This window comes from Streptosporangium nanhuense, from assembly GCF_059358815.1.
On record NZ_JCADBG010000026.1, the window covers coordinates 1 to 115,343 of the forward strand.

At 69.5% G+C, this 115,343-nt stretch carries 82 protein-coding genes (1 of these 82 running past the window's edge); 43 read left to right on the forward strand and 39 right to left on the reverse strand.

The features are described 5' to 3' along the window. Positions 1 to 115 precede the first annotated feature (115 nt). From AC5L38_RS36390 to AC5L38_RS36420, 7 genes are all read right to left on the reverse strand, one after another. The gene (locus AC5L38_RS36390; RefSeq protein WP_495247351.1) at positions 116 to 808 is read right to left on the reverse strand and encodes an RNA polymerase sigma factor; all 693 of its coding nucleotides are present in this window, start codon (positions 806 to 808) and stop codon (positions 116 to 118) included. A gap of 108 nt (positions 809 to 916) precedes the next feature. Beyond that, positions 917 to 2,749, reverse strand: coding sequence for a GH39 family glycosyl hydrolase (locus AC5L38_RS36395; RefSeq protein ID WP_495247352.1), 1,833 nt, complete (start codon positions 2,747 to 2,749; stop codon positions 917 to 919). 46 nt (positions 2,750 to 2,795) lie between these two features. Then, on the reverse strand, positions 2,796 to 4,367 hold the full coding sequence (locus tag AC5L38_RS36400; protein ID WP_495247353.1) for a glucoamylase family protein: 1,572 nt from the start codon (positions 4,365 to 4,367) through the stop codon (positions 2,796 to 2,798). Positions 4,368 to 4,388: 21 nt separating this feature from the next. Further along, entirely contained in the window at positions 4,389 to 5,258 is an 870-nt protein-coding gene (locus tag AC5L38_RS36405) for a carbohydrate ABC transporter permease (RefSeq protein WP_495247354.1), read from the reverse strand. After that, entirely contained in the window at positions 5,255 to 6,202 is a 948-nt protein-coding gene (locus AC5L38_RS36410; RefSeq protein ID WP_495247355.1) for a carbohydrate ABC transporter permease, read from the reverse strand. The genes AC5L38_RS36405 and AC5L38_RS36410 overlap by 4 nt, the downstream gene beginning before the upstream one ends. Before the next feature lie 2 nt (positions 6,203 to 6,204). After that, positions 6,205 to 7,455, reverse strand: coding sequence for a sugar ABC transporter substrate-binding protein (locus AC5L38_RS36415; protein ID WP_389916002.1), 1,251 nt, complete (start codon positions 7,453 to 7,455; stop codon positions 6,205 to 6,207). Further along, the gene (locus AC5L38_RS36420; RefSeq protein ID WP_495247356.1) at positions 7,452 to 8,483 is read right to left on the reverse strand and encodes a LacI family DNA-binding transcriptional regulator; all 1,032 of its coding nucleotides are present in this window, start codon (positions 8,481 to 8,483) and stop codon (positions 7,452 to 7,454) included. The genes AC5L38_RS36415 and AC5L38_RS36420 overlap by 4 nt, the downstream gene beginning before the upstream one ends. A gap of 333 nt (positions 8,484 to 8,816) precedes the next feature. On the opposite strand from AC5L38_RS36420, the gene AC5L38_RS36425 reads away from it, so the two are divergent. Further along, positions 8,817 to 11,927: an AfsR/SARP family transcriptional regulator gene (locus AC5L38_RS36425; protein WP_495247357.1), complete on the forward strand. Its 3,111-nt coding sequence runs from the start codon at positions 8,817 to 8,819 to the stop codon at positions 11,925 to 11,927. A gap of 520 nt (positions 11,928 to 12,447) precedes the next feature. Next, positions 12,448 to 13,713, forward strand: coding sequence for an ADP-ribosylglycohydrolase family protein (locus AC5L38_RS36430; RefSeq protein WP_495247358.1), 1,266 nt, complete (start codon positions 12,448 to 12,450; stop codon positions 13,711 to 13,713). 118 nt (positions 13,714 to 13,831) lie between these two features. Here the strand turns inward: AC5L38_RS36430 and AC5L38_RS36435 are convergent, their stop codons facing one another. Further along, on the reverse strand, positions 13,832 to 15,166 hold the full coding sequence (locus AC5L38_RS36435; RefSeq protein ID WP_495247359.1) for an ATP-binding protein: 1,335 nt from the start codon (positions 15,164 to 15,166) through the stop codon (positions 13,832 to 13,834). Continuing rightward, complete coding sequence (locus AC5L38_RS36440; protein WP_495247360.1) at positions 15,163 to 16,113, reverse strand: hypothetical protein; 951 nt, start codon at positions 16,111 to 16,113, stop codon at positions 15,163 to 15,165. The genes AC5L38_RS36435 and AC5L38_RS36440 overlap by 4 nt, the downstream gene beginning before the upstream one ends. A gap of 716 nt (positions 16,114 to 16,829) precedes the next feature. Here AC5L38_RS36440 and AC5L38_RS36445 point away from each other — a divergent pair. From AC5L38_RS36445 to AC5L38_RS36475, 7 genes are all read left to right on the forward strand, one after another. Next, positions 16,830 to 17,675 (forward strand): helix-turn-helix transcriptional regulator, encoded by an 846-nt coding sequence (locus tag AC5L38_RS36445; RefSeq protein WP_495247361.1) that lies wholly within the window; start codon positions 16,830 to 16,832, stop codon positions 17,673 to 17,675. Between the two features lie 194 nt (positions 17,676 to 17,869). Then, a complete protein-coding gene (locus tag AC5L38_RS36450; protein WP_495247362.1) occupies positions 17,870 to 18,163 on the forward strand; it encodes a hypothetical protein in 294 nt (97 codons plus the stop codon). A 589-nt stretch (positions 18,164 to 18,752) separates the two neighbouring features. Then, entirely contained in the window at positions 18,753 to 19,022 is a 270-nt protein-coding gene (locus tag AC5L38_RS36455; protein WP_495247363.1) for a hypothetical protein, read from the forward strand. Between the two features lie 34 nt (positions 19,023 to 19,056). Continuing rightward, positions 19,057 to 19,659: a DUF6879 family protein gene (locus AC5L38_RS36460; RefSeq protein ID WP_495247364.1), complete on the forward strand. Its 603-nt coding sequence runs from the start codon at positions 19,057 to 19,059 to the stop codon at positions 19,657 to 19,659. 179 nt (positions 19,660 to 19,838) lie between these two features. Then, positions 19,839 to 21,329, forward strand: coding sequence for an ATP-binding protein (locus tag AC5L38_RS36465; RefSeq protein WP_495247365.1), 1,491 nt, complete (start codon positions 19,839 to 19,841; stop codon positions 21,327 to 21,329). Next, positions 21,239 to 22,072, forward strand: coding sequence for a tetratricopeptide repeat protein (locus AC5L38_RS36470; RefSeq protein ID WP_495247446.1), 834 nt, complete (start codon positions 21,239 to 21,241; stop codon positions 22,070 to 22,072). Before AC5L38_RS36465 ends, AC5L38_RS36470 begins: the two co-directional genes overlap by 91 nt. Positions 22,073 to 22,520: 448 nt before the next feature. Continuing rightward, positions 22,521 to 23,501, forward strand: coding sequence for a ferritin family protein (locus AC5L38_RS36475; RefSeq protein ID WP_495247366.1), 981 nt, complete (start codon positions 22,521 to 22,523; stop codon positions 23,499 to 23,501). 33 nt (positions 23,502 to 23,534) lie between these two features. On the opposite strand, the gene AC5L38_RS36480 is transcribed toward AC5L38_RS36475, so the two are convergent. After that, the gene (locus AC5L38_RS36480) at positions 23,535 to 25,631 is read right to left on the reverse strand and encodes an MMPL family transporter (protein ID WP_495247367.1); all 2,097 of its coding nucleotides are present in this window, start codon (positions 25,629 to 25,631) and stop codon (positions 23,535 to 23,537) included. 70 nt (positions 25,632 to 25,701) lie between these two features. Here AC5L38_RS36480 and AC5L38_RS36485 point away from each other — a divergent pair, with 70 nt between their 5' ends. Next, positions 25,702 to 26,172 carry a MarR family winged helix-turn-helix transcriptional regulator gene (locus tag AC5L38_RS36485; protein WP_495247368.1) on the forward strand — a complete coding sequence of 157 codons (471 nt, stop codon included), beginning with the start codon at positions 25,702 to 25,704 and terminating at the stop codon, positions 26,170 to 26,172. Positions 26,173 to 26,322: 150 nt separating this feature from the next. Here the strand turns inward: AC5L38_RS36485 and AC5L38_RS36490 are convergent, their stop codons facing one another. From AC5L38_RS36490 to AC5L38_RS36515, 6 genes are all read right to left on the reverse strand, one after another. Continuing rightward, positions 26,323 to 27,903 (reverse strand): hypothetical protein, encoded by a 1,581-nt coding sequence (locus tag AC5L38_RS36490; RefSeq protein WP_495247369.1) that lies wholly within the window; start codon positions 27,901 to 27,903, stop codon positions 26,323 to 26,325. Between the two features lie 575 nt (positions 27,904 to 28,478). After that, positions 28,479 to 30,836: an AAA family ATPase gene (locus tag AC5L38_RS36495; RefSeq protein WP_495247370.1), complete on the reverse strand. Its 2,358-nt coding sequence runs from the start codon at positions 30,834 to 30,836 to the stop codon at positions 28,479 to 28,481. Continuing rightward, complete coding sequence (locus AC5L38_RS36500; RefSeq protein ID WP_495247371.1) at positions 30,836 to 32,461, reverse strand: hypothetical protein; 1,626 nt, start codon at positions 32,459 to 32,461, stop codon at positions 30,836 to 30,838. Before AC5L38_RS36500 ends, AC5L38_RS36495 begins: the two co-directional genes overlap by 1 nt. Continuing rightward, complete coding sequence (locus AC5L38_RS36505; RefSeq protein ID WP_495247372.1) at positions 32,462 to 35,884, reverse strand: DEAD/DEAH box helicase; 3,423 nt, start codon at positions 35,882 to 35,884, stop codon at positions 32,462 to 32,464. Then, positions 35,881 to 37,317 (reverse strand): protein kinase domain-containing protein, encoded by a 1,437-nt coding sequence (locus AC5L38_RS36510; protein ID WP_495247373.1) that lies wholly within the window; start codon positions 37,315 to 37,317, stop codon positions 35,881 to 35,883. Before AC5L38_RS36510 ends, AC5L38_RS36505 begins: the two co-directional genes overlap by 4 nt. Positions 37,318 to 37,334: 17 nt before the next feature. Next, the gene (locus AC5L38_RS36515; protein ID WP_495247374.1) at positions 37,335 to 38,021 is read right to left on the reverse strand and encodes a vWA domain-containing protein; all 687 of its coding nucleotides are present in this window, start codon (positions 38,019 to 38,021) and stop codon (positions 37,335 to 37,337) included. 284 nt (positions 38,022 to 38,305) lie between these two features. Between AC5L38_RS36515 and AC5L38_RS36520 the strand changes: the two genes are divergently transcribed. The 3 genes from AC5L38_RS36520 to AC5L38_RS36530 all read left to right on the forward strand — a co-directional run bounded on the left by AC5L38_RS36520 (position 38,306) and on the right by AC5L38_RS36530 (position 42,722). Further along, the gene (locus AC5L38_RS36520) at positions 38,306 to 38,662 is read left to right on the forward strand and encodes a nucleotide pyrophosphohydrolase (RefSeq protein ID WP_495247375.1); all 357 of its coding nucleotides are present in this window, start codon (positions 38,306 to 38,308) and stop codon (positions 38,660 to 38,662) included. 162 nt (positions 38,663 to 38,824) lie between these two features. Continuing rightward, positions 38,825 to 40,669 (forward strand): DNA/RNA helicase domain-containing protein, encoded by a 1,845-nt coding sequence (locus AC5L38_RS36525; protein WP_495247376.1) that lies wholly within the window; start codon positions 38,825 to 38,827, stop codon positions 40,667 to 40,669. Between the two features lie 121 nt (positions 40,670 to 40,790). Next, positions 40,791 to 42,722: a DNA/RNA helicase domain-containing protein gene (locus AC5L38_RS36530; protein ID WP_495247377.1), complete on the forward strand. Its 1,932-nt coding sequence runs from the start codon at positions 40,791 to 40,793 to the stop codon at positions 42,720 to 42,722. A gap of 62 nt (positions 42,723 to 42,784) precedes the next feature. On the opposite strand, the gene AC5L38_RS36535 is transcribed toward AC5L38_RS36530, so the two are convergent. From AC5L38_RS36535 to AC5L38_RS36545, 3 genes are all read right to left on the reverse strand, one after another. Then, a complete protein-coding gene (locus tag AC5L38_RS36535; RefSeq protein WP_495247378.1) occupies positions 42,785 to 42,919 on the reverse strand; it encodes a hypothetical protein in 135 nt (44 codons plus the stop codon). Positions 42,920 to 43,046: 127 nt separating this feature from the next. Beyond that, on the reverse strand, positions 43,047 to 43,616 hold the full coding sequence (locus AC5L38_RS36540; RefSeq protein ID WP_495247379.1) for a hypothetical protein: 570 nt from the start codon (positions 43,614 to 43,616) through the stop codon (positions 43,047 to 43,049). Between the two features lie 78 nt (positions 43,617 to 43,694). After that, the gene (locus tag AC5L38_RS36545; protein WP_495247380.1) at positions 43,695 to 44,147 is read right to left on the reverse strand and encodes an ATP-binding protein; all 453 of its coding nucleotides are present in this window, start codon (positions 44,145 to 44,147) and stop codon (positions 43,695 to 43,697) included. Positions 44,148 to 44,515: 368 nt separating this feature from the next. Between AC5L38_RS36545 and AC5L38_RS36550 the strand changes: the two genes are divergently transcribed. Together AC5L38_RS36550 and AC5L38_RS36555 are read left to right on the forward strand one after the other, a co-directional pair. Then, positions 44,516 to 45,391, forward strand: coding sequence for a helix-turn-helix domain-containing protein (locus AC5L38_RS36550; protein WP_495247381.1), 876 nt, complete (start codon positions 44,516 to 44,518; stop codon positions 45,389 to 45,391). Between the two features lie 14 nt (positions 45,392 to 45,405). After that, complete coding sequence (locus AC5L38_RS36555) at positions 45,406 to 45,615, forward strand: DUF397 domain-containing protein (protein WP_495247382.1); 210 nt, start codon at positions 45,406 to 45,408, stop codon at positions 45,613 to 45,615. Between the two features lie 75 nt (positions 45,616 to 45,690). Here AC5L38_RS36555 and AC5L38_RS36560 read toward each other — a convergent pair whose 3' ends face one another. The 6 genes from AC5L38_RS36560 to pglW form a co-directional block, all read right to left on the reverse strand. Continuing rightward, positions 45,691 to 47,829 (reverse strand): DEAD/DEAH box helicase, encoded by a 2,139-nt coding sequence (locus AC5L38_RS36560; RefSeq protein WP_495247383.1) that lies wholly within the window; start codon positions 47,827 to 47,829, stop codon positions 45,691 to 45,693. After that, a complete protein-coding gene (brxD, locus tag AC5L38_RS36565; protein WP_495247384.1) occupies positions 47,829 to 49,118 on the reverse strand; it encodes a BREX system ATP-binding protein BrxD in 1,290 nt (429 codons plus the stop codon). The genes AC5L38_RS36560 and brxD overlap by 1 nt, the downstream gene beginning before the upstream one ends. A gap of 64 nt (positions 49,119 to 49,182) precedes the next feature. Next, positions 49,183 to 52,083, reverse strand: coding sequence for a BREX-2 system phosphatase PglZ (gene pglZ / locus AC5L38_RS36570; protein ID WP_495247385.1), 2,901 nt, complete (start codon positions 52,081 to 52,083; stop codon positions 49,183 to 49,185). Beyond that, positions 52,080 to 55,988, reverse strand: coding sequence for a BREX-2 system ATPase PglY (gene pglY, locus AC5L38_RS36575; RefSeq protein ID WP_495247386.1), 3,909 nt, complete (start codon positions 55,986 to 55,988; stop codon positions 52,080 to 52,082). The genes pglZ and pglY overlap by 4 nt, the downstream gene beginning before the upstream one ends. A 56-nt stretch (positions 55,989 to 56,044) precedes the next feature. Further along, complete coding sequence (gene pglX, locus AC5L38_RS36580; protein ID WP_495247387.1) at positions 56,045 to 59,653, reverse strand: BREX-2 system adenine-specific DNA-methyltransferase PglX; 3,609 nt, start codon at positions 59,651 to 59,653, stop codon at positions 56,045 to 56,047. Beyond that, the gene (gene pglW, locus AC5L38_RS36585; protein WP_495247388.1) at positions 59,650 to 64,374 is read right to left on the reverse strand and encodes a BREX system serine/threonine kinase PglW; all 4,725 of its coding nucleotides are present in this window, start codon (positions 64,372 to 64,374) and stop codon (positions 59,650 to 59,652) included. Before pglW ends, pglX begins: the two co-directional genes overlap by 4 nt. 571 nt (positions 64,375 to 64,945) lie before the next feature. Between pglW and AC5L38_RS36590 the strand changes: the two genes are divergently transcribed. Next, positions 64,946 to 66,577, forward strand: a complete 1,632-nt coding sequence (locus AC5L38_RS36590) for a hypothetical protein (RefSeq protein WP_495247389.1) — start codon at positions 64,946 to 64,948, stop codon at positions 66,575 to 66,577. On the opposite strand, the gene AC5L38_RS36595 is transcribed toward AC5L38_RS36590, so the two are convergent. Beyond that, positions 66,488 to 67,252 carry a DUF998 domain-containing protein gene (locus AC5L38_RS36595; protein ID WP_495247390.1) on the reverse strand — a complete coding sequence of 255 codons (765 nt, stop codon included), beginning with the start codon at positions 67,250 to 67,252 and terminating at the stop codon, positions 66,488 to 66,490. The genes AC5L38_RS36590 and AC5L38_RS36595 overlap by 90 nt on opposite strands. 117 nt (positions 67,253 to 67,369) lie before the next feature. Between AC5L38_RS36595 and AC5L38_RS36600 the strand changes: the two genes are divergently transcribed. From AC5L38_RS36600 to AC5L38_RS36610, 3 genes are all read left to right on the forward strand, one after another. Then, the gene (locus AC5L38_RS36600) at positions 67,370 to 68,029 is read left to right on the forward strand and encodes a TetR/AcrR family transcriptional regulator C-terminal domain-containing protein (protein ID WP_495247391.1); all 660 of its coding nucleotides are present in this window, start codon (positions 67,370 to 67,372) and stop codon (positions 68,027 to 68,029) included. A gap of 345 nt (positions 68,030 to 68,374) precedes the next feature. Further along, a complete protein-coding gene (locus tag AC5L38_RS36605) occupies positions 68,375 to 69,271 on the forward strand; it encodes a hypothetical protein (protein WP_495247392.1) in 897 nt (298 codons plus the stop codon). Continuing rightward, positions 69,268 to 69,897 carry a hypothetical protein gene (locus AC5L38_RS36610; protein WP_495247393.1) on the forward strand — a complete coding sequence of 210 codons (630 nt, stop codon included), beginning with the start codon at positions 69,268 to 69,270 and terminating at the stop codon, positions 69,895 to 69,897. Before AC5L38_RS36605 ends, AC5L38_RS36610 begins: the two co-directional genes overlap by 4 nt. A gap of 9 nt (positions 69,898 to 69,906) precedes the next feature. Here the strand turns inward: AC5L38_RS36610 and AC5L38_RS36615 are convergent, their stop codons facing one another. Continuing rightward, positions 69,907 to 70,461 (reverse strand): class I SAM-dependent methyltransferase, encoded by a 555-nt coding sequence (locus AC5L38_RS36615; RefSeq protein WP_495247394.1) that lies wholly within the window; start codon positions 70,459 to 70,461, stop codon positions 69,907 to 69,909. A gap of 137 nt (positions 70,462 to 70,598) precedes the next feature. On the opposite strand from AC5L38_RS36615, the gene AC5L38_RS36620 reads away from it, so the two are divergent. Continuing rightward, complete coding sequence (locus tag AC5L38_RS36620; protein ID WP_495247395.1) at positions 70,599 to 71,021, forward strand: MerR family transcriptional regulator; 423 nt, start codon at positions 70,599 to 70,601, stop codon at positions 71,019 to 71,021. 189 nt (positions 71,022 to 71,210) lie between these two features. Here the strand turns inward: AC5L38_RS36620 and AC5L38_RS36625 are convergent, their stop codons facing one another. The 3 genes from AC5L38_RS36625 to AC5L38_RS36635 all read right to left on the reverse strand — a co-directional run bounded on the left by AC5L38_RS36625 (position 71,211) and on the right by AC5L38_RS36635 (position 73,714). Further along, entirely contained in the window at positions 71,211 to 71,396 is a 186-nt protein-coding gene (locus AC5L38_RS36625) for a hypothetical protein (RefSeq protein ID WP_495247396.1), read from the reverse strand. Then, complete coding sequence (locus AC5L38_RS36630) at positions 71,393 to 72,325, reverse strand: class I SAM-dependent methyltransferase (RefSeq protein WP_495247397.1); 933 nt, start codon at positions 72,323 to 72,325, stop codon at positions 71,393 to 71,395. Before AC5L38_RS36630 ends, AC5L38_RS36625 begins: the two co-directional genes overlap by 4 nt. A gap of 72 nt (positions 72,326 to 72,397) precedes the next feature. Continuing rightward, positions 72,398 to 73,714: a cytochrome P450 gene (locus AC5L38_RS36635; protein WP_495247398.1), complete on the reverse strand. Its 1,317-nt coding sequence runs from the start codon at positions 73,712 to 73,714 to the stop codon at positions 72,398 to 72,400. Positions 73,715 to 73,965: 251 nt separating this feature from the next. On the opposite strand from AC5L38_RS36635, the gene AC5L38_RS36640 reads away from it, so the two are divergent. The 10 genes from AC5L38_RS36640 to AC5L38_RS36685 all read left to right on the forward strand — a co-directional run bounded on the left by AC5L38_RS36640 (position 73,966) and on the right by AC5L38_RS36685 (position 83,685). Beyond that, positions 73,966 to 74,349 carry a hypothetical protein gene (locus tag AC5L38_RS36640; protein WP_495247399.1) on the forward strand — a complete coding sequence of 128 codons (384 nt, stop codon included), beginning with the start codon at positions 73,966 to 73,968 and terminating at the stop codon, positions 74,347 to 74,349. A 77-nt stretch (positions 74,350 to 74,426) separates the two neighbouring features. Continuing rightward, the gene (locus AC5L38_RS36645; protein ID WP_495247400.1) at positions 74,427 to 75,380 is read left to right on the forward strand and encodes an ABC transporter ATP-binding protein; all 954 of its coding nucleotides are present in this window, start codon (positions 74,427 to 74,429) and stop codon (positions 75,378 to 75,380) included. Further along, complete coding sequence (locus tag AC5L38_RS36650) at positions 75,377 to 76,216, forward strand: ABC transporter permease (protein ID WP_495247401.1); 840 nt, start codon at positions 75,377 to 75,379, stop codon at positions 76,214 to 76,216. The genes AC5L38_RS36645 and AC5L38_RS36650 overlap by 4 nt, the downstream gene beginning before the upstream one ends. A gap of 164 nt (positions 76,217 to 76,380) precedes the next feature. After that, entirely contained in the window at positions 76,381 to 77,676 is a 1,296-nt protein-coding gene (locus tag AC5L38_RS36655; protein ID WP_495247402.1) for a cytochrome P450, read from the forward strand. After that, positions 77,666 to 78,868 (forward strand): flavin monoamine oxidase family protein, encoded by a 1,203-nt coding sequence (locus AC5L38_RS36660; RefSeq protein WP_495247403.1) that lies wholly within the window; start codon positions 77,666 to 77,668, stop codon positions 78,866 to 78,868. The genes AC5L38_RS36655 and AC5L38_RS36660 overlap by 11 nt, the downstream gene beginning before the upstream one ends. Next, positions 78,868 to 79,869, forward strand: a complete 1,002-nt coding sequence (locus tag AC5L38_RS36665) for a Rieske 2Fe-2S domain-containing protein (RefSeq protein WP_495247404.1) — start codon at positions 78,868 to 78,870, stop codon at positions 79,867 to 79,869. The genes AC5L38_RS36660 and AC5L38_RS36665 overlap by 1 nt, the downstream gene beginning before the upstream one ends. After that, entirely contained in the window at positions 79,866 to 80,660 is a 795-nt protein-coding gene (locus AC5L38_RS36670; RefSeq protein ID WP_495247405.1) for an alpha/beta fold hydrolase, read from the forward strand. The genes AC5L38_RS36665 and AC5L38_RS36670 overlap by 4 nt, the downstream gene beginning before the upstream one ends. Before the next feature lie 74 nt (positions 80,661 to 80,734). Beyond that, positions 80,735 to 81,580, forward strand: a complete 846-nt coding sequence (locus AC5L38_RS36675) for a hypothetical protein (protein WP_495247406.1) — start codon at positions 80,735 to 80,737, stop codon at positions 81,578 to 81,580. Continuing rightward, positions 81,514 to 82,155, forward strand: a complete 642-nt coding sequence (locus tag AC5L38_RS36680) for a VOC family protein (RefSeq protein ID WP_495247407.1) — start codon at positions 81,514 to 81,516, stop codon at positions 82,153 to 82,155. Before AC5L38_RS36675 ends, AC5L38_RS36680 begins: the two co-directional genes overlap by 67 nt. Before the next feature lie 102 nt (positions 82,156 to 82,257). Beyond that, positions 82,258 to 83,685: an NAD(P)/FAD-dependent oxidoreductase gene (locus AC5L38_RS36685; RefSeq protein ID WP_495247408.1), complete on the forward strand. Its 1,428-nt coding sequence runs from the start codon at positions 82,258 to 82,260 to the stop codon at positions 83,683 to 83,685. Between the two features lie 173 nt (positions 83,686 to 83,858). Here AC5L38_RS36685 and AC5L38_RS36690 read toward each other — a convergent pair whose 3' ends face one another. After that, the gene (locus AC5L38_RS36690) at positions 83,859 to 86,456 is read right to left on the reverse strand and encodes an ATP-binding protein (protein WP_495247409.1); all 2,598 of its coding nucleotides are present in this window, start codon (positions 86,454 to 86,456) and stop codon (positions 83,859 to 83,861) included. Between the two features lie 78 nt (positions 86,457 to 86,534). Between AC5L38_RS36690 and AC5L38_RS36695 the strand changes: the two genes are divergently transcribed. The 5 genes from AC5L38_RS36695 (at position 86,535) to AC5L38_RS36715 (ending at position 96,212) form a co-directional block, all read left to right on the forward strand. After that, complete coding sequence (locus AC5L38_RS36695) at positions 86,535 to 88,778, forward strand: TOMM precursor leader peptide-binding protein (protein WP_495247447.1); 2,244 nt, start codon at positions 86,535 to 86,537, stop codon at positions 88,776 to 88,778. A gap of 14 nt (positions 88,779 to 88,792) precedes the next feature. Continuing rightward, entirely contained in the window at positions 88,793 to 90,178 is a 1,386-nt protein-coding gene (locus AC5L38_RS36700) for a SagB family peptide dehydrogenase (protein ID WP_495247410.1), read from the forward strand. 6 nt (positions 90,179 to 90,184) lie between these two features. Continuing rightward, positions 90,185 to 90,997, forward strand: a complete 813-nt coding sequence (locus AC5L38_RS36705) for a biotin/lipoyl-containing protein (RefSeq protein WP_495247411.1) — start codon at positions 90,185 to 90,187, stop codon at positions 90,995 to 90,997. Positions 90,998 to 91,012: 15 nt separating this feature from the next. Beyond that, entirely contained in the window at positions 91,013 to 93,259 is a 2,247-nt protein-coding gene (locus tag AC5L38_RS36710) for an NHLP family bacteriocin export ABC transporter peptidase/permease/ATPase subunit (RefSeq protein WP_495247412.1), read from the forward strand. Positions 93,260 to 93,320: 61 nt separating this feature from the next. Next, positions 93,321 to 96,212, forward strand: coding sequence for an NHLP bacteriocin export ABC transporter permease/ATPase subunit (locus tag AC5L38_RS36715; RefSeq protein WP_495247413.1), 2,892 nt, complete (start codon positions 93,321 to 93,323; stop codon positions 96,210 to 96,212). Positions 96,213 to 96,280: 68 nt separating this feature from the next. On the opposite strand, the gene AC5L38_RS36720 is transcribed toward AC5L38_RS36715, so the two are convergent. The 3 genes from AC5L38_RS36720 to fusA all read right to left on the reverse strand — a co-directional run bounded on the left by AC5L38_RS36720 (position 96,281) and on the right by fusA (position 99,754). Continuing rightward, entirely contained in the window at positions 96,281 to 96,907 is a 627-nt protein-coding gene (locus AC5L38_RS36720) for a hypothetical protein (protein WP_495247414.1), read from the reverse strand. Between the two features lie 16 nt (positions 96,908 to 96,923). Further along, positions 96,924 to 97,322: a DUF4259 domain-containing protein gene (locus AC5L38_RS36725; RefSeq protein ID WP_495247415.1), complete on the reverse strand. Its 399-nt coding sequence runs from the start codon at positions 97,320 to 97,322 to the stop codon at positions 96,924 to 96,926. A gap of 326 nt (positions 97,323 to 97,648) precedes the next feature. Then, complete coding sequence (gene fusA / locus AC5L38_RS36730) at positions 97,649 to 99,754, reverse strand: elongation factor G (RefSeq protein WP_495247416.1); 2,106 nt, start codon at positions 99,752 to 99,754, stop codon at positions 97,649 to 97,651. 796 nt (positions 99,755 to 100,550) lie between these two features. Here fusA and AC5L38_RS36735 point away from each other — a divergent pair. Beyond that, on the forward strand, positions 100,551 to 101,672 hold the full coding sequence (locus AC5L38_RS36735; RefSeq protein ID WP_495247417.1) for a pectinesterase family protein: 1,122 nt from the start codon (positions 100,551 to 100,553) through the stop codon (positions 101,670 to 101,672). 130 nt (positions 101,673 to 101,802) lie between these two features. Here AC5L38_RS36735 and AC5L38_RS36740 read toward each other — a convergent pair whose 3' ends face one another. Next, positions 101,803 to 103,089 carry an erythromycin esterase family protein gene (locus AC5L38_RS36740; protein ID WP_495247418.1) on the reverse strand — a complete coding sequence of 429 codons (1,287 nt, stop codon included), beginning with the start codon at positions 103,087 to 103,089 and terminating at the stop codon, positions 101,803 to 101,805. Between the two features lie 916 nt (positions 103,090 to 104,005). On the opposite strand from AC5L38_RS36740, the gene AC5L38_RS36745 reads away from it, so the two are divergent. Continuing rightward, positions 104,006 to 104,488, forward strand: a complete 483-nt coding sequence (locus tag AC5L38_RS36745; protein ID WP_495247419.1) for an RICIN domain-containing protein — start codon at positions 104,006 to 104,008, stop codon at positions 104,486 to 104,488. A gap of 197 nt (positions 104,489 to 104,685) precedes the next feature. Here AC5L38_RS36745 and AC5L38_RS36750 read toward each other — a convergent pair whose 3' ends face one another. Continuing rightward, positions 104,686 to 105,696, reverse strand: coding sequence for a ParB/RepB/Spo0J family partition protein (locus AC5L38_RS36750; RefSeq protein WP_495247420.1), 1,011 nt, complete (start codon positions 105,694 to 105,696; stop codon positions 104,686 to 104,688). Positions 105,697 to 106,351: 655 nt separating this feature from the next. On the opposite strand from AC5L38_RS36750, the gene AC5L38_RS36755 reads away from it, so the two are divergent. Continuing rightward, positions 106,352 to 109,558 (forward strand): AfsR/SARP family transcriptional regulator, encoded by a 3,207-nt coding sequence (locus tag AC5L38_RS36755; RefSeq protein ID WP_495247448.1) that lies wholly within the window; start codon positions 106,352 to 106,354, stop codon positions 109,556 to 109,558. 64 nt (positions 109,559 to 109,622) lie between these two features. Here the strand turns inward: AC5L38_RS36755 and AC5L38_RS36760 are convergent, their stop codons facing one another. Together AC5L38_RS36760 and AC5L38_RS36765 are read right to left on the reverse strand one after the other, a co-directional pair. After that, entirely contained in the window at positions 109,623 to 109,778 is a 156-nt protein-coding gene (locus tag AC5L38_RS36760; RefSeq protein WP_495247421.1) for a hypothetical protein, read from the reverse strand. Positions 109,779 to 109,783: 5 nt separating this feature from the next. After that, a complete protein-coding gene (locus AC5L38_RS36765; RefSeq protein WP_495247422.1) occupies positions 109,784 to 110,065 on the reverse strand; it encodes a hypothetical protein in 282 nt (93 codons plus the stop codon). A gap of 155 nt (positions 110,066 to 110,220) precedes the next feature. On the opposite strand from AC5L38_RS36765, the gene AC5L38_RS36770 reads away from it, so the two are divergent. Next, a complete protein-coding gene (locus tag AC5L38_RS36770) occupies positions 110,221 to 111,492 on the forward strand; it encodes a sensor histidine kinase (RefSeq protein ID WP_495247423.1) in 1,272 nt (423 codons plus the stop codon). Next, complete coding sequence (locus AC5L38_RS36775; protein WP_495247424.1) at positions 111,480 to 112,139, forward strand: response regulator; 660 nt, start codon at positions 111,480 to 111,482, stop codon at positions 112,137 to 112,139. The genes AC5L38_RS36770 and AC5L38_RS36775 overlap by 13 nt, the downstream gene beginning before the upstream one ends. Here the strand turns inward: AC5L38_RS36775 and AC5L38_RS36780 are convergent. Then, positions 112,093 to 112,452 carry a hypothetical protein gene (locus AC5L38_RS36780; RefSeq protein ID WP_495247425.1) on the reverse strand — a complete coding sequence of 120 codons (360 nt, stop codon included), beginning with the start codon at positions 112,450 to 112,452 and terminating at the stop codon, positions 112,093 to 112,095. The genes AC5L38_RS36775 and AC5L38_RS36780 overlap by 47 nt on opposite strands. 416 nt (positions 112,453 to 112,868) lie before the next feature. On the opposite strand from AC5L38_RS36780, the gene AC5L38_RS36785 reads away from it, so the two are divergent. From AC5L38_RS36785 to AC5L38_RS36795, 3 genes are all read left to right on the forward strand, one after another. Further along, a complete protein-coding gene (locus AC5L38_RS36785) occupies positions 112,869 to 113,522 on the forward strand; it encodes a hypothetical protein (RefSeq protein WP_495247426.1) in 654 nt (217 codons plus the stop codon). 678 nt (positions 113,523 to 114,200) lie between these two features. After that, positions 114,201 to 114,563 (forward strand): GntR family transcriptional regulator, encoded by a 363-nt coding sequence (locus AC5L38_RS36790; protein ID WP_389924329.1) that lies wholly within the window; start codon positions 114,201 to 114,203, stop codon positions 114,561 to 114,563. Next, positions 114,560 to 115,343, forward strand: partial view of an ATP-binding cassette domain-containing protein gene (locus tag AC5L38_RS36795; protein ID WP_495247427.1) — the 5' portion only. 122 nt of this gene lie beyond the right edge of the window; only the first 784 of its 906 coding nucleotides appear in the window; its start codon is at positions 114,560 to 114,562; its stop codon lies off the right edge, out of view. Before AC5L38_RS36790 ends, AC5L38_RS36795 begins: the two co-directional genes overlap by 4 nt.

The following is a 115,343-nucleotide window of genomic DNA, read 5'->3' on the forward strand; positions in this document are numbered from 1 at the left end:
TGTCAGCGGTGCGCACACGTCGCGCACGCCGACGTGAACGCGGCGACCAACATCCTGCGGGCAGGGCTTGCCCTTCGCGACGTCGCGCAAGCGGCTTAACGAGAAGCCGCTCCTTTCAAGGAGCGGAGGAGTCACGGAAGGTCTCCTCGCTGACGGACGTGGGGTCGACCCCGCCGAGTTCCTCGCGCACCTTGCTCCTGGCCCGGTTGACGCGCGAGCGGACCGTGCCCACCGGGATGCCCATCGCCTGGGCGGCCTCGGGGTAGGTGAGGCCGCCCCACGTCACCAGCAGCAGCACGTCCCGGTGGCCCGCGGGCAGCCTCGCCAGGGCCGCCGCCAGCCGCCGCCGCGCGGCACCGGCGCTCAGCCGCTCGTCGCTGCGCTCGGTGAACGGGACGGTCACCGGATCGACGCCGGTCCGTTCGAGAACGCGCAGCTGCCGCACCTCGACGCGCTTGTGCCGCCTGATCAGGTTGGTCGCGATGCCGTACAGCCACGGGCGCGCGCTGGGCTGCGCCGGGTCGTAGCCCTCCCTGCCGCGGAACGCCGCGAGGAAGGTGTCAGCCACGACGTCCTCGGCCGCGTCGGTTCCCAGCCGCCGGGTGACGTAGCGCTTGATGTCCGGCGCGTGCCGGTGGAAGACCGCGGCGAACGCCTCCGGCTCCCGGCGTGACAGCACGATGAGGGAGGCGTCGTCGGCCTCCGCCCCGCCGACGGGGAAGGGGTCGTGATCCCCCGCCCCACCGGCGGGGAAGGTGCCGCCCGTCCCCGTCCCCGCACCCGTCCGGGTCCGGCTCGTCTCACTCATATCCGGTCACTCATATCCGGCCTCTCGGCTCTCGGTCAGGACACCCGTTGTTGCCCTCCCGCGTGCCCGCGGTTCCCGAAAGCGGCCCGGCGATCGGACGCGTCCCCGTCAGGCCGGGGTGAACTCCAGGTAGGAGACGGCCGGCATGGGCATGGAGAACTCCAGCCGCAGGGTCCCGTCCTCCACCTGGAGGGTACGGGCGCCTTCCAGCTCGTCCAGGGTGTTCGCGGCGCGGAGCCGTTCCCACTGGTCGCCCTCGGGCCAGACGGCGTCCCCGCCGATCTCCGCCCAGACCGCCCGGATGTTGGAGTGCCGCTCGTCGATCCGGTGGTGGCTGACCGCGTACTCCCGCGCGGCCAGGCCCTCGACGGTGAGGGTGACCTCGCGCGACAGGATCTCCGCGCCGTCGGCCCGGTCCTGGTCGAGGGTGCCGTTCCACACCAGCACCCCGACGGTGCCGCCGGCCGAGCGCGCCGCCCACGCCTCGACCCCCGCGACGTCGCCGCCGGCCGTACAGGCGAGCTCGTCCTCGCCCAGCCGGTCGGCCAGGGTGAGCGCGAGGTAGCGGGGTTTGCGCAGGTTGCCGACCGTGAGCAGGCCGAACCCGCCGTGGAAGAGCGCCGGTGGGCGGCCCAGCTCCTCGAAGTGGTCCGAGGCCACCCAGTGGGCGAGCGCGTCCACCCGCCCGGCCGCCGACCTCATCCCGTGCAGCAGGAACGCCGCCCCGAACGGCCCGTCGCCGATGCCGTGGAAGTGGGTGGGGGTCGGCCCCCACTCGGTCCACCAGATCGGCGTGCCCGCGCGGCCGTGCCGTTCCAGGACGGGCCGCCAGTCGAGCGGGGCGTTGCCGTAGGTGTGGGTGGAGACGAAGTCGAGCGCCGCGCCCGAGGCGTCCACGTGGTCGATCAGCTCCTGGACCCAGCCGTTGGCCGCCGACGACGGGCCGCCGACGCGGATGTCGGGGTGGACGTCCTTGACCGCCGCCGCCGACACGTCGTACAGGCGGAAGAACTCCTGCGGCGTGCCGCTCCAGAAGACCTCCAGGTTGGCCTCGTTCCACACCTCGAAGGCCCAGTTGTCGACCACCTCGCGCAGGCCGTAGCGGTCGACGAGGTGGCGGGTGAGGTCGCGGACCAGGTCGCCCCAGCGGTCGTAGTCCCTGGGCGGCGAGATGATCGCCTCGTAGCCGAAGACCGTCTTCGACGGGTCGGCGGCGAGGTCGCGCGGCATGAACGACAGCTCCACGATCGGCCGCATGCCGAACGCGGTGATCGTGTCGTAGACCTCGTCCACCCGGCTGAAGTCGTGCACGGGCTTGCCGTCCTCCTCGCGGTAGACGCCGAGGTCGTCGCAGAGGATCGCGTGGGCGCGCACGGTCTCGACGCCGAGCTCGTCGCGCATCGTCCACAGCGCCTCGGTCAGCTCGGGGCCGATCGGGCGCCCGCCCACGGTGTCGGGGGACAGCATGTACGACAGGTGCTCGGAGCCGATCATGTACTTCCACGGCCTGGGCAGCGGCCGGGTGGTCGCGGAGGCGTCGACCCGCAGGGCCGCCGCGCCCGGCTCGGCGAGCGGCGCGGCGAACACCGCGTCGCTGAAGGGCCCGGTCCGCTCCATGGCGGTGACGGCCGCGACCCGGTACCAGGCCGGTTCCCCGCGCGTGTCGACGTAGCGCGGGTCCGGCACGGCCGGCACGTCGACGTCGCGCTGCTTGGTGGAGGTGTACGGCCCCTCCTCGGCGGGCGCGCGGTGGACGATGTAGCCGATGGCCCCGGCCACCGGTTCCCAGGTCAGCGTGACGTGCCCGCCCCCGCTGTCGGCGCGCAGGCCGCCGGGGGCGGCGACCTCGACCCGTCCGGCCGGACGGGCAGAGGTCACCTCCCCCGACGCCCGGTAGATGCGTGCCTGCCAGTCCTGGCGTGCGGCGTCGGCCGTGCTCATGAATACGTCTCCCCGATGGTCGGTTGGGTGGTTGCTGGAGTACGGCTCACTTGGGAGGCACGACGGCCCATTCCTCCTGGCGCAGCACGGGAGCGAGCCTGGCCGTGACGTCGCGGGTGGCGAAGTGGCGGCGCAGGCTGTCGTCCGCGAGCGCGTTGCCGAGCGCGATCATGATCATTCCCTGGTCGAGGGCGAGGTACTGCTCGGCGACCTTGCCGCTGCGCACGGCGACCGCGTCGTAGAAACCGCCGGGCCCGTAGGCGTCGAAGTTCGCCTTGAGCTTCGCGAGGTTGGCGAGGGCCGCTCCGGGCGTGTGGCGCAGCGCGAGGAACGACGCGTGCGGGGTGACCACGCCGTCCCCGTACGACGCCGGCTCGGGCGTTCCCTCGCGGCATCCCTCGAAGCCGTAGTCGACGGAGGTGCGCTCCTGGTCGGAGGTGTAGCCGGGGGTGTCCATGCCGATCGCGTCCACGCCGTACTCGCGGTAGCCCCCGGCGGGGTCGTTGGACGGGGAGAAGCCCCAGTAGCCGTACTTCGCCTCGTTCATGCCGTGCTCGATCTGGGCGGCGATGTAGACGGGCTGGTTGCGGCCCCAGCTCCTGGCGCCCCAGACGTCCTCCGGCACGAGCTGGGTCACCATCAGCTCCTCGAACATGCTGCCGCCCCAGGTGGGCACCAGGCGCATGCCGCGGTAGCCGTAGGTGCCCTCGAAGACGTTGACGCCCATGTACTTGCGCCAGGCGCCGACCGGCTTCTGCTCGGCCCACGCCCAGTCGCAGGTGTCGGGGAAGGTGCGCCACATGCCGTAGTAGTGCTCGGGCGGGAGCTGGCCGAGGGCGATGCCGACGTAGCTGGCGATCCTGGCCTCGGTGAGCGCGCCGTAGTGGTGGCAGGTGGAGTGGACCGTGGTCCCCGAGCCGTTGTAGTCGCTCTCGACCGAGCAGCCGGTGGGCTTGTCCGGCCAGAACCCGCCGCGCAGCAGGCCGGTGCCCGCGTCGGGCCGCGCCTGCGGGTCGTAGTAGGACTCGAAGTCCATGCTCCTCGCCAGCGCGTCGGCCTGCTTGGAGACCTCGGGGACGGCGCTTCTGAGCATCATGAGGGCGGCGGCGAGCCAGCCGTTGTCGACGCTGGACAGGAACGGCTGGACGGCGGAACCGTTCTCCGGCCAGGTGCGGACGATCTGGAGGGTGCGCGGGTCGTACCAGTTGTAGAACTGGCCGGTCGGGGCGTGCCGCTCCAGCTTCGCCGTCGAGGCGAGCGTTCCCTTCACGCGGCGCAGGGCCTCGCCCTTGGAGATGAGGCGGGTGTCGCGGGCGGCCACCGTACTCCACAGGTAGGTGGCGATGTTGGTCGGCGAGGTCACCTTGGCGCGGGTGGCGGGGTCGAGCGAGCCGTCGATCTTGTCGGAGGGCAGCCCGGTCGCCGGGTCGGCCATCGCGGCCATGGACTTCCAGGTGTCGGCGGCGTAGCGGCGCAGCACCTCCCGCTGCCGCTCGGCGCTCGAAGCCGTCGAGGGGACGTCGGGGGAGACAGGGGGAGACGCGGCCGAGGCCGGAGACGGAGCGGCGGTGATCAGGGCGAGACAGGCCGTCAGGGCGGCCACGTGACGACGACGCACGGGGGCTCCTTACATGGGGGGTTACTTGAGTCCGGTGGAGGCGATGCCCTGGGTGAAGAAGCGCTGCAGGAAGACGAAGAGGACCAGGACCGGCAGCACGACGACCACCGCCCCGGCGATGAGCAGGCCGTACTGGGTGCCCTGGTAGCCGTTGAAGATCGCCAGCGCGACGGGCAGCGTGTACATGTCCTCGCTCTGGGCGACCACCGCGGGCCACAGGAAGTTGTTCCACGAGCCGAGGAACGTGATCAGGCCGAGCGTGGCCAGCGCGGGCCTGCAGAGCGGCATGACGATCCTGAAGAAGATGCGGAACTCCCTGGCCCCGTCGACCCGCGCGGCGTGGATCAGCTCGTCGGGGATGTCCGCGATGAACTGGCGCATCAGGAAGATGCCGAGCGGGGTGACCAGACCGGGCAGGATGATCCCGAGGAAGGTGTTGACCAGGCCGAGCTTCGCGATGAGCACGAACTGCGGGATCATCACCACGATCGCGGGCAGCGCCATCTGCGTGAGGACCAGCGCGAAGAGCACGTTCTTGCCGCGGAAGGCCAGCTTGGCGAAGGCGTACCCGACCATCGAGCAGAACAGCAGGTTGCCCGCGACCGTGGCGAGGGCCACCACCGCGCTGTTGACGAACACCTGCGTGATGTTCATCTTCTCCAGCAGCTCGCCGTAGTTGGCGAGCGTCCACTGCACCGGCAGCAGGTCCGGCGGGGTCCGCCTGATCTCGGTCTCCGGCTTGAACGAGGTGAGCAGCGTCCAGACGAACGGCAGCACGACGACCACGAGCCCGGCGCTGAGCAGCGCGTACGTGGAGAAGCGGCGCTTGACCAGCGCCTTGCCGCCCGGAGTCCGCTTCACGGGGACCCGGCGGTCCTGGACCGATCTCATCTGGACCTCCCGACCCGGAACTGCAGGACCGCGAGCGCCACGATCACGGTGAACAGGACGCTCGCCGCGGCGGCGGCGTAGCCGTAGTTGCCCGAGCCGAACTGGTCGTAGATGGCGAGCGACGCCGAGGTGGTCGCCCCCGCCGGGCCTCCCTGGGTCATCACCAGCGGCTCCTCCATGAACTGCGCGAACCCGATGGAGCTGTAGACGGTGCAGAACAGCAGCGCCGGGCGGAGCATCGGCAGCGTTACGGAGCGGAACCGCTCCCAGCGTCCGGCGCCGTCGACCTCCGCCGCCTCGTACAGCTCCCTGGGGATGCCCTGCAGGGCGGCGAGCAGGACGACCATGTCGAAGCCGAAGCTCCGCCAGGCGGTCATGACGATGATCACCGGGAGCGCCAGGTCCTCGTCGGCGAGCCAGCGGGGGCCGTCCACGCCCACCGCCCCGAGCACCTGGTTGACCAGTCCCGCGTCGGGTTCGAGCAGGAACCGCCAGGCCACCGCGACGCCGATGATGCTGGTGACGTACGGCAGGTAGTAGCCGAGACGGAAGAACGCGGCGGGCAGCCGGGCGATCCCGGAGTTCAGCGCCACGGCCGCGGCCAGCCCGAGGGCGATGGTGAGCGGGAGCGCGGTCACCACGAAGATCAGCGTGTTGACCGCCGCCTTGCGCATGAGCTCGTCGTCGAACAATCGCAGGTAGTTGTCGATCCCGACGAGGTTCACCCCGAGGGGGTCGCGCACGTCGGTGCTGCGCATGTCGGTGAAGCTCATGGCGAGCTCGACGAGGAGCGGCCCCGCCCAGAAGACCGCGAACATCACCACGAAGGGCGTCACGAAGACCCAGGCCAGGCCGGTACGGCGGAACCCTCCCCCGGATCGCCGCGCCCCGGCGGGGGCGGGTCCGGTGGGCTCGCGCGAGCCCACCCGCTCGATGACCACCATGGTCAGACCCCGGTCCCGATGGTCTCGGCCTGTTCCTGGATCCGCTTGGCCGTCTCCTCGGCCGTCTGCTTGCCCAGGGCCATCTTCTCGACCTCGGTCTCCATCACCTTGGCCACCTGCTCCCAGGTCGGGACGGCGGGGACGGCCTTGGCGTCCTTGAGCAGGTCGCCGAAGACGGTGACGCGCTCGTCGGCGGTGAGCGCCGGGTCCTGCCAGGCGGCCTCGACGCTGGGCAGCGCGTTCACCTTGGTGTACCAGGTGGCCTGGACCTTGGGGTCGACGAGCCAGCGCAGGAACTTCCAGGCGGCGTCGCGGTTCTTCGAGTCCTTGAAGACGACCATGTCGCTGCCGCCGACCAGGCTGGGGCCTCCCGCGCTCCCCTTCGGGTAGGGCGCGACGGCGAGCTTGTCGCCGAAGCCCTCGCCGCCGTCCTTCTCCAGGCCCGCGATCATCCACGGCCCCGAGTAGAAGGCGCCGACCTTCCCCTTGACGAACGTCTGCGGGAAGGCGCCGGTCGGCTGGTCGGTGCTGGCGAGCCCGCTCTCGAAGAACGAGCCGTAGTGCTTGAGCGCCTGGACCATCTGGGGCGTGTCCAGCGTCCACTTGTCACCCGAGACGATCTCGCCCCCCGCCTGCCACACCAGCGGCAGCACCTCCTGCCAGGAGCCCTGCCGGAAGTTCTGCTCGACGCCGAGCGAGGCGCCGCCCTTCTCCTTGAGCGCCTTCACGAAGGCGGTGGTCTCCTCCCAGGTGGCGGGCGGCTTCACCGACGCCTTCTCGGCGAGGTCCTTGCGGTAGTACAGGGCGCGGGTCTCGACGTACCAGGGCACGCCGTACGCGGTCCCCTCCACCTCGACCGTGCCCCACGCGCCGGGGAAGAACGCCGACTTGTCGATCAGGTTGGCCGGGGTGGGGTCGAGGGCGCCGGTCTTGGCCATCTCACCCATCCAGGTGCTGCCCAGCATGGTGACGTCGGGGGTGGCGTTCCCGGCGATGGCCGCGGTGATCTTGTCGTGGGCCGCGTCCCAGCCGAGCGCGGTCACCTTGATCGTGATGCCGGGGTTGGCCGTCTCGAAGTCCTTGGCGAAGGCGCCCAGCGCCTCCCCCTCGGCCCCGATCGCCCAGACGGTGACCTCGCCGGTGGCCTTGCCGGTGTCGACGTCTCGCGCCTGCTCCGCGGCCCCTCCGGTGCTCCGGCCGCACCCGGCGAGCACCAGCCCCAGCGCGAGGATCCCGACGGCGTACTTCTTCACTTTTCCTCCAGGGGGTGAGGCCCGCAGCTGGATCGGACGACCAGCTGGGTGGGGAGAATCTCGGAGTTGGGGACGGTACGAGTGCCCTTGATGAGCTCGTCCAGCGCGCGGGCGGCGCGGGCGCCGAGCAGGCGCATGGGCTGGCGCACCGTGGTGAGGGCGGGCCTGGCGTGGCGGGCGGCCATGATGTCGTCCCAGCCGGTGATCGCCACGTCGCCCGGCACGTCGAGGCCGAGCTCCTCGGCGGCCAGGATGACGCCCAGGGCCACCTGGTCGTCGGCGCAGATCACCGCCTCGGGACGGCGCGCTCCGGTCGTTCTTTCCCCGAGCAGCGTCCGCCCCGCCGCGTACCCGCCCTCCACGGTGAGCTCGCAGGGCAGCGGCGCGGGAGGCCGGATGCCGTGGGCGGACAGGACCCGCCTGACTCCCGTCCAGCGCTGGGTGACGTCGCCCCGGTCGTCGTCCCCGGCCAGGGCGAAGGTGGTGTAGCCGTGACCGAGCAGGTGGGCGGCGAGCGCCTCGGCCGACGCGGTGTTCTCGCTGGAGACCGCGTCCGCCCGCTCGACGGGGTCGCGCGCGAGCAGGACCAGCGGCGTCCTGCTCCTGACGATCTCGTCCACCACGGCGTCCTCGACGGTCCTGCCGAAGATCACCATGCCGTCCACCCGGCCGACGAGGTCCCTGACCAGGTCCTGTACGGCGGCCCGCCCGCGCGTGGACAGGATGAGCACGGAGCGGCCGAGCTCGGCGGCCACCTCCTCGTACCCGAGGAGGACCTCGGCGAAGTAGGGGCCCGACAGGTCGGGGAAGACGATGCCGTTGGCCGCGTGGCGGCCCTGGGCCAGGGAGACGCCGAGGCGGCTCGGGGTGAAGCTGAGCTCCTCGACCGCCCTCAGCACCTTCTCGCGCGTTCCGGCCGCGACGGGGCCGGTGTTGCGCAGCGCCCGGGAGACGGTGGCGATGGAGACGCCCGCCCGCTGCGCGACCTCGTAGATGGTCGCACCCTGACCTTCGTCACTGTTTGGCACCCGTCGTCCGATCTGCCGAGTAGTGGAAGCGCTTACACTCGATGGCGACGAAAAGTGGAAGCGCTTACAGTGGATGACCGGAGTCAACCATCGGACGGACCGGCCGGTAAAGGTTTGTTATATCACCGTTACCAAAAGGGCACGGCGGCACCCCGGTGTTCACGAGGCTCGCCAGGCCGGCCCGGACGAACACCGACCGACTACCGTTAAAAGATCATCCGAGCTATCCTCGCCGGAATCGGGCAGTCCATAACCTCCAGGGCGCGGCGGCGTGCACCTCGCCCCCTGAAATCTGTGAGATCTGTGAGATCCGCGAGCCGGTCGGGGAGCTTGATGAGATTCCGGGTGCTCGGCGACGTGACGATCATCATCGACGGACGTCCCGTCCGCCTGTCCTCACGCAGGCAGGAGCAGCTGCTGGCACTCCTCGTCTGCGCGCGGGGCCGCATCGTGACGGCCGAGACGCTGATCGACGCGCTGTGGGGCGAGCGGCTCGGGCCGCGCGCCGGCAAGAACCTGCGGGTGCTCGTGCACCGGCTGCGCAGGACCCTCGACGCGCCCGAGCGGATCCGGCACGACCGCTCGGGCTACACGCTGTCCGCGCGGCCGGAGGAGGTCGACGCCTGGCACTTCGCCGACCTGGCCGAGCGCGCCAGGCGGACCCTGAACCAGGGGGACCCGGAGACGGCGTCCGTCCTGCAGCGGGAGGCGCTCGCGCTGTGGAACGGCCGGGCCTTCTCCGGGCTGGACGGCGTGGCCCAGCTGGCGGAGGCGGCCGGACGCCTGGAGCAGGACCGCAGGCGGGTGCTGACCGAGCGCATCGACACCGACCTGGCGCTGGGCAGGCACGCGGAGGTCATCCCCGAGCTTCTGTCGATGGTCGCGGAGGACCCGCTGGTGGAGTCGACGACCGCGCGGCTGATGGTGGCGATGCACCGGGCCGGGCTGCGCACGGAGGCGCTGGAGACCTACCGGCGCACCCGTACCGTCCTGGCCCAGGAGCTGGGCCTGGAGCCGGGGCCGCAGCTGCGCGCGCTGGAGCTGGCCATCCTGCGCGGGGACACCCGGGTCGACCTCGACCCCCGGCGCGAGGCGGCACCGGCAGACGCCCCAGTCCCCGCGCCTTCTCCCGTAGCTGCCGTGGCCCCTGTGGCCCCGTCCCTGCTCCCCGCCGGGGTGAGCGACCTCACCGGGCGCGACACCGAGCTGCGCTGGCTCATGTCGGCCCTGCGCGACCGGCCCGCCGCCGCGCCGGTCGTCTGCGCCGTCTCCGGCATGCCGGGGGTGGGCAAGAGCGCGCTGGCCCTGCGGGCCGCCCACGACCTGCGGGACGCCTTCCCCGACGGGCGGCTGTACGTGAACCTGCGGGGCGCCGGGGCCGAACCGGTCGAGCCGTCGCACGCCCTCAGCCGCTTCCTGCGCGCCCTCGGCGTGGCGGGGGCGGCCATCCCCGACGGCCTGGACGAGCGCGCCGAGGTGTACCGCGCCCACCTGTCCGACCGGCGCGTGCTGGTGCTGCTGGACGACGCCGCGAACGAGGCCCAGATCGAGCCGCTCATCCCCGCGGGGAACGGCTGCGCGGTGGTGGTCACGAGCCGCGGCGCGCTGACCGCCCTGCCCGGCGCGCAGCGGCTCGCCCTGGGCGTGCTCGGGAACACCGCCGCCGTCCGGCTGCTGGGCACGATCACCGGCCGGGCCGAGCTGACCTCCGGCACCGCCGCCGCCAGGCGGCTGGCCGAGCTGTGCGGGCACCTCCCGCTGGCGCTCAGGATCGCCGGGGCGCGCCTCGCCGCCCGGCCGCACTGGAGCGTCGACCGGCTGCTGTCCCGGCTCGCGGCCGAGCACGACCGGCTCGACGAGCTCACCCACGGCACCCTGTCGGTACGGGCCAGCCTCGCCCTCGGCTACTCCGGCCTCGACGAGCCGGGCCGTACCCTGTTCCGGCGGCTCGGCCTGGTCGAGACACCCGACTTCGCCGGCTGGGTCGCCGCGGCCCTGCTCGACATGGGCCCCCACGCCATCGGACCGCCGGGCGCCGGGCCAGGTGAGGCCGCACCGCACGACGCCGGACCGCGCGACAGCGGCCGTCGCGACGCCGGGCCGCGCGACACCGACCCGCACGACGCCGGCCGTCGTGACACCGGGCCGCGCGACGCCGAGGAGATCCTCGAAGGGCTCGTGGAGGCGCGGCTCGTCGACTACGCGGGCCAGGACGGCACCGGCGAACCCCGCTACCGCGTCCACGACCTGGTGCGGCTGCACGCCAGGGAGCGCGCCGAGACCGACGATCCCCCCGGCGCCACCGCCGCCGCGCTGACCCGGCTGGCGGGAGGGTATCTCGCGCTCGCCGAACGGGCGCACCGGCGGCAGTACGGCGGCGACTACACCGTGCTGCACGGCGACGGGCCGCGCTGGGACTGCGGGGAGGCCACCTCCGACCGCCTGCTCGTCGATCCGTCCGGCTGGCTGCGCGGCGAGCGGCTCGGCCTGGTGGCGGCGGTGGAGCAGGCCGCCCGGCTCGACCTGAGCGAGATGTGCTGGGACCTGGCGATGACGGCGGTCACCCTGTTCGAGGCGCAGGGCCACTTCGACGACTGGCGGCACACCTCGGAGACCGCGCTGGTCGCCGCCCTGCGCGCGGGCGACCGGCGCGGCGAGGCGGCGATGCGCTACTCGCTGGGCACGCTCGCCCTGTTCCGGCAGCGCTACACCGACGCGCGGCCGCACCTGGAGGCCGCGCTGCCACTCTTCGAGGCGGTGGGCGACCGGCACGGCCAGGCTCTCACCCTGCTCAACGCGGCGCTGATCGAGCGGGTGGAGGGACGGATCGAGACCGCGCTCGACGGTTACCGGCGGGCACTGCGGATGCTCCGCGAGGTCGGCGACCGGCACGCCGAGGCCCACGTGCTCGGCAGCATGGCCCAGATCCACATCGAGCACGACCACCCCCAGGCGGCGGCCCCGCTCCTGGAGACGGCGCTGGCCGTCTACCGCGAGCTGGACAACACGCGCGGGGTCGCGCAGATCCTCAACAGGCTGGGACTGCTGTACCTGCGCCAGAACGACCCCGCGCGGGCGAAGGGCGCGTTCGAGCAGGTGCTGGTGGCCGCCGACGCGACCGGAGACCGCATCGGCGAGGCGTACGGCATGCTCGGGATGGGCGAGGCCGAGCTGCTGGCGGGCGAGCTCGACCACGCGGCCGGCCTGCTCGACGCGGCGCTGGTGCTGGCCGAGGAGGTCGGGGAGCCCTTCGTCGCGGCCCGCGCCCGCCTGGCCTGCGGGCGGCTCGCCACCGAGCGCGGCGATCACGAGCCGGCCGTGGCCTTGCTGGACCGGGCGATACGGGAGTTCGCCGACATCGGCCTGCCGGTCTGGCACGAGCGGGCACTCAGGGCCCGCCGCGCCCTCGACGGCACGCCCTCCACACCGCCCACCCAGGGCTGACCTCTCACCCCCGCGCCTCCCACATCCCCCCGTGCTGACCTTTCACCCACGCGCCCACCCACAGACCCGCCGTCTCAACCTCATCCCGCCCAGGCCGCTGGAGGCGAGGTGCCGGGTATGGGTACGGCCGGCGGCCGGCCGCACCCATACCGCCCCGGTGTCGTGTCGTTAAGCCCCTGTACGGACGACCCGGTCACCTCACGCGCAGTTCGGATGCCGCCTGCGGACGGCATCCGAACTGGTCAAGGCCAAAATAGACGGAACCGGTTTCACGAAAGTTTCACCTCGCTGCCCGACCGGTCCCTCTCAAGGAACAGGACGTCCACGAAGGACACCCCGACCACGACCTGTCCGGCTCCGGCGACCGGCTCCGGCACCCGGTCCACGACCGGTGCCTCTGGTCCCCCCGAACGCGATTACCTGGACAATGCGCATGGCGATCGCTCTCCCTCGATGGCTTGGCGCACAGTCTCAAACCTCAAGTTACATTGATGTCAACCGGCAACGAAAGGATCGTCCCGTGCCTCCTCCCGCCCATGACCCGCCGGACCACCGCGGCCGCGTGAGGGGCTGCCTGCTGGGCGGCGCGCTCGGCGACGCGCTGGGGGCTCCCGTCGAGTTCGAGTCCATCAAGAGAATCCGCAGGCAGTACGGGCAGGAGGGCCTGACCGGCCTGGTCCCCGACTGGCGCGGCAAGGTCGGCCTGATCACCGACGACACGCAGATGACGCTGTTCACCGTGGAGGGGCTGATCCGCGGCGGTGACGTCGCCGCGGTCCGGCGCGCCTACCTGCGCTGGCTGGACACCCAGCAGCACCCCTCCCCACCACCCGCTTCCCCGGCCCCCTCCGCCACCCGCCCGGCCCGTGCCTCCTCCCCGGCCGCGAACGACCACCCGGCGAACGACCGACAGGTGAACGATCATCCGGCTGACGATCGTCCGGCGAACGATCCCGCTCCGGCCTCGCCCGGGAACATTCCGGTCCGTACCGGCCTGCTCCGCGAGCAGGAGTGGCTCTACTCCCAGCGCGCCCCCGGGAACGCCTGCCTGTCGGGCCTGCGCGACTCCCGGGCCGTCGCCCCCGCGCCGTTCGGCGAGCCGGGACCGGTCAACCCCGGCTCCAAGGGCTGCGGGACGGTCATGCGCTCGGCCCCCTTCGGCCTGGGCGCGCGGAGCCCCCGCCACGCCTTCGACCTGGCCGCCGAGTGCGCCCAGATCACCCACGGCCACCCCACCGGCTACCTGGCCGCCGGCGCCTTCGCCGCCATCGTCCACTTCCTGGCGGAGCACGAGCCCGTCGAGCCGGAAGGGACTCAGAGGCCGGACGAACCGGCCGCGGCGCTCGCGCGGGCCGTACGGGAGGCGATGGGCCTGCTGGCGACGTACCCCTCGCACGAGGAGACGAGCCTGGCGCTGCGCGGCGCCGTGTCCCTCGCGGCGGAGGGCGGTCCGAGCCCGGAGAAGGTGGAGTCGCTGGGCGGCGCGTGGGTCGCCGAGGAGGCGCTCGCCATCGCGGTCTACTGCGCCCTGACGCACCCCGCGCCCGGCGACGTGGGGCGGGCGCTGCTGCTCGCGGTCAACCACTCCGGCGACAGCGACTCCACCGGCGCCGTCTGCGGCAACCTCCTGGGAACCCTCCACGGCGAGGCGGCGCTCCCCGCCGAGTGGCTCGCCCACCTTGAGGGCCGCGACGCCATCACCGGACTGGCCGACGACTTCGCGGCCTGGTCGGCCGGGAACCACGAGATCACCGACGCCTGGCTCGGGAGGTATCCCGGCGCCTGACCTCCGGGCCTCCCCGGTGGTGAGCCTGCGTTCAGCGGACGAGATGGAGCCGCACTGCGATCCCCGGGGAGTAAGTCCCTTCGGGTGTCGCTGAACCGCGCCGCTCTCATGGCCACGGTCAGGCGGTCCGCGTGCTGAGCGGGAGACGGAGGATGAAGCGCGCTCCGCCCGAGGACGCGTCCTCGACGTGGAGGGTGCCGTGGTGGGCGCGGGCGATGTCACGGGCGATGGCCAGGCCGAGCCCGGTGCCGCCGCGGTCGCGGCTGCGGGCGGTGTCCAGCCGGGCGAAGCGCTCGAAGATGTGCTCGCGCTCCGCCGGAGGCACGCCCGTGCCGTCGTCGGTGACGCTGAGCTCGGCCATGCTTCCGGCGCGGCGCACCGTGACCATCACGTCGTGCGCGGTGTGCCGTTGCGCGTTGTCCAGCAGGTTGTCCAGCACCCGGCGGATCTGTTCCGGGACGGCGTCGGCCGTCATGCCGGTGGTGAGGTCGAGCCGTGCCGGGTGCGGGTCGCCGGTGCGGCGCGCGGTTCCGGTCGCGGCCAGTACGGCCAGGTCGACGGGCTCCAGGGCGGCGGGCGGCGCCGCTCCGATCCGGGCCAGCATGAGGAGGTCGCCGATGATGGCCTGTAGCCGGTCCACATCGCCCAGGGAGTGTTTCACCAGGTCGGCGAGGGCGGTCTCGTCGGGGTGAAGTTGCGCCTCCTCCAGCTTGACCCGTAGCCCGGCCAGCGGAGTGCGCAGTTCGTGCGAGGCGTCGGTGGTGAAGCACCGCTGGCGGTCGAGCGCCTGCTGCAACGACTCGGTGACGCGCTCCAGCTCCGCGGATATCGCGCGCTCGCGGGTGTAGTGGCGGGCGTTGTCGACGCACACCCCGGCGCGGCCGACCAGTTCCTCGGCCAGGGCGAGGTCGTCCTCCTCGAACGCGTCCTTGCCCGTGGCGCGGTAGAAGCTCACCACCCCGAGCGTGACGCTCCGGGCTCGCACCGGCACCGTGATGAGCGAGTGGATGCCCTGCTCACAGATTCTCCGGCCGCGCTCGGGATCCTGTGCCAGCCACCCGAAAGTGGTGGACAACACCGGGCCGAGCACCGGCTGCCCGGTGGCGAGGCTGCGCCCCTGCGGCGTGGACGGGAGCGGGTGGATGAGTGCGCCGAGCTGGTACAGAGCGGTCCTCTCCCCGATGCCCGCGAAGGCGACCCGGCGCAGCCCCGCGTCCATGTCGGCGGGCTCGTCGCCCCGCAGGACGCAGTCGGCCAGATCGACGGCGACATAGTCGGCGAACCGGGGGACGGCGACCTGGGCCAGTTCCTCGGCGGTCCGGGTGACTTCCAGGGTGGTGCCGATGCAGCAGCCCGCGTCGCACAGCAAGCCGAGTCGCTCACGCGCCCGCAGGGCGAGCCGGCCGATGCCCGGCTCGCTCATGGCGAGCAGCCACTCGTCGGTTCCGGTCACCTTCCTCCCCCGTTCCTCCCCCGTCTTCCTTCCTCGTTCGGCCGGGCCTCCTGGCCGTCGGTGAGTCTCGCCTTCACCGCGATGGCGGTGGAACCGATGATCGACTGGGCCACGAGCGTGGCGGTGCGGCCGTCCGAGAGGACCATCCTCACCACCGCCGCCCGGCCCTGCGCGACCAGCCTCACGGCGGCGTCCTCCAGGGCGCGCCGATCACAGCGGCACAGGTCCAGGGGCGTGGAGGCCGTCGCGACGCCTCCCTCGGGCGTCCCGAGGAACTCCTCCATCAGGGCCCGCTCGTGTTCGACCACCATTTCGAACAGTCGCCGCTCGACAGCGGCGGCCGATTGCCGGGCCAGGACCATCATCTCCGCGTTGGCCGTGTCGTTCAGGCAGACGACGCTGATGGCCCCGTTCATCCGCCCGCTGAGCGGGTGGCGTATCGGGGCGCCCACGCCGGTGAGGCCGCGCAGTTCCTCCGCGAAGTGCTCGTTGCCGGTGACCTGGCAGATTCGCCGTTCCACCAGCGCCGAGCCAAAGGCGCTGGTGCCCATGTCCGCCTCGGCGAAGCGGAACCCGGGCGCGGCGCCGACCGCGTCCATGGTCCGGCGCAGGGCCGGTTCGCCCTCGTTACGCAGGAACAAGACCCCATTCGCATCGCCCAGGAACATGGTCACGGGGGTACCCTTGATAACGGTACGCATCCGCTCGAACACGGGCCGGGCCGCGCGCACCACTCCGCAGTCAAAATCAAGATCACTAGACAGGCGCGGCCTCACGGTGCTGGGCGTGAGTCCCGCCTCCTGGCACCGCCGCCACGATCGCAGGGTCACGGCGCGCACCTCGTTCCCCGTGAGCTTCCCATCCAGGTTCCCCGTGAGCTTTCCATCCAGGAACCGCTCCACGAGCTTCTCGTCGGGCCCTCCCCCGTCGTCCCAGCCATCTGCCATCCGGCCCACTCCAAAACATCCACAAGGTGAGCTTTATGTACCTTTCATCCAGAATACGGAGGGACTGCATCTCTAATTCCACACCGTGGCAAAGAGATGTCAGCCCCTGGCCCCCCTTGGCAAAGGTCGCTGTGCCCATGCATCCTCAGATGCAAATACCACCGGAACGGGCCTTGCCCGAGGCCAGGTGATCAAGGACCTCCTGGGGCCGTCAAGCACGTGAGTTCCCGCGGGATGTGGGAACGGAGATCCAGCAGACGGGCGATCTTCCACAACCAGCAGTTGATCACTGGATCCGCCAGGCCTGCTGTGTCCAGCGCCATCAAGACAGACAACTCGCTCTGATCGGCAGCCGCAGGGCTGTTCGCGCCCGGGCATTTGGGGAGCTGACCGGCGCTCGTGCCGTTCGAGCGCCCCGGCACCGGTGGCGTGGCCCCAGGCCGACCTGGCGACGACGTGCCGCAACGTCCCACGGGTCGTTGCGGCGAGGCCCGGCAGCCGCAGCGACCGGGCGGACGCGGCCGGCAGCGGTCACATAAAGGGCGTCCTCCCCTGTCAGGCAGGGCGGTACCGGGCCGTGGACGGGTGGGCGGGCGGGCGGGCGGTACCAGCCGAAGCGGGTCGTCGGATCGAGGCCCGCGCCCTGAGTGATACCGGGCCGTGGATGGGACGGGCGGTACCAGGCTGCACCCCGGAAAACGTCGCATACTGGGTAAATGACCGAAAGCGCAGAACTGGGCCCCGCGCTGCGGCACTGGCGTGACCGGGTCGCCCCGGCCGCGGTCGGGCTGCCCGGGGGCGGGCCGCGCCGCGCCGCGGGCCTGCGGCGCGAGGAGCTGGCGATGCTCGCGGGGGTGTCGGCCGACTACATCACCCGCCTCGAACAGGGCCGGGCGACCTCCCCGTCCGCGCAGATCCTCACCTCGCTGGCACGGGCGCTGCGGCTGTCCACCCAGGAACGCGAGCACCTGTTCCTCCTCGCGGGCCAGCCACCGCCCACCGCCGGACGCATGTCCGCCCACATCACCCCGAGCGTGCAACGACTGCTCGACCAGCTCGACAGCACGCCCCTCAGCGTCAACGACGCCGCCTGGAACCTGATCAGCTGGAACCGGCCGTGGGCAGCGCTCTTCGGGGACCCCTCCCTGCTGGTCGGGCGCGAGCGCAACGTGATCTGGCGCCACTTCACGGGCCTTCCGGGACGCGTCAGCCACACCCCGGAACAGGAGATCCGCTTCGAGACGGTCGCGGTCGCCGATCTCCGGTCGGCGACCGCCCGCTACCCCGCCGACACTGATCTGCGCTCGCTCGTCACCGACCTGCGGAACGCCGGCCCGCGCTTCGCGGAGCTGTGGGACAGCCACGTCGTCGGCGTCCACGAGTCGGACCGCAAGACCGTCCACCACCCCGACGTCGGCCCGCTCACGCTCGACTGCGACGTGCTCACCGTGCCCGGCAGCGACCTCCGCATCATCGTCTACAGCGCCGCCCCCGGCACCGAGGCCGCCGACAGGCTGAAACTCCTCACTGTCATCGGCACCCAGACCATGCGGCCGTCCTGACCCCCTCGACGAAGACCTGATCGATCGTCTCGCAGGCGAAGCCGGCGGACGCCCACTACGCGAGGGAAACGTCGCGGCCGACGTACCGGGGCGCGGGGCATGAAAGGTTTCGTGGCGGCCGGCTTTCGCCGTCTTGGAATATGGCTGACACTGAACACATGTCGAGACGCACACCGACCTGGCCAGGTCTAGTCGTGGCGCTGGTCGCACTGGGCGCGCTTGGGTGGTATTTCATCGCGGTCGGCCTGGATCGTGCCGATAAGCTCGCCAGCGTTCTAGGAGCCTTTGTCGGCCTGCTGGGACTGGGGTTGGCGGTTTATGGTGCTGTTTCCTCGCGCCGCGAAGAAGGCGAGCCCGAGCCCGAGCCAGGTGCGCTTCACAACGAGATCAGCGGCACCGTGCACGGTAACGCCGTACAGGCCAGGGATATCGAAGGCGGGATCACCTTCGGCGTTCCGAAGTCGAACAGAACGCAAGACACGGACTGACTGTTTCTTCCGGAGACAGCGTTCAGACCCCACCTGCGACTCCGACCAGCCGCTCTTGTACGGGCCACCGCTCCGGCGGGTAGTTCGTGCGTCGCGCATGTGAACCTGCCGTGATCGACCACCACAGGCGCTTCGGGGGGTTCTGACCTGCCACGACACCGGCACTTCCGCTTCCCTCGTCAGTGACATGAGAGCTTTTGGTAGAGAAAAGCCCTTTGTGTTCTGTACGCACCATATTGCTCTCGAAGTCTTCGGAATCCACCGACCACCAGAATCGATCTTCGATGAACCGGATGTCGAGATACGCAGCCATAGCGCAAATACGGAAAGTCTGTCGCGGTCCATAACAGATCGCCGTCCGCCCACCCAGGATCGACCCGGCGTCAATCCGCCGTAACCCTGCGCATCGAGAACCTGTGAAGCGGCGCGACGAACGCTTTCACCCGGCCGGCTTTACTCCTGTTTCGGCCCAGCCGTTTGTTTTTCGGCTATTTTTACGTGACGATCTGCTCATTCCATTGTCCTGGAGAACCGTCCAACATATGCTCCGCACAGGTGAGACGTACAGCCAAGCCGACTGGAGGCGGGCATGGCTCGTTCCTGGGAGGCCGACCCTTCCGCGTTGTTCGAGCGGCGATTAGGGAAGTCGGCCAAAGAGTTGGGTCATTCGGACGGCCGTGACGAATGCCCAGATATCTGGCAACTCAGCAACGGTGACATCGCGGTGATCGGCAGGGACCTCACGGCCGCCTACAGCCCTCACCTGCCGGAAGGCGTGTCTCTCGCCCCAGATGAGCGACTGGTCGTCATCCCTGGCATCATGCTCAGCACGGCCAAGGCGGACATCGTCGATGTTTGATCCCCGTGCCCCTTTCGTCGTTCCCGGACGGGGCGTGCCCGCACAGGGCGAGAAACTCGTCAGGGAGGCCTACAGACGCGACTTCCGGCAACGGGACGCGCAGATTCGCAACCGTGACTCCTGGAAGTTCGAGCGGCGGCAGCACTTCGAGGAGCAGGGCAGTCCAAGCCGTGACGCGTTTCGCCGAGGCGATTGGGACGAGGCGCTACGACTGCTTGAGGAGAGACGAGACGACCTGCTCGCGCTCGCCCGGGAGGACGAACGCCGTGGCTCCTTCTTTCACCGGGTACGCGTGGTCGAGACACCGCTCACACCGTATATGCAGTGGGAGCTGCACTCGCTGCGGCTCCGCGCCGAATGCGGCGAGCGGATCCGCGTGATCGGCGTGGAAAAGGTAGCGGCCTCGGAGAAGACCGATCCGCTTCCTGAAGTGGTCATCCTCGGCGGTCGGACCCTCTACTACATCCTCTACACTGCGACCGGCGTCCCGAACGGCGCGGTCCGCTACACCGATCCCGGCATCATCGAGGATTGGGAGAAATACATCAAAAACCTCTATGAGAGTGGCGAGGATGTGATTTCCTACTTCGACCGCGAGTTGATCTACCTTCACTCGCCTGGGACGAAGCTGGAGTAGGCGTCAACAGGACCGGAGAAGAAGAGGAGCGCCCCGGCAGCTCGCGTTCCGAACTGTCGGGATCCTCGCGTGATGTCGTACAAGCCAGGGACGTCAGTGGCGGAGTCCACTTCCACGAGCATGGCAAACCAGGACGGAGCGACCCTGCAAACCTCACACCACGGCAATTACCGGCTGATGTGCATGGTTTCGTCAATCGCACCGGCGAGTTCGAAGAGCTGAACACGGTACTGATCGGTGAGGACGGCGATCCGCGCGTCATCTCGGTGTACGTGATCGCCGGGACAGCGGGCGTGGGGAAGACGTCGCTCGCACTGCGCTGGGCCCACCAGGTCCAGGATCGCTTTCCCGACGGACAGCTTTATATCAATCTCCGTGGCTATGACCCGGGAGAACCGGTCACCGCCTACAAGGCACTGCACCGTTTTCTGGTCGCTCTCGGCGTCCGCGCCAATTCCGTGCCACAGGACCCCGACGCCGCCGCCGCGCTCTACCGCTCGCGACTGTCCGGCCGCCAGGTGCTGATCGTTCTGGACAACGCGGCGACAGCGAGCCAGGTCCGTCCGCTGCTGCCCGGCGGCGCGGGCTGTCTGGTCGTCGTCACCAGCCGAAACCGCCTGTCGAGTCTCGCCGTACACGACGGAGCCCGTCGGCTGACGCTGGGCACGCTGCCCGAGCCGGAGGCCGTCGCCCTGCTGCGTGCCGTCACCGCCGGATACCGGCCGGAGGATGACGAGGAGAAACTCACCGAACTGGCCCAGCTGTGCGCCCGGCTGCCGCTCGCCCTGCGCATCGCCGCCGAACGCGCCGTCAGCTACCCTCACATGCGGCTGGATGACCTGATCGCCGACCTGCGCGACGAGTCCCTGTGGGACGCCCTGAGCACGGGAGACGACGAAGAGGCCGGAGCCGTCCGTACGGTGTTCGCGTGGTCCTACCGCGCCCTGCCAGAGCAGGCCGCCCGGCTGTTCCGCCTGCTGGGCCTGCATCCAGGCCCGGAATTCGGCTTCCACGCCGCAGCGGCCCTCGCCGGGGTGTCCCCCAGCCGAACCAGGCAACTCCTTGATTCCCTGGCCGGTGCCCATCTGCTGGAACAGACGGCGCCAGACCGTTACCAGTTCTACGGCCTGCTGCGTGCCTACGCCGCCGACCAGGCACAACAGGAGGAACCGCCCGAGGAGCGAGAGGCCGCGCTGCGCCGGGTGCTGGAGTGGTACCTGCACACCGCCGACGCCGCCCAGAGCTGGATCAATCCCGCCGAGGCCCGGGTGGAACTCGCGCCGCCGGTGAATGGCGTGCAGCCACTGACCTTCCCCGACTACAACGCCGCCGTGGACTGGTCCGAGCGTGAACACACGAACCTCCTGCAGGCGATCCGGAACGCCGCCTCGACCGGACAGGACCGGCTCACCTGGCAGCTGTCGGCCGTCCTGTCGAACGCGCAGTCTCCTTCTGCACCGGCCGCCGACTGGCTAATCGTGGGCCGCCTGGGGTTGGCGGCGGCCGAACGGCTGGGTGACCGCGTCGCGGAAGGGCAGCTGCTCACGGAGCTGGGCATGGGTACACCCGGATCAACCACCTGGCCGAGAGCCTCGAATGCCATCAGAACGCGCTGGCGATCTGGCGCGAGCTGGGTGACCGGCTCGGCGAGGCGCACTCGCTCAACCTGATCGGACTGGCGCATCTCCGCACGAGACGGCTGGACGACGCCGCGGAGCACTTCGAGCAGGCCGCCGCCGCCTTCCACGAGCAGCACTCCGCTCACTGGGAGGCCACCATGCTGTCCAACCTCGCCAGCACCCACTATCACGCGGGCCGCCTGCCGGAGGCCGCGGACGCCATCCGGCGGGCGCTGGCGGCACACCGGTCCCTGGACAATCAGCGCGGTGAGGGCAACGTCCTACGCCTCATGAGCGAACTCCAGCGGGAGCGGGGAGAGGTACAGGAAGCCCTGGAGTCAGCTCACGCCGCACTGGACATCGCCCTCGGCCTCCGCAACCACCGCCTGGAGGGCTTCTGGCTCATCACCCTCGGCAACGCCCAGCTCGCCGGCGGCCGATTCGCCGACGCGCTGGACTCCTACCACCGCTCCGCCACGCTTCATCGCCGCCTCGGTGACCGCAGCCGGGAGGCATTGGCCTGGCACGGCGCGGGCGAGACCTACCGCCACCTCGACCGTCACGCGGAGGCGGCCGACTTCCACCGCCAGGCCGCCGCCGTCCACCACGAGCTCGGCGACGCCTGGCACGAGGCTTTGGCCCTCGACAGCCTGGGTGCGGCCCTGCTCGACGAGGATCCGGAAGCGGCTCGTCGGCACTGGACGGAGGCGCTGGGGCTCCTCGCCGACTACGACGACCTACGGGCGGTGGCGGTACGCGACCACATCGAGTCACGGATGGCGGAGACGGGCTGAACCGGCCAGAAGCAGGGAGGTCTGCCAACAGAAACAAGGAAAGAACCCAGGCCAAGCTGTCATCCGAGCACGTCGAGGTGGTCGTACGGACGTTCACCTCCAGCATGGGCGCAGTTCGGCGAGCGTGATCGGCGCCGTCCTCACCTCCGCCCCGCTCGGCCGCTTCCGCGCGCACCGCGACCTGATGATCGAGGAAGTACGTGAGGCGGGGACGGAACTCCGCAACCGGGCGAGTCACTCTCGCTTCCATGTGCGGGACCGCCGGCGGAACGGCGTCGGCGGTCGAGCCGCCAGGCCGCCTTTAGTCAATGATCATTCGAACCTTAATCTCCGGGGAAGTTCGAAGCTCGCGCAAGGGTACGAATCCGATGCGCTCGAACCCGCATGGCGACCCGGCTCGACCGCGTTCACAGTGTCGGGCCGTAGGAGCTCGCGGATCGGGGGCCACATGAGAATCCAAGGTTTCGCCCGGTGGCGGATCGGTGCGGCCGTTGTCGGCACGGTCGCGCTCCTCGCCACTCCGGCCGGCGGCGCCACCGCCTCGCCCGGCCACGGGGCAAGCGGCATCGATCCGTCGACGCGGGCCAACGTGACCGCGGCCATGCACGGCGAGGCGTTCGCCCACGCCGAGTACCGCGCCTACGCCGCCCAGGCGGCCAGGGAACGGTTGCCGGCTGTGCGGGCGCTGTTCGACCGCACCGCGGCCGTCGAGCTCGGCGAGCATTTCGCCGAACAGGCGGAGCTGATCGGGCTGGTCGGTGACAACGCCGCCAACCTGCGCGCCGCCATCGCCGGGGAGTCCTACGAGGCGACCACCATGTACAGGAGGTTCGCCGCGCAGGCCGAGGCAGACGGCGACCTGGAGGCGGCCAGGCTCTTCACCGAGATCAGCGGGGACGAGGCCCGGCATCGCCGCGATTTCGTCCAGGCGCTGAGAGCCGTCAGCGATCCGTCGTCCGGCGTGACCGTCCCGGAGGGCATGATCGTCGAAGCGGTGAGCATCCCCGCGGGAAGGCCGAAGGTGTCGTCGCCACGGACTCTGCGCAACCTGCGGAGCGCGATGCGTGGAGAGGCGTTCGCCCACGCGGCGTACACCCTCTACGCCGAACGTGCCCGGGCGACCGGCCGGCCGGAACTCGCCGTGCTGTTCGACCGCACCGCACGGGTCGAGCTGACCGAGCATTTCGCCGAGCAGGCGAGGCTCGCCGGTCTGGTTCGCGGCACCAGGTCCAACCTGTGCGAGGCGATCACCGGTGAGACCCGTGAGGGCGACCGGATGTACCCGAGCTACGCCCGCCGGGCCGCCGCGGTCGGTGACACGACCGCGGCGGAGTTGCTGACGGAGATCGCACACGACGAGCTGGGGCACGCACGTGCTTTCACCGCCGCGCTGTCCGCCCTCGGAGGGCGGTGTCCCGCTTCGGGATGACGGCTTCGCCCGCACCGCCGCCCGTGCCGGATGTCACCTCGACGCTTCGGTCAGTTCCCGGCACTCCTCCCGTACCTCGGCACGGCCCAGGCGGCTGGGCCACCAGGCCCGCACCCCCAGGTTCCGTACCAGCGCCGGGACCAGCAGGGATCGCACCACCAGGGTGTCGAGCAGGACACCGAAGGCGACGATGAAGGCGATCTGCACGAGGAAGGCCAGGGGGATCACCACCAGCGCGGCGAAGGTGGCGGCGAGCACGACGCCCGCCGAGGTGATCACCCCGCCGGTGGTGACCAGCCCGCGCAGCAACCCCTCCCGCGCCCCGTGGTTCGCGGTCTCCTCGCGCACCCTGGACATGAGGAAGATGTTGTAGTCCACCCCCAGCGCGACCAGGAAGACGAAGCCGTACAGCGGCACGGACGCGTCGACGCCGGTGAAGCCGAACACGTGCGTGAAGACCAGCGTGGAGACGCCGAGGGTGGCCAGGAAGTTCAGTGCCACGGTGACCACCAGGAGCACCGGCGTCACCAGCGAGCGCAGCAGGACGATCAGGATGAGCAGGATGATCGCCAGGACGACCGGGACGATGAGCAGTGTGTCGCTCTTCGCGGTCTCCGCCGTGTCGTACCGCTGGGCGCTGTAACCGCCGACCAGGACGCCGCTCTCGGGGGCGAGCGCGGCGCGCAGGCGCCTGACCGTGTCCTGGGCGGCGTCGCCGTCCGGCGCGTCGTCCAGCGTCGCCTCCACCAGCGCGAGCCCGTCGACGACCTTGGGGGTGTCGTCACCCGGCCGGCCGCTCTGGGTCACCGCCGCGGCGTCGGACACGCCCTCGACGCCGCCGGCCTTCTCCGCCACGGCCGCGGCGCGCCCGGCGGGGACGACGATGACCGCGGGCTGCCCCGAGCCCCCGGGGAAGTGCTCGCCCAGCGTCGCCTGCGCCGCCACCGACGGGGCGTCGTTCACGAAGGTCTCGTCCAGCGGCACCCCTCCGGCGTTCAGCTGCGGCGCGAGGAGGGCGAGGCCGACAAGGGGCAGGACGGTGGCGATCCAGAGCCGGCGCGGGTGGCGGTCGACCAGGGTGGCCACCCGGCTCCAGATCCCCCGGGCCTCGGCGTCGGCCGGGCGCGGCTTCGCGGGCCACAGGGCGGCGCGGCCCAGCAGGACGAGGGCCGCGGGCAGGAAGGTGAGCGCGCTGAGGGCGGCGCACGCGATGCCGATGGCGCCCACCGGGCCGAGCGCGCGGTTGTTGGTCAGGCCGCTGAGCAGCAGCGCGAGCAGGGCAAGGGCCACCGTGGCGGCACTGGCGACGATCGGCTCGAACGAGCGCCGCAGCGCGACGCGGCCCGCGGTGAAGCGGTCGCCGGTCGTGGCCAGTTCCTCCCGGAAGCGGGCGGTCAGCAGCAACGCGTAGTCGGTGGCCGCGCCGATGACCAGGATGAACAGGATGCCCTGCACCTGGCCGTCGACCCGGACGATGTCACGGTCGGCCAGGAAGTACACCACGGCGCACGCCAGGCCGAGCGCGAAGACCGCGCCGCCGATGATGACGATCGGCAGCAGGACGCTCCGGTACACCGCCAGCAGAATGATCAGAACGGTGATCAGCGCCACGCCGAGAAGCAGGCCGTCGATCCCGGCGAAGGCGTCGGACAGGTCGGCCCGGGTGGCCGCCGGCCCCGCGAGCTGGGCCCGCATGCCGTCGACCGCCACCGCCGAGCCGATCCGGTCCAGGGTCTCCCCGAGCGAGTCCTCGACGTCGGGGCCGAGCTGGACCACCCCCTGCAACGCCCGGCGGTCGTCCGACGGGATGGACGGCGTGGGAGCCCCGACGACTCCCTCCGTCCCGCGCAGCGAGGCGAGCGCCCGGGTCGCCGCCTCACCCTGCTCGGCAGTGACGTCCTCGCCGTCCGCGGTCCACACCACGATGAGCGGCTGCGTCGCGTCCTCGCGGAACCGCTCCTGCACCTCCAGGACGCGTGTGGACTCCGCGCTCTGTGGCAGGAAAGCGGCCTGGTCGTTGGTGGACACCTCGGCGAGCTTGCCCGCGAACGGCCCCAGCCCTCCGCCGACGGCCAGCCAGACCAGCACCAGCATCGCCGGGACAAGCCAGCGGATCGGTCGCCGCGCCATGAGATCACCCTTCTCACACATAGCTCAATTATTAAGATACTCAATAATTGAGTTAATGTAGCATGGCGTTATGGACGGCGACGGCGAGGAGCGCATCGACCTGCTGTCCTTCGCGGTGCGGCTACGGCGGATGACCGCCGAGTTCAACCGCATCGCCCACGAGTTCGCCAACGAGCACGGGCTGCACCCCACCGACGTGCAGGCCCTGATGAAGATCTTCGACGCTCCGTCGCCGATCACGCCGAGCCGGCTGCGGGAGGAGCTGAACCTCACCTCGGGTGCCATCACCGCGTGCCTCGACCGGCTGGAGCGGGCCGGGCACATCCGCCGGGTCCGCGACGCGCACGACCGGCGCGTGGTCCACCTGCACTACCTCGACGCGGCACAGGAACTCGCCGCGGTCTTCTTCCGCCCGCTCGGCCGCAGCACGGACAACGTCCTGCGGCGTTTCGGCCCGGAGGAGCTGCGCGCCGCCGCCGCCTTCCTCGATGCCATGAACGAGGAGCTCGACGCGCTACGAGCCACGCCGGGGTCAGGCTGAACTCATGTCGACACTTATCTGCATTTGGCACGATGACTTAATGGCAGCAGGAAAGACTAAAATGTTGCGCTTTTTGGGTACGAAAGTGGCGCCGGAACCCCTCGACAAAATCGGGAGTCCGGCGCTTTTGCTTGTTTCGGGGGTAACGAGTCAAGCGCTTGGTATCGCCAAGGGAGTCGCAGGAAAGGACTCAGGGCCGTTTTTACATCGAACGCAATTAGGCGTCCCGATCTCAGGGCATTTTCCACACGCTGAGCAGATGTAACTGCGGGCCCGCACCCAGCATGGCAGGGCTAGGACATCCTGGGAGAAGCGGTGATCGATGAGATCTCCGTCGCCACCCACGCGCTCCTCAGCACCGGGAGCAACGAGAACCGCATGTGCCTTTCTACAAAGAACGCATCGCCTTGTCCCCCATTCGGTCCCACAACCCGAACAATTACACCAGTAGGTTCCGTTCTCCCGTTTCTGGAAGGCCCGTCCCGGCTGGAAAGCGGGGCGACCGCAGACCGGACACGAGGTCAATGCCCGAATTCCGGCCACCGCGTTCTTCACATCAGTAATCAGCCCTTGAATAATGTCGCGGTTGTCTCCACGGCGGTGAACACGAGATGCCCCGAGACGAAGATGAGACAGCGCATCCAGAAAAGTGGCCAGCTCATCATCGTCAGGAGGACTTATTATGAGCAGCTCGTTCTGCCCTTTCTCTATCCACTCCGAACTACCTGCTAACGAGGTCGCGACCTCTGTAGGACAGGTCACCCGCGCCGGATAGTCGAGCAGGATACGTTCGTCCAGCGCCGTACGGATGAGCCGCGCGGTTCGCCCAACACTGTTGATGTCCAAAGGGCTCACCGGAACCATTGCGGGCAGGGTCACATCACCGTACGTGACAGGCCGCGAGCTGTGGAAGCGAAGGCGTGCCCCCATGGGGAGTGCCTTGCGTTCACGAGGGTCCGCAGGGTAGAGCACAGCAGTGCGATGTGCCGTGATCGCGACGTCAGTAAGGGCTTCTTCTGCCAGATGTGCGTCCTGACTCGCGGTAAGCGCGTGCGGCAGTGGCACGATCCTGATGACGGGACCGTCGCCCAGACTCACCGTGAAGGTCTCATCGTCGTTCCAGGTGATGTCGCCCTCTGCCGATCGGTAGCGAAAGCCCAGCCGTGGCCATGGCGGGTCGGAGTCGTGGCCGGTCAGGTCTGCGCCAAGCTGGGCCAGGGCTCTAAGTACGACGAGCGCGGCATATCCGATGAAGTCATGGCACCAGTTCGCGACGGTCTCATCGTCAACCGCGCGCCGATCGTCACGGCGTCTGAGCCTGATCCAGGAGTCCCAGAGACTACGGCAGTGGCGGTAGTGCACGTTGTTCACGAATAGATTGGTGGGCCGGAGGCGAGGTGGTCCGCTGTACGGCGTACGTACCCCCCTCCTGAGCCTGGACGCCAACAGTGGTGCCAGGGCCACGCGCAGCCCTTCCAGCCGGCCGCGCTCCTCCGTAAGGCGATCCGCCATATTCCTGTCGGACAGCAGCTCGCTGATGTCCTCAAAGAGACGTTCGCGGTCCCGCCAGCTCGGGCGTTCGCGCGCCTCGTCAAGGAAGTCCTGCCCGTGAACGATCAGCTCATGGATGCTGTTCAGCTCGGAGATCCGGTCGAGAACATGTCGCCAGAGCCCGTCTACGAGCGCTGCGACAACCTGGTTCTCGTACAGGTCGTGGTCAGGCAACGTCACGGGGGTGAGAAGCTTAGCGGGCTCCACACCGCGAAGACGGCGCGCTGCCCACGTCTCACTGTGGGCGGCCAGATGAGAGACCGTCCTCCAGGTGATCGCCCTCGCCTTACTCACAGGAACGAGCACATGCTCAGTATGGAGACGGGCGTGCGGGGCACGACATACGGCGGCCAGGTGCCCCAGATCTTTGCGTATCTGTTTCTCAAGCGGACCGGCCCGAAGACGCTGGTCCATGTCGGCCACCAGATACGGCTCTGCCAGCCAGCGGGAGACTGGTGCGGCCTCACCAAGCAGATCGAACAGTTTCCGTGCCGTCCTGGAAACGCTGTCCACAATCAGCGGGTCTGGCAACACGTTGGGGTGGAACCCGCCAGACCACCGGGCATCGTCCCCGTCTCGCCACATCGTCCAGCCACCGCTCCCACCAGATAGGTAGTCGCCTGGCTGCACCGCCCGGTTTCCCAGCGAGTAACTTTGCCCGTCGTCGGGTGTGAGGTAACGCCCCGACAATGTCTGTGCCGATGGGGCCAATGCCGGGGCACCACTGAGTCGGTCCCATAGAACGGGTCTGCCGGTCACGAGATCGCTCTCCAACGAACCTCATGGCCGAGACCATCCATCGACTTCACCGGCTGCGTAAGCCCGCAGAGCTTGGGCCAGCTCTTCTCCACGAGCCGCCGCAGATCCTCCAACTCTTGCGCAGGCACTTCGATCCTTCCCTGGAGCTTGCGCAGGATTTTCGTGGCGAGGAGATGGTCAGCGGCCTCTCCAATGTGCCCTCCCGCCGCCACTACGACTGGGACGAATGCCCGCGCCTGCCGTTCCAGGCGACTTCCCCAGGAAATGTGGAAGATCCGGCGGAGCTGATCACCGAAATGCTCCTCGAAGAAGGAGAGAACGCGCAGTGCCTGCGCCGCGTGCTCCTCCTTCGCGGCGTCGAACGCACCGGTCAGAGTCGTGAGCGCGATGGGAACAAGCGGGCTCATATCACCGGCCTCGAACCGGTCGGGCTTGGGCGGCAACTCAAGCACGTGTGCCCGATCGTAGGTCTTGTCAGCGAAGGACACTGTGGTCTCATCATGGTTGGCCGTACCCACGAACCATACGTTGTCAGGCACTTTGAGATCGCGCCCCTCTGCTAGAAGGCGAGGGGCCGGGTCAACGCGCGCCGACAGCAGTCGCAGGTGCCGGTCGGATTTCGGATTGCCTTCCTTCTGCTCCATCACAGAGAGCAGATCGCTGAAGTACTGCTCCGGGTGGGCGAGGTTCATCTCATCCAGCACGATAATGAATGGCTTGTCACGGTAGAGCGGGAGTTGCGCCCTGTAGAGGGCCTGGGTGAAGTCCGTTTCATAGAACTTACGCTCGAAAGCGTTGTAGTAGCCCATGAGGTCCTGAGGGGTTCGCCATTCGGCGGCCACCGGAACGATCTCACACCTCGCGCCGATGACCTTGGCGAATGCTTCGGGAAGCCGGGTCTTGCCGATCCCACTGATGCCCTGCAGCAGATGCAGACGGCTAGCGGCCATACCCGCGACGAAACACCGGAGGTCTGCCTCGGAGTAGTACAACCCCTCATAGGCCGCTATGGCCTGGCGGACTCTGGGAACGAAGGCGGCCAGTTCCACTCGCCCTCTCGCCAGTTCTGGCCTACGCGCGAACCGCACGTCGTCATCCATCGCGGCGCAGGCCGGGAATGGCGAGTTCTGCTCCGAACCGCTTTGGAGCATGTCCAGTTTGGCCGTCTGCTGCTCAATCTCCCCCCGCAGTGTTTGGTTCATCTGCTCCAGTGCGGCTGTAAGAATACGGGCATTCTCCCGCTCAATCGCCGAGATCTTGTTGACCTCGACGTATCGGAGCAGTTCCTCGTTCTTGCGGAAGAGATCCTCCCGCTCCACTGTGAGGTCGTGATACCGAGCCTGAAGCTCGACAAGACGATCCCTGTCCCCGATGGGCATAGCCGCGACCTGCTTCCGCAGTTCGGCGTTCTCCCCTCTCAGCAAAGCGATCTCCTCCAGCACCTCTTCCGGTTTCCGGTGCTCGAAGCGCAGTTCCATCGCCTTTTGGACCGCGAGTTCCTTTCCCCGCTCGTCGGCAAGTTCGCGCATCGCGTCGTATCGCTGCTGCCAGCTCCATGACTCCTGCCTCGCCAGGTCGCGCTCCGACTGCAGTTGCTCCTTGCGCTCCCTGCCTCGCTCCGTGGCCTCCTGATCGAGATACTGCTCTCTGACCTTCAGACGACGGCTCTCAAGATTCTGCTCACGCCTCCGATCGTCCAGTTTCGCGGATTCTTCATCCAGCTGGGCAGCTCGGCGACGAAGCTCCTCCTCTGCCTCCGCACGCCGCTCCGCTGCCTGCCTTTCCAAGTGGTCGAGGCCCTTCTCAGCCAGACGGCGACGTTCGTCGAGCTCGTTACCCAGAAGTTGCGTCTGCTTATGCCGGAAGTCCGCGAATCCGCTCTTGGCAGCCTGTTCCAAGCTAACCAGTTCCGCATGACGCACCGCCAACCGGTCATTCTCGCTCGCCAGCTCGCTTTCACGATCGGCCAGCTTATGAAACCCTTTATCAAGCTCCTCTTTCCTCGCGTCAAGTTTCGTGGAGAGATCTTCCAACTCCTCTTTTCGCTTGGTTAGGTTCGCCTCTTGGACTTCCCTCTTCTTGTCCAGGCCCGCCAGCGCGGTTTGATGGTTACTTTCGCGCCGCTTCGCGAGATCGCGCGCCCGTTCGGCATCTTTGATCGCCTCGCGCAGCCGCGTGACGCTAATCTCGCCGCTCACGTCGGCTTCCGCGGGCAGTTCTTCATCACCTGCGAGTTCGAGCTCATCGATGATGAGAGCGTTCGCGCTCACGACAATCGTCTCCAGTTCCGCCTCAGGGAGTTTGCGCACACCTCCCTGCGCCTTCCTGGACTTTCTGCTGCTGGAGCGGCCCATCAGTTCGCTGTCCTCTCCGCCTTCAAGGAAGGCATGGGCATGATGCTTCGTGCGGCGTCAAGCGCGAGTCCCCGGCACCACTCGATGTCGTCTTGGACGGTGGCCCCACGAGCGGCGTGCGACCCTCGGTTACGCAGGTCCTTTAGGACTAGAAGTTCTTTCAGAACATCGGGGCGGCGCTGCGCCAAGTCACGGAGCGGGTGAACACGCCGGTGAGGGCTGTTCCTATCGGTTGCGGCTATCAAAGCATACGGAAAAAGATCATGAACATAGCCGTTTTCGACAGAAATATTTAGCTTTCCGGAAATAGAGAATTCTCTTGGATAAGCACAAACTCCCCTCATTTTTCCAATGAATAAATGGGGAAAGGAGCTGAAACCAAGCTCCTTTGACGCCTCCAACAGCACGTTTCTGACAATATTTTGCGATGGCATGCTCTCTCCCGCCGCCCAACTTGGGTTGGGCGGCGGAGAAAACTCACCGACCATCCATCTGAGCATGTGCTCATAGATCCGATACGCCTCACGCGCGACGGTTTCCACACCGCTGCGGTCGGCCCGCACTGCCGCCTCCTCCAAACCCAGCAAAAGATCGAAAGTCTCTGGGTAGCTACGGATCTCTGACCCCAGTAACCCCGTCAGCTTCGCCTCCGCCATACGCCGAACCTGGCTGCCGATGAGCTGATATTGCTGCTTGAGGCGCTCCTCCGGTCTGACGGTCAGACCTGATATCAGCGTGGAGAGCTGTTCGTCCTCTCGCATGCGCACCGTCACAAGGCGATTCAGCATCATGTCGGGATCCAATCCGAAAGGGTCTTTCGCCCGCCATCCACGATGACCGCTCTTGAAATCAACATCCGTTTCCAGCCATGTCAGGAGGTATTCGGGAGTCGGCCCTTCAATATCGACGATCCGATGAACCAATCCCTCATGGAGGAGACCAAGGGGCAGTTCCAGCTCACTGGCCAAGGTGCGAAGGTCCCGCTCCGCAGTGGAAGCTGTCTTCGCCCGGCTGTCTTCGACTTCCTCGAAGCGCTGCGTACGCCGCTGTATATCGCTACGGCGGTGTGCGCCGATCGCGGCAAGGATCCGGTCCGCCGCAGGTGGCGGCGGAAACCTGTGATCGTACGACACGATGTGGGCCGACATCTCACGCGGGTGGCCGGCGGAGTCCAACCGGAATTCGGCGCTGTCACCTCGAGTTCGCCTTATTCGCTGGTATTTGAGCTCGACGCTGGTACGCGGCCATAGTTCGCCACTAACGGGGTCTTGAAAAACATTCGTGACGATGAGCTCCGGCTCCTCGTTCATCCGACCGGTTGCCAAGGTCCGCAGCCCGGTCTCGGTCGGCGCGTTCAAGATATCGAGTTGTCCGCTGCCGCGAAGCTGCTGAACGACGTACGCACCGAACTCGGCACTCTGGTGAATACGGGCGGCGATCTCCTCCGGCCTGCGCACTCCGGCCCTACAAAGCCCGAGCACCACCTTCTCGATGATGTTGAGATGGTGAACTCGCATGGCCGGCGCCATCACCCGATAGACCAGCACCGGCCAGCAGAGGAACTGTAAGGAGGCTGAGTCGGGCGGTTGATGCATTTTCAACACGCCGCGGTCTACCCGGAACACCTATGCCTCCTGTTCTTCGGCGAACGCGTTTATGAACAGCCCATCGTCCGACCGGCAGAGGGCGAGGAAGTCGGTGAGTGGCTCAACCAGCTTGGGCGCGACGTCCTTTTCAAAAAGCGCGTCGTCCCCCACCACGGCCAGAAGCCGTTCCTGACGGCTCATGGCGACACACAACCGGTTGACTAGAACAAGGTGGCCGTAGGTGGAGCGGATCCATGCCTCATCAGTCCGAGGGGATTGAGCGTTGGCCAAAGAGCGCGACCTAGTCACTGACAGATAGGTGACATCAAACTCCTTACCCTGGAAGGCATCCACTGTGCCCACATGCAGTCGTACTCTCTCTCGTCCCTTATCGTCTCGCAGCAGGGCCTCGACCGGCCGGAAGCCCTTACCGGAGCGCTCCGCAAGGCCCGTACGAACCAGTTCCTCCCAGATCAATCGCACCTGAGCGGAATAGAAGCTGACGACCCCGAAGGTGAGATCCAACCGTTCCAGTGCGTGACGTCTCAATTCCTCGGCGATCACCTGTGCCTCGATCGGCCGAGCCTTGCTCTGCCCGCCTTGCTCGCGACCAGCCGTGTTCGGCACGCTGATCCAGGCAGCGGGGCGACCTAGATATCTACTTAAGCGGTGCTCGAAGTCCGCCGCTGGCCGAGGGGACAACAGGGTCTCCCCATAGAAGCTTCTGCTGACGAACTCGCCGAGTACCGGATGCATGCGGAACTGCTCGTTGAGCCGCACGGCTCTGCGTCCTCGGGCATCCTTCTTCAGCAGATCGAAGAGGCGGCCGAAGAGACTCTCCCGAAGAATGGCGAGTGCATCGGACGGTTCGGTTCTCAACTCTTGTTCAACGTCGGGTTCGAGCATGTGCGGAAGCTGGTACTGGTCACCCACCAAGATGATCCGCCTGGTCGCCAGAGTCATGGGGATCAACAGGTCCAGTGGGTTGGCTCTCGCCGCCTCGTCGATAATGACAGTTTCAAAGAGGCGGTCACCATCCTTGGCGTCACGAATGCCGCGCGAGTCGGCCTGCTGGCAGGTGGCGGCGAGGGAGGTCGTGTAGAGACGCAGGGTGGCGAGCACGGCCTCCGGATCGCCTTGCAATTCCTCGAGGAACTCCAGCAGGACAACGTCTACCCCCTCCGCCGAGTCCAGGCAGCCGCCCTCAAGTCCGTCGGCGATCTCGTTCAGTATCCCGAGAACGTCAGCTCGCACAACCGGCGGGGCGAGCCGATCGGAGGGAGCGGTGAGCATATCGATCAACTCGTTCCGGAGTGCGTCGAGTCTCGGCAGGAAAGGAGGCAGGTCCTCACTCATCCATTCGGCAGCGGCTATCAGGAGATCGAGGTGCTCCCGCTCGACCTGGGGAATATGGTCCACGTAGTGGAGAGCCACGGTCGCCATCAAAGGGCCGTCATCGGGGAAAGAACACGCCGTGGAGCGGATTCCGCGGACCGCACGCAATGTGCTCTGACGTCGGTGGTCGCTCCGCAGTTCCGCCTGGCGTGTGGCGATACGGAGCTCGGCCGCGAGCCCCAGCAGCTTCTGGTAGAGGTCGTCGTTAACCAGACCGGCGACCTCGGCGGCAATCCTGTCGAGAAGCGGGGCAAGCTGGTCGGCGGGACGCGGTGCCTTACAGTACGAACTCGCCTCCCGCACCACCGACCGTAGCGCTTTCGCCCGCCGCCCCTGCGGTGTGCCGGAGATCTCCTCTTCGAGCGCCTCTACAGTCCTGTTACGCCACGCCTCGACATGGGCGGTGGATCCTCTGCCTTGCGAGTCGATCTTCACAGGGGGAATGTCCATGTACTGCGAACGCTCGACGAGGTTGTCCACGGCAGTGTGCTGATGGCTGGAGAGCAACATGCTTTGGCTTACCACCCGGTGGTCACGCCCCTCCTCAGTGAGGCGAATCTGCAGGGCGGCGATGAGCTGCGTCTTGCCGGTACCGGGCGGCCCCTGGATGACGGCGATGTCGGGCGTATTGAGCGCCGCTTCGAGGGCGAGCTCCTGCATTGGGTTGGGCTGGCCTTTGAAACAGGCGCGCGCTGCTTCCGACAGCGGTTTGATCCGATGCCGCTCTCGCCCTATCTCCGGCTTTCCCTGCAACAGGGAGAGCAACTGGGGAAGGGGGATACGGCCTTCGAGAATGCGTTGCAGCGCCCGCTGGCGCCGCTCAAGACGTCGCCGGTCACCGGTCACTGCACCATGCAGAAACCCTTTTTCCCATGGCGCATCGTCGTCACCCGCGAGGCCCGTTCTTCTGTCTTTCTGACGCGGCACCATGCGCATGTCCACGGTTCGCGCATCAGGGTCGGCGTCCAGAACGACCCCGATGGGGTTCGTGCTGCCCAATGCCGCCTGGAGCAGGCCTTCCTCCGGCGCCTGTGCTCCAGCGCCGAGACTGCGTCCGCCTCCCAGCGCGTCGGGGAGTTCCACCGCACATTCGAGTTGGATCTCCTGGCCTGCCCTGGCCATGTCCTGAAGATGCCTGAGCAGCGTGATCTCACGTTCGATCGCGGAGCCCGGGTCTGCGAGCTCGAAACGCAGGACGTCTCCGATGTCGTCCAGGGGGGCCCAGCAGTCGTACTTGAGGTAGGAGAGCTCCCTTAGGCGGCGTAGGGCATAGCGATTCTCCAGCTCGTGATACCTGCGCCATTGAGAGAGGAAGCTGTCGTTCTCCGTACCGGCATTCAGCAGGTCCAGTTCCTCGCGCATCTGGGAGCGCAACCTGGCGGTCGTCGTACCATCGACGAACTCGACACCGACCCGCACGAGCACGGCCAGGTTCCCTTCCGGGAGGGTACTCGTTTCCCGGTGGATACGGCGAAGCCCCCAGACGCCATCGGTGCGGGCCAGCGTCGCCACCACCCCCGCACCACGCAGCCTGCACTCGGTGGGAACGACCATGTTCTGTCTTGGCGTCGCCAGTGCGACCATCCGCCTGCCGCCGCCGCCCCCTGAGGAGGGCTGCAGGACGAATGTACGGTCGAGCCAGTCGAGGACGCCTTGGTTGCTCTTGATCGCTTCGGAGCCCACGATGCGCTTGACTGACTCCATCGCCGTTTCGTCGACGGTGACACGTAACGCGTTCCAGGTGCGTATCTCATTGAAAACGTGCAGCTGGAGCAGGAGTGTGGAACGTCCACCACGGCCCTCATCCACGTCCTTGACTAGCGCGATAGCTGTTCCGGCCTCCGTGACGAGCTCGTGCAGCCGTTCCTGGTCGTCAACGCTCCGGCCTCTTACAGGCGCTTCGTGGATATCACTACCGTCGTTCGCAAAGGTCGCCATCACCGTGGTGCCCACCCGGGACACAGAGATCTCCCTGTTGATCAGGCCGTCGGGCGAGATGCCTCTGGGAAGATTCACCCAGATGAACGTCGGGGCCCCCGGTAGGTCGCCGAGCAGCTCACCGCTCACCGGTCCGCCTTTCTCTGAAGAAGGAATCGAGCGAAGCGGTGGATGAGATTGTCCGGACCGAATCTGATGGTCACATCCGATTTTCCGAGCGTCAGTGATCGCTGCCGCTGTGCGTCGACGGCGAAGGACCGTCCGGTCACAGAGTCGAAGAGCCGGACGTCGTGCCGTTCCGTCCCATGGACGAGGAGTTGCGAGCCCCCGTCCCAAACGACCTCCACCAGCGTCTCGTCCGGATCGATGGGTGTCTCACCCGGACCGAGGTCGAGGCAGACCATACCGTTACGGGCACGGATCACCACCGGCACATGCGGTGTCAGGAACAGTGAATCGAGTGGCCCCGTCTCCGCTCCCCGCTTGTGCTTCGCCGTGTCGGGTAGGCAGGTGGAGGGAACGTATCCGCGTATCTCGCACTGCAAGATCGCTGGCCTGCTCGCGGCACACCATGGGCACTGCCCGGAAAAGACATAGTAGGAGTTCTCGCAGGCCGGGCAGATGATCGTCGCTCGCTCAGCCCTGTCGAGCTTCGAGTGCCACTCTCGCATGGACGGCCGGGCCCGCGGTTCGTTCATTCCCGTGTCAAAGGTCCTGCTGGCCAGCTCGCGCAGTCCCTTGGTCAGGACGAGCTCGCGACGGAGCCCCTTAGTGGATCGGTTGCGCGTGTCGGTGGGGTGGTCGATCCAGGCCATCCGACCAGTGAAAGCCTCGTATTCGAAGGTACTCGGGTCGTTGTAGACCTTGTCCCCGACGAGGGGATGAGCGAGCACGAGGGTCTCGAACGCCAGCACTCCGAAGGAGTAAACATCAGTGAGGCTGCTACAGGGGGCCCGTTCGGCGGTCACCTCGGGCGCACCGTATCGATAGGTGTACACCCCGCTCCGCAACGAGCTGGACTCCGCGGTGATGTTGTCGGGGTCGATCAGCCAGACCTGGGTGTGGTCACTCTTCGCGGAAACCCGGATATTGGTGGGGGAGATGTCTCCATAGCAGAGCGCCCGATCGTGAAGACGGCTCAGCGCTTCGGCGGCAAGAGCCAGAAGTCTTACACGTCTTCGTATCCCACCGGTCCGCTGGAACCATTCGGAAATAGGCTCGTTGCTCGGCACCGAGGCGAGGGTCCCCACTCCCACCATGTCACCCAGCAACTCCATGGTGTATCCAAGATGCTCACCGGTGAGCATCGTGAGTGGTCTCGCTATGGGGATACCGGACAGGTCGAAGCGGCGTACGGCCGCCAGGCGCGCCCGGAGCGCTTCCTGATCGATTTCGTGGGAGCGTTTGAGGAACTTCACCGCGGCACGGTCACCGGTCACCGACCAGACCTCGCCTTGTCCTCCCTGTCCCAGCTTCTCGGAGAGTTCCCAGGTGGTGTGGAACTCGTCCTCGACCTGGTCACCCTGCCGCGGCTTGACACGGGCACGTGTGTTGAATGTCACCCCTCCTCCGAGCCCGCTCAGTCGATCAGGTCGTAAAGGTCGTCGGCGTCGAATGTCGCGGGAGCGTCGGGATGAGCGCTCTGCGCGCGCGTGCTGACGCTCATCGTGACCCACTGGAAGAAGAGGGTCAGCCGGTCCAGCTCATCCGCACGGATCACCGGCACGGCGGGGTTGTCGATGAAGGCTTCCAACACCTGGTGAGCGCTGGTTCCGGCCTCCGATCCGACCGCCACCGCGAGGCGGATCGCCTTGCTTCCGCGAGGGGACGCGAGGAGCTTGTCCAGAGGCTCCCGCCAGCCGTCTGTGGGAATGCCGTCGGAGACCAGGATGATCGTGGGACGGTACGCGCGCCTCGGCACAACCGTCTCGTCCTCCAGAACCTCTCGGGCCAGGTCGAGCGCATGCCCGAGCCAGGTTCTCCCCCCAGCGGTCATGTCGTCCCACCGTGCTTGGGTCGCGGGAACGATGGGGTGATGCAGTCGCGCTTCGCCGCCTCCGAAAGTGATGATTCCCACGGTGATCTCACCATGGATGGAGTCCTCGTCGGCGAACTTGCGAATCATCTCTGCGACTGCTCTGTTGAGCACGTCGATCTTCTCTGCTGGCTGTCCCATACTTCCGCTGACATCGGCCAGGACCAGGACCGGGAGCGGTCGGGGTTTCTGGACACCGGAGAACACGGCGTCCATTCCATCATTGCCCACCTGTGAGGGACTCCTTCTGATGCGGCGCGGTGTTCATGATCCGCACACGACTGATATAGAGCCTTGCAGGATCTCGCTTATCAACTTCTAAGTCAATCTATTTCAGACAAAAAACTTCATGCGGCCCAGACCGGCTTTGTCTGAATAAATACATAAAGAGAAGACTATGCATTGAAATCCCATAAAGAGTTTTTGTACGGTTTTACTACTTATATGATTGATCATCACCTCCAAAGAGCACACCACCGCCCCAGCCCAGGCGACTCCCCTTGTAGCTTGCCTTCATGACGGAACTCGAGGCGTTGGCGGGCAGGGTGCGAAGGTTCGCGCAGGCGAGAGACTGGGAGAGGTTCCACACGCCGAAGAACCTGGCCATGGCCTTGGCCGGCGAGGTCGGCGAGTTGCTCGCGGAGCTGCAGTGGCTGACGCCCGAGGAGACCGCGAGCGTCATGGACGATCCCGAGGCCGCCGAACGCCTCAGATCCGAGGTGGCCGACGTCATGATCTATCTGACCCGGCTCGCCGACGTGCTGGGGATCGATCTCGTCGAAGCCGCCCACGCCAAGCTCGACCAGAGCGACAGACGCTACGACGCGGAGACCTATCGAGGGTCGGCCAGGAAGGCACCGCCCCTCGCCTGATTTTGTCGGATGATCGCTGTAATGTGCCTGGCGTAGTGATGCGGCCCGACGGGCTTCCGCTCATCGTCTGAGCACGGACACGCCCCCATACCGCACGAGTCTCTCGTGCTGCCTGGGGGTAGGTCCGTGACGGCATTTCGGCATTCCGCCGAAAGTCTGGCCATGCTCGCCACCGACGGTTCGGTTCCCGAACGACGGTTGAGCGAGGTCATCGCCGAGCACCTCCGAAGGACCGCGCGCATCAACCCCTCCGCCGCCGAGCGCAGATCCTGGGACCGCAGCCTCCCCGTCCTGGCCCGCGACCTGGTCGACGCCGGGCTCGGCGCCGTCGAGATGCTGGTCGAGTACCAGCTCCCGCTGACCAGCAAGCGCGCCGACGTGGTCCTCGCCGGGGTCGACCGCCGCACGGGCGGTGACGCGTACGTGGTGGTGGAGCTGAAGCAGTGGAGCCGGGCCGAGTTGTTCGAGGACGATCCCAAACTCGTGCTCGTCGAAGGCGTGCCCGGCGGTCCCAGGCTGCACCCGGTGCTCCAGGTCGAGAACTACTGCGAATACATCGCCGACTTCGTCGCCGCCTTGGAGGGGCGAAGTGACGCGCTCAGAGGCGTGGCCTACCTGCACAACGCGGCCGACCTCGACGTCGAGGACCTCTACGGAGAAGTGCTGAGCGAGCAGAGCCGTATGTTCACCAAGAGCCGCCGCGGAGCCTTCCTCGACTACCTGCGCGAGCGGTTCGCCTCCGAGTCAGGCGCGGGCGCGGCAGACCGGTTGCTCACCAGCGCCGTCCGGCCCTCCAAGCAACTCCTCAAGCTCGCCGCCGCGGAGATCAAGGAGCGCGAGCAGTTCGTGCTGCTCGACGAGCAGCGGCTGGCGTACGAGATCGTGCTGAACTCCGTCGGCAGGGCACGCAGGGCGGACTCGAAAGAGGTCGTCATCGTCGGCGGCGGCCCGGGAAGCGGGAAGAGCGTCATCGCGCTGTCCCTGCTGGGCGAGTTGTCCCGGCAGGGCCGCGACGTCATGCACGCCACGGGGTCTCGTTCGTTCACCGAGACGCTGCGCCGGGTGCCGGGCAAGGGCTCCTCGAAGGTGAAGAACCTCTTCAAGTACTTCAACAGCTTCATGAAGGCCGAGCGCAACGGTCTCGACGTCCTCATCTGTGACGAGGCGCACCGGATCCGGGAGACCTCGCAGAACCGCTACACCCCGGCCCTCCTGCGCAGCGACCGGCGCCAGGTCGACGAGCTGATCGACGCCGCCAGAGTGCCCGTCTTCCTGCTGGACGAGCACCAGGTCGTACGGCCCGGCGAGATGGGCACCGTGGCCGAGATCAGGAGCCACGCGGAAGCGCGCGGGTTCCGGGTTCACGAGGTCTCCCTCGACGAGCAGTTCCGCTGCGGCGGCAGCCGCGCGTACGAGGAGTGGGTGCTGCGCCTCCTCGGCCTGCTGGCCGGTGGCCCCGTGCCGTGGCTCGGAGACGACCACTTCGCGGTCTCGGCGGCCGGTTCGCCGCAGGAACTCGAAGCCCTGCTGCGATCGAAGCTGGACAAGGGCTACTCGGCCCGGATGACGGCCGGATTCTGCTGGCCGTGGAGCGATCCTCGAAAGGACGACACGCTCGTCCACGATGTGCGGATCGGCGACTGGTCCCGTCCGTGGAACGTCAAGAGCGACCGTGCCGTGGGCGACGCGCCCGCGAGCTCGCTGTGGGCCACCCAGGACGGCGGCTTCGAGCAGGTCGGCTGCGTCTACACCGCCCAGGGTTTCGAGTACGACTGGAACGGCGTGATCATCGGCCCGGACCTGGTCTACCGCGACGGCAGGCTCGTCACCGTCCGGGCGGCCAGCAGGGACCCCGAGCTCAAGAAGCGAGGCGTGTCCGACGAGCAGGCCGACCGACTGATCCGCAACACCTACAAGGTCCTGCTCACCCGCGGAATGGCCGGCACCTACGTCTGGTCCGCCGACGCGCGGACCCAGGAGTTCATCGAGGAACTGATGCGGGCCTGAGGGCCCGGATCGACACCGAACGAGCGACGACTTCCGCATCACCGACAGCGCGGCCCGACGGGCTTCCGGCGACGGACACGCCCCCACACCGCACGAATCTTCGTGCCCTGGGGGTATACGCATGGCCAGGCAGCTGGGACCCGCCTACAGAGGTTCCGCGGCGACGTTCTTCACGACCCTTTCCACGCCGGCCTCCGAGATGGAGAAGGCGTTCACCGCGGCACTCGCCGAAGCGACGAAGCGGGAGACGGGAAGGCACGCGGGCAAGAGCCAGCTGCGGGCGTGGACCAACAGCCTCTCGGCCCTCGCCCGCGACCTGAAGGACGCGGGACTCGACAGGATCGAAGTGATGGTCGAGTTCCCCATGCCGCACAACAGGAGGAGCGCGGCGGACGTCGTCCTCGCGGGGGTCAACCGTCACACCGGCAGGGACCTTTTCGTCGTCATCGAACTCAAGCAGTGGAGCGAGGCGGAGCTCTACGAAGAGGACGAGAAGCTCGTGGTGGTCCCGGGAAGCTGGAACGACTACGACACCCATCCCGCGCCCCAGGTCTCCAACTACTGCCAGCAGCTCGCCGAGAACTGCAGCGCCCTGGACGGGGAGCCCGAGGCGGTGGAGGGCGTGGCCTACCTGCACAACGCGACGCGGCAGAGCGTGCCCGGCCTGTTCGATCTGGCTCTGGACAGCAACGTCCGGCTGTTCACCAAGACGGAGCGGAGCGCGTTCGTCGGCTACCTCAGGGATCGGTTCGAGAACGCGGAGGGGCACCCCGCGGCCGAACGCCTCGTCAACGGGCGGGTCCAGCCCAACCAGCCACTCCTGGAGAAGGCCGCGAACGTCCTCAAGGGACGCGACAAGTTCATCCTCGTCGACCAGCAGCAGAAGGCGTTCGAGACCGTACGGCACGCGGTCGAGGGATCCTTCGCCGCGAACACCAAACGGGTCGTCATCATCACCGGCGGTCCCGGCAGCGGGAAGAGCGCCGTGGCCATCGAGCTCCTGCACTACATGGCCAGGGCCAAACGCCGTGTCTGGTACGCCACCGGCTCCCGGGCCTTCACCGAGACGATGCGCCGCTTCGTCACCGGAAGCGACAAGGAGCTCAAGAACCTTTTCAAGTACTTCTACGACTTCGCGACCACCGGGCCCAACGAGGCCGACATGCTGATCGCCGACGAGGCGCATCGAGCCCGGTTGAAGTCCTTCGACCGATTCCACCTGAGCAAGTGCAGCGACCGCCCTCAGATCCAGGATCTGATCGACGCGGCCCGGGTGCCCGTCTTCTTCCTCGACGAACACCAGGTGGTGAAGCCGGGCGAGGTCGGCACCCTGGCCGCGATCAAGTCATACGCGCAACAGCTGAACGTGCCCTATCACCATGTCCCCCTCGAAGGTCAGTGGCGGTGCGGCGGGAGCGTCGCCTACGACCTGTGGGTACGCAGGCTTCTCGCCCTCGGCGACGAGGACGGCGAGTGGGACGGCGCCCCCGGGCCGCATCCCTGGACCGGTGACAGGAATTTCGAGGTCATCGTGGCCAAGTCTCCGGCGGACATGGAGGCCACCCTGGCCGCCAAGATCTCCGAGGGCTGGACGGCTCGGATGACGGCCGGATTCTGCTGGCCCTGGAGCAAGCCGAACCCCGACAAGACCCTGCACCTCGACGTGAAGATCGGCGACTGGGAACGCCCTTGGAACGCGAACAGCACCTCCAAGGTCGGCGAGGCCCCGCCGAGCCAGATCTGGGCCAGCGCGCCCGGCGGGTTCGGCCAGATCGGTTGCGTCTACACGGCTCAGGGCCTGGAGTTCGACTGGGCCGGCGTGATCATCGGCCCTGACCTGCTGGCCCGTGGCGGCAGGCTCGTCACCGAACGCGAGGGATGCAAGGACAAGGACCTGACGAGGTCGTCGGTCACCCCCGAACAGTTCGACCGATTGATCCGCAACACCTACAAGGTGCTGCTCACCAGGGGGCTGACGGGGGTGGTCCTGTACTCGACGGACCCCGAGACCCAGGAGTTCCTCTCCGGCCTCGTCAACGGCTCCGCCACCTGACGCCCCGATCCCCACAGGGGCGGATGGAGACCGCGTCCGTCGGAGCCGGGACATGGTGATGCTCACCCGGCCTGTCCCTTGGGAGGCGACGATGAGGTTGCCAGTCTGGACCAGACGATCTTTTTGCCGGGGTCGGACTCAGTGGCCCCGGTCAGCCACGAGATAGAGGTGGCAGCCACCTCGTCGATCTTCGTCATGAACACGATCACCGACAGTGATTGACAGGAGCGACGACGCAACTACGATGGGTAGTGCGCGGTCGGGTACGAACCGCGAAGTGAGGCCGGGCTTCCCGCCGCATGACGGGCACCCGGCCATCGCGTTTTAATCGTCTCCTTCGGGCCTGTCGACACTCACCGCCTTCAGTGCCTCTCCCAGCATCTCCACGTAGACGGAAGTGCGACCCAACACCTGGGCTGCCGCCGCTCCCACCACGATGTCTGCCAGCCAGAGCAGCGGCTCATCGGCCGAACTCCGATGCTCCAGGGTGAACCGGGGCGGTCGCCCTGCCAGTCCGCCAAGAACTCGCCGGTCCGTCGCGTCCTGTGCGTCCTGGCGGCGATCGAGAATCAGGTGATGGACTCCGGTGTCCAGCTCCAGCACCATCCACCTGAGCGCCCTTGCCCGCGCCGCCTCCTTACGGCCGGGAGCGTCGAACAAGCAGGCGTAAACCCGTGCGCTTACCGGCATCGTTGAAACCGTCTTCACCAGGCTGATACGGGTTAGATCATCCTCGGCATGCCAGTGCACCCGCCGTGCCATCGGAATCAGGGCCGAGAGCTCACGCCCCACCTGCGCGGAGGCATCAGGCTTGGCAAGCACCACCGCCAGAAGATACAGACCGGGCCGATCATGGATCGACTCGTCAACGTAGCCAACACGGTCGGCAAGCACAGGGGGCACGACACCCCATGATTCCTAACCTTCCGAGTTGGCGTGATTACATTTCGCTATTTGATGGGAGTGTGACGATCACTCAATCCGCTCCCCGGACGGCGGTGGGGCCGCCAGGGTGCACCAGACGATCTTGCCGCCGGGGGTGGGACGGTAGTAGCCCCACTCGGTGGCGAGGAGGTCGACGAGGTGAAGACCTCGACCGCCCTCGTCGTCGGGGCCGGGGTCGCGCAGTACGGGCGGGGTGCGGGCGGCGTCCCAGACGCGGAGGACCACCGTCTCGCCGACCAGATAGAGGTCCATCCAGATGCGGTCCGGGCCGAGGTGGGTCGCCTCCACGTCGGCGGGGCACGAGGTGTGCGCCTTGACCGCGTTGGAGACCAGCTCGGAGATGACGAGCTGGGCCGTCTCGACCAGGTCGTCCCGCCGCCAGCCCTCCAGCACCCGCCGGACGTGCACGCGGGCGTAGTAGGGCGAGGTCGAGAAGACGGAGAGTTCCAGATAGTGCTCCGTGGTGGTTACACCGGTCATTTCACCCGCTCCTGGTCAGTACGTCGGACGTAGGACCGGCACCGTTCGCAGACGGGGGACGCCGCTCACCCCACGGGGGACGGGGGCACGGTGCCGGTCCTACGGGAAGCACGGCCGGGGAGCGTCGCAGATGCGTCGCCGGTCGTACCGCTGAGGCCGGACGGGCACCCGGTACGGGGGTGGGCCGCCTCGGGAGGGAAGATCGTCCGCCCGGCCGTCTGGGGAAATCGTGCGTTTCGCCTTCCAGCGGGATGGCCGCCTGGAAGGCTTACGGAGTGAGCATGCATCATCACTCTTGGTTAATGCAAGGGACTTCATTTGTTCTCATGCATGATCCAGGTATGCGCCAAATGCGAGAGAGGTAGGGAATGAGCGAAAAGGCGCCTCCGTCATCCGGCAAACGCCAACCTCCTACGGTGCGTCTACGCCGCCTGGCGTCCGAGTTACGTCGTCTTCGCCAGGCCGCCGGACTGTCCCAGGATGACGTCGTGGAGAAAACCCACGTCAACATCGTCACGCTCTATCGAATCGAGACCGCCAAGACCAAACCGCAGCTCAGGACACTTCTCACCCTGCTCGACATCTACGGTGTCACCGGCGACACTCGTGCCGACCTGATCCTCCTGCAGAAGGAGGCCAAGCAACGCGGTTGGCTACACAACTTCGAGGCGAGTCTCCCCGACCAGTACACCGCCCTCATCGGCTTGGAAGCCGAGGCCGAACAGGCCATCAACTACGAGTCGCTGTTCATCCCTGGCCTGCTGCAGACCGAAGACTACGCGCGTGCAGTGATCCGGGCTGTCCTGCCGAATGCCACCGACCTTGAGGTGGAGAATCGTGTCACTGCCCGGATGCAGCGTCAGGCCCTCCTGGAGGGGGACGCACCACTTCGCCTATGGGCAATCCTGGACCAGGCTGTTCTCTACAGGCAGGTCGGAGGCGAGACGGTTATGCGTGCTCAGATCAAGCACCTGGCCCAACAGGCCCGGCGTCCGCACATCACCGTTCAAGTCATTCCGTTCTCTGCCGGAGCCCACCCAGGAATGCTGGGCAGCTTCATCTCCCTGAAGTTCACCGAGGACAACTTCGACGTGATCTACATCGACAGCATGGGTGGCGATCTATTCCTGGAGAAGGAAAAGGATATTCAGAGATGTAACAATATTTGTGAGCATCTTCGTGCGATAGCGCTCAGCCCTACCGATACGACCGCGCTACTCGCGCCCGCACGCGAAGATCACTAGAGGAAGGAAGCAGGATGCAGAACCCTGACCTCTCCCGTGCTCGCTGGCGCAAGAGCAGCCTCAGCGGCGACGGCGCGAGCTGCGTCGAGATGGCCTTCGTCGGCAACGACGTCGCCGTCCGCGATACCAAGGACCGTGAAGGCGGAACGCTCCTGTTCCACCGTGACGAGTGGACGGCCTTCGTCGGCGGCATCAAGAGCGGCCACTTCGACGGCATCGCCTGACGTCCTCCCCCCGAGACACACGATTGTCCTCCGAGTCCCGGAGCACTGCGCCTACCGGGACTCCGGATGACGCCCTCAGGAGGACGTAGCGATCCGCAGGCGAATCGGCTCGGCCAGCGCGGCGCGCGCGCCCTCGAAGTCGGCCAGCCGGGCCGCGACCGTCGCCACCGCGAGCCGTTCCGGCAAGACGGCCGAGAATTTCAGTCCGTGGACGGCACGGCGGTCGACGTCCGGCAGTACCAGGAGCTCACCGTTCCCCGCGCCGGCACGAGCCTCGCGCCAGGCATCGGGTGTCAGGTCCTCCCGCAGCCGCACGGAGAAGTCCGTCGGCCGCTGCACCGGGTCGGCGATCGACGGCAGTGTGGCGGCGAGCGTCGCGTTCGCGCGGTAGCCGGCCCACGTCCACCACCGCACATCGTCGCCCGCTCTAGTGATCAGCGTGCCCCCTGGATGTACGACATCCGGCGCCTCCTCCTCCCGCCATTCGGCGAGTCCGTCCTGGGCCCGGCGGGTCAGGGACACCGGAGGATCCGCCCCGAGAAGTACCTCTCGCATGGCCCGGGTGAGGGCATATGACAGCCCGGTGATCCCGCTGCTCGTCCACTTGGCGACGCCACCGCCGTCGGCCGGCTCGACGAAGGCCCTCTTACGCGTCCAGTCGATGAAGGTCACCCGCCAGCTCCGGCCGCCGAGCAACAGCAGGCGTGGTCCCTGCCTCTCCTCGGTCAGCACCGAGGTGTCGGTCCGCCCGATCTCCTGGCGACCGGCCAGCACGGTGAACTGCGGTGGGGCGGTGAAGGAGGCGGTCAGCTCCATGAAGTGTCGCCGTCCGAAGCGCCGCTCGGCCTCGGGCCCGACGAACAGCATCCCGTCGTCCTCGTCAAGAAACCCCTTGTCGACCATGTGTCGCATGATGGGGATCGCCGAGCGGTCGAAGGGTTCCAGCCCGTTCCACTCCTCCGGCCACGACCGGCCGCCGATCCGGTGGTGCTGAAGGGCGACGGCGAGCAACTGTTGCGCCACCAGGTGACGTGGTTCCGGCGGTGCGACGACCGGTTCCACCCAGCCGCGTCCCCACAGCAGCAACAGACCTGCGGCCTGGAGCAGCGATTCCTTCCTTGTCGTCAGGAACAGGCAGTTTCGTACGGTGTCGGACCGCCGTCCGGTGCGTCCGATGCGTTGCAGGAACGACGCGACGCTGCCGGGGGCGTCGACCTGGATGACACGATCCAGGTCACCCACGTCGATACCGAGTTCGAGCGTCGAGGTGGAGACGATCACGCAGTCCCGGGCTTCGGAGAAGGCCCTCTCCGACCGCGTGCGTTCCTCGGTGGACAGCGAGGCATGGGAGAGGAAGACGTTCACCTCGCGGGCGCGCAGGGCCGCGCCGAGGTGCTCCACCTGCCTTCGCGAGTCGCAGAACACCAGGCGCTTCTCTCCCCGGTGCAGCGCCGCGATCAGCTTCGCGGCGTTGTCCAGCGAGCCGACGTAGTCGAGTTCGACGTTCCCGGCCGCGCGGGAACCCTCGGAAGGCGCGAGCGGGAGGTCGGGCGCCACCACCTGTCCGGTCCGTTCTCCTCGGCCGGCCCCTTGCAGCCAATCGAGGAGCTGCGCCGGGTTGCCCACGGTCGCCGAGAGACCGATCCGCTGGATGGCGCGGCCGGTCACGCGCTCCAGCCGCTCCAGCACGGCCAGCAGGTGCCAGCCACGGTCGTCGCCGGCAAACGCGTGCACCTCGTCCACGACCACCGCCCGGACGCGTCCCAGCAGGTGCGCGTGATCGGTCTTCACACCGATCAGCATCGCCTCGAGCGACTCGGGGGTGGTGAGCAGGATGTCGGGCGGGTCGGTACGGATCCGGCGCCGCCGCGATTCACTGACGTCTCCGTGCCAGAGCGCGGCCCGGCGTCCGAGCCACTGCGCGTACGCGTCGATCCTCGGGAGGAGGTTGTTGAGCAGTGCTTTGAGGGGGCACAGATAGAGCACCGACGTCCCGGCCCAGTGCTGTCGTGCCATCGCCGACAGCAGCGGGAAGCAGGCCGCCTCGGTCTTGCCGCCCGCTGTCGGGGCGAGCAGCACCGCGTCCTCGCCGTCCATCAGCGGCCCGATCGCGGTCCGTTGCAGAGGGCGTAGGTCGGGCCAGCCGAGACTGTTCACGATGTGGTGCAGGACGACCGGATCGAGCCGATCCAGCGGGTCGGCCGAGCCCGTCATCACAGATCCAGGTCGACGTCGTCGGCCGTGACGGCGAGATTCCGTTCGACGTCGGTGAGTTCGGAGCTCTTCACAGTCAGGGTGTAGTGCAGCCGGGGGTCGAAGTCCTCGAACTGGTCGATGCGGTCGAGCACGTCGCCGACGAGCTTCTTCAGGAACAGCCGGGGAGCCACCCCGACCTTGCCTCCCAGTGCCCCGCCAACTGCCCGTGCCAGCTCGGTGACGTAGGTGTCGTCGGCGAGGTCCTGAACCCGGTCGGGAGCCTCGGCTCCGGCGATGTAGAGATCACGGACGGTCGTTCCCAGGCCGACCAGCGATTCCAGGGTGAAACCCGGGAGCCGGATCTGCACCGCGCGCGGGTTGTCGAAGCGCGGATCCGTGGTGAAGTCGGTCGCCAGCCGCTGGGCCAGCGGTGGGAGGCGTTGCGCTCCCTGCTGCCCGTCGTAGAACGCCGGAGTCCCGGTGATCAACAGATACAGGCCGGGGAAGCGGCCCGAGTGCACCTCGTCGATGAGCTGCCGCAGCGCGTTGAGCGCCTTGTCACGTGCGTCGGAGCGCACGCGCTGCAGGGTCTCCACCTCGTCCAGCACGACGAGAAGCCCCGGGTGCCCGGAGTCGCGCAGCACGGTCAGGAGTCCCTGCAGAAAGCCGAATGCCCCGAAGTGGTCGAGGTCACCGCGTACGCCCGCGAACCGGCGCGCAGCGGCGGCCACATGCGGCTGCCCTCCGAGCCAGGCGAGGATCGCCGCCGCGGTCGTCTCGTCCCCTGCGGCGAGCGCGGACCGGTAACCGCGCAGCGCCGTCGCGAAGGAAGGGGCGTGCCGGGACACCTCGGTGAGCCGGGCGGCCAGCAGCTTCTCCACCTCGGCGGGCAACTCGTCCTCGCCCGCTCCGGCGGCGAGGGCGTCCTCCTCCAGCGTGTAGAACCACGCGTCCACCACCGACCGCAGCGCGCTCGGCGGGAAGCTCGCGGTGGTGAGCCGCTCGGTCAGCCGTCGGTAGACGGTCTCCAGCCTGTGCAGGGGAGTCTCGGTCTCGGAGATCTGGATCTCGGCGACGGCGAAGTTGCGCCGCTTGGCCCGCTCCCCCAGCCACCGCGTGAAGAACGTCTTGCCGGACCCGTACTCCCCCCGCACGGCCTTGAACACCGAGGCACCGGAGGCGACCGCGTCCAGCTCGGCGTCGAGTGCCGACTCGAACCGGTCGAGGCCGGTGGCGAGCAGGTCGAGGCCACTCTCGGGTACGGCGCCGCGCCGCAACGCGTCGATCACGGCGCGGCGGCGTGCCACGCTGACCTGTGTCGGACGAGACGATCGAGCGGTACTCACACCCACCAGTTTTCCATCGTGGCGGCTATCGCAGTTCGAACTGGTCTCGAAGCAACCCGGTGTTCAGCCGTAACGTACGCCCGTCCGGAAGGGTCTCCAGGACCTGCACCCCGTCGTAGTTGAGAAGCTGGCGCAGGACGGCGGCGAAACCGTCGGCACGTGGTGCCGGGTAGCCGACGCGCTGGGCCAGGGCGGTGGCGGGGAGAGCACCGGTGTCGAGCAGGGCCCCCACCGCCTTCTCGATCTTGTCCATGGGGGGCTTACGGGCCAGCAGACCCACCTGAGCCTGGAAGATCTCCGACTCCAGAAGACCGCTGACCAGGGCGTCGTCCGGGGAGACCAGCCGAGGGGCGAGAAGCGCGTCGTCTCCTCCGATGTCCAGTACCACGTCGAAGAGCGCGTCGTGCGTCTCGGCGTGGGCTTTCGCCGCCTTCGACACTTTGACGCGCCGCTTCGGCTCGGGCGGCGGCGGGGGGGGAAGTGGGAGCGGGCGGACAGCCTCCACTTCCAGAGACCACCATGCCGGACGCTGGTCACCGAGTTCACGCCATCCCCTGGGAGGCTCGGCGCCGAAGGGCAGGAATGCCAGAACGGGGATGGTGAACTCGGCGAGCGACACACCACCGTGGTAGCCGGCCTTCTGCGACGTGTAGCGGGAGTCGGCGTCCCAGAGGGCCACGATCCCGTTGCCCGCCTCCGCCCCCACCACCCTCGGACCGGACAGGGCGATCTCCGTCTCACCCAGCGGCCCGCCGGGCGCCCGGTGCCGGGCGGAGGCGACGCCGTCGCCGTCGACCTTCACCCCGCGGCGGTCCACGACGTGACCGTGGTCACTGGTGAGGATCACCGTCATCCCCTCGGTCGCGGCCACGCGCAGCAGTTCCCGCAGCTTGCCGACATCGTCGAGCCGCCACGCGCCGTCACCGAGCTTCTGTTCCTTGGCGAGCCGGTCGTCGATGGTGTTCAGCACCACCGCGACATGCGTGCGACCGTCGGCGAGGGCATCGGTCAGCGCCGGTCCGAACGGATCACCGGCACTCTCTCCTCGGAGATCGTCCTTGTGGAAGACGGCGGCTCCGACCCCGCCCCAGAACCGGTGCGCGGGGAAAAGCCGCTTCTCGTCGGCCTGCGTTCCCTTCATCAGCTTCCCGGCGAACAGCGAGGTCCGGGAGACCGCGGTCAGCGTCGGGAGGGCCGCCGCCATGGCGCGCCGCCGAGGTGGCCGGTTCGCCAGGTCCGGCACCGGATCGTATTCGGCCCAGTAACGGCGAAGTTCCTCGCCCAGTTCGGCGGCGATCGCCGCGCTCATCCCGTCCAGGAGCAACAGCAGCACCCGCCGCTCCGTCTTGGAGGCCACGACCGGTTTCACGACCCGCGAGAGGAAGGACTCCACGGTCAGCATCGAACCGGGATCCGTGCCGGCCGCCGTCCACACGGCGAGCACCCTGGCGAAGGACCGGTCGATCTCTCGCCGCCGCCTGCGCACCCGCCCGCCCAGGGTGTCGTACGCGGCCTTCAGCACAGCATTCGGGTCGCCGCCCGCCTCGATGTGCTCCAGCGCCTGATCCACCCAGCCGGTCTCGGCGCTGTGGCGTTCTATCGCCGCGGCCACCGTCTCGGCCTCTGTCTTCGGATCGGTCGCGAGCCACTGGGCGAGCCGCTGCCCCATCCGGGCGCGCTCGATCCGCACCCGCACGTCCGGATCGACGGCCATGTGATGCGCGCCCAGAGTTCGTACGGCCTTCGCGATCGCGTGCGGGTCCTCCCCGGCCAGAACCCGCCCGGCCTCCGCGAACCGTGCCTCCAGACCGGCCGCGAGCACCGGACTGGCCTCGACCGCCACCTCGGCGCCGAACTGCCGCGCCAGTGCCCCCGCGCGATCCAGCACCGTGCTGGCGATCCGCCACGCCTCGCGCGCCGCTTCCCCGCCCCCGTCGACGCGGCTCGCCTCGAGCAGCGCGGTGACGAACTCCTCGCAGGACCGGCCGAAGGTAGCCACCAGCACGTCCAGGGCGTCGCCGACCACGGGAGGCTCCTCCCCGAACCACCGCTCGGCCCGTCCTCGCACCCGGTACGTCTGGGTGTCGTCCTCGGCGTGCAGCCACAGGGCCGCGCACACCAGCCCGAACGGCACCGCGTCCGCTCCGTGTTCGGCCGCCACCAGCGCGAGCAGGGCCCGCCCGGTGAGCCCGGCCTGGTCCTCCTCACCGAGGAACGCCGAGAGCCCGGCACGTTCCGGCCCGCGCAGGGCGAGTAGCCGCTCGGGTCCGCCGGGGGTGAGCGACCATCGCAGCAGGGTGTGCGTGTCGAGAGCGTCGGCGTCCCGTGCCCGGTCGATTCCCTGCTCCACATCGGCGTCGTAGCGGCCGAGGCGCATGCGGCGCAGCGCGAGCGCCGACAGCGCGGCACGACGGGACAGCACCCCACCGGCGAGCTGCGGCCAGCCGCCCGGTGGGGTGGCGTCGAGAAGCGCTTCGGCGGCCCAGCCCGCGGCTCTCAGGCGCGGGTCGACCTGCTCGGCGCCGAACGCGTCCCGTACGACGTTCCAGCCGTCGACGGTCTCGATGCGCTTCCTGTGCACGCGGGCGAGGATCGACGGGTCGAGTTCGGTCTGCTCCCGGTCGGTCAGCACCACCAGCACGTCGGGCCCTGCGGCCCTGCCGACCTTCGCGGGCAGGTGGTCGAGCACCAGCTCGTGCACGGCCAGCGGCGACGGGGCCGCCGCGACCCGGGCTCGCCGCCCCTCGCCCCAGGCCAGTTCCTCGGGCCCGTCCCACTGGGGCGCGGATCGCAGCAGTACAACTCGGCGTCGCCCGGCGCCCGTAAGGGATTCCGCCAGTGGCGACTGGGACGACAGGAACTGGGTGACGGTCGCGGTGGTCAGCCGCATCGCGCCCGTACCGCCGGTGGTGACTGCTGTGCTCATCGGTCCGCAATCCGCCAGGTGATCTCGATGGTGACGTCCGGTTCCTTTTTCACCAGATCGACCAGTTCCGCCCGCAGATCGTCGACCGCCTTCGCCGCCGTCGTGCGTTTGTTGCCCGAACGGCGCAGTCCGCCGGAAACGGTTCCAGAACCGGAATCGTTGCCGGGGTCCTGCTCGCCCTTCTCGCTCTCGATCACGCCTGAGCCACCGCCCGACCCGCCGCGGTTCCCCTCTCCCGTGCCGGGGTCGCGCGGAGGCTTGGGCTGGTTGCGTTTGACCAGCGCGGTGACCTCGCGTCGGGTCCGGCTCAGCGCCTCGATGAGATCGGCTGTCCGCTGGTCGGCCTGAGCCATCCTACGCAGGGATTCCAGCAGCGCCCCACCTTCGAACCCCTGCCCCTCGGCCAGTTCCAGCGTGTCCCAGGCCGCCCCGACCAGGGCCTGCGCGACGTCGTGTGCCCGTTTGATGGAGGTCCCGTACCGGTCCGCGCTCACCGATCCAAGGTCGAAGCGGGCCAGGGCCTCGACGGTCCTCTTCGCCCCGCTCGCCCCGGCCGTGCCCTGCCCGGCGGTCACCAATTCCTTCAGCAGGTCACACGAACGTCGCGCGAGTGCGAGACGCCCCGCCTCGTCGGTCTCGTCCAGGCGGAGGAACACGGCGTGCGCCTCCAACTGGCGGACCAGTTCCGCCGCCTGCTCCTGGTAGGTGCGAGCGGACTCGACGATCTGCCTGGCGAACTGGTTCACCATCCGCCCGCGCCGCAGCGCCGGCGGCTTAGCCCCGAAGACGGTCTCGTACCGTTGCCGGGCCTCGTTCCAGTCGCCCTCGTCGGGCAGCGGCTGGCTGCGCAGCGCGTCACCCGACTTGATCTGGGACAGCTCGGGTGCCGGATCGAGCGGGCTCCCGGCGCGCACCCACACCCGGTCGTCCATCTCCGCGAACGCGGCGACGACCAGGTTGGCGAGGAACGAGTCCAGGCCACGCCTGTCCGGCCTGTCCATCCAGCCGACGAGGGTGACCAGGCTCAGGTCCCCGGTGACGCCCTCGGTCTGCGCCATCCGCCTGAAGTGGTCCGCCCAGCGGGTGAACAGTTCGAAGTACGCCTCCTTCTGCTGCCCGAGCCCGAGGGGCCCGGCCACCCGTTCCATCAGCTTGCGGTCCTTCTCGGGGACCTCGACCCGCCTGTCGCGTGCCTCGGCCGCCGCCCGCACGTGGCCGAAGACGGTCCTGGCGTCAGCCGGTTTAACCGCGACGCCGGTGCCCTTCGGGTCGAGGTCGGGATGCGCGGGGAACTGGTGGGCGAGCAGCTTGCCCGCGATGTCCCTGACGGCGTCGCGCATCGGCTTCGCGAACGAGACGTTCAGGCCGCTGACGTCGGGCAGCGCCACGAGGTGATCGTCGAAACCCAGCTCGACGTCAGGTGCCTTCTTGTCCGCCAGCCCGTACGCCTGCTTGAAGGCGGTCCTCACCTGCTTGAGCAGAGCGGCGCGCTGGGTCTCCAGCAGCCCTTTGGCGCGCGCACGGTTGTCGGCGTTGAGGTGGACCGCGTACTGCGTGGCGAACCGGTTGTCGTCGGCGAGTGCCCTGTCGATGACAAGGAGTCTGCGGAATTCCGCGAACCGCTGGGCGGACAGGTGCGTGGGCACCCACGCGACCGTGAGGGAGCGCTCGCGCTGCCGCTCGCGTATGGCGCGGATGCGGTTGACGTCGTCGACGGGACCGTACGCCCCCTCGTCGAAGGGCAGGTCGACGACGAGCCGCCATTTGCCCTCGATCTGCGGCTGGAGCTCGTGGTCGGGGAGATCGTCCTCGTCGGCGATGTTGCCGAAGACCACCTCCACCGATCGGCCGGAACCTCTCCACACGAAGTTCAGGTCGTCGGCACCGAGCCTTCCCTCGGTCCGGTCCACGCCCAGTTCGTCGGCGAGCAACCGCTTGGCGAGCGCCATCCGGTTGCCGGGGTTGTCGTTGACGGCCGCGTTGGCGATGACCGAGTCGACGTCGACGCCGGAGAGCTCCAGCCGCACGCCTGCGGTGGCGCCGGTCCCGGTCTCCTTGATCTCGGGGAAGCGGGCGGCCCACTCGGCCACCTTGCTCGTGATGATGCCGACCTCGCTGCCGGGGATCGGTGCCGTCACCGAGCCGTGGTTGAGCGCGCCGAGCCGGCGGATCGTCAGGTCGCTGAGGGCAGGCACGCTCGGCGCGAGCGCCGACAGCAGCAGCGTGCACACGAGACGGTTGTCACCGACGAACGACTTGCACTGCTGGGCCAGCTTCGGGTCGGTGACGGTCTCGGGCCGGTGCGTGTACCGCTCGACGTCGTCCTCGGTGACGTCGTAGGAGCTGAGCAGGTAGGGCCGGAGCTTGGTCCTGTAGAGCCGATCGGCGGCCTCGAAGACCACCTTCAGGCTGTCCACGAAGGGCTTGTCGCCGCCGTCGGCGATCACCGGGTACAGGTCGCCCACCGGGACCAGATCTCCGAGCCGAAGGTCGTTCCTGTGGTCGGCGAGCAGCTGCCCCATCAGTTTCAGGCCCGTACGGGAGCGCTGCAGGGCGGAGGAGATGTGGACCAGGGTGTCCATGAAGGCCGGGGAGAAGGGATAGGTCAGCCGGAACGACTCCTCGTCCGTCCCGGTCATCCCCTTGTCCGACCCGAGCAGCGTGTCCCACACGTGCACGCCGACCCTCTTGGTCTGCGCGAACGCCGCGTCGATCAGTGACTCCTTGCCCTCCTTCGGCTTCAGGAGGCGGGCGTACGCGATCTGCGGAAGGTTGCGGTCCTCAAGAGTGATCTTGTCGAACCGTCCCGAGGCGAGGTTCAGCGTGTCCTGGATCGACGCCTCCGCCGCTCCCGACACCTCCTCGCCGACCAGTTCGCGCAGGTCGCGCTGGCGTGCGATAAACGACACGATGGGGATGGCCCGCCGGGCGTCCCCGCCCTCCACGAAGTTCGTGATCTTGCTGGCCTCGCGGGCCACGAACCTCTGGTCATGGATGAGCGTGGCGAGCCACAGGATCAGCTCGTCCATGAAGAGAATCAGGCCGTCGTAACCCAGCGACTTGGCGTGCTCGGCGATCACGGACAGTCCGGCGTCGAGGGAGACGAACCCGTGCTCGTCCTCGGCCGCGTTCTTCGCGAACCCCGGCAGCAGGTTGGTGCTCGCGTCCTGCACGAGCTTGGCTCGCAGCTCGGTCGGGGTGGTCGGGTGCACCAGGTTCAGCGGGTCGCCGGTGTCGTGCGCCTCCTCGGCCCCGAGTGCCTTGTCGAGCAGCTCGGGTGTCCAGGCGAACGAGTCGCCCCACTCGTCGTCCTCGTCGCCACCACCGCCACCGTCGTCGCCCCCCTCGGAGCCGAGGCCGTTGATGACCGCCTCGTCCCCCATCCGCGCACGCATGGTCCTGATGTCGGTGAACAGGGCGTCCGTCCGGTACACCTGCGGTATCGGCGCCTGCGGATAAAGCTTCTTGACGTGGCTGACGTAGCCCCCCAGCACCCGCTGCTCCAGGGCTTTCGCGCCGAGCATGTGGTACGGCACGAGGAGGAACCGCTTGCCCTCGGTGTCCAGCCACTCGTGCTTGGTGAAGACGGGATCGAACTCGTGACGCGCGCGAGCCGCCGGGTCTCCGCTGAGCAGTGCGTACAGCACCGCCATGAAGTGCGACTTACCGGAACCGAACGAGCCGTGCAGGTAGGCGGCCTTCGACGTGCGCCCGTCGAGAGCGGCCTTGATCAGGTCGAGCGCCTCGTCGAAGTTCTTCCGCAACCGGTCCGTGACGACGTAGTCCCTGAGCGCGTGCTCGGTCCCCTCGGGCGTCACCGCCTCGGCGAGACTCAGCACGAAGTCCGAGGTGGAGATGGACTCCTTGATGTCGATGACATCCCGGAGGAGGGGCTGCTGTGCCATGAGGTCTCTCGCTCTCCTTCGCTTCCCCTGCGTCTACGTCGTCTCGTTCGCTTCGGTTACTTCTTGGCGGTACGGCGTCCGCGAGTGGCCGCGACCGGCTTCCAGCCCCGCAGGGCCTCGTCGGTCAGGCCGTGCTCACCCTGGATCTGCTGCCGGTAGCCCGCGAAGAAGGCCGCGGGAGAGCCGCTGTACATCACGTCGAACTCGTGGTGCCACTGCTGCAGCCACGGCTGCAGCTCCAGCAGGCCGGCGAGGAACGGGGTGATCTCCTCGCTGGAGAGGGGCTGGTTAGTGAAGTACGTGGCGAGCGCCTGCGCCTGCTCCCGGTGGTCCCAGCCCGCCCAGCCGTACAGGTCGGGGGCGCCGGAGACGGTCGCCGAGTAGGAGATGAACCGCTCCTTGGGCACGTCGAGCTTGCCGCGCGCCCGCCAGTAGGAAGCCTTGACGAAGTCGGCCGAGGCGTACTTCGGCGGCACGGGGATCGAGTCCCGGATCTTCCGCTTGGCCGGCTCGTCCGGGGCGGCGTCCTCCTGGCGCTGGAGATCCCAGACGTGCTCCCAATCGGCACGCTTCTTCAGACCGGAAGGCTTGTAGCGCAAGGCGGCGAGGAACGGGACATGCTCCTCGGCGAGCAGGTCGGCGACCACGGCCGCCAGTTCCCTGCGGGGGGCGTAGAGGGCCGCGACGGAGACGAAGTGCTCGTCGCGGGAGAGTTCGTCGGCCAGCCGGGCGAGCGTGACGAGGATTGGCTGCCCGTTCTCGTCGTACCAGTGCTCACGGGTCTCGATCCGGTCCAGCAGCCAGGACCGGAGAGCCTTCTCCTGGAGTGCATCCCAGCCTTCGGTGGCCCAGCGGCGCTTGTATTCGGGGCGCTCGATCATTCCGATGGCGCGGTTCGACTCGATGGCGTCGATGCGCTTCTGAACGATATGTCGGTACGGCTCGGGCCAGTGCGCTGGTATCTCCACAATCGGCGTGGACCCATGTCGCCTGAACCATTCGCCGGATGCCTCGCCCTTGACCATAAGCCGAGCGAGCACAATCTCAAAAGCTCTCTCTCCGAGAGCGAGTTCAGGAACGTCAGCCTCGCTATGGGTTCTCAGATTCTCGGCATGCAGGCCATAGAGCGAATAGACCTGCCAATCCAGCTCATCCTGAAGAGCGATCATCTTTGCACGGGTAGATTCCCAAGAGGACCTAGCATCCCGGAGAGTGGCTGCGGTAGATACCCCAGCTATGGGAATATGAGAAGGACTCGCGACAACAAGCCTCTGGGCAAGAACATCCAGGGGCGCACACAGAGCGGTGTGGTATCCAGCGGGGAGCGGAAATTGGGCAACGTTGGTCCCATTGAACTGGTAAAAATCTTCGAACGGAATTGTTGTCTGACGAGCTCCACGGGCATCAACCGTACTACCCTTGTTGTGACAGTTCATTTTAAGCCAGAAAGCGGCAGTGGAGCTGTTAAACAGGCCAACCAGTCGGAGATGCTCTTCCTCGCTCGCCCCCTTTCTTAATTTAATCACTGGCGCGGTGCGGTTGAAAGCCTTTCCTCCTCGATCTAGAATGAAATGATTATGGGTTGTCACTTCTGCATACGTGATCGTCCAGTCATGCGCTCCGGGGCTTGGCGTAATTTGATGCCATTCATACCATGTGCGCCCATCTGAGAAATATGTTCCCTTAGAGAATGTAGCACGGTTTCCCATTATTGTACGTCCGAGCCAAAGCCACTTGTAAGCATTGGACTCTTTCGGCAATTTTTGAAGGCGCAAACCAGAGGTGTATGGAAAGAAACAATAACTATCGCCAGAGCGCCGCCAGTCGCGAAGCTCCTCACCAAGTATGAGATCCTTCCCGAACTCCTCTTCGCAATTCCGGCGAAGCCATGCCGCACGCGTTGAAAGCATAATGTCGTCAGCATTTGTCATACCAAATACGCCGAGGCGCTTTGTTATAGCAGACAAGCGTGTCTCGGCAACGGCATTTATTTGCTCAACTATCTCAAGTCCACCATCGGCCAGAATCCACGGCTGCTTACTGAAGTACCTTTCACGAGTAAGGTCGTCCACCGAAACCCACTGACTGACTGAACCTGGCTTGTCGATTTGATCAACGATCGCGTTCCAGACCAGTCCATCCTCACTATTCTCTGGGGTGGACGGCTCGCCTTGCACGCTCCGGACCGCACGAACGGTTTCCGAACGCTCTTTTCCCGCACGACCTGTGCCGACGAGAACGACCGTCGGTGTCCCGTGTCCGGGGATATACGCTCCCGAGGTGTCGACCACCTCGGTGAGCTCGACCTGGTGCGCGAAGAACTCTTCAATCAGCCTTACACCGAATTCTCGCTTCATAAACGAATTAGATGTAATCTGGCCAACTATGCCATAACCACGCCCGTCAGCGTCGCCTTGTATGGCCAGCTCGAAGAAGCGCTGAGCAAAAGGAACCGACAAGGCGTACTTGCCCGCGCAGGCGCTATACAGCTCCCGATACAGCTCGTTCAGCTTCTTGTCCTTGACCGTGATGTACGGCGGGTTGCCAACCACCACGTGATAGCGCCCCTGCTCCAGAATGCCCGGATGCTCGTGCACGTCCTCCGTGGCATATGCGAACTCCGCCAGAGGATCGGGCGACACCTCATCCCCCAGCTTCAGTTCGAGCTGCCGCTCCTTGATCAGCGAGTCGCCCACCGCCAGATGGATTGGCCAGTCGTACTTGGCCGCCTCCGTCATCGTCCGCACGCCCGAGGCGGCCATCGCGGCGACCAGCAAGCGGAAGCGCGCGATCGCCACCGCGAACGGGTTCAGGTCCACCCCGTGCACCGAGTCCAGAGCCGCCGCCACCCGCTCGTGCCGGTCGCGGCCGGGGTCGCGCTCGGCCCAGAGTCGCACCAGTCGCCGGAACGCGCCCAGCACGAAGTGGCCCGACCCGCAGGTGGGGTCGATCATCTTCAGCTCTTCGTGGCCGAACTCCCGCACCGCCGGGTCCATCGCCCGGTCGAGGATGAACTCCTCCACGAACTCCGGGGTCTGAAGCAACGCGTACGTCTTGCGCGCCGCCTCGGACAGGTCCTGGTACAGATCCCCCAGGAAACGGGTGTCCCAGCCTTCCGTACCGTCTTCGCTCAACCGGTCGGTGAAGTCGTGGACGAGCACGCCCGCCCCGTCGCGCTCGCGCCAGAACTCGACCAGCAGGCGGGCCCCGTCATGCGAGAGCGGGATCTGGAAGAGCGGGTTGTGCGCCGGGTTGAACAGCAGCCTGCCCGCCTGGCCCTCGCCCAGCTCCGCGAAGGCACGTTCCAACCAGCCGCGGTACGTCGGGTCGGGGTCCTCCTCGACGTACGCCTCGTAACGGGCCTGGGCCAGGTCCCGCCGCTCGGTGTCCGGTGCCGTCAGGTAGGGCTCGGCGATCAGCTCATTGTCCTCGCAGAAGCGCACGAAGACCGTGCCCAGCACCCACGCCACCGCGACCTGCGTGACACGCTCGTCAAGCCAGGAGGTCCACGTCGCCGCCGTACGCCCCAGCTTGCGCGCCTGGTCGTACTCGGCGCGCAGCCGTGTCCCGACCTCCGGCACAGCCTTGACCTGCTTGGCGAGATCGACCTCAACCGTCTTGACCTGCTGCTTCAGGTCGTTCAGCAACGCCTTGCGGTCGATCACCTGATGTCTCCCAACGCCTTCTGAGTCTTCTCGCCGGCCCGGTGGGTGTTGCTCACCCACGAGTCCGGAAGCTGGATCCATTCGCCCAGGCCCGCCTGGTAGGGCACGGCGACCGTGCCCAGCCTCGGCTCGCGGGCCGGGTCTCCCTGCGGGCAGAGCAGCCACAGGCCGCGTCTGCCCTGCCGGGCCACGGCCGCCAACCGGTCCAGGACGCCCATCGCGTCGTACCGGGCGAACGCCCCGGCGTCGATCAGCAGCACCGGGCCCACACCCGTCTCCAGCAGATCGCTCACCTTCGGCTCGATCCGTCCCCAGGTCGTACGGGCGTATTCTGCGAACTTCAGCGCCGCTCTCGTGCCGGGTTCGGCGGTGTCCGCGCGCAGGATGGTGTCCCAGGTCGGTTTCGTACCCGGCGGTACGAGCTCGTGCATGACCTGGAGGAAGAGTTCGGTCACCGAGACCGTCTCGGCCTCGAACCTCCCGGTCTCTCCCGCGAGTTCGGCGACCGCCTCCCGGCTCAGTCCCGCCCGTACGGTCAGCACCCGGAATCCGTCCCGTCGCACCGAGGCGGAGAGCCGTTCCTCCGCGCGCACCGCACCCGCGATCTGGGGATCGTCGGCGTACCTGGTGACCTCGCTGCCGTGCGTGGTGTGACGCCAGGCGCGCACGGTCAGGTAGCTGGAGGCGATGTCCATGCGCGTGGGCAGGTAGCGCAGGGTCCTGGTGTCGTCCCGGGTGGACAGGGTGAGGTCGAAGCCCGCGTCGCGAAGCGCCTTGGTCAGCACGCCTCCGACGGGCAGCTCGCGTCCGCCCCGGCCGTCCGTCAGTTCGGGAAAACGGGCTCGTAGCCGCTCGTGGACGTCCTCGCCGGTCAGACCCGGCTGCCGTCCTTCGGGCACGCCGGGAATCAGCCGTACCAACCCCGCCTGGGTGAGCCGCAGGGCTCGCACGAGGGGCAGGTCCCGGGAGTAGATCTCCAGCCGAGGTGTGGCGGCGGCGTTTCCGGAAGCGGCGACGGCGAGCTCGACCATGCGCCGCTCGTCCCACTCGATCGTGCCTGGCGGCGGAGTGATCGCACCCAGCTCGGTCAGTACGGTCGTCGCGGTCGGCAGCGTGTCGAGTTCGGCGAGACGGTCCGCGGCCCGCCCCAGCCGATGCGCGTAGTCCAGCAGGCCGGGCGCGGACGGGGTGTCGGGGGCGTCGTTCTCACCGACCTCCAGAGCCAGCAGGCCCGCGCCCGTCGCCTCGTCCTTGCCCTCACGGCCGACGGCGTGCCGGAACTCGCTCTCCTCAGGGACGAGCTGCTCGACCTCTACCACGGCCCGTACGACGGCCAGGGCGATCGCGCGGCGTTGCTCGTGTCCCTGCAACCGGGTACCACGCCGTACCGTCAACGCGTCGGCGATCTCGGCCGCGGAGGCGACCCGGCCAAACCCTGCCAGCAGCTCCAGGATTTCCCGTCGCAGTGCCCGCACCGCCGGGAGCTTCTTCCAGCGCGTCCGCTGGGTCTTCAGCATCTGCGTTATGCGGCCACTGCTGAGGCCCAGCACGGTGGCGATTCTCCGCTGCTTCGGCCAGACGTCGACGTCGGGGAGCTCGCCTCGTTCGTCGGGCAGGCGCAGCAGCAGCCGCACCATCTCGACCTCGTTGCGGTTCGACTCGTTCTTCTTCAGCTCCGGCACCAGCAGCGTGGCGAGGGTGTCGAGGCTGACGGAGCGCAGGGTGCGCCGTGGAAGGCTATCCGCGCCCTCACCGGCGACGAGGACGTTCACCAGCGCGGACTCCGCGGCGCCGAGCTGCTTCAACTCCTCCTCGGCGGCGCGGCGGCCCTCGGCGGTGAGCGGGGAGACGGGAGCTTGTTGAAGGCGCTCGCCCCACTCACGCTGGCGGCGCTGGATCTCGCTGCGGGTCTTGGCGCCCAGGCCGGGTGCGTTGACGAGGTTGCGCTGGCTGTAGTCCAGCAGCCCACCCACCGTCGTCACGCCAAGCCCGTACAGGAACGACTCCGCCGCCGGGGTCAGACCGGCGGTCGACAGGTGGGTGTCACGGGTGACCTCCGCGGCGAGCCGGTCGCGCTGCTGCTCGGCGGACTCGGGCTCGGCATCGGCGATCGCCGGGGTGACGTCCGCCGAGTCGGCCCGCTCGGGATCGGCCGGTGTCGAATGCCGGGAGGCACGGGGTCCGGACGGCGCCGTCTCCGTCATCTCCAGGAAGATCCTCTTCCAGGCGTCCCGCATCGGCTTGAGCTCGCCGAAGCGCTGCGCGACGTCACGGTGCAGGGTCTTCTTGAAGAAGCCGACGAGCCCGTCCCGGACGGCCGGATCGAACGCGTCGGCGGCGATGGTCGGGACCGGCCATTCCGTGGCGTCCGTCTGGCGGGGTGACACCCTGCCGTCGCCCCACCTGGGCAGCTCGGCCGAGGCCATCTCGTGCAGGGTGACCGCGACCGCGTACCGTTCGGCGTGCGCGTCGTACACCGAGCGCGTCAGCGTACCGATGAACGGGTCGAGATAACCGTCCGTACCGGCGTCCGTCTCCTGCACGGGGTATCCGGCCAGTGAGAAGTCGATCAGCACCAGCTCGCGGGTGCGGTTGGGGCGCACCCGGATCGCGATGTTGTCCGGTTTGATGTCGCGGTGCCAGACCCCCTCGCCCTCCAGGAAGTCGACCGCCCCGAACAGGTACTCGCCGTACGCCTCCAGCTGGTCGACCTGGAGCCTGCCGCTCTCACGCAGCTGCCGCGCCACGGTCTCCGCCCGACGACGCGTGCCGATGCTCGGCTCCGCGTGCTCGTCCGAATCCCGCTCGTCACCGACGTACTCCAGGACCAGGACCGTACGACCGCCGATGGCCAGCGGCTCCGGCTCGACCAGCCGGATGACACGCGAGTCGGCACGCAGCTGCCCCATCACCTCGGCCTCTCGGGCCAGGACCTCGCCGCGGCTGTCGGAGAGAGCCACCTTCAACACCGCGAGAGTGCGGGCACCACGCGCCGCAGGGTCGGCCCGCAGGTCCCGTACGAGGAAGGCACGGCTCGTCGAACCGGTGCCCAGCCTGCGCCGTACCTCCCACCGACCGGCCAGCACGTCACCCGCGACGGCCTCCAGGGGATCCTTCTCCGGCACGGGTGCCACATCGACGTCGGCCGGGCCTGGGGCAGGGGAGGTCAGCGAGTCCTCGACGCATTCCAGCATCTCCAGGAACTCGTCGACCGTGGCGAGCCGCTGCGCGGGCCGGTAGGCGGTCGCGGCCTGCACCAGCTCGTCGATGTCCTCCGACAGGCCGTCCACGATCGCACTGGGCCGCAGTCCCTCCCCGGCCTCCAACCGAGCCAGCAACTCGGCCTGGCTGGCGGCCGGCGCTTTTCCCGTGGCCAGGAGATAGGTGAGGACACCGAGCCCGTACACGTCGAGGGCGATCAGGTCCGGGTTCAGCGCCGTCAACTCGGGAGCGAGATAGGGGTCCGCCCCCTCCGCCAGATGGATCGCCGACAGGCTGGTCGGAGCGAACCGGGACGACCCCTGCGACTGGGCGCCGCCGCTGCGCTGCGTGGCGATCTGCCAGTCCGATATCTGCAGGTGCGGGGTGAGCCAGGCGGCCTCCTCTCCGACGGTCGCGCCCTCGCGTCCTCGATTGCGAGGGATCACGTGCACGGAGCGGGCAGCCAGCGCACGGTGGTGGATACGACTGGAGTGCGCGGAACGCATTGTCTCGGCGAGCTGCCGCACCATAGCCATTCGACCGAGAATGTCTAGTTTGTCACCGTACTGAACCAGATACTCGTCGAGGCGCAGGGTTTGCGGGTGATAGTCGAAGATGAGCGCGGGACCGGCCGAGTGTCCGGAAGGGTCGTACTGCTTCAAATGGACGACCCCGGGGTGGCGGAACCGGCGCAGTACGGCCGCCTCGCGCCGAGCGGCGTTCTCCACCGATCTACGGACAGTGACGTCCGAGCCGCGCTCTCGAAGATAAATACGGACGCGGGCCGGCTCGGGCAACTCGCTGTGCCGAGCGAGATAATCGGCCCAGGTCGGACCGGTATCGAAGGACTTGCGCTCCAGCAGATATGGACCGACCTTAAATTCGGCATCGCTGCGCCGAATACCGATCCGTTCCAGCGCGGTCTTGATCTCCCGGGAATTGGTAGGAGTGATCCGCCGCCGCTCGTCGCTCGCGGGCCGCCGTAGCATGTTCACGAGCTCGTCTACCGTGTAGACGCCGTTCTGGTCGTTGGCGGGCAGGCGCACGCGCAGTGAGGAGTCGGTGAAGCAGACGGCCGCGCCGACCCACACGCGCTTACCGTTCTGCTTCAGCAGTCCGGCCAGTTCTTTCGCCTTCTTGTCCACGAGGTGGAGCGGGTTACCGTGCGGGATACGACGACCGTTCGGGGCAGTCTGCACCCAGGTGCCGTTCTCGGCCGCTACGCTGCCATGCCAGTCCTTGAGCTCGACCATGTGCACGCCACCAGGGCCGATGACCAGCAGGTCGACCTCCCGCACATGACCGGTGTGAGCGGTGAAGGTGAAATTCGACCAGGCTCGCCAGGGCTCGGCATCGGGCAGTTTTTCACGGACGGCTTCCAACCCGCGGCGTTCGTGATCGAATTCGGACTCGGTGACTGTTTCCCACCGGCCTTCGCGCATGCACCTACTCCGCCTGTCACCGCTGCGTCTCATCGGCCGCTGACCCGAAGCCGAACTCTCCGGCCAGATCGTATCCATGGGAATGACGTTTGAAAACTTTTAACTGGAAAGCGTTGCGAAGCGTATCGTCGCAAACTTTGTATCGGACCATGGCTTCGGCGGGGCCACCGGGTCGACGTAGTCGCTGATTCCTCGCGTCAAGAGCGGTCAAAGTTTGAGTGGAGTTACAGCTAAGTGGACATTTACCCTGAAATCAGGATTTCACATGACAAAAGGGGAAAACCACCTCCTGCTCGGCCGAGCGAGGTCGCGCACCGGAAGATAGGGTCGGCCGGTGTCCTCGTCGCAGCAGGTGCGCCCCTCGCGGGACGCCCGATACCGATGACATATCCCCAGGTCGGATAGGCGGTCGCCCCGGGCGCTTGTAGGAAAAGATCACGAGAGAATGTCCGCATCACGGCTTCCGGGCGCTCAAAGAACAGTCGAGGGTTTCCGAAAAATTGGGATCGATCGCCGCGACGCCGGGTATATTCGAGGAGTCGCGAAAGCGAGCACATGCTTACCCGGGGCTTCATGCCCCCGAGGGCGCGGTCTTCGGACCGCGCCCTCTTTTCTTCCCCCTTGCCCCCCCACCCGAGGCCGCGCCGCCATGAACGCAATCCCCGTCGGGCGTGACCCTCGGTCCGCCTACTCACGGCATGTCACAACCCGCCTGCTCGACTTCAGCAGCGTCACCACCCCGTGGACCCGCCGCCTGTGGGACGTGAGCTCCCTCCTCGCCCTGGAGGAGTTGTACGAGGCGGGTATCTGGGTCGACCGCAAGGTGCTGTCGCAGGGCGCGGTCGACTGGCAGCGCCACACTATGGAGCGCCTCCTCGGCAACGACCCGGCGATGGGATCCGGAACCTACCGGCGCGAGCTGCAGGAATGCGTCAAGACCACCCTGACGCTCGCCAGTGACGGCCGCCGCAAGCTGCGCCACCTCATCGACGTCGCCCGCCCCGGATATCTGGACCGCTGGGCCACCTGTGTCGCCGTCGACGCACCGCCCGCACCCGAGAGGGTCGCCCGTGCCGTCGCCTCCCACCTGCTCGACAGCGGGCACAGCCTCTCCGGCCTGCAGCGCTGGCTCCGCGACGGGCGTCAGAACCTCTCGGCCACGGACCTGCTCTCGGAGGCGTCGGTCCTGATCACCACGCCGCCGCGCGGCTGGCGCGTCGTCGTTCCGTTCCAGGCCCTGCACAGGCACGAGGAACTGGCCAGTCATCTGCCGCACTGGCGGGCAGCTGCCGAGACGCAGATGTTGATCGCGGAGGCGGGGCTCAAGCCGCCGGAGCGGATCGTGGGCTCGCTGGTCTTCTCCGTGGAGGCGCGAGACTCCACAAGAGCGGTGGAGATCGTCTCCGATCTGGTCGAGCGGATGCAGGCCAGGGCCAGATTCGCCGCGAGCGGACCGGTGCTCCCTCTCGGTGACGCGTACGTCGTCGGAGAGACCAAACCGGTTCCGTTGCAGCCGCCCGCTCGGGGTGCCCAGGTGCTGTCGCTGGCCGCAGAACGTCAGCTCTACGTGGTCGGCGGAGAGACGCAGCGCTTCGGCGAGCAGGCAAGGAGCACGCTCGACGACGCCCTGGAGATCGCCTCCGCGCTCAACCAGGGCCCCCTCGCGCCTGCGATCGCCGGAGGCTGGGCGGCTCTGGAGTCTCTGCTCACCGAGGCCCGCGACCCCGACGAGCGGGAGAAGGTTGTGGCCGCGGCCCGTGCCGCCGCTCTGGTCACCGCCTCCTGGCCGCGCGCCGAACTCACCGCGCTTTCCTACCGAATCCGGAAGGTCAAGGGCGACGACCTCGCCGCCCGCCTAGAAGCATGTGAGTCGAACCGGGGCCGGGCAGCAGTGATCGCCGCCGAGCTGAGGAGCGGAAGCTCACTTCCCCTCGTCCGCTCCTGGCGGACCGGCAGCGACGTCGCCTCGGTCCTGCGCCTGCGCGAGTTGTTCGCCGACGAGAGGCGCGTGCTGGACCGGGTGCGCTTCTATGTGGAGGTCTCGCTCAGACGCCTGTACCGCTGCCGCAACATCGTGCTGCACGGCGGTTCCACCGGGGGTGTCGCGCTCCCCGCCGCCCTTCGCGTGACCGCTCCACTGGTTGGCGCTGCTCTGGACCGCCTCACCCATGCCCACTTGGTCACCGGGGTCTCACCCATCGCTCTTGCCTCCCGCGCCGAGACCGCCCTGCGCATGGTCGGCGACGACCTGGGCCCTGACCTCTGGGACCTGCTCGAATGACCTTCGGCCAGCCGACGAGTACGACCCGCGCACCCGCACCGCGAGCACCGCCGCCCACCCCCAGCCCAGCAGCGCGATGGCCCGGAGGAGCAGGCTCAGCGGCCGGGAGTCCTCGCCGCCGTCCGACAGCAGTCCCGCCAGCACGTAGAGGGCGGGAAGCGCCACGCCGGTGGCCGCGCAGTAGAGCGCCCATCCGCGCTCTCCCCGTACGGCGAAGTGGCGGGTGAAGACGAGGCACGCCGCGACCAGCGCGACGAACACCACGAAGAAGGCGGCGCCGTGCAGGACGTAGCCGAGGCCGGGGGCGTCGGGAAGGCCCCGTGGTGCGCCGGGCGGGTAGCCCCACGCCGGTTCGAAGCGGAAGACACCGGTCCCGACCAGGCCGGTCCCGTACACGCCGATCAGTAACGGGCCCCAGGTGCCACCACGGGCCGGACGCAGCGCCCGCCACAGCCCCGCCGCGAACGCGATGTTCAGCAGCCCGGTGATCACGAAGTTGGCGATCTGGATCCACCCCAGGTCGCCCAGGCTCAGCATGCTGAGCGGCTGCCGCCTGGGATCGAAGTCCGTGCGCGTGTAGTCCTGGATCACGACCACGAGGACGAACAGCGGCCCGGCGACGGCACCGCAGGTCAGCAGCGCCCTGGTCAGCCGCTGTTCTCGCGTGGTGGACATGGCTCTCCCCTCCGCGGCGGACATCCCCGAGGTGTCCGGCACGCGAGCTTTCTTTCCTTAGCAGCGCTAAGTGCGCATCGCCGTCATGTTCCCTTAGCGCTGCTAAGGTGTCAACCGATGGGCGAGAACAAGCGGGGGGCCGGCCTGACCCGGCAGATGATGATCGACACGGCGCTGCGCCTGCTCGACGAGGTCGGCCTGGACGGGCTGACAGTGCGCAGGCTCGCCTCGGAGCTGGGCGTCCAGTCGCCCGCCCTGTACTGGCACCTGCGCAACAAGCAGGAGTTGCTCGACGGGATGGCCGACGCGATCGTCCTGGCCGCCGGGATGGGACCGCCCCGCGACGGCGAGTCCTGGCAGGACTGGCTCGCCCGCCGGGCCCGCGCCTACCGCGACTCCCTGCTCGCCCACCGCGACGGCGCCCGCCTGGTCGCCAACGCCGCGAGCCTGAGCCCGGCGACGGTCAGGATGTTCGACGAGGAGCTGACCGCGATGGTCGGCCGGGGCTTCACCCCGGCCCTGGCGCTGCGTACGATCACGGCCGTCACCCGCTACGTCAACGGGTGCGTCCTGCAGGAGCAGACCGAGCGCCACGCGTCTTCGGACACGCCCGCAGACGGGCTCACGGCGCTGGCCGGACTGCTCGACGGGGGCACGGAGGCCACCCTGATCGCGGCGCTCCGCGAGAGCGGCGCCTCGTTCGGCGAGGACGCCTTCGAACACGGCCTCCAGGCCCTGATAGACGGCACGGCCACCGCCCTGGCCCGCACGGCCTGAACCTGCGGGCCCCCCGGCCCGCACAGCCCTGCCCGCCGGCGCACTGGCACGCACGGCCCGAACCTGCCGGGGCCTCTGCCCTGACCTGTGCCGCCGAGACCAGCCGAGACCGGCCGAGGCTGACCAAGGCTGACCAAAACCACCTAAGACCGACCAAGGCCGGCCGATCCCAGTGACGGCGAACCGGTGAATCCGCCCGCTCGCCACCTCATCTCGTCCGCCGGTGCGCGCGTCCTGTGCAAAAATGATCATGGCTTCCAGAGCCATGTATCGGCCCATCCGGATTGCCGAAAAGGTGCTCGGCATCGCCGAGGGACACCATCGAGGAGAGGATGTCGGTTGTCCGTGACGGACTCGGAGCTCGCCGGCGAGCTTCGCGAGCTCGCCGATCATCCTCACCTGGCGGCCCGCCGGGAGCAGCTGAACGACCTCGCGGACGCGATGACCGATCCCGGAGGGGCCGGACGCTGGTGCGAGGTCGACCTGTTCGCCGCCTTCGCCCCCGACGACAGCATCCTCGTGGACGACGAACCTGTGGACACCGCGTCGAGAAAACCGCGATGGCGACGACGACTCGGCGCCGCCGTCGGCCCGGTCCTCGTCCTCGTGCCGGTACTCGTCGCCTGGCTCGGGGTGATGATGGCCTCGGGCGCCTACGGCGACCTCCTCGACGCCGGTGGGGCGGACGCGGCTCGTCGGCCCTTCCTGGAGATGTGGCAGCGGGGCTTCGACGGCAGGCTGCCCTGGGTGTTCGAGTTCGACAGCGTCGCGCTCTGCACCCTCGCCGGTGTCCTCTGCCTCATCTGCTGGACCGTGTACGAGAACGTCGCGCGGAACAGCAGGGAGGAGGCCGCGGATCGGGCGCTTCGCGCCCTTCGTGTCCGGCTTCGCGGGGCACTGACCCAGGCGAGCCTCGTACTCGGCCAGGTGCGGCTCTCCTCCCCGGAGCGGTTCGGGGCCGAGCTCAGCAGGACGGCGGCCGACATCGGCTTCGTCGGGACCACCGCGCGCAAGGTGCACACCGAGCTGGTCGAGGCGCTCACCCTGACCCTGGAGGCCACCCGGAAGACCACGGACGCGCTGGCCGGGAGCGCGATCGACGTGCGTGACGCCGTCGAGCTCCTGGGCGGGCACCTGGCGGCCATCAACAGCACGTGCGACGACCTCGCCGCCGCCGTGGCCAAGACCTCGACCGTGATCAGGGTCTCGGACGCGGCCGAGCGAATCCCGGCCTCGCGATGACGGCCCGGCGAAGGACCTTCATCTCGCCCCTGACCGCCTGCTGGCTCCTCGCCAACCTGCTGCTCGGGCTCACGATCGTCATGCTGGGGACGCAGGCGCCGCCCTCCCCGCCCGCCGAGGCCGTGGCGGACACCACCCGGCTCCGGCCGGACACCGTCCGGCCGCCGACCGAAAAGCCCGAGCCGAAGGAGCGGGGGAAGTCCTCGGGCGAGGAAGGTCCCGCACGTTCCCGGCCGCTCCCCTCCTCCTGCGCCGATCTCGCCGGGGGCGTACGGCCGGAACCGGCCACGGTCTCGTTCCGGATCGCCCCCGGCACCGGTGACGGCGCGCTGTCCGCGCAGGTGCGTCAGGAGTTGCGTAAGTACGGGGACCGCCTGGCCGGGCGACGCGTCGGCATGGTCCTGACCTTCGGCACCGGCGACGGCGCCGGGGCGGGCGTCCGCCTGGCCACGCGGGTCAACGCCGCCGTCCGCGAGGCGTACCCGCGCGTCTTCGGGACGGCCGTGACCCGTAACTTCCACGACCTCGCGGCCCCGAACGGGTCGGTCTCCATGGAGATCTACTTCGTGACCCATGACTGCTCCCCGGCTTCCACGAGCTCGAGGAGCACCCGGCGGGCCCGGTGAGGACGCGCGTCACGACGGCGTGCCGGCCGGACGGTCGGCGAGCACGCAGGCGACGGGCGGGTCGAGTTCGAGGGTCTCGACCCGGAGGTGGGTGAAGCCGGCCTGGACGAGCATGTCCTGGAGCTCCTGGACGGCTCGGGCCGTGGTGTCCCGGGTGGCACCGGGGCAGCAGGGCTGGCTGACGAGCGCGATGCGTCCCGCGGGGCGGAGCAGGCGGCGCAGCTCGCGAAGCCGCTCCACCGGGTCGGGCCAGAACCCCACGGAGTTGACGGCGAGGACGGCGTCGAGCGGGTCGCCGAAGTCCGGCAGCCGCTCCACGGAGGCGCGCGTGAGGCGCACGCGGCGGGCGCGGACGGCGGCGGCGTTGCGACGGGCGGCCTGGCGGACCATGGCCTGCGAGTGGTCGACGCCGAAGACCTGGCCCTGAGTGGCGCGGGCGGCGAGCTCGGCGATGGCGATTCCGGGACCGAAACCGATCTCGAGCCCCCGGTCGGTGGGCCGCACGTCCAGTAACGACACCACCCAGATGTTGCGCCGCCGGTTGGAGGGGCGATGAGCGAACATCCGGCCGACCGCCCACCCGACGAGGCCCCGGGGGTGGTGCGCCTGGCGAACCAGTCTTCTGAGCGCGCGTTGCCTGAGAGATGTGTCCGCTGTTCGCATGATCGCCAGTCAACGGCTTCAAGTACGCTTGAAGTCAAATGGACGAGCAGCTGACGATCGGCGAGCTGGCGAGCCGCACCGGTGTCGCCACCTCCGCCCTGCGCTACTGGGAGGAGCTCGGCCTGCTCCCGGCGCCGGCCCGGGTCTCGGGCCGGCGGTGTTACCCGCCGTCGGCGGTCGAGCTGGTCGGTGTGGTGCTGTTGCTGCGAGATGTCGGTTTCACGTTGCGGGAGGTCAAGGCGTTCGTCGCGTCTCGGCCGGCCGGCGACGACTGGCGGGAGCTGTGCCGGCGCAAGCTCGCCGAGCTGGATCAGCGGATCGCCCAGGCCCAGGCGGCACGCACCGCCATCGCCCACGGCCTCGCCTGCCCGCAGAGGGACGTCTTCGAATGCTCCACCTTCTCCGGCATGGTCACGGCACGCCTGGCGGGATCCTCTCTCGAGGAGGCTCATTCGCACTGACCTCGCTGCTGGGATACCGGCGGGATGCTGCCGGGATCCGGCGGTGGTCCGGCCACCGCCGTCCACCCGCCGCCGTCCACGGACCGGATCGGCCGCCGTCGGCGGCTCGACCCGGTCCCGTAACGCGTCAGCGATCACCAATCGGACAGGCGCATCCGGTCAGCCGACCGGCCTGTCGAGGGGCACGCTCTAGTAGCGGGGTTTGCGGCTCAGGGCGACGCCCGCCACCAGGAAGATGCCGCCGATCACCCCGGCGCCTATAGCTCCGGGGGTGTTGGCGGGGGTGCTGCTGGCCTGGAAGACGGCGGTGACGACGCCCATCACGCCGCTGATGTAGCAGAAGATCGTGATGAAGATCTTGACGTTGGTGCTCACTGGATTCCTTCGGGGGTGCGACGGCCGCCGGGCGGCGCGTCGGGGGCGGTACCGGCTGCGGTGAACCCGAGGAGCATCACCCAGGCGTTGGGGTCTGCGCGGAACCGGTTCCAGCGGTCGGCGGCGAGGGCGAACTCGCGGAGCGACAGCACGCCGGCCGTGAGGAGCGGCTGCAGCCGTCCCGGGCCGAGGTGGGGGGCGAAGTCATCCGTCGGTCGGGTGTCGTTGGTCGTGGCGAACGGGCGAAGGGCGACCTCCGTGAAGCCGGTGTCACGTAACAGGCGGGTGAGGCGGCGGCCGATCGTGCGGTCGCCGCCGGCGGCCTGCTGGGTCGCCGCCAGCTTGGCGTGGATCCCGGCCAGTTCCGGATAGGCCGGCTCGGCCAGGCCCCAGCAGGAGGCGTCCACCTCGGTGACCAGGATCCGGCCACCGGGGCGGAGGATCCTGCGGGCCTCGGCGAGGGCCGGCGCGGGATCGGGAAGATGCTGAAGGACGTACCGCAGGAGTACGTATCCCGCGCTCGCCGTCTCCAGCGGCAGGTCGGCGGCGTCGGCGACGATCAGCTCGGCACCGGCGCCCTCGGCGTGGGCGAGCAGGTCCGGGTCGATGTCCACGGCGACGAGTGACAGGTCGGGCATGGCCCCGCGCAGCCGCCTGGTGATCGCGCCCGACCCCGCGCCGACCTCGACCAGCGGGCCTTTCGCGGCGGTCAGGCCCAGCTCGCGCAGCAGGCTCAGTTCCTCGTCGAACGAGAGCGCCGCCTGGGCCTCCAGCCGGGCCAGCTCGCCCGCCATCCCGCCCGCCGTGGTGGCGGCGGGGTCGTACGAGCCGGCGTTCGGCGGCAGCGGTGCCGGGGTGGGGACCGGCCGCGCGGTGTCGTGGCCGGTGACGGTCGCCGTGGGGTGCGGGGGTGCGGGGGTGGTCGTCATCGGGGGCTCACGATCGTGTGCGTGACGTGCTGCGGGCGGTGGTCATCGGGAACCCACGATCGGGAACGGTGGTCATCGGGGGCTCACGATCATGCGCATGCCGTGCTTCGGCCGCAGCGTCACCAGTGCCTCCGGCTCCACCGGGAAGCCGGGTTCCAGCGTGAGCCGTACCGACTGGGAGAGCATCGCCAGGACCAGCGTCGCCTCGGTCAGTGCCAGGTGCCGGCCGATGCAGATGCGCTCGCCGCCGCCGAACGGCAGGTACAGGTGGCTCGGGAGGTCGGCACCGTCGAAGCGGTCGGGTACGTACGCATCGGGGCGGTCCCAGTAGCGGGGGTCGCGGTGCAGGACCCACTGGCTGACGCAGACGAGCGTGCCGGGCGGCACCGGGTGGCCGTCGAGTTCGTCGGGGCCGGTCGCGCGGCGGGAGATGAGCCAGACCGGGGGGTACAGGCGCATCGCCTCCTGTACGGCCCGGCGGCACAGCGGCAGGTCGGGCAGGTCGGTGGCCGCGGGACGGCGGGTGCCCAGGACCCGGTCTACCTCGGCGCGGATCCGTTCCGCCTCCTCCGGGTGGCGGTCCAGAAGGTAGAGGGTCCAGGTCAGGGCCTTGGCGGTGGTCTCGTGACCGGCCATGATCAGGGTCAGCACCTGGTCGCGGAGGTCGGCGTCCGTGAGGGAGCCGAGCATGGTGTCGAGCAGGGTGCCGGTGGTCGGCGGGGAGGCGCGGCGCGAGGCGATGACCGTACGCGTGATCATGTCGAGGAGGGCGCGGGCGCGTACGTAGCCCTGCCGCCTGCGGACCGTGCCGGACGGGTCGGGATCGGGGTCGGGTACGTAGTGGCCGATGAAGCGGTTGACGTCGTCCACCGCCCGGCCGAACCCGTCGCCCGCCGCGCCGAGGTCCACGTCGAGCACCGCGCGGGTCAGGATCGACAGGGTGAGCGAGGTGAGGTGGTGGTCGATCGGCTGGGGGGCGCCGGTCTCGGCGGGGCCGCGCCAGCGTGACAGCAGGGCGGCGGTCTCGTCGGTGATGATCTCGTCGAAGGAGGCGACCGCGCCGCGGCGGAAGGCCGGGGCGCACAGCCGTCGCTGGCGTGTCCACTCCGCGCCGGTGCTGGTGAGCAGGCCGTTTCCGAGCAGCGGGCGCAGCATGTGGTCGTCCGGCGTGTTCTCCTTCGTGTAGTTGCCGACGTTGTCCTTGAGGATGTGCCGGGCGAGATCCGGACGGTGCGCCATGAAGACGGTCTCGCCGTTCGCGTGATGGGCGGTGACGTCGCCGTGGCGACGGGCCAGGCCGGTCACGAACCCCAGCGGATCGCTGCGCATGTCTCCCATGTCCACCGAGCCGGACGGGCCAGGGGGAAACCGCGTGCCGGTAGTGGTCACCGACACCTCCGTTCAACGTGCCTAAGTATCTCCATTACGTATTCACGGGTGCCGGATATACGTATTGAGTATTATTGATGATTCCATCCGTACTGTGGGATGCTGCCAATGTAACACCGCGTCGAAGAAGGTATCAATACTTACATGAATGGCGAATAAATTAAGTCTTGGTATGCGCCGCCCGGCATGCGAGAGTCCATTTCAGTTGCCGACGCAGAAAGCAGCGGCAAACACCCGAGAGGGAGAATCGCATGGCACTCGAACCGCAGGAGCGCGCGGAATTCATCAACGCCTACACCCGCACGCTCATCACCGCCTGGTCGGACGAGGAGTACGCGGCCCGGCTGACCGCGAACCCGCGTGCCGCGCTGGCCGAGTCCGGGCTGGTCGTCCCGGAGGACGCCGAGATCGTCATCGTCCGGCACATCCCCGAGGGGCACGAGGAGGGCAACCTGGACGTCCAGGTCGGTCTGTGGGAGGTGGGCCTGGCGACCGGGCAGTTCGAGTTCCACATCCCTGAGACGCCGGTGGTCGACGCCGCCGAGCTCAGCGAGGGCGACCTGTCGGACATCTCGGCCGGCGCCGAGGCGGAGGCCTGCTACTACTGCTGCTGCCCCTGCTGCTGCTGCACCTGATCTCCGGCGCCTTTTTCATCATGATTTGAAAATCGCCGTGCCGTTCCCGTTCTCGTCTCCATCGGAGGAATAAGTCGATGGCTTCCGCCGCCGCGGAAAATGATCCGGTCGCCGTCACCGGCCTGAACAAGCGTTACGGAGAGCACGTTGTGCTCACCGATCTGAACCTGCGGGTGCACCCGGGTGAGGTGTTCGCCCTGCTCGGGCCGAACGGCGCGGGAAAGACCACGACCGTCGAAATACTGACGGGAGTACGGCGGCGAAGCGGTGGAGACGTGCAGGTCCTCGGCCAGGATCCGGCCAGGGACCCGCGGGAATGGCGGGCGCGTATCGGGGTGGTCGGCCAGTCCACCGGCGCCTATCCCGATCTCACCGTGGGTGAGGTGGTGAGACAGTTCGCCGCCATGTACCCCAGGCCGCTGCCGCCCACGCAGGTGCTCGACATGGTCGGCCTGGGAACGTACGAGAAGAAGAGGACCACGGAACTGTCCGGCGGCCAGCAGCGCCGCCTGGACGTGGCGGTCGGCGTGATCGGCGACCCCGAACTGATCTTCCTTGACGAGCCCACCACCGGGCTCGACCCGGTCGCCCGCCGCGAGGCGTGGGACCTGGTGCGGTTCTTCTCCGGGCGCGGCCGCACCACGGTGCTGACGACCCACTACCTGGACGAGGCCGAGACACTGGCCACGCGGGTGGGAGTGATCGCGGGCGGGCGGCTGGTGGCCTGCGGGCCGCCGGGCGAGCTGGGCGGGCGGGAGACGACCCCGGCCACCGTGTCGTTCCGGCGCTCCGAGTCGCTGGCCGGCCGGGACCTGCCCGGCCTGCCCCCGGGGGCGGTGCTCGAACCGGGACCGGCGGGCGCCGGCGACCCGGTCACCGTGCTGACCTCGGAGCCGACCCGGCTGGTGAGCCTGCTGGGTGACTGGGCCGGGGCCGAGCTGCCCGAGCTGACCGTGCACCGGCTCACCCTGGAAGAGATCTACCTCAACCTCATCGACCGGCACCGGGAACAGCCGGAGGAGAACACGTGAACGTCACGGAACCCGTTCGCGCGCCCGGCAGCGGGCCGCTGTCCGACCTGTGGCGGGCCAGTGCCGCCCGGTCGTCGGTCGAGCTGAAGTCGTTCTTCCGCAACAGGCAGTCGCTGGTCTTCACCCTGTTCTTCCCGGTGATCCTGCTGGTGGTGTTCGGCGCGATCTTCACCGGCAAGGTGCAGGGCACCGAGATCGATTTCCGGCAGGTCTTCATGGCGGGCATCGTGGCCGCAGGTGTGATGAGCACCGCCTTCTCCGGGCTCGCCATCAACATCGCGATCGAGCGGGACACCGGGCTCATCAGCAGGCTGGCGATGACGCCGATGCCCAAGTCCGCCTACTTCATCGGCAAGCTGGTGAAGGTCGTGGTGACCACCGTGGTGGAGATGGCGCTGCTGCTGGGCATCGCGGTGACCGCGTTCGGGCTGCCCCTGCCCGGCACCGCGCAGCGCTGGTTCACCCTCGCCTGGGTGCTGACGCTGGGCACCGTCACGTGCGCGCTGACCGGGATCGCCTACAGCGCGGCGATCCCGAACAGCCGTTCCGCCGCGGCGATCGTGACACCGGTGTTCATGGTGCTGCAGTTCATCTCCGGAGTCTTCTACCCCTTCCACCAGCTTCCCGCGTGGATGCAGACCACGGCCGCGCTGTTCCCGGTGAAGTGGATGGCGCAGGGGTTCCGCGCGGTCTTCCTGCCGGACGCCTTCACCGTCGTGGAACCGGCGGGCGGCTGGGAGCTCGGCCGTGTCGCGCTGGTCCTCGGGCTGTGGGCGGCCGGCGGCCTGCTGCTGACCGCGCTGACGTTCGGCTGGCGCAACGCGCGCGTGCGGTGACCCGTCCAGGCACCCGGCGTGTGCGGCGATCCGGCCGAGTACCCGGTGTGTGCGGCGATCCAGCCAAGTACCTGACGTGTGCGGCGATCCGGCCGAGTACCCGGCGCGTGCGGCGATCCACCCGGGCCCCTGATCAGGCAAGTGACAGCAAGGGAAACTGACGCGTGACGGCAGGCACTCAGATCCGGCTCCCCGCCCACCTGTCCCACCCCTTCTCCCCCTCGGGACGGGCCGACCCCTATCCGGCCTACGACTGGCTGCGCTCCCACGCCCCCGTCCACCACGACGCGACGTCGCGGCTGTGGCTGGTGACCGGGCACGCCGACTGCGCCGCCGTACTGCGTGACCGGGGGTTCTCGGCGAGCGCCGGGCAGCAGGGGCGGGCGCGCGGCGAGGAGTTGCCGCCGTCGATGCTCACCACGGACCCGCCCGACCACACGCGGCTGCGCGCGCCGGGACTGCTGCTGCTCGGACCGGCGGCGATCGCGTCGGTGGCCGGGGGGATCGCCGCCGACGTGGACGACCTTCTCGAACGGCTGGCGGGCGGGACCGTGGTCGACGCGGTGAGGGAGATCGGGAGCCCGCTGGCCACCTCGGTCTTCCTGCGGCTGTTCGGGCTGGCCGAGAGCGACGGGAAGGTCTTCGCGCAGCTCGCCCAGGCGGCCTCGATCAACCTGGATCCGCTGGCCGGGCCGCAGGTCGCGGCGCTGGGCAGGTCGGCGATGGCGGAGCTGAGCCGGTTCCTGGACGGGCACCTCGCGGTCGCCGCGCCCAGCCCGCTGACCCGGTTCGCCGCCGACGACCGGCTCACCCGGCCCGAGATGCTCGGGGTGCTCGGGCTGGCCGTGGTGGGCGGCTGGCAGCCGCTGGCCGAGGCGATCGGCAACGCGCTGTACTGGCTGCTGCCCCGCCCGGAGGCGCTGGCCGCGCTGCGCGAGGGCGGCGACGAACTGGCGCGCACCGCGATGGACGAGCTGCTGCGGCTGGAGGCGCCGATCCCGTTCACGGCCAGGGTCGCGGTCGAGAACGTGACACTGCCCGGCGGGGAGGTGCCCCGGGGGGCCAGGGTGCTGGCGGTCGTGGCCGCCGCCAACCGGGATCCGGCCGTCTTCGACAGGCCCGGGGAGCTGCTGCTCGGCCGGACGCCCAACCCGCACCTGGCCTTCGGCGGGGGACCGCACTTCTGCCTGGCGGCGCAGCTCGTCCGGCAGACCGGGGCGGTGCTGCTGTCCCGGCTGGCCCGGCGGTTCCCGGCCGCGTCACTGGCCGACGCGGAACCCGCCTGGGCCGCCACCCTGATCCCCCGGCGGCTGCGCGCGCTCCCGGTGAACCTGGACGCCGACCCTGCGGACCCGGGTGCTCTCCTTGCGGAGCCGGGTGCTGTCCATGCGGAGCCGGGTGCTCCCCCTGCGGAGCCGGGTGCTGTCCATGCGGAGCCGGGAGGCGGGGATGCGTGCTGAGGTGCTGGTGATCGGCGCGGGGGTCAGCGGGCTGACCTGCGCCACCCGCCTGGCCGAGGCCGGGGTACGTACCGTGGTGGTCGAGGCCAGGTCACGAGTGGGCGGCCGGATACGGACGTTCCGGCCCGCGGACGGCGGGCCCTCGCTGGAGCTGGGCGCGCAGGTCGTCCACGGCGACCGCAACCCCGTACACGAGATCGTGGAGACCGAGACGGCGCCGAGGCCGGCCGCAGCCCGGGTGGTCAGCGGGCGGGTGGGCCGTCCCATGGGGGCGCTGGCCCGCACGCCGAACCCGCCGTGGGCGCTGGAGGCACGGCTGAACGCCGAGGGCGCCCGGGCCGGTGAGTCGGTGAACGGCTGGCTCGCGGACAGGGGCGGGCCGCACCCGGTGGCGAGCGAGTGGTTCCGGCAGATCTGGGCCGCCGACCCGGACCGGCTCAGCGCCGAGGGCGTGGCCGCGGCCCAGCGGGGGGACACCGCCGGGCGGGGGGAGTTCGTGGTGTCCGGCGGGTTCGACCTGCTGCCGCGACGGCTGGCCGCGGGGCTCGACGTGCGCACCGGCTGTCCCGTCGAGGTGCTCGGCTGGTCTCCGGGACGGGTCGGCGCGCGGACGCCGGCCGGGACCGTGGAGGCCGGGCGGGTGGTGGTGACCGTGCCGCCCTCCGTCGTGGCCCGCGGCACGCTCACCATCAAGGACCTGCCCGGCCACAAGGCCGAGGCCGCCCGGGACCTGGCCGGCGGGGACGGCTGCTGCGTCGTCGCGACCCTGTCCGTCCCCGCCCCGGAGACGGCGTCGGTGTTCGACGCGGACGGGGCGGGCGGTTTCGTGAGCTGCCGGGAGGGCCGTCCCGAGGCGCTGATCGTGGCCAGGGACGCGGCGGCCGCCTGCGTGCGCGCCGCCTCCGGTCCCGGCCTGTCGGCCCTGCTCGCGGTGGCCCTGCCCTGGGCCGCGCGGGCCCGGGTGGTGGACACGGAGGTCGCCGACTGGGGGACCGACCCGTGGAGCGGGGGCGCGTTCACCGCGCCGCTGCTCGGCGCCGAGCGCGCTCCCGCGACCTGGGCCGAGCCGGTCGCGGACACGCTGTTCTTCGCGGGCGAGGCCACGGTCTCGGGGACGCGACTGCCGTGGGTTCAGGGGGCGATCGCCAGCGGGGCGATCGCCGCCGACCGGCTCCTGGAGGCGATGGGCTGATGACGTCTTACCCTTGTCCGGAACGACCGCACTCAGGCTGGTACCTACCGGCCTTCACCTCGGAACTGACGGCCGAGGTGACCCCCCTGGAGATCGGGCCCCGGCGGCTGGTGGCCGTACGGGACGAGACGGGGATCCGCGTCTTCGACGCCGACTGCCCGCATCGGGGCGCGCATCTCGGCTACGGGGGACGGCTCTCCGGCGGCTGCCTGGTCTGCCCGTTCCACGGCCGCCGGATCGCGCTGGGCGACGCCGGCGGGCGGCTGTCGGTGCGCGAGCACCACGTGGTCGTCTCCGGTGAGGCCGTGTTCGTCCGGCTCTCGGACGGGCCTGACGACGACCGGGGGCTCACCAGGGCGCTCAAGGAGCTGGAGGCGACCCACCCGCTCACGGCGGCCGTGGTCAGGCCGGTGGACGCCGATCCGGCGCTGATCGTGGAGAACGCCTTCGACATCGACCACTTCACCGAGGTGCACAAGGTGCCACGGCTGCGCGGGATGGCGCATCGGGACGGGGAGGAGGGCGAGCTCGTCATCGAGGGCGAGTTCGTCATGGGGGCCAAGCCGGGGAGCGCCTCCGGGCAGCGGGTCACCCGGGCGCGGTTCCTGGCCCGTGCCTACAGTCCGGGCGTGGTCGTCACCCGCTTCGGGCCGCCGGGCTGGGAGCAGGTCATCGTCACCGCCGCCGTGCCGTACGAGAGGGGCGGGTGCGTGGCGCGGGTGGCGATCGGGGTCCGCCCGGAGCAGCGGGGGGAGCTGCCGCTGCTCATCCACGGCAGCGAGCGCGCGCTCGCCGAGGACGCGGTGATCTGGGAGCGGCTGAACCCGCGGGCGGTGCCCCGGTTCGACAGCAGGGACGTGGCGGTGGTGGCCTACCGGGAGTTCTGCTCGACCTTCGGGGAGCCGGGCTCCGGGGAACCGGCCCTTGGGGAACCGGGCTCCGGGAAGCCGGCCTCTGCGGGGTCTGCCTCCGGGGAGTCCGCTCTCGGGAGGCCCGCGTGAACGGGTTGCGGGTCGTCGCGTCGGGGACGGGCCCCGCGGTGCTGTGGGTGCACGGCTACACCATGGACCTCACGCTGTGGAGACCGCTGTGGGAGCTGCTGCCGGGCTGGCGGCACGTCGGCGTGGATCTTCCCGGTCACGGCGGCTCCGAACCGCTGCGCCCCGGTACGACTCTGCCGTCGCTTGCATTACGGCTGACTGAAATCGCCGAGGCCGAGCGGGCGGACCGGGTCGTGGGACTCTCCTTCGGTTCCAGCGTCGCGCTGCAGATGGCGCTGGAGGCGCCCGAGGTCGTACAGCACCTGGTGCTCGCGGCGCCGACGCTCGGCGGCGCGCCACCCGACCCCGCGGCCCGGCGGCGCTACATGGAGCTCATGATGGTGCGCAGGGCGGGGGGCGGGCCGGAGCAGATGGCCGAGCTGTGGATGAGCTCCCCGCCGGACATCTTCCGCGGCACCGAGGCGCACCCCGAGCTGCGGGCCCGGCTGCGCGCGGTGATCGGCGGGCACTCCTGGGCCGAGCTGGACACGGGGGCGATGGCCGCCCTCAGCGCGCACCGGCACCCGCCCGAGGACCTGACCCGGATCGAGGCCGCGACCACGGTGGTCGTCGGCGACTCGGACATGCCCACCTTCGTGGCCAACGCCGAGACATTGCGGCGTACGGTCCCCCGATGCCAAATTCGGACAATCCCTAACTCCGGACACCTTCCTCTACTAGAACAGCCGGAAATGTCAGCAAAAGTGGTATTTGCGGGACTGGCGTTATCTGAGAGAGTAGATCGGGTTTGAGGCTGTTGTACGAGCGTTTGCAGTTGGACACCCGTAAGGGGGGTTAGTTGCCCCTGTTGTTGAATTTCTTCGGCATGACCATCATGGTCCTCACCGAGCTCAGCCTCGGCGACATGACGTTCCTGTTCGGCCACCACCTCGTGGAGACCGGCGAGCCACAGCTGGTCGTGAAGCTTCTCACCGACAAGCCCTCGGACGGGGAACTGCTGGTCCACCGTCCCGACGGGATGTTGCTCCAGCGTCGCGTGTTCCGCGGATGGAGCACGATGCCACCCCCTCTCCCCCCGTTCGCCGTGCTCGACCACCTCTTCCTGGTGATGCGCGCCGTCGTCATGGCCAAGGACGACGCGACGGTCGCGCTGGTCGGCAGCTCCTGCTCGCCCAGCGCGGGCGTGGCGGCCGCGCTGGCCGGGCGGTCCTGGCGGCCGGTGTCGGGACAGCTCCTCGTGGTCGACCGGGCCACCGGCCACACGCTCCCCTTCCAGGTCCCGCTGGACCTGCGCGGCAGCGCCCTGGAGTCGGCCAGGACCGGCGGCCTGATCGGCCCGGAGGCGGCCCCCGGCAGCTGGCGGCGAGCCCAGCCGACGCTGGCCGGGGAGTCCGTTCTGGTCCGTCCGGAATTGCTGGGCCCGATCATCCCCATCACCGCCAGGCTCGCCCCGCCCACACTGGTCAGGCTCTGCCAGGGAGACGGCGACCGCTGCAGGCTGGAGCCCTGGGCCTTCCAGCCGCACGTCTGGCCGCCGAACACCTCGGACCTGGCCGACGCGCCCCGCTACCGGCTGCTCATGCCGGAGTTCGGCGGCGCGGAGGAGGCCGCGGCACTCATCGACGACATGATCCAGGAGACGCCATGCCCCGGCGGACCGCGTACGGCCCGGGAACACCTTGCTGGGTCGATCACGTCACCGTCGACCTGACCGGCGCGAAACAGTTCTACGGCGGCCTGTTCGGCTGGGAGTTCACCAGGGAGAACGATCGCGGCTACCACCTGATCACGTTGCGCGGGGAGATCATCGGCGGCCTCGGGCCCGGCCCGCTGGGCATGGGTCCCGGCTCGTCGTGGAACGTCTACCTCGCGTCCAAGGACCTCGACCACACCCGGACGGAGGTCGGACGCCTGGGCGGCCGCGTCGTGATGGGCCCGGTGCCCTCGGGCGAGGACGGCCGCCTCTGCCTGGCCGTCGACCCCTCGGGCGCGGCGGTCGGTTTCTGGGAGGGCGGCCGGGACGAGGGCGTGGTCCTGGTGGACGAGCCCGGCGCCCTGCGCGCCTGCGAGCTGCACACCGCCCGCCCGGCCGTGGCCGAGGAGTTCTATCGGGGTTTGTACGGTGACGTGCCCCTGACGATCCGTGCCTCGTCCAGGACCGGCTGGGTGCCGTTCTTCGGCATCCCCGGTGCCGGGAACGCCGAAGGCGCCGGGGCCCGTCCGCTGGGGTCGGGCCTGTTCGCCGATCCCATGGGCGCGGTCTTCGGCCTCACCAGCGGGAATTAATCCAGAAATGCGTATCACAATGAGCATAAATACGTATTAACAACATTCCCCGCCGTTGCGATGATTCCGGAGTGAGCAATTCTCGCATGGGAGGGGTATTTCATGGCGCCTGATGTGGTCGTCATCGGCGGAGGCCCGGCGGGAGCGATCTCGTCGGCGCTGCTGGCCCGGGCCGGCGCCCGGGTCCGCCTGCTGGAACGGGATTTCTTCCCCCGCTACCACATCGGCGAGTCGATCTCCTCTTCCTGCCGGGCCATCATCGACCTCGTCGGCGCCCGGGAGAAGATCGAGGCCCGCGGCTACCAGGTCAAGGAGGGCCTGCTGCTCCGCTGGGGCGCGGAGCGCGACTGGACGATCAACTGGCCGGACCTCTTCGGCGACCAGGTGCGCTCCTGGCAGGTGGACCGCGCCGACTTCGACGACGTCCTGCTCAGGCACGCCGCCGACCAGGGCGTCGAGGTGGTGCAGGGCGCGCAGGTGAAGAAGGTCCTCTTCGACGACGAGCGTGCCGTGGGCGTGGAGTGGACGCGCGACGGGCGCCTCCGGGAGTCCCCGGCCGACTTCGTGGTGGACGCCTCGGGCCGCGCCGGCGTGCTCTCCTCCCAGCACTTCCGCGACCGGCGGCCGCACGACGTCTTCCGCAACGTCGCCATCTGGGGCTACTACCAGGGCGGCGCCCTGCTCCCCCGCACCCCCCGGGGCGGCATCAACGTCATCTCCGCCCTCAACGGCTGGTACTGGGTCATCCCGCTCAGCGGCGACGTCTACAGCGTCGGCTTCGTCACCCACCAGGACCACTTCCTGGCCCGCAGGCCCGAGTTCCCCTCGCAGCAGGCGATGTTCCACGCCCTGGTCGCGGAGTCGGAGACGGTGGCGGAGCTGGTGGCGGGCGGCCGCTTCGAGGGCGAGGTCCGCGTCGAGCGGGACTTCTCCTACTCGGCCGACAGCTTCTGCGGCCCCGGCTACTTCCTCGCGGGCGACTCCGCCTGCTTCCTCGACCCGCTGCTCTCCACCGGTGTGCACCTGGCCATGTACAGCGGCATGCTGGCGGCGGCGAGCATCCTGTCCACGCACGCCGGGGAGGTCACCGAGCGCGAGGCGCTGGGATTCCACGAGTCCCACTACCGCAACGCCTACGGCCGGATGTTCTCCATGGTCGCCGGGTTCTACGAGCAGTACCGGGGCAAGAACAGCTACTTCTGGCTGGCCCAGCGTCTGGCCAGGGGTCAGTACCCGCAGCTGATGAGAAAGCGCGGCGGCGACGCCCCGGTGCCCTCCGACGGCGCCTTCGCCTCGATCACCTCGGGCCTGACCGACCTGGACGACGCCACCCGCGTCGGCGGCGCGGCCCCGCTGGACGCGATGGTGCTCGCCAACGAGCTGGTCGCCGGGAAGGCCGGCGGCCCGGCCTCGGGCACGAATCCCGGCGGCCCAGGCGGCCCAGGCGACGCGACCGGCCTGTACCTGGTCACCGAGCCGAGACTGGGCATCGGCAGGGCCGTCGACGCCGAACCGGTGGCCCCGCGCTGACCGGGGTCACCACTCCGGCGGACGGCCCGACCGGCGCCCCCTGACCGGGGACCGCCCCGGAGGACAGCCGAACCGGTGACCCCACTCCGGCGGACGGCCGAACCGGTGCCCCTTGACCGGGAACCGCTCCGGCAGGCAGCCGAACCGGTGACCTCACACCGAGCGGGAACCGCTCAGAGTCCGAGGGCGGTGGACAGCTGGTGCCGTCCTCGGATGCCGAGCTTGCGGTAGATGCGGCCCAGGTGGGTGTCGATGGTGCGCTTGCTCAGGCAGAGCCGCTCGGCGACCTCCATGCTGCTCATGCCCTGCCGTACGAGCTCGACGACCCGCTGCTCGGCGGGGGTGAGCACGATCCGGGCGTGCGGCGGCGGCGCGTCCGGCGCGTCGTGGTCGCGGCTCACCGACGGCTCGGCGGCGATCGTACGGGCGGCGGAGTGCTCGCCCAGCGCGGTGTAGGCCCTGGCGGCGTGGGCGCGCCAGGGCAGGCAGGCGGGGTTGGTGATGCCGCGGGCGGAGAGCCGGTGACCGCAGTCGAGGAACAGGCTCAGCGCGGTGACGTGGTCGTCGGCCGCCGCCGCGATCAGCCCCTGGACCTCCAGGACCATGCTCTTGACCAGGGGGTGGGCGTCCGCGGGGGTCGTCGTCTCGCGCATCAGCGCCGCGGCGTCCTCCGCGCGGTCCAGCCGGATCAGGGCCCGCGCGCCGCAGGCGCGGGCCGCCGTGGCGAGCACCCGCGCGCCGATCAGCTCGGCCCCCTCCCGCGCGTCGAGCGCGTCCCGCAGGCTGTCGGCGGACTCGCCCCGCCGGTGGCCGACGTCCGACCGCAGGAGCAGCCCGAGCGCGTGCAGGTCCGGCTGGTCCCAGGTGCGGGCGTCCTGCAGGATCCTGGCGCACACGTCGAGCGCCTCCTCGGGCCGTCCCGTCCAGCCGAACGCCAGCGCGGCGCCCACCAGGCCGGTCCCGACCGGACGATCCCTGCGGGAGCGTTCCCTGGTGGCCCGCATCGCCAGCCGCCTGGCGGTGTCCGGGTAGCGTCCGCCCGCCGCGACCATCGCCGCCAGCGCTCCGGAGAACTCCTTCGCCGCCGCGTCCTGCACGCCCGACACGGCCATCCGCAGCGACCTGCGCAGCCCGGTGCGGTATCCCGACAGCACCCCCTGCGCGCTGAGCCGCAACAGCGGCTCCCTCGGCGGGTCCGCCACGGTCGCCAGCTCGTGGGCCGCGGTGACGAACGGCCTGACACCCACCGTGCTGGCGGCCAGCGCGGGGCTGGCCAGGTTCAGCAGCGACCTGGCCCGCCGGGTGGGGTCGGGGGCGGTGGTGACCAGCGCCTCGGCGTGCCGGACGCAGGCGTCCAGGTCGTGGCGGAGCTCGACCATGCCGAGTTGCAACGTCAGCTCGTGGATGGTGGCCGGGTCGCCGGAGCAGGCGAGCGCGCGGCGCAGGTACCGGGTCGCGTCGTCGTACTCGCGGGCCGCGACCGCCTCGGTGGCCGCCCTGCGCAGCACCGGGACCCCCCAGTCGGAGTCGGTGAGCATCAGGTGCTCGGCGGTCTGCGCGGCCGGCGCGCCCAGCCTGTCCAGCAGCGCGGCCCCGCGCTCGTGCAGGCCGATCCGGGTCTGGTTGTCGATGCGCGACAGCACGGCGGCGCGGATCAGGGGGTTGCGGAACCGCACGGGCGGCCCCTCCGTGACGAGACCCGCCTGGACGAGGGCCCGGCGGGCCTGCCGGATCTGCGGCTCGCCCTGGCTCAGCAGGATCGCCGCCACGGTGATGTCGGTGTCCGGCCCCATGACGGCGAGCTGGGTGAGCAGCTCCGAGGCCACCGGGTCGTGGTCGTGCAGCCATTCGAGCACGGTGTCCGACAGGGCCGCCGTGCCGATCTCCAGCACCTGGTCGGCGTCGGGCTCGCCCGGGCTGATCCTGGCCTGCCGCATCCGGCTGGTCAGCTCGCGCAGCACCAGCGGGTTCCCCTGCGACAGCGTGTGGCAGAGCGCGGCCAGCTCCACGTCGGGCGGCGCGCCCAGCGCCTCCGCGACGAAGTCGGCCGTACAGGTGGCACAGAGCGGTCTGAGCTGGACGAACCGCGCGTACGGCAGCTTGCCCAGATCCGCGGCCGGCCCGGCCGGGGTGCTGCCGGGCAGCGTGGCGACCATCATCACCGGCAGGTCGTCCAGGCGGCGCGCGATGTAGGAGAACCACCGCAGCGACGGCGTGTCGGCGAAGGACAGGTCGTCGATCACGATCACCACCGGATGGTCCGCGACCAGGTCCCGGGTGATGTGGAACAGGTTGAGCAGCAAATCGTGGGTGGCCGCGCCGTCGCCGCCCGAGGCGCGGTCGAACTGCCTGCGGGTCCGCTCCCCGGAGGAGAGCACCGGGTCGAAGAGCTGGCGGACCATGCCGTAGGCGAAATGGCTCTCGCTCGGATGGCAGCGTGCCCGCAGCACCCGGCTGCGCGGGGGAAGCATCTCGGTAATGGCGCCGAGCAGGGAGCTCTTGCCCGTCCCGTTTTCCCCAAGAATTGACGCGACGGTCGGCTTTCCTGACCGGAGCCCGTCAATAGCCTCCCGGAATACAGTCAGTTCTCGGTCCCGGTGAAGAAGTGGAGCCATGCCCCATCGTCCCATTCTTCCGATACGGATCTCAACGGGTTGCGTGCCCGTCTTTCGTGGTGGCCGGGTTGTGAGCCCGACAGCCGCGGCGATACTGAGGTTCCCGGGCCCGCGCCCTAAGTATCGGCCGGGCGATGCGTACAATTTTTTGCGCATTCACCATCCGGTCTCCCCCGTGTTTAAATCCGCAATGAAGAGGGTGTCGAGAGCTTGATATAAAAAAGGCGGATGACGATGGAGAGTCCACGGCTGAAGGCTCATTTCCATGCGGAGGTCGTGGACGGATCGCGGGTCTTCCTGTACGCGGAGGGAAAGGACTTCCTCGTGCCGGGGAAGGCCGCCGCGGCGGTGCTTCCCCACCTCGACGGTCGCAGGACCGTGAGCGAGATCGTCCAGGAGCTGGCCGGCAGCGTCCCGTTCACCACGGTGCTGACCACGCTGCGCCGCTACGAGGCGGCGGGGCACCTCGCGGAGGGCAGGCCCGACCTGCCGGAGCGGGTGCTGGCCTACTGGGACGCCCTGGGCATCGACCCCGCGGCCGTCACCAGGGGCACGCCGGTCACCGTCTCGGCCGCCGAGGGGGTGGACGCCGCGCCGGTCGTGGACGCCCTGACCGAGCTGGGACTGAAGGTGGGCACCGGCGCGATCGGCGAGGCGCCCGCCGAGGGGGTGTCGGTCGTGCTCGTCGACGACTACCTCGACCCGGCCCTGGAGGGCCGCAACGCGCTGCAGCTGGCGTCCGGGCTGCCCTGGCTGCTGGCCAAGCCCGGCGGCGTCAGCCCGTGGCTCGGCCCCTACCTCGACCCCGACCACACGGGCTGCTGGTCGTGCCTGTCGCAACGGCTCAGCGGCAACCGCCAGCTGGAGCGCTACCTCGCCGGCAAGCGGGGCGAGCGGACGCCGCTGCACCCGATGCGCGCGCAGATCGCGGCGGGGCCGCTGGCGCTGGCCGGGATGCTGGCCGCCGAGGTCGCCAGGATCGTGGCGACCGGCGAGCCGGGCGCGCTCTGCGGCCAGATGGTCGCCCTCGACCTCGCGACCCTGGAGACCAGCAGGCACGTGCTCGTCCGCCAGCCGCAGTGCCCCTCGTGCGGCACCCCGCCCGACGACGACCCCAAGATCGTACTCACCCCGCGGCAGGCGAACCACGTCACCGACGGCGGCTACCGGGTCGATCAACCGCAGGAGACGTTCGACCGGCTGGAGCGGCACATCAGCCCGTACCTCGGCGCGATCACCAAGCTGAGGTCGATCGGCGGCGATCCCACCGGCCTCACCTTCAGCTACGCCGCCGGACACAACTTCGCGATGGTCAACGACAGCATGGACCTGCTCCGCCGCAACCTGCGCGGCCAGAGCGGCGGCAAGGGGCGCTCGGAGATCCAGGCGAAGGTCAGCGCGGTCTGCGAGGCGATCGAACGCTACTCGGGGGTCTGGCGCGGGGACGAGCCGGTCATCCGGGCCGCGTACGCCGACCTGGACCCGGCGACGGCCGTGCACCCGGACCGGATGCTGCTCTTCTCCGACGAGCAGCGGGCCGGGCGCAAGGAGTGGAACGCCGACCCGGCGCACCGGCTGCAGCAGGTGCCCGACCCGTTCCCGGAGACGGTGCCGTTCGACTGGTCGCGGGCCTGGTCGCTGACCCGCGACGAGGAGCGGCTGGTCCCGGCCGCCTACGCCTGGTACGGCCACCCCGACCTCTACGGCCACTTCTTCTGCATCGCCGACTCCAACGGCAGCGCCGCGGGCAACACCCTGGAGGAGGCCATCCTCCAGGGCATCTGCGAGCTGGTCGAACGCGACTCGGTGGCGCTGTGGTGGTACAACCGGCTGCCCCGCCCCGGCTTCGACCTCGACTCCCTGGACGACCCCTACGTGGGCGAGCTGCGGGCCTTCTACGACGGCATGGACCGCGACCTGTGGATGCTCGACCTCACCACCGACGTGGGCATCCCGGTGTTCGCCGCGGTCTCCCGGCGCCGCCACGAGGTCGAGGACGTCATGGTCGGCTTCGGCAGCCACCCCGACCCGCGCATCGCGGCGTTCCGCGCGCTCACCGAGCTCAACCAGTTCCTGCCCAGCGTGGAACGGCGTGACGAGGAGGGCAACACGCTCTACCGCGTGGACGACCCGGAGATGCTCGCCTGGTGCAAGGGCGCCGTGATCGACCGGGAGCCCTGGCTGCTGCCGGCCCGGGACCAGCCGCTCACCACCGTCGGCCCGCCCGCCCCCACCGACCTGGCCGAGTGCGTACGCCGGTGCGTGGACTCGATCGAGGCGGCCGGCTCCGAGGTGATCGTCCTCGACCAGACCCGCCCCGACCTGGAGCTGAACGTCGTCAAGGTGATGGCCCCCGGCCTGCGGCACTTCTGGCGCCGCCTGGCCCCCGGCCGCCTGTACGACGCCCCGGTGCGGCTCGGCTGGCTCGACCGCCCGACCCCCCAGGACGAGATCAACTCCTGGAACGTGTTCTTCTGAGACGGACGGTCCCCATGAACCCCATCATCGTCTCCCGGCTCCGCCGGGGCGCGTCGTTCACCGGCGAGCGCGTCCAGCTCGCCACCACGGTCCTCGACCTGAGGAACCTGTCCCAGGGACAGGCCACCGCACTGAAGCTGCTCGCCGAGGGCGACCACGACGACGCCGCCCTCGCCGCCGCGGTGACCACCGCGGACGGCGAGGCGGGGCTGCTGCGCTGGCACCTGCTGTTCCGCGGGCTGAACACCTCCGGGATGGTCGAGCACGCCGTCCAGGTGGACGGCGCCGTCACCGCCAGGCTCCATCCGGTCGGCCGGGGCTCGACGCTGCTCGCGGCGGCCCCGGCGGGTCCGGTGCGGCTGTCGCGTTTCGCCGAGGTGAGGGTGGTGGACGGCACGCTGACCCTGCGGGCGCCCGGCAACCATCTGGCCGTCGAGCTGACGCCGGGGGCCGCCGGGCTGCTCGGCGAGCTGGCGACCTGGAACACCGGGACGCCCGCCCCGCTGCTGCGGCTGCTCGCCACGGCCGGCCTGCTGGCGCCCGGCGGCCCGGACGGGGACTCCGACGGGGACTCTGACGGGGACCTGGAGACGACGGAGCGCGGCCCCGCGCAGTGGCACCCCGGCGACCTGGCCTTCCACTCCCGTACCCGCTTCCCCGCCACGGCCTCCGGGTACGGCGGGACCTATCCCCTCGGCGACCGCTTCCCCCCGGACCCGGTCTCACCGGCGCCCTCGGGCATCCGTACGGTCACGCTGCCGGTGCCCGACCTGGACGAGATCGCGGCCGGGGAGCCGTCGTTCACCGAGGTGCTCGAACGGCGCACCTCGATCCGCGCCCACGACCAGGAGGCGCCGATCACCCTCGCCCAGCTCGGCGAGCTGCTCTACCGGAGCCTGCGCAGGCGGGGCACCATGACGGGCAGCGACGGGCAGCGGCTGGCCAGCAGGCCCTACCCGAGCGGCGGGGCCGTCCACGAGCTGGAGGTCTACCCGCTGGTCTCCGCGTGCGAGGGACTGCCGGCCGGGCTGTGGCACTACGCGACCGACCGGCACGAGCTGGAACTCGTCGCCGAACCGGGCAAGGCCACCGGCGCGCTGGTCGGGGAGGCGCGGAAGGCCGCCATGATGGAGGCCGACCCGCAGGTCGTGCTGCTGGTGACCGCCCGGTTCGGCCGGGTGATGTGGAAGTACGAGACCGTCGCCTACCCGCTGGTGCTCAAGCACGTGGGCGTGCTCTACCAGACCCTCTACCTGGTGGCCACCGCGATGAACCTGGCCGTGTGCGGCCTGGGCGGCGGGGACGCCGCGGCCTTCGCCACCGCCTCGGGACGCGACCCGCTCCTTGAGGGCACCGTCGGGGAACTCGTCCTCGGCTCCCGGCCCCGGACGGAGGGGTAGAGCCCGATGAGATTCCGCTACCAGGCGCTGCAACGGATGCGCGAACCCGACGAGCTGGACTCCCCCACCCTGCTGGCCACCCCCCGGGGCTGGATCGCGGTCTTCGTCGTGATGATCGTGATGGCGGGCGGGCTGGTCTGGGCGTTCGCCTCCGAGCTGCGCATCTCGGTCGCCGCCCCCGGTGTCCTCACCCACCCGGGCGGCACCGCCCGCATCCAGAGCCACTACTCGGGCCTGGCCCGCCGCGTGCTGGTCCGCCCCGGCGACCGGGTGATCGTCGGCCAGTCCGTCGCGGAGCTGCAGGAGGCCGACGGCAAGACCCGGGAGGTGGCCAGCCCGTTCACCGGCCAGGTGGTCGGCACCACGATCAACGACGGCCAGGTCGTCGCCGTCGGCACCACGGTCGCCACGGTCGAGCGGACCGACCTGCCCGACGACCGCCTGGTCGCCATGGTGTTCGTGCCCGCCGACCGGGCCGCGTGGATCGCCCCCGGCCGCCCGGTCGACCTGGAGGTGTCCACCGCGCCCGCCGCGGCCTTCGGGCTGCTGCGCGGCACGGTCACCTCGGTCAGCCGCTATCCCCTGACCGGTGAGGCGCTGGCCGGGCTGGTGGGCGGCGACCTGGCCGCCAGGCGGTACGCCGCCGTCCAGGCCCCCCTGATGATCATCGTGGACCTGATCCCCAAACCGGGCACGCACTCGGGATACACCTGGTCGACCGCGCAGGGCCCGCCCGTGCGGCTCGACTCCCAGGTGACCGTGTCCGCTTCCATCCACCTGGGCGAGCAGACGCCGTTCGACCTGGTGCTCGGGCGCTGAGCGGAGGAGGCACCGATGACGAACACGACAGTCAAGCCCGCCAAGCCCGCCAAGCCCGCGGCCAAGAAGAAACAGCCGCAGGCCCCGCGCCCCCGCAGGAGGAACCGCCACCGGGTACCGACCGTGATCCAGATGGAGGCGGTCGAGTGCGGCGCCGCCGCGCTGGCGATGGTCCTGGGCCACTACGGCAAGCACGTACCGCTTGAGGACCTGCGCGGCCGGTGCGGGGTGTCCAGGGACGGCTCCAAGGCGTCCTCGATGCTCGCGGCGGCCCGCTCCTACGGAATGGTCGCCAAGGGCTTCCAGGTCGAGGCCGAGCTGCTGCGCGACCAGACCGGACCGGTGATCATCTTCTGGGCGTTCCAGCACTTCATCGTGGTCGAGGGGCTGGTGACCCGGTTCGGCCGCACCATGGTCGCGGTCAACGACCCGTCGTCGGGCCCCCGGCTGATGGAGTGGTCGGAGTTCGACTCCGGCTTCACCGGCATCATGCTGACCTTCGAGCCGGGGCCCGACTTCAGGCCGGGCGGCGAGCGCGCCAAGCTCAGCAAGGCGCTGCTGCAGTGGCGGCTGCCGTCCGGGCGCGCCCTGCCGCTGGTGCTGCTGGCCAGCGTGCTGCTGCTCCTGCCCGGCATCGCGGGGCCCGCCTACTACCGGGTGTTCATCGACCGGGTGCTGAGCGGCAACTCCCCCGGCGTCCTGCCACCGCTGCTGATCGTGATGGCGTTCACCGCGGCGGCCGTCTTCGTGCTGACCTCGGTGCAGCAGTACTACCTGTTACGCCTGGAGATCAGGGTCGGGCTGGTCGGCTCAGCCCGCTTCTTCCGGCACCTGCTGCGGCTGCCCATCGAGTTCTTCCTGCAGCGGCGCCCGGCCGAGGTCGCCAAGCGGATCTCCACCAACGACACCGTGGCCGAGATCCTCTCCCGCGACCTCGCGCTGACCGTGATCAACATGGCGCTGGTGGTGTTCTACGCCGCCCTGCTGGTCCGCTACGACGTGCTGCTCGGCGTCATCGGCGTCGGCATGGCGGCGCTGAACATCCTGGTGCTGCGCTGGGTGGCCCGGGCGCGCAAGGACGCGGTCACCGCGCTCCGTACCGACCGCGGCAACCTCACCGGCACCACCTTCGCCACGCTCAGCATGATCGAGACGGTCAAGGCCACCGGCGCGGAGCCCGACGCCTTCACCCGCTGGGCGGGCTTCCTGGCCAAGGTCGTCTCCGCGCAGCAGCGGCTCGGCGTGCCCACCGCGGTGCTGGTCGTCGTCCCGCCCCTGCTGGCCACCGTGAACACCGGCCTGATGCTGCTGATCGGCGGGCTGCGGGTCGTGGAGGGCGCGCTCAGCGTCGGCATCCTCATCTCCTTCCAGACCCTGCTGGCCGCGCTCAGCAGGCCGGTCACCCAGCTCACCAACCTCGGCGGGCGGCTGCAGGACCTCAGCGCCGACGCCAAGCGCATCCACGACGTGGAACGGCACCCGATCGCCCGCTGCTTCGAGCGCACCGGCGACGAGACGGAACTCTCCTCGCGCCTGGAGGGCCACCTCGAACTGCGCGACGTCACCTTCGGGTACGGCCCGCTCACCGACCCCATCATCGAGAACCTCTCGCTGAGCATGACACCGGGCAGCCGGGTCGCGATCGTGGGCGGCTCCGGCAGCGGGAAGTCCACCCTGGGCCGCCTGCTGACCGGCCTGTACGAACCGCGCTCCGGACGGATCCTGCTCGACGGCCACCCGCTGGACGAGATCCCGCGCACCGTGCTCGCCAGCTCGATGGCCTACGTCGACCAGGACATCGTGCTGTTCGCCGGGACCGTGCGCGACAACCTGACCCTGTGGGACGAGGCCGTCCCCGACGAGGTGGTGCTCGCCGCGCTGCGCGACGCCGCCGTCTACGACGCCGTGCTGGCCCGCCCCGGCGGGATCAACTCGTTCGTCCGCGAGGACGGCCGCAACTTCAGCGGCGGCCAGCGGCAGCGGCTCGAACTGGCCCGCGCCCTGGCCGCGGAACCGACCCTGCTCATCCTCGACGAGGCCACCAGCGCCCTGGACCCGGAGACGGAACGCGTCATCATGGACAACCTGCGCCGCCGCGGCTGCGCCTGCCTGCTGATGGCCCACCGGCTGTCCACCATCCGCGACGCCGACGAGATCATCGTCCTGGACGGCGGCCGGGTCGCCGAGCGCGGCGGCCACGAGGAACTGCTCGCCGCCGACGGCATCTACGCGCGCCTGTTCAACACCGGAGGAGGACTGTGAACGGGATCCATGCCCAGACCGTCCGGTTCCGGGCCGAGCCCTCCCACACCGGAGGAGGGCTGTGAACCCCGCCGCGATCGCCGCGCTCGCCGAGGTCGCCACCCCGATGGACCTCGGCCCCGACCGGTTCACGATCCTCGACAACCCCGGGCGGATGCTGCTGGTCGAGTCGGGCACGGTGGACCTGTTCGCGGTCCGGACCGCCGACGGCGAGCTGGACGGGCGCTGGAACTTCCTGGGCCGGGCCGAGGCGGGCACGATACTGGCCTGCGGGGTGCCGCCGGGCCCGCGCCACGTGATCGTGGCCCGCCCGGTGCCCGGTGCCGTGCTGGCCGACGTCCTGGTCGCGATGCTGCACGACCTGCCCTCCGAGACCGTCGCCTGGCTGGTCAAGGGGCTCGACCGCGGCATCGAGCTGCTGGCCGAGGCGCTGCCCGCCACCCTGCCGCCCCGCCAGTTCGTCCCGCTGCCCGTCAACGGGACCGCCGAGCTGGACGCGGGCCGCACCATGCGGTCGGTCGACGGCGTGCGCTGCGTGCGCGTCGAGGAGGGCGAGATAGGGGTCGGCAACAGCGACGACCTGGTGCTGGGCGCGGGCAGCGACATCTGCCTGACCGAGCGGGACTGGCTCGTGGCCCGCACCAGGACCCGGCTGCGGACCCGCTCGCTGCACTCGGTCTTCGACGAGGGCCTGCTCTGCGAGTTCCTCGCCGCCCACGCCGTCCGCCTGCTCGCCACCGTCGACGAACGCCTCGAACGGCAGCGCGAGGAGGAACGCGCCGCGCTGGCCGGCCTGCGCGACCGCGAGAGCACCGTGCTGACGCAGGCCGTACGGAGCTTCGACGCCGTGCTGCGCGACACCGAGGTCCAGGTCAAGCTGGCCGACGTGGCCAACGACCCGCCCGCCCTGGCCGCGGCCCGGCTGGTCGCGGCGCACCTGGGCTTCGAGGTCCGGCCGCCGGTACGGCACGGCGGCCAGGACCGCCCGATGGGCGACCTGCAGGCGATAGCGCTGGCCTCCGGCGTACGGACCCGGATGGTGCGGCTGGACGGACCGTGGTGGAAGCAGGACCTGGGGCCCATGGTGGGCAGCACCTCCTCGGGCCGTCCCGTGGCGCTGCTGACCATGGGGCACGGCTACGTCATGGTGGACGACGGCGTGCTCACCCCGGTCGACGCGGTCGTCGCCCGCGGCCTGGAGAAGCGGGCACACGTGCTGTACCGGCCGCTGCCCGCCTCGGTGAAGACCGTCGGCGCGCTGCTGCGCCTGGGGCTCCTCGACGGCGGCAACCACCGTGACCTGCTGCGCTTCGCCGCCATGGGGGTGCTGGTCGCCCTGCTCGGGCTGCTCGTCCCGATCATGACGGGCAAGGTGCTCGGCGTGTTCACCGTCCGGGCCGAACTCGACCTCATCGTCCAGGGCTCCCTGCTGGTGATCGGCTCCGGGTTCGTGATCGCGGCCCTGTCGGTGGTGCAGAACATCGCGGTGCTGCGGGTCGAGAGCCGTACCACCTCGGCCCTGCAGTCGGGCCTGTGGACCCGGCTGCTCTCCCTGCCCGCGGGCTTCTTCGCCCGCTACTCGACCGGCGAGCTGGGCACCACGGTGCTGGGCATCAGCTCGGCGCAGGAGATGCTCTCCGGGATGCTGACCACGGCCACGCTGGGCCTGCTCACCGGATCGGCCAACCTGGTCCTGGTCTACTTCTACGACGTGCGCCTGGCCCTGGTCGCCACGGCGCTCATGCTGTCCGGGCTCGGGTTCGCCATCGTCGCGGGGCGGATGCAGCTCCGCTGGCAGCGGCAGTCCTACGAGCACGAGCGGACCATGTCGGCCCGGGTCTTCCAGATGCTCACCGCGATGCCGAAGCTGCGGGCCGCCGCCGCCGAGGAGCGGGCGTTCGCCGAGTGGACGCGCGAGGCCACCAGGGGCCGCTCGCTGACCGCCTCGGCCCGCCGCATCCAGAACGCGGTGACCACGTTCAACGCCGGATTCCCGCTGGTCTGCACGGCGGTCGTGTTCGCGGTGGTGGCCGGGCCGATGGCGGGCCAGATCCCGGTCGCCACGTTCCTGCCGTTCTTCACCGCGCTCAGCCTGCTGCTCGCCTCCAGCCTCCAGTTCACCGCCGCCGCCGTCACCGCGATGGGCGTGGTGCCGATGCTGGAGAACCTCCGGCCGATCCTGGAGGCCCGGCCGGAGACCGACGGCACCAAGGCCGACCCCGGCGACCTGTCGGGACGGCTCGCGCTCAGCAAGGTGTCGTTCCGCTACGGCCAGGACGGGCCGCTCACCCTCGACGGCGTCGCACTGTCGATCGAGCCCGGCGAGTTCGTGGCCCTGGTCGGCCCCTCGGGCAGCGGCAAGTCCACGGTGCTGCGGCTGCTGCTCGGCTTCGAGACCCCGCTGTCGGGCACCGTCCTCTACGACGGCCAGGACCTCGCCGAGCTCGACGTCTCCGCGGTACGCCGCCAGTGCGGGGTGGTGCTCCAGAACGGCGCGCTGCAGGCGGGGAGCATCCAGGCCAACATCGTCGGCAGCGGCGTCCACACCGTGGACGACGCCTGGGCGGCGGCCGAGATGGCCGGGCTCGCCGACGACATCAGGGCCATGCCGATGGGCATGCACACGGTGCTCTCGGAGGGCACCAGCACGCTGTCCGGCGGCCAGCGGCAGCGCCTCATGATCGCTCGTGCGCTGGTCGCCCGGCCCCGCATCGTGTTCTTCGACGAGGCCACCAGCGCGCTGGACAACCCCTCCCAGAGCCGCGTCGCCGAGAGCACCCGCCGCCTCAACGCCACCCGGGTGGTGATCGCCCACCGTCTCTCCACGGTGGTGGCCGCCGACCGCATCGTGGTCATGGACGAGGGACGGATCGTCCAGCAGGGCACCTACGGCGACCTCCTGGCCGACCGGGACGGGCTCTTCGCCCGCCTGGCCACCCGCCAGCTCTCCTGACCGGCGGGCGCTCCGAGAGGACGTACGGCCAGGTGCTCCGACCGCCCTCGGCACCTCGCCGGGGGCGGTCAGAGCACCAGCGCGAGCACCGCCCACGCCACGCCCGCCCCGGCCACCGCGCCCGCGACGGCCTGGGCGGGCGTGTGGTGGGTGACGCGCACCCGGGCCCACCCGATCAGGCCGACGAGGGCCGCGCCCGCCGCGAGGGTCACGGCGGCGGGCAGCACGTGCGCCAGCACGACCGCCGCCCCGGCGGCCACCCCCGTGTGAAAGGAGATCTTCCACCTCAGGGTGATCGATCCCATGACCAGGACCCAGCCGAGCATCACCGCCGCCGTCGCCGTCACGACGGCCGGCGCGTCGAGCAGGACCAGCAGCGCCAGACCGACCGCCACGGTGACCAGGCCCACGAGCATCGGCACCGTGCGGGATCTCCGGTCGACCAGGTGCATCGAGTCCAGGCGGCCCCGCCGCACGCCGACCGCGATCACCCCCACGGGCACGCCGACGCACAGGGCCGCCGCGAGCAGACCCCACAGCGCGCCCGCCCACCCGTGGGCGAGCAGTCCGGCCACGGGTGGCAGCGCGATCACGACGTACTGGGGCGCGGCCGCCTCGGTCACCGCCCAGGCGAGGCCGCCGCGTTCGGCTCCGGCCCGGGCTCCCCGCCCGGGTGTCTCCCTCTGATCGGTCATGCCGCTCCTTGGACGGTCAGGCCAGGGCCTGGCGGTAGGGGACGAGGGTCGCGAGCCATTCGTCCAGGGAGCCGGACTCCTGCCACAGCCCGTACAGCTCGTTGTCGTCGGGACGGGCCGCCCGGTCGATGGCGGCCCGGGCGAGGTCGCGGAGTTCGGCGGACGGCTCGAAGGGGTTGCTCTCCAGCCACCGGGCGGCGACGGGGTCGGGCTCGGCGCCGATCACGCGGGCGCCGACCAGGCAGGCCACCGCCACGGCCCCGCTCATCTCCGGCCCCTCCACGTATCCGTCCTCGTCGAGGATCTCCCGCAGCGCCAGGGCGAGCAGTCTCGCCGGCTCCTTGTCGCCGTCGAGTTCGCCCAGACTGTCGAGAGCCCCGTCGTTGTCGAACGGCCCCATGTCCCACGCGCCCATATCGGTCTCCCGCCTGTCCCTCTGATCGGTCGATCGGATCGTAGGGACCGCCTGCGACATTTCACCGTCCCGGCCAATCGATCATGGCGGGATGAGGCAGCATAGCCCGGCCGGAGAGCGACGGAGGCCCGATATACCGACATACCCGGCCGCTCCACCGGCCCGCCCGACCTCGCGGGGGCGCGAACCCGCATGTGTGGCCGGTGCCGGGCCGGTCGCGGCGGGAAGGCGACACGGGCGTGTCCCGGACGATGGCCCCGCCCGGGGGCGGGGCCATCACCGGTTCCCACCGGTTCCCACCGGGGTCCAGCGGAGTCCAGCGGGTTCTAGCGGGGCGGCGTCCCGTTGGGGACCGTGCCCGGCACCGGGGCGTAGCCGGTGGCCCGGGTGGTGAAGGTGCCACGGCCCTGGGTCCGGCTGCGCAGCCGGGTCGCGTAGCCGAACAACTCGGCCAGCGGCACGGTAGCGGTGATCACCACCGTCCCGGCCCGCGCCGTCGAGCCGGAGACCCGTCCGCGCCGGGCCGCCAGATCGCCCAGCACCCCGCCGGCGGCGTCGCCGGGCACGGTGACCGTGACCTCGACGACCGGTTCCAGCAGCACCATCGCGCTGGCCCGCAGCGCCTCACGCAGCGCGAACCGGCCGGCCGTGCGGAACGCCATCTCCGAGGAGTCCTTGGGGTGGGTGGCCCCGTCGGTCAGCGTGACCCGCAGGCCGGTCACCGGATGGCCGCCGAGGGGCCCCTCGGCCAGCGCGTCCCGGCAGCCCGCCTCCACCGCCCGTACGTACTCCTTCGGCACCCGCCCGCCGACGACGGCCGAGCCGAACACGAAGCCCGCCGCGTCCGGGGCGGCATCCGGCGGCTCCAGCGGCTCCAGCGGCTCCACGTCGAGGACGACGTGGGCGAACTGGCCCGCGCCGCCGTCCTGCTTGACGTGCCGGTACAGCAGTCCCGACACCCCGCGCACGACCGTCTCCCGGTAGGCCACCTGCGGCCGCCCGACACCGACGTCCAGCCCGTGGGTACGGCGGACCTTCTCCACCGCGACCTCCAGATGCAGCTCGCCCATCCCCGACAGCACCGTCTGGCCGGTCTCGGGGTCGGTCCGGACCACCAGCGAGGGATCCTCCTCGACCAGCCGCGCCAGCGCCGACGCCAGCCGGCCGGTGTCGGCGCTCCGGCCGGCCTCGACCGCGACGGAGACCACCGGGTCGGCCACCGTCGGCGGTTCGAGGACCAGCGGCGCCGAGGGGTCGCACAGGGTGGCCCCGGTGCGGGCCGCCTTCAGCCCGACGACCGCGACGATGTCCCCGGCCACCGCCAGGTCCGCCTCGGTGTTCCGGTCGGCCTGCACACGAAGGATCCGGCCGATCCGCTCGGTACGCCGCGCGCCCGCGTCCAGCACCGTGTCTCCCTTCCGGATCGTTCCCGAGTAGACGCGCAGGTAGGACAGCCGCCCGGTGGCGGTCGAGCTCACCTTGAACACCAGCGCGGCGAACGGCGCCGCCGGGTCGGCGGCCCGCTCCCCCGCCGTGCCGTCCTCGGTGCCGCCGCGTACCGGCGGCACGTCCAGCGGCGAGGGCAGGTAGGCGACGACCGCGTCCAGCAGCGGCTCGATCCCCCGGTTCCGGTAGGCCGACCCGCACAGCACCACCACGCCCTCTCCCGTACGGGTCAGGTCGCGCAGCGCGGCGGCGAGGGTCGCCGCGGAGATCGCCGACTCCGCGCAGAACTCCTCCAGCGCGGCCGGGTGCAGTTCGGCCACCGCCTCCTCCAGCAGCCGCCTGCGCCGGCGCGCCTCCTCCAGCAGGGCGTCCGGCACCGGTCCCTCCTCGTACGTGTCGCGGCCGGCGGCCCAGACCAGCGACCGCATGCGCACCAGGTCCACCACGCCGGTGAACCCGTCCTCCCGCCCGATGGGCAGCTGGACGACCAGCGGGACCACCCGCAGCCGCTCGCGGATCGACGCGACCGCCGCGTCGAGGTCGGCGCCGGCGCGGTCCAGCTTGTTGACGAAGGCGATCCGCGGCACCCCGTGCCGGTCGGCCTGCCGCCACACCGACTCGCTCTGCGGTTCGACGCCCGCGACGGCGTCGAACACCGCGATCGCGCCGTCGAGCACCCGCAGCGAGCGCTCCACCTCGTCGGAGAAGTCGACGTGGCCCGGGGTGTCGATCAGATGGACGCGGTGGCCGTCCCAGGCACAGCTCACCGCGGCGGCGAAGATGGTTATCCCACGGTCGCGCTCCTGGGGGTCGAAGTCGGTGACGGTCGTCCCGTCGTGCACCTCGCCACGTTTGTGGGTGGCGCCGGTGACGTACAGGATCCGTTCGGTGACGGTGGTCTTGCCCGCGTCGACGTGGGCGAGGATGCCCAGGTTGCGGACGCCGGTCAGCGAGTCGGTGATATGACGGTGCGTGTCGGTGCGCATGGCCCATGGCCCTTCGGAATGTTCCGGACAGGACTGCGCGATTCCCGGACGAGACGACCCGGGGCCGGGTCGTGGAGATCTCCCTGACGCGGTGCGACCGCACGGGGGCGTGCCCTACCGCATGTCCCACCGCGTGCTTCCCGCGTGCTTCGCCGACTTCGTCGACTTCACCGGTTTTGTCAGCTTTATCGGCTTTATCAGCCTTAAAGGCTTTGTCGGCCGATCCGGTACCGGGCAGGCAGGGGTCAGGGGTTCGTCACGGGCATTCGACGCCGGCCGCGCGGCCGGCGTCGGGAACCGACGAAGACACCAGGATCACGTCGTAGCGTGACGGGGGAATGACCACGGTGGTGCGAGAACGCACGGCCTGCTCCCCTCACTGGTCAAGGCACGCGCGCCGCGGTGTCGCGGCGACGCGTGATCAGTGGCGAGTGTACTGAGACCGGTCAGGGACGGGAAAGCGGTTTTCTCCCCCGACCCCCTCGGCCCCCTCGGCGCCCGACCCCCTCGGCCCCCCGCACCCCCGCACCCCCGGCGGCGCTCCTGACCGACCGGCTTCACCGGCGGCTGAGGCGCTCCGAGACCTCGAAAGTTTCACACCCCGCGCGGTGAGCATCGCGCCCGGGGCCGTTCCCCCGGCCGCGAGGTCAGGGTCACACGCGACGATCCACCTCAACCTTGAATCACATCATCAGCGACAAACCCTGACTATTGACACCACTTTCTGATTTATCTAACTTCCATGTGTTGCTTCGAAGGAAGCTTTTCTCACAGGTGAATATCCGGGAGTGTGGCCATGTCGCCCCAGAGTCCACTGTTCGGCCGGCGCCGGATGCTGGCCGGAACCGCGGTCGCGGGCATCGGCCTCGCGCTCGCCCCCGCCACCGTGACCGCGGCCGCCACCCGCCCCCCGTTCGGGCCGTACGGATCGCCGCGACACCGGCGGAACGAGCGCACGCTGTACGTCGACTCCCAGGGCAGGGGCGACCACCAGACCGTCCAGGCGGCCGTCGGCGCGACCCCGGACGCCCCGGAGCGGGGCTGGACGCTGGTGGTCGCGGCCGGGACCTACCGCGAGACGGTGCTGGTGCCCCAGGCCAAGACCGGCCTGACGATCCTCGGCGCCACCCGTGACGCCCGTGACGTCGTCATCGTCTTCGACAACGCCGCCGGGACGGCGAAGCCCGGCGGGGGCACGTACGGGACCGGCGGCAGCGCAACCACCACCGTCCAGGCCGACGGGTTCACCGCGACGCACGTGACCTTCGCCAACGACTGGCTGCGCGCCGACCACCCGGAGATCACCGCCACCCAGGCCGTCGCCGTGAAGGTCATGGGCGACCGTTCCGCCTTCGAGGCGTGCCGCTTCCTCGGCCATCAGGACACGCTGTACGCCGACACCCTCAACCTGGCCACCTTCGCCCGGCAGTACTACCGGCGCTGCCACGTCGAGGGCGACGTCGACTTCGTCTTCGGCCGCGCCACCGCGGTCTTCGACCGGTGCGAGCTGCGCGCCCTGACCCGCGACGTGTCGTTCCTGCCCTACGGTTTCGTGTTCGCGCCGAGCACCGCCGCCGCGAACCCCCACGGCTACCTGGCCACCAGGTGCCGCGTCACCGGCGAGGCCCCCGAAGGCTCCTACGGTCTCGCCCGCCCCTGGCGGCCGAGCAGCGACCCGACCGCCGTCCCGATGCTGACCGTGCGCGAGACCTGGCTCGGTCCCGCGATCGACACCACCGCCCCGTACGTGAACATGAGCTCGGGCTACCCCTGGCAGGAGGCGAGGTTCGGCGAGTACCGCGACTCCGGCCCGGGAGCGGCGATCCCGGTTCCGGAGAACAGGCCGCAGCTGACCCCGGAGCAGGCGGCCGAGCGGACCATCCGTACCCACCTCGGCGACTGGAGACCACCGGTATAGGCCGGTCGGCCCGGTCGGCCCGGTCGGCCCGGTCGGCCCGGTCGGCACGGTCGGCACGGTCGGCCCGGTCGGCACGGTCGGCCCGGTCGGCACGGTCCGCGCGGTCCGCGCGGTCAGATCACTCGTCCGCTCAGGGGGCGATGTGCTTGACGAAGAGGAGTCCGTCGGTCTCGCGCAGGTGACCGGGATCCAGCGGGAAGTAGCCGTGGTTCGCCGACGTGCCGGCGCGCGGGGCCGGTTCGGTCCCCGTGGCGCCGAGAGCCCCGGCCAGGCCCTCCGAGTCGACGACGTAGCGGTTCCCCGGGAGGGTGGACAGGATCCCCTCAAGGGTGTCCGGGCTCGGAGCGTCGAGCCCGTGACGCGGCGCGGCTCCCACGGCCGACGCCACGAAGGCGTACTCGTCGCCCAGCCGCGCGCCGACGACCGCGCCGGCGCTCCACCACCTCAGCGTCCGGCCTTCCAGCGGCCCCCACCCCGGGGGGAGGAGCCAGTGGCTCTCGTCTCGCTGGAGGTGGCGGTTGTGGGCGTAGACCAGCGTCGGCCCGCGCCGCGCCTCGCGCTCCCGCTCCGCGAAGGCCCGCAGGTTGTCGGCCATCATCGCGTCGCGCAGGCCCATGAGCCGCACCACGCGCGCCTCGGACGTGTCGGCCATCACGGCGTGGTAGCGCAGCAGCCCGGTCGCGGTGCGCCCGTGCAGGTGCGCCCGCCACCACTCCTCACGCGACGTCGCGCGGATCAGGCGCGGCGACTCCGCGGTGAGCAACGCCAGAAGGTCGTCCGCGATGAGACGCAGTTCCCCGGCGTCGGCGGACAGTCCCACGGACAGGGAGGGGTTCATCGTCACCGCGGGATCGGTCCAGCGGTCGTCGGGGCCGACCAGGTGATCGATGGTGCCCGTGGTGTAGGGGAGGAGGTCGGTCTCCACCTGGGCCGCGAGGTAGCCGTGCAGCGCGGTGAGCGCTCGCCTCGGGCTGTCCGCGCCGGTCATCTCGAACGGGCCGTCGAACCCGAAGAACCGGACCCTGTCCCGCGCGGGACGGCCCCGGTTGTGCTCCCTCATCCATCGCACGAGCTCGCGGCTCGTCTCCAGTTCGCCCCATCCGTGGCTGAAGCCGTGGCGCATGACGTCGTCGAACGTTCCCACGCCCTCCGTGACGTACTCGTCGACGACCAGGCCCGCGAGGCAGTCGCTCTCCAGCGCGATCGACCGGTAGCCCTCGTGCTCGACGAGATGCCGCAGGACCTCGTTCCGCAGCCGCGGCAGTGCCTCCTCGCCGTGCATCGCCTCCCCCAGACCGAGCAGGCGGGGGCTGGCGGGAAGCGACCGCAGAAGTCTCGTCATCGCGGCGCCGAGATCGGTGGCGCTCTCGCCGCCGAACGCCCACGCGTCGTCTCGGACCGGTGAATCGGCGGCCATGGCGACTCCTGTCTCCTCGGTTGTCCAGGCAACTCCTTCAACCGTATCGTTGAACTTCCTGTTTAAACTTTTGCTCGTTCACGCTGGATTTGTGAGGTGAAAACCTTCAACACCGTCGGCGTACCTTCAAACCCGGCGGAGTCCGGCCGGTCGGCCTGGCGGGCGAGCGTCGGCCGGGCCGGCCCTTCGATCTCCGGCCCTCCGGCGACCGCCGGGCCCTCCCCGCTCTCCCGGCCGTAGCGGTGGCCGCGCGCAGCGGCCCCGGATCCACCCCCGTGGGCGCCCCGGTGACGGGCACCCGGCAGAACCCACCGAGGAACAGAAGAACGTTCTGCGCGATGGGCCACGGAGCGAACATGCCGTTCTCCCTGGACGGGCCGCACTCCCCGCACCCACCGACGTGGCGTCGGATCTTGACGGCACCGAAGGCGACCCCCGCTCGCGGCCGGGCGAGTGCGGGTGTCGCCGTCACACGGACGAGCCCGCGGCAGCGCGCGCACGCAGCCGGCCACCTCAATCGCAGATCGCCTCATGCGGTCATTTAACCCGGATATAGGCACTCGCTTAAAATTATCCGCCGTACAGCTGATTCGCCTCGTTATCTCCATTGGAGATTGACAACCGGGCCGAGAACCCCGTTCACCCGACACCATTGCCGCCATCTCCGGAAAAGGATCCGGACTCACCGCGACGGGCGTACCGGCACCCTTTTCCCGGACGCGACTCCCGTCTCCGGAATCAATCGATCGCCATGAGACGCCGGACACGACACAATGGCCGACCTCCAGCGTGCTTGATCGGAACGCCGAACGATTCGTGCTATCAAGGATTCGTTGTCTTTAGGAACGAACAAGGGGAATCGATGAAACTTGTCCACGCCGTCCAGGCACTGACCATTGCCGGGACTTTGGTCTCCGTGCCGTTTACCGTGATACCGGCCGCGGCCGTCGCGGTCACCGATGCGCCGGAGCGAATCCGGGCCGAGGCCCCGAGGGCCGTGGTGTCCCGGAACAGCGGCAAATGCCTGGACGTGTACAACGTCAGCATGGCCGACGGCGCCAACGTCGTCCAATGGAAGTGCAATTCCCAGCCCAACCAGCGATGGGATCTGGTGACGGCCAACAGCGGCTACTACACGCTACGGGTCGCGCACAGCGGCAAATGCCTGGACGTGTACAACGCCAGCACGGCCGACGGCGCCAACGTCGTCCAATGGACGTGCAATTCCCAGACCAACCAGCAGTGGCGGATCGTTCAGAAGGGCAACAACTACTTCTCGCTGGTGTCCCGGCAGAGCGGGAAGTGCCTGGACGTTTACAACGCCGGCACGGCCGACGGCGCCAACGTCGTCCTATGGACGTGCAATTCTCAGCCCAACCAGCAGTGGCGGTTCGCCTGAGCGGACGATTCTCACCACCCACGCCCCGGATCCAATCGGGAACGGGGCCGGCGGCCGGCTTTCGTGACCGCGAAAGGCGCCGGGAGTCCTCATCTCCCGGCGCCTTTCGCGCCCGCCCTCAAAGTCCCCGTTCCCGGCTCATCAAGGTTTCCGTGCCGGCGTTCAGCGCTCGCACACCGGTGCGGTCGTTCCCCCGCTCACCCTTTGGGGCTCGTCGCCCTGTGCTCAAGCCTTCTGGCGAATTCCGCCCAGGCGGCGGCGTTCTCCTTGACGGCCTGGCAGACCAGCTCCACGCAGTGCTCGGGAACCGCGTCGATCAGCCTTTCCCGATCCGGTGTCAGCGCGGCACTCATGCTGAGCACGCGCAGGAGGAGCCGGCCGCTCTCCCCCGATCGCAGAGCCGGGTCCTTGATCAGAACATGCAGTGGTGATGCCCACCGCCGGTCGCATCCCGGTCCGGGTGAGCGCGACTCGGGCACGGTCTCCGGAAGGGGGACGCCCGAAGCGGCAGGCTGCTTCCGCGGCGTCGCGTCAGGTCGCGCATGGGCGGATCGCGACGAGCTCGGCAGCGGACCTTCCCCACGCTCGAGACGATCGCGGACGTCTCGCACCGTGCCCGGTGAGATCCCCGCCTGTCTCGCGATCCGCCGGAGCGAGGCACGCGGCTCCTTGGCCATCAGCTCGGCGGCGCGGATCCGGCCCGCGGAGCTGTCCAGCGGGCGGACACGGCCGTCATGGCCCAGCCGCGATGTCGGCTGGGCGCTCCCGGTGAACGCGGAACGACGGATGTTGCTCACCGTCCGGGCGGACAGTCCCGTGACCTTGCCGACCATCCTGTCGGACCAGTGCGAGTGCGAGCGGACGATCCGGCCGGTGGCCGCCACACGGTCGGCGACGGACAGCGGCAGGCCGTGCGCGATGTTCTCCCTGACGGCGATCACGAAGGCATCGTGTTCGTCACCGTCGAAGAACCGCACGCGTATGTTCTCGTCCCCGCCCAGCATCGCCGCCCGCAGCCGGTGCATCCCGTCCACGACCCGCATCGTGGACCGGTGCACGATCACCGGGGGCAGCACGGTCTCCAGGCTGGACAGCAGACGTACGTGCTGCGGGTCCTCCCCCATGCTCCGCGGCGTGTCCGCCGAGAGCAGCGAGCGGACGGGGACCGTTTCGACCTCCGAGAGCCTGGAGCGGTAGTCCTCGTCCAATGCTTCCTTCGCGATCCGGCCCGCACTCGGCGAGGCGGTTCTTCCAGCCCGATTGACCAATCTGGTTTCCCCTCCGACGAAGCCTTTCGCTTCCCGTTTCCGCCCCGGGCCGGCCGACGCTCCGCCGGTCGCCCTTCCCCGTTCTCCGGGGATTTCCTGCGTACCATCCCAGATGGCGCTCTCGGACTTGTCCTACCGATTATCTCGATCTTGTTCCGCGTGGCCTTTCAGCACGGAGACGCCGCGGTGAACCGTTACTCCGTGAGGCCGGCATGCGGGGCGGGAGCGTTTTTGTCCATATGGCCGCCGGCGTCGAGCGCCGGGAATCCCGGAACGGCCCGGAACGGCCCGGGACGTCGCACGTCCGGATTCCGTGTCACCGAACGCGCCGAACGAGCCGAGGTCGTGGCCCGGCCTCCTGAGCCGGATTTCCTGGACGAGTGGGACCAAGGTGTGTCCGGCGGTCTTCCGGTTCTGACCTTTTGGACGAGGCGCGGATGGCCCGCACTCGGGCGTCTCAACCAGATCGGGTGCGGAACAGATCAATTACGCTGGTCGTCACCGCGTGGCGACCGGTGTCCACGTTCAGGTGGGGCTCCCGCAGATTCATCGGCTCCAGAGGAGAACGACGTTGCGATTCCGCGTGCTGGGACCGGTGGAGCTGTGGCGCGACGGCCATTCGATCACAGTCGTCGGTGAGAAACAACGGACGCTGCTTGCGGTGTTGGTCATTGACGCCGGCAAGACCGTCTCCCAGGATCAGCTGCTGACCGCGTTGTGGGGGGCCGATCATCCGGCCTCGGCCCGGAAACGTCTGCACAACTACGTGTGGTCACTGCGCCGCCTGCTGGGCGATTCCGACGCCTTGACGCGTACGCCCACCGGATACCGCCTGCGGATCTCCCCGGGTGACTCGGATCTCGAGGTGTTCCTCACCGCGGCCTCGGAGGGCAGGCGGCTTCTGGCGGCGGGCGACGTCCCACGGGCGGCACAGCGGTTCCATCAGGCGCTGGCGCTGTGGCGAGGTCCCGCGCTGACCGGCACCGGCGCCGAACTGCAGGCGACCGAGGGGATCGCGCTGGACGAGCAGCGACTGGCCGTTCTGGTCGAGCGGATCTCGGCCGACCTGGCGTTGGGCCGCCACACCGAGCTGATCGGCGAGTTGCGGCGGCTGGTGGCCGACCATCCGCTGCACGAACCGCTGCACGGACAGCTGATGCTCGCGCTGTACCGCGTCGGCAGGCAGTCCGAGACACTGGCCGTCTTTCGTGATCTGCGCCGGACACTCACCACCGAGCTGGGCACCGAGCCGGGCCCGGACCTTCAGCGGCTGCACCGGCGCGTCCTGGCGGCCGACCCGGAACTTCACCTGACCGTTCCCGCCACCGCTTCGGAAGCCGAGCGAACAGCACCACACACCACCCCCGGCTCGGCGGCGCCTCCCGATGACCCGCCCCCGGCCTTGGAGGCGACCGGGCTGTGCCAGCTGCCACGGGCCATCGGTGACTTCAGCAGCCGAGACGGTGAGATCGAACGGCTGGTGCGGGGGGCGGTCGAGGACACGGACTCGACGGTGGTCATCGAGGCGATCGACGGGATGGCCGGCGTGGGCAAGACCGCCCTGGCCGTACACGTGGCCCACCGGCTGGCCGCCCGTTTCCCCGACGGGCAGCTCTTCCTCGACCTGCACGGTCACACTCCCGGCCGCCGGCCGGTCACTCCCCTCGAGGCACTGCGTACCCTGCTGAGCGCGACGGGCACGGCGCGTGAGAAGGTTCCCGACGACATCGAGGAGGCCGCCGCCCTGTGGCGATCGACGGTGGCCCACCGCCGGGTGCTCGTCGTGCTGGACAACGCCGCCACCGCCGGCCAGGTGCGTCCGCTGCTCCTGGGCCGGCCGGGCAGTCACATCGTGATCACCAGCAGGCGGCGGCTGGCGGACCTGGACAACGTCACGGTGCTCTCCCTGGACGTGCTGTCGCGGGCCGAGGCCGTCGCCCTGTTCACCCGGATCGTCGGCGTCGAGCGCGCCCGCGCGGAACGGCGGGTGGTCGACGAGGTCGCCGACCTCTGTGGACACCTTCCGCTGGCGCTGAGGATCGCCGCGGCCCGGCTGCTCCACCGTCCCGCCTGGACGGTGCGAGACCTGGCCACCCGGTTGGGCGACCAGCGGCGCAGGCTGCGGGAACTGCGTGCCGGTGACCAGGACGTCGCCGCCGCCTTCACGGTGTCCTACGAACAGCTGACCGCGGTCCAGCAGCGGACGTTCCGGCTGCTCGGCCTCGTCCCGGGGGACGACTTCGACGCTCACGCGGCCGCGGCGCTCACCGGCTCGTCCCTCCTGGAGGCCGAGAGCGCGCTGGAGGAACTGCTGGACGCCCACCTGCTCCAGCAGCACGCCGCCGGCCGCTACGGCTTCCACGACCTGTTGCGCGACTACGCCCAGCAGACCTGCCGGGCCACCGACTCCGAAGAGGAGCGCGGCGGCGCCGTCGACCGCCTGCGCGACCACTACCTGGCCGCCGCGATCCTCGCCGTGCAGGCCCTCGGCCACGGCGGCCACCATCAGCCCTTCCCCGAACCCTCACCCTCGGTGGAGCCGCCTGCCATCGCCACCCGTGACGAGGCGGCCGCCTGGCTGGACGCCGAGCGCGGCAACCTCGTGGCGGCGGCCATCACCGCTCACGACACCTGGGCCGTCGACATGTCCATGATCCTGTGGAAGTACCTCTACTACCACGCTCACTACAACGAGGCGTTGACCCTCCATGGTCACGCCTCCGATGTCGCCCAGCGGCTCGGCGACCAGAACGCGTACGTCCAGATGCTCATCAACCTGGGCATCAACTTCTGGAAGAAAGCACGCTACGAGCAAGCCCTCCAGCACCACCGGCAGGCACTCGACCTCGCCCACCAGATCGGCGATCGTGCCACGCAAAGCCGCGCCCTGATCAACCTCGGCGTCACCTGGGCGATGATGGGAGATTACGAGCAGTCGAACGACTGCCTGGAGCGAAGCCTCGTCCTGTCTCGTGAAATGGGAAACCGCCAACGAGAAGGCCGCAATCTCATGAACATCGGCGCCAACTACGAGCGGATGGGACGCTACCGCCTCTCCCTGCGTTATCAGGAACAGGCCCTGGCCTGCGCGCGCGACACCGACGACCAGGCGACCGAGGGCCGGGCGCTGGGCGGTCTCGGCTACACCTACAGCCGGCTGGGACGTTACGAACTCGCGGTGAGCCACTCCCTGATGGCACTCACCATCACCCGCCAGACCGGTGACCGCGACTGGGAGGTCGAGGTGCTGAACAACCTCGGAGCCGCCTACACGGGGCTGCGCCGTTATCAGGAGGCCCTGCCCTGCTACCAGCGGTCCCTCGCGCTCAGCCGTGAGATAGGGAGCCTCTCCAGCCAGGCCGAGACATTGGGCGAATTCGGCAATTTCTATCTGCAGCTGGGCCGTTATCCGGAAGCTCGCGACCATCACCAGCAGGCCCTGGCCATGATCGATGAGATAGGCGACCCCTTTCCCAAGGCTGCCGTCCTCAACGGCCTGGGACAGGCCGCGTGCGCCACGGGCGATCCGGCCAAGGCCCTCGACCACCATCGCCAGGCCCTGGCACTGGCCGAACGCATCGGCCATCTCCACGAGCAGGCCCGTGCTCATCGGGGTATCGGCGATGCCCTGCACCGGACGAAGAGCCCCGAAGCCATCGAGTCCTGGCGGCGGGCACTGGACATCTTCACCGAGATCGGCGTTCCCGAAAGGGAGAGCATGAGGGAAGACCTCGCGGTCAGGAACGGCGTCGACGGCCTTCAAGCACTTCGCGAGCCTTCGATACTCGACAACGCCCAGTAGCGGAACAGCGCTCGACGGGGTTGTCGCCGGGCAGGGGCGACGCGTCCCGGCTCACCCAAGGGCGTCATCGCCGTCCAAGGCGGGATGAGGCGGGGGCCGGAGCGGGCCGGGGCCCGACGAGGCGGAGCACGGGGACGGCGACGGCGGCGGCCACGGCGACGACGGTGGCCACGGCCAGGCCGTAGGTGACCATCACCGTCGTCCGGCCGAACTCGGTCACGGCGCTCACCGGCGCTGGAAGCGGTAGTGGTGGGCGATCAGGGCGGCGACGCACGCGAGGGTGGCCAGCCCGAACCCGATACCGGCGAGGACGTCGGTGCCGACGAACGAGAACACCGTGTTGAGAACCGCGCTGACCATCAGCAGGACCCACAGCACGGGACGCACCATCCCGGCCCGCACGCCGGTGGGCCGTGCCGGACGCGGCGCCTCGGGGGCCTCTGGAATGCGGTGGGGATCGGTCACGGCACGCTCCTCGCTCGATGGGGTCGACAGCTCGTCTGTCATGGGTCGACGCTACGAACGATCACCGCCGGCCGCGATCCCGCCCACCGGACAACCGGGGTACAGCAGGCTGTACTCCTTGCCCCACGATCTGACGACGACCCGGACGGTGCCCTATCGTCTGGGGCCAGGAGGTTCGTCTGGTCCAGGAGGTGCGGATGCCGGCCCCCGAACCCACGGCCGCCCGGAAGCCGGCACGTCGACGGGCCGTGATCTCCCGCGCCCTCGCCACCCTGGACGCGTTCGAACACCTCGCCGGCGGGCTCGGCACCACGATCCTGGCGCTGGTCGCCTCACTCCTGCTGGCCGCCACCGCGCTCGCCTGTCTCGTCGGCGTGGGCCTGCTCCTGGTGCCCACCGCGCTGCGCGGGCTGCGCGCCGTCGCCGACCGGGAACGCGCGCGGCTCTCCCGCTGGGGCCCGGAGATCACCGGCCCGGAGCCGGTGCCGCACGGCCTGCGCGCCGCCCTCACCGCCCCGGCCACCCGCCGGGAGCTGGGCTGGGTGGTCACCCACGCCACCCTCGGCCTGCTCCTCAGCCTGGTCGGTCTCACGCTGCCCATCAGCGCGGTGACCAACACCACCTTCCCGCTGTGGTGGCGGCTGCTGCCCCCGGAGGAGGCGTCCAGCTCGGCCATGGGGCTCTGGACCGTACAGGACCTGCCCGGCGCCCTCGGGGTCAGCCTGCTCGGCCTGGGATGGATCGTCCTCGCCATGCTCCTCACCCCGGGGATGGCGCGGCTGCAGGCGTGGCCCGGCCGGCGGCTCCTGTCGGCCGACCCGGGCACCGACCTCGCGCTGCGGGTCGCGCAGCTCACCGCGACCCGCGCCGCCGCGCTGGACGCGCACGCCGCCGAGCTGCGGCGGATCGAACGGTCGCTGCACGACGGGACGCAGAACCGGATCGTCGCCGTCACCATCATGCTCGGCGCGGCGCGCCGGGCGCTGGCCCGCGACCCGGCCAGCGCCGACGCCGTTCTCGAACGCGCGCAGAGCGCCGCCGAGGAGGCGCTCGCCGAGCTTCGCGCGGTCGTCCGCAGCATCCTGCCCCCGGTGCTCACCGACCGGAGCCTCGCCGACGCCCTCACCGGCCTGGCCACGACCTGCCCGATCCCGTGCCGGATCGACGCCGACATTCCCGTCCGGTGCGCCGCCTCCGTGGAGGCCACGGCATACTTCGTGGCGGCCGAGGCGCTCACCAACATCACCAAGCACAGCCGTGCCCGGCACGCCACCGTCAAGGTTCACCGTGGCGCCGACCGGCTTCACCTCCAGATAACCGACGACGGCCATGGCGGGGCGGACGAGCGCGGCGGGTCGGGACTCGTCGGCATCCGCCGCCGTATCGAAGCACACGACGGGACATTCATGCTGAACAGCCCTGCCGGTGGCCCCACCACCCTCACGGTGAGCCTGCCATGCGGATCGTGATCGCCGAGGACGACCCGCTCCTGCGCGAGGGCCTCGCGCTGCTGCTGCGCGCCGAGTCACTCGACGTCGTGGCCACCGCCGCCGAGCCCGACGGCTTCCTGGAAGCCATCGACGCCCACAGACCGGATGTCGCCATCGTCGACGTCCGGATGCCGCCGACCCACACCGACGAGGGCATCGTCGCGGCCGTCGAGGCCAGGCGGCGCCGGCCGGACCTGGCCGTTCTCGTGCTGTCGGCCTACGTCGAGCAGGCCTTCGCCACCGAGCTGCTCGCCCAGGGCAGCGCCCGCCTCGGCTACCTCCTCAAGGAGAGGGTCGGGCGGGTCGACGAGTTCCTGAACGCGCTGCACCGGGTGGCGGACGGAGGCACGGCCATCGACCCCGACGTCGTCGCGCAACTCCTCACCCGCACCCGGCCCGACACCCGGCTGGAGCGCCTCAGCCCCCGCGAGCGCGACGTGCTGGCCCTGATGGCCGAGGGGCTGGGCAACACCGCCATCGCCGAACGGCTGTTCGTCACCGACGGCGCCGTCCACAAGCACATCCGCAGCATCTTCGCCAAGCTCGACCTGGCCCCCACCGACCGGGCGGACCGGCGCGTCACGGCCGTCCTGCACTATCTGGAGGACGCCCACCGCCGCGCCTGACCCGCCCCGGCCGCCCGGCGACCGGCCGGTGGTGGCCGAACCGGCCGGGACGGTGACGGGCGGCGACCTGGCCCAGCGACGTCCGGCTCAGCCCGCGGAACGCGAACGGCTCGACGATCACGGCCCACTCCCCGTGGCGGGCCACCAGGGCCACGCCGGTGGCGTCGTCGGGCAGGTCCTCCGGGGCGATACCGAGCAGGCCGTCGAGGGTCTCCGGCTCCGACACGAGGGGGTGCCCGCCGAACAGCCGGATCACCTGGTCGAGACCGCCGGTCCTGATCCAGGTGAAGCAGGCGGTCTCGATCTCGATCATGTGAACGCTCCAGGAGACGGCGGGGTGCGGGCGGTGAACGATCCGCCCGCACCCCGGTCATCTATCGAGCCGGGGGAACGGGGCCGGTGATGGTGGCTCCTGTTCCGTCGATCGCACGGGTGCCGTGATCAAGTTCCGGAGGTTCCTCCGGAAGCGGATCGGTGACGACGACGCCGGGCGCGCCACCCGTCGGCGTCGTTTTGTTTTCTCGATGATGTCCATCCACACACGGTTCACGGAGACCTCGGTCGCCGCGCAAGTCATAATGCCCGAGAAATCCGGCACCGCCAGGGAGCACATCCAGGTAAAAGCACACGTTTCCTTTGTCGTTTTGTGCCGGGATTCCTCTTCGTCTTCTCCCTATCTTCGAACACGGCGCCAAAGAGGGCGCCCGTTCGAGATGAAAAGGATTTGACATGCCCACCGACATCGATCCCGGTAAGGGACCTCACACGATGCGAGGGAACAGGACGACGCGCGGAGCACTCCACCTCTCCCTGCTGGCCGGCCTCGCGACCGCCGCGGTCGTCGCCACCCCCTCCACCGGCCACGCCGCCGCCGGAGCCGAGGTGAAGGTCTACCAGAACACCATCAGTCACATCGCCGGAGCGGGAGAGGCCAACCGCGTCCGCTTCTACAGGAGCGGCACCAAGATCATGGTGCACGACGCGGTGCCCATCAGCGCGGGAGACGGCTGCACGCAGGTGAGCACCACCAGGGTGAGCTGCACCTCGGACGGGGTGGGAGCGGTCGTCGCGCTGCTCGGCGACGGGAGCGACTCCATCGTGGTCGACATTCCCATGTCGAGCTACGTCGACGGCGGCACCGGCTCCGACGCCTACTACGGGGGCACGGCCCCGGCCACGAGCCGGGTCTTCTACGTCGGCGGAGAGGGCACCGACTGGGTCAGCTACCAGCTCACCGCACAGCCCGTGAGCGTGACGCTGGACTCCCAGAACAACGACGGCCGCGTCGGGCTCGACCAGGACAACATCCAGCCCAGCGTGGAGAACGTGATCCTGAACCAGACCGTCGCGACCGGGGGAATCCCCGCCGTACCGGCCGAATGAGAAAAAGACCGGCGAGAGGCTGATCGAATCAGCCTCTCGCCGTCATGCTTGCGGCCCCTCGTCCAGGGACACGACACATCTCCGCCCCGCCCGAAACGTCCGGCTGAGTGTCAGGCTCATTGTTCCCACCAATCGCCATGACCGGTGTGCGTTCGACGCGGGACACACCACCGGCTTCCCGCCCGCGCGTCTCCGTTCTCGCGGCGTGCGCGAATTTCATTCATTCGCAAGGCGCCGCCCACGATTCCCGGTCTTCACGCCGGCCGGTTCGCGAGGCGCCTTCTCCCGCCCGGTCGCGGTCACCCCCCTCCAACGCTCCACCGGCGACTTTCTCCCATGTCGTCTCGGAGACCTCCACGGACTCTCCGCCGAACTTGTGGACCACACGGTCGATTGCGGCGCCTTTGATCCAGGTCAGCAGGACGTGCGGGTCAGCAGGGCGTGGGGGAAGCCTCTCCGGCAACACCGTCCGCGAAGGGATCACCAGCGCCCTCGGCCTCCTCGGCCTCCTCGTACGCCTCGTACGCCTCCAGGATCCCGCGTTCCACTTGCAGCGGTTCCCGGTGCCTCGACACCGGCACCGATCCGACCAGGCCCGCTGTGAAGCCGATGTTGACGCCCGACCTCTTCGCTCCTATGGTTCATTACAAGAGTAATGAACCGACTAAGCGAGTACTTATGTTCGATGACCAGAGCCCGATCTATCGGCAGATCGCCGATCGCATCAAGACCGAGGTGTTGAACGGCACGTTGGGCGGCGGCGACCAGGTCATGTCGACCAACCGGTACGCCGCCTTCTACCGGATCAATCCAGCCACGGCGGCCAAGGCGTTCCAGCAGCTGGTCGACGAGGGCGTTCTCTACAAGAAACGAGGCATCGGCATGTTCGTCAGTCCGGACGCCCGGGAGGCGCTCAGGAACCAGCGGCGGGAGAGCTTCTTCGCCGAGGTGGTCGCCCCGATGGTGGCCGAGGCCAAGGTGATCGGCATCCCCCTCACCGACATCGTCAAGAGGATCCACGAGCTCGAGGAGCGCGCATGAACATCGTGGCCGACGGCCTGCGAGTCGACTACGGCACCGTCAGAGCGGTCGACGACGTCACGTTCTCCCTCGACGGCGGCAAGATGTACGGGCTCCTGGGGCGCAACGGATCGGGCAAGACCAGCCTGCTGTCGGTGCTGGCCGCCTTCCGTAGGGAGTCGGGGGGCACGGTGCGGGTCGGGGGCCGTCCCGTGTTCGAGAACGCGGCCGTCACCCGTGACATCTGCCTGATCCGCGACGCGGGCGAGACGGTCGACATCGGCACCGCCGCCGACGCGCTCGACTTCGCCGAGTCGCTCCGCCCGAACTGGGACGCGGAGTACGCCCGCACGCTGATGGACAGGTTCAAGCTGAAGCGGAGCGCGACCGTCAAGGCCATGTCCAAGGGGCAGCGGTCGGCACTGGGAGTGGTGGTGGGGCTGGCCGCGCGGGCGCCGCTGACCATGTTCGACGAGTCCTACATCGGGATGGACGCCCCCTCCCGCTACGCCTTCTACGACGCCCTGCTCGCCGACTACATGGAGCACCCGCGCACGATCATCCTCTCCACCCACCTGATCGAGGAGGTCAGCTCGCTGTTCGAGGAGGTCCTGATCATCAACCAGGGCAGGCTGCTCCTGCACGAGCGGAGCGAGACCCTGCTCGCGCGGGGCACCTCGGTCACCGGGCCGGCGTCCGAGGTCGACGCCTTCAGCGCCGGGCTCACGGTGCTGAACACGAAAACCCTGGGCCCGACCAAGGTCGCCATGGTCTACGGCGACCTCGACGCCGCCTCACGCG

What these genes read in the sequence shown, in the direction of transcription:
- pglZ (WP_495247385.1), bottom strand. Translation starts at nt 52,083, where the DNA reads ATGAGCACAGCAGTCACCACCGGCGGTACGGGCGCGATGCGGCTGACC.
- AC5L38_RS36410 (WP_495247355.1), bottom strand. Translation starts at nt 6,202, where the DNA reads ATGGTGGTCATCGAGCGGGTGGGCTCGCGCGAGCCCACCGGACCCGCC.
- AC5L38_RS36615 (WP_495247394.1), bottom strand. Translation starts at nt 70,461, where the DNA reads ATGTTCGCTCATCGCCCCTCCAACCGGCGGCGCAACATCTGGGTGGTG.
- AC5L38_RS36690 (WP_495247409.1), bottom strand. Translation starts at nt 86,456, where the DNA reads ATGCGCAAAAAATTGTACGCATCGCCCGGCCGATACTTAGGGCGCGGG.
- AC5L38_RS36520 (WP_495247375.1), top strand. Translation starts at nt 38,306, where the DNA reads ATGACGGAACTCGAGGCGTTGGCGGGCAGGGTGCGAAGGTTCGCGCAG.
- AC5L38_RS36645 (WP_495247400.1), top strand. Translation starts at nt 74,427, where the DNA reads ATGGCTTCCGCCGCCGCGGAAAATGATCCGGTCGCCGTCACCGGCCTG.
- AC5L38_RS36395 (WP_495247352.1), bottom strand. Translation starts at nt 2,749, where the DNA reads ATGAGCACGGCCGACGCCGCACGCCAGGACTGGCAGGCACGCATCTAC.
- AC5L38_RS36725 (WP_495247415.1), bottom strand. Translation starts at nt 97,322, where the DNA reads ATGGGCGCGTGGGACATGGGGCCGTTCGACAACGACGGGGCTCTCGAC.
- AC5L38_RS36545 (WP_495247380.1), bottom strand. Translation starts at nt 44,147, where the DNA reads ATGACCGGTGTAACCACCACGGAGCACTATCTGGAACTCTCCGTCTTC.
- AC5L38_RS36455 (WP_495247363.1), top strand. Translation starts at nt 18,753, where the DNA reads ATGGCTCGTTCCTGGGAGGCCGACCCTTCCGCGTTGTTCGAGCGGCGA.
- AC5L38_RS36705 (WP_495247411.1), top strand. Translation starts at nt 90,185, where the DNA reads ATGAGATTCCGCTACCAGGCGCTGCAACGGATGCGCGAACCCGACGAG.
- AC5L38_RS36685 (WP_495247408.1), top strand. Translation starts at nt 82,258, where the DNA reads ATGGCGCCTGATGTGGTCGTCATCGGCGGAGGCCCGGCGGGAGCGATC.
- AC5L38_RS36390 (WP_495247351.1), bottom strand. Translation starts at nt 808, where the DNA reads ATGAGTGAGACGAGCCGGACCCGGACGGGTGCGGGGACGGGGACGGGC.
- pglY (WP_495247386.1), bottom strand. Translation starts at nt 55,988, where the DNA reads ATGGCACAGCAGCCCCTCCTCCGGGATGTCATCGACATCAAGGAGTCC.
- AC5L38_RS36425 (WP_495247357.1), top strand. Translation starts at nt 8,817, where the DNA reads ATGAGATTCCGGGTGCTCGGCGACGTGACGATCATCATCGACGGACGT.
- AC5L38_RS36720 (WP_495247414.1), bottom strand. Translation starts at nt 96,907, where the DNA reads ATGACCGATCAGAGGGAGACACCCGGGCGGGGAGCCCGGGCCGGAGCC.
- AC5L38_RS36555 (WP_495247382.1), top strand. Translation starts at nt 45,406, where the DNA reads ATGCAGAACCCTGACCTCTCCCGTGCTCGCTGGCGCAAGAGCAGCCTC.
- AC5L38_RS36775 (WP_495247424.1), top strand. Translation starts at nt 111,480, where the DNA reads ATGCGGATCGTGATCGCCGAGGACGACCCGCTCCTGCGCGAGGGCCTC.
- AC5L38_RS36780 (WP_495247425.1), bottom strand. Translation starts at nt 112,452, where the DNA reads ATGATCGAGATCGAGACCGCCTGCTTCACCTGGATCAGGACCGGCGGT.
- AC5L38_RS36770 (WP_495247423.1), top strand. Translation starts at nt 110,221, where the DNA reads ATGCCGGCCCCCGAACCCACGGCCGCCCGGAAGCCGGCACGTCGACGG.
- AC5L38_RS36700 (WP_495247410.1), top strand. Translation starts at nt 88,793, where the DNA reads ATGAACCCCATCATCGTCTCCCGGCTCCGCCGGGGCGCGTCGTTCACC.
- AC5L38_RS36535 (WP_495247378.1), bottom strand. Translation starts at nt 42,919, where the DNA reads ATGACGAAGATCGACGAGGTGGCTGCCACCTCTATCTCGTGGCTGACC.
- AC5L38_RS36445 (WP_495247361.1), top strand. Translation starts at nt 16,830, where the DNA reads ATGACCGAAAGCGCAGAACTGGGCCCCGCGCTGCGGCACTGGCGTGAC.
- AC5L38_RS36765 (WP_495247422.1), bottom strand. Translation starts at nt 110,065, where the DNA reads ATGACAGACGAGCTGTCGACCCCATCGAGCGAGGAGCGTGCCGTGACC.
- AC5L38_RS36560 (WP_495247383.1), bottom strand. Translation starts at nt 47,829, where the DNA reads ATGACGGGCTCGGCCGACCCGCTGGATCGGCTCGATCCGGTCGTCCTG.
- AC5L38_RS36695 (WP_495247447.1), top strand. Translation starts at nt 86,535, where the DNA reads ATGGAGAGTCCACGGCTGAAGGCTCATTTCCATGCGGAGGTCGTGGAC.
- AC5L38_RS36440 (WP_495247360.1), bottom strand. Translation starts at nt 16,113, where the DNA reads ATGGCAGATGGCTGGGACGACGGGGGAGGGCCCGACGAGAAGCTCGTG.
- AC5L38_RS36665 (WP_495247404.1), top strand. Translation starts at nt 78,868, where the DNA reads ATGACGTCTTACCCTTGTCCGGAACGACCGCACTCAGGCTGGTACCTA.
- AC5L38_RS36590 (WP_495247389.1), top strand. Translation starts at nt 64,946, where the DNA reads ATGAACGCAATCCCCGTCGGGCGTGACCCTCGGTCCGCCTACTCACGG.
- AC5L38_RS36610 (WP_495247393.1), top strand. Translation starts at nt 69,268, where the DNA reads ATGACGGCCCGGCGAAGGACCTTCATCTCGCCCCTGACCGCCTGCTGG.
- AC5L38_RS36675 (WP_495247406.1), top strand. Translation starts at nt 80,735, where the DNA reads ATGACCATCATGGTCCTCACCGAGCTCAGCCTCGGCGACATGACGTTC.
- AC5L38_RS36600 (WP_495247391.1), top strand. Translation starts at nt 67,370, where the DNA reads ATGGGCGAGAACAAGCGGGGGGCCGGCCTGACCCGGCAGATGATGATC.
- AC5L38_RS36740 (WP_495247418.1), bottom strand. Translation starts at nt 103,089, where the DNA reads ATGGCCGCCGATTCACCGGTCCGAGACGACGCGTGGGCGTTCGGCGGC.
- pglW (WP_495247388.1), bottom strand. Translation starts at nt 64,374, where the DNA reads ATGGATACGATCTGGCCGGAGAGTTCGGCTTCGGGTCAGCGGCCGATG.
- AC5L38_RS36640 (WP_495247399.1), top strand. Translation starts at nt 73,966, where the DNA reads ATGGCACTCGAACCGCAGGAGCGCGCGGAATTCATCAACGCCTACACC.
- AC5L38_RS36525 (WP_495247376.1), top strand. Translation starts at nt 38,825, where the DNA reads ATGCTCGCCACCGACGGTTCGGTTCCCGAACGACGGTTGAGCGAGGTC.
- AC5L38_RS36660 (WP_495247403.1), top strand. Translation starts at nt 77,666, where the DNA reads ATGCGTGCTGAGGTGCTGGTGATCGGCGCGGGGGTCAGCGGGCTGACC.
- AC5L38_RS36550 (WP_495247381.1), top strand. Translation starts at nt 44,516, where the DNA reads ATGAGCGAAAAGGCGCCTCCGTCATCCGGCAAACGCCAACCTCCTACG.
- AC5L38_RS36620 (WP_495247395.1), top strand. Translation starts at nt 70,599, where the DNA reads ATGGACGAGCAGCTGACGATCGGCGAGCTGGCGAGCCGCACCGGTGTC.
- AC5L38_RS36785 (WP_495247426.1), top strand. Translation starts at nt 112,869, where the DNA reads ATGCCCACCGACATCGATCCCGGTAAGGGACCTCACACGATGCGAGGG.
- AC5L38_RS36485 (WP_495247368.1), top strand. Translation starts at nt 25,702, where the DNA reads ATGGACGGCGACGGCGAGGAGCGCATCGACCTGCTGTCCTTCGCGGTG.
- AC5L38_RS36530 (WP_495247377.1), top strand. Translation starts at nt 40,791, where the DNA reads ATGGCCAGGCAGCTGGGACCCGCCTACAGAGGTTCCGCGGCGACGTTC.
- AC5L38_RS36630 (WP_495247397.1), bottom strand. Translation starts at nt 72,325, where the DNA reads ATGACGACCACCCCCGCACCCCCGCACCCCACGGCGACCGTCACCGGC.
- AC5L38_RS36595 (WP_495247390.1), bottom strand. Translation starts at nt 67,252, where the DNA reads ATGTCCACCACGCGAGAACAGCGGCTGACCAGGGCGCTGCTGACCTGC.
- AC5L38_RS36790 (WP_389924329.1), top strand. Translation starts at nt 114,201, where the DNA reads ATGTTCGATGACCAGAGCCCGATCTATCGGCAGATCGCCGATCGCATC.
- AC5L38_RS36475 (WP_495247366.1), top strand. Translation starts at nt 22,521, where the DNA reads ATGAGAATCCAAGGTTTCGCCCGGTGGCGGATCGGTGCGGCCGTTGTC.
- AC5L38_RS36480 (WP_495247367.1), bottom strand. Translation starts at nt 25,631, where the DNA reads ATGGCGCGGCGACCGATCCGCTGGCTTGTCCCGGCGATGCTGGTGCTG.
- AC5L38_RS36680 (WP_495247407.1), top strand. Translation starts at nt 81,514, where the DNA reads ATGCCCCGGCGGACCGCGTACGGCCCGGGAACACCTTGCTGGGTCGAT.
- fusA (WP_495247416.1), bottom strand. Translation starts at nt 99,754, where the DNA reads ATGCGCACCGACACGCACCGTCATATCACCGACTCGCTGACCGGCGTC.
- AC5L38_RS36710 (WP_495247412.1), top strand. Translation starts at nt 91,013, where the DNA reads ATGACGAACACGACAGTCAAGCCCGCCAAGCCCGCCAAGCCCGCGGCC.
- AC5L38_RS36735 (WP_495247417.1), top strand. Translation starts at nt 100,551, where the DNA reads ATGTCGCCCCAGAGTCCACTGTTCGGCCGGCGCCGGATGCTGGCCGGA.
- AC5L38_RS36495 (WP_495247370.1), bottom strand. Translation starts at nt 30,836, where the DNA reads ATGGGCCGCTCCAGCAGCAGAAAGTCCAGGAAGGCGCAGGGAGGTGTG.
- AC5L38_RS36405 (WP_495247354.1), bottom strand. Translation starts at nt 5,258, where the DNA reads ATGAGATCGGTCCAGGACCGCCGGGTCCCCGTGAAGCGGACTCCGGGC.